Annotated in this window: 95 protein-coding genes and 2 tRNA genes (1 of these 97 running past the window's edge); 54 read left to right on the forward strand and 43 right to left on the reverse strand. The window is 70.8% G+C overall.

Annotated features, from left to right (window positions below; all coding sequences use genetic code 11):
• Positions 1 to 211: 211 nt before the first annotated feature.
• A complete protein-coding gene (locus tag E5N76_RS00005; RefSeq protein ID WP_149535253.1) occupies positions 212 to 1210 on the reverse strand; it encodes a serine hydrolase domain-containing protein in 999 nt (332 codons plus the stop codon).
• A 191-nt stretch (positions 1211 to 1401) separates the two neighbouring features.
• Between E5N76_RS00005 and E5N76_RS00010 the strand changes: the two genes are divergently transcribed.
• The 4 genes from E5N76_RS00010 (at position 1402) to hldE (ending at position 6407) form a co-directional block, all read left to right on the forward strand.
• Entirely contained in the window at positions 1402 to 1809 is a 408-nt protein-coding gene (locus E5N76_RS00010; RefSeq protein WP_149535254.1) for an ankyrin repeat domain-containing protein, read from the forward strand.
• A gap of 66 nt (positions 1810 to 1875) precedes the next feature.
• Positions 1876 to 2475, forward strand: a complete 600-nt coding sequence (gene wrbA, locus E5N76_RS00015; protein WP_149535255.1) for an NAD(P)H:quinone oxidoreductase — start codon at positions 1876 to 1878, stop codon at positions 2473 to 2475.
• Between the two features lie 300 nt (positions 2476 to 2775).
• Positions 2776 to 4857: an elongation factor G gene (gene fusA, locus E5N76_RS00020; RefSeq protein ID WP_149535256.1), complete on the forward strand. Its 2082-nt coding sequence runs from the start codon at positions 2776 to 2778 to the stop codon at positions 4855 to 4857.
• 113 nt (positions 4858 to 4970) lie between these two features.
• Positions 4971 to 6407: a bifunctional D-glycero-beta-D-manno-heptose-7-phosphate kinase/D-glycero-beta-D-manno-heptose 1-phosphate adenylyltransferase HldE gene (hldE, locus tag E5N76_RS00025; RefSeq protein ID WP_149535257.1), complete on the forward strand. Its 1437-nt coding sequence runs from the start codon at positions 4971 to 4973 to the stop codon at positions 6405 to 6407.
• Between the two features lie 137 nt (positions 6408 to 6544).
• Here the strand turns inward: hldE and E5N76_RS00030 are convergent, their stop codons facing one another.
• Genes E5N76_RS00030 through E5N76_RS00040 form a run of 3 tightly spaced genes read right to left on the reverse strand, consistent with a single transcriptional unit; the run spans position 6545 to position 9758 of the window.
• Positions 6545 to 7720: a M20 aminoacylase family protein gene (locus tag E5N76_RS00030; protein WP_149535258.1), complete on the reverse strand. Its 1176-nt coding sequence runs from the start codon at positions 7718 to 7720 to the stop codon at positions 6545 to 6547.
• Positions 7708 to 8055 carry a hypothetical protein gene (locus E5N76_RS00035; protein WP_149535259.1) on the reverse strand — a complete coding sequence of 116 codons (348 nt, stop codon included), beginning with the start codon at positions 8053 to 8055 and terminating at the stop codon, positions 7708 to 7710. The genes E5N76_RS00030 and E5N76_RS00035 overlap by 13 nt, the downstream gene beginning before the upstream one ends.
• On the reverse strand, positions 8052 to 9758 hold the full coding sequence (locus E5N76_RS00040) for a dihydroxy-acid dehydratase (RefSeq protein ID WP_149535260.1): 1707 nt from the start codon (positions 9756 to 9758) through the stop codon (positions 8052 to 8054). Before E5N76_RS00040 ends, E5N76_RS00035 begins: the two co-directional genes overlap by 4 nt.
• A gap of 228 nt (positions 9759 to 9986) precedes the next feature.
• Here E5N76_RS00040 and E5N76_RS00045 point away from each other — a divergent pair, with 228 nt between their 5' ends.
• The 7 genes from E5N76_RS00045 to gltX all read left to right on the forward strand — a co-directional run bounded on the left by E5N76_RS00045 (position 9987) and on the right by gltX (position 16099).
• The gene (locus E5N76_RS00045; protein ID WP_187829876.1) at positions 9987 to 10889 is read left to right on the forward strand and encodes an ATP-grasp fold amidoligase family protein; all 903 of its coding nucleotides are present in this window, start codon (positions 9987 to 9989) and stop codon (positions 10887 to 10889) included.
• 93 nt (positions 10890 to 10982) lie between these two features.
• Entirely contained in the window at positions 10983 to 11468 is a 486-nt protein-coding gene (gene rplM / locus E5N76_RS00050; protein WP_149535262.1) for a 50S ribosomal protein L13, read from the forward strand.
• A 4-nt stretch (positions 11469 to 11472) separates the two neighbouring features.
• Positions 11473 to 12006 carry a 30S ribosomal protein S9 gene (gene rpsI, locus E5N76_RS00055; RefSeq protein ID WP_149535263.1) on the forward strand — a complete coding sequence of 178 codons (534 nt, stop codon included), beginning with the start codon at positions 11473 to 11475 and terminating at the stop codon, positions 12004 to 12006.
• A gap of 320 nt (positions 12007 to 12326) precedes the next feature.
• Positions 12327 to 13274, forward strand: a complete 948-nt coding sequence (gene argC, locus E5N76_RS00060; RefSeq protein WP_149535264.1) for an N-acetyl-gamma-glutamyl-phosphate reductase — start codon at positions 12327 to 12329, stop codon at positions 13272 to 13274.
• Positions 13275 to 13521: 247 nt separating this feature from the next.
• Complete coding sequence (locus E5N76_RS00065; protein ID WP_149535265.1) at positions 13522 to 14070, forward strand: gamma carbonic anhydrase family protein; 549 nt, start codon at positions 13522 to 13524, stop codon at positions 14068 to 14070.
• A 49-nt stretch (positions 14071 to 14119) separates the two neighbouring features.
• Positions 14120 to 14560, forward strand: coding sequence for a nuclear transport factor 2 family protein (locus E5N76_RS00070; protein ID WP_207791818.1), 441 nt, complete (start codon positions 14120 to 14122; stop codon positions 14558 to 14560).
• Between the two features lie 207 nt (positions 14561 to 14767).
• Positions 14768 to 16099, forward strand: coding sequence for a glutamate--tRNA ligase (gltX, locus tag E5N76_RS00075; RefSeq protein WP_149535267.1), 1332 nt, complete (start codon positions 14768 to 14770; stop codon positions 16097 to 16099).
• A 308-nt stretch (positions 16100 to 16407) separates the two neighbouring features.
• Here gltX and E5N76_RS00080 read toward each other — a convergent pair whose 3' ends face one another.
• The 4 genes from E5N76_RS00080 to E5N76_RS00095 all read right to left on the reverse strand — a co-directional run bounded on the left by E5N76_RS00080 (position 16408) and on the right by E5N76_RS00095 (position 22538).
• The gene (locus E5N76_RS00080; RefSeq protein ID WP_149535268.1) at positions 16408 to 17940 is read right to left on the reverse strand and encodes a SpoVR family protein; all 1533 of its coding nucleotides are present in this window, start codon (positions 17938 to 17940) and stop codon (positions 16408 to 16410) included.
• Between the two features lie 79 nt (positions 17941 to 18019).
• Complete coding sequence (locus E5N76_RS00085; RefSeq protein WP_149535269.1) at positions 18020 to 19333, reverse strand: YeaH/YhbH family protein; 1314 nt, start codon at positions 19331 to 19333, stop codon at positions 18020 to 18022.
• A 134-nt stretch (positions 19334 to 19467) separates the two neighbouring features.
• A complete protein-coding gene (locus E5N76_RS00090) occupies positions 19468 to 21405 on the reverse strand; it encodes a PrkA family serine protein kinase (RefSeq protein ID WP_149535270.1) in 1938 nt (645 codons plus the stop codon).
• 341 nt (positions 21406 to 21746) lie between these two features.
• Entirely contained in the window at positions 21747 to 22538 is a 792-nt protein-coding gene (locus E5N76_RS00095) for an SDR family NAD(P)-dependent oxidoreductase (RefSeq protein ID WP_149535271.1), read from the reverse strand.
• A 111-nt stretch (positions 22539 to 22649) separates the two neighbouring features.
• Between E5N76_RS00095 and E5N76_RS00100 the strand changes: the two genes are divergently transcribed.
• Positions 22650 to 23399: a tyrosine-protein phosphatase gene (locus E5N76_RS00100; RefSeq protein ID WP_149535272.1), complete on the forward strand. Its 750-nt coding sequence runs from the start codon at positions 22650 to 22652 to the stop codon at positions 23397 to 23399.
• Positions 23400 to 23605: 206 nt separating this feature from the next.
• Here the strand turns inward: E5N76_RS00100 and E5N76_RS00105 are convergent, their stop codons facing one another.
• Positions 23606 to 24592 (reverse strand): TRAP transporter substrate-binding protein, encoded by a 987-nt coding sequence (locus E5N76_RS00105; protein ID WP_149535273.1) that lies wholly within the window; start codon positions 24590 to 24592, stop codon positions 23606 to 23608.
• A 101-nt stretch (positions 24593 to 24693) separates the two neighbouring features.
• On the opposite strand from E5N76_RS00105, the gene E5N76_RS00110 reads away from it, so the two are divergent.
• Genes E5N76_RS00110 through E5N76_RS00130 form a run of 5 tightly spaced genes read left to right on the forward strand, consistent with a single transcriptional unit; the run spans position 24694 to position 30013 of the window.
• Entirely contained in the window at positions 24694 to 25461 is a 768-nt protein-coding gene (locus tag E5N76_RS00110) for an SDR family NAD(P)-dependent oxidoreductase (protein WP_149535274.1), read from the forward strand.
• A 16-nt stretch (positions 25462 to 25477) separates the two neighbouring features.
• The gene (gene hisD / locus E5N76_RS00115; protein WP_149535275.1) at positions 25478 to 26791 is read left to right on the forward strand and encodes a histidinol dehydrogenase; all 1314 of its coding nucleotides are present in this window, start codon (positions 25478 to 25480) and stop codon (positions 26789 to 26791) included.
• The gene (locus E5N76_RS00120; protein WP_187829877.1) at positions 26792 to 28024 is read left to right on the forward strand and encodes an amidohydrolase family protein; all 1233 of its coding nucleotides are present in this window, start codon (positions 26792 to 26794) and stop codon (positions 28022 to 28024) included.
• Between the two features lie 13 nt (positions 28025 to 28037).
• Positions 28038 to 28913: an isocitrate lyase/PEP mutase family protein gene (locus E5N76_RS00125; RefSeq protein ID WP_149535276.1), complete on the forward strand. Its 876-nt coding sequence runs from the start codon at positions 28038 to 28040 to the stop codon at positions 28911 to 28913.
• The gene (locus E5N76_RS00130; protein ID WP_149535277.1) at positions 28913 to 30013 is read left to right on the forward strand and encodes an alpha-hydroxy acid oxidase; all 1101 of its coding nucleotides are present in this window, start codon (positions 28913 to 28915) and stop codon (positions 30011 to 30013) included. Before E5N76_RS00125 ends, E5N76_RS00130 begins: the two co-directional genes overlap by 1 nt.
• 3 nt (positions 30014 to 30016) lie before the next feature.
• Here E5N76_RS00130 and E5N76_RS00135 read toward each other — a convergent pair whose 3' ends face one another.
• A complete protein-coding gene (locus tag E5N76_RS00135) occupies positions 30017 to 31648 on the reverse strand; it encodes a gamma-glutamyltransferase family protein (protein ID WP_207791819.1) in 1632 nt (543 codons plus the stop codon).
• Positions 31649 to 31718: 70 nt separating this feature from the next.
• Here E5N76_RS00135 and E5N76_RS00140 point away from each other — a divergent pair, with 70 nt between their 5' ends.
• From E5N76_RS00140 to pepN, 3 genes are read left to right on the forward strand one after another with little or no spacing between them, the layout of a single operon-like run.
• Positions 31719 to 33218, forward strand: a complete 1500-nt coding sequence (locus tag E5N76_RS00140; RefSeq protein ID WP_149535278.1) for a M81 family metallopeptidase — start codon at positions 31719 to 31721, stop codon at positions 33216 to 33218.
• Between the two features lie 55 nt (positions 33219 to 33273).
• Positions 33274 to 35454: a N,N-dimethylformamidase beta subunit family domain-containing protein gene (locus E5N76_RS00145; protein WP_207791820.1), complete on the forward strand. Its 2181-nt coding sequence runs from the start codon at positions 33274 to 33276 to the stop codon at positions 35452 to 35454.
• Positions 35455 to 35459: 5 nt separating this feature from the next.
• Positions 35460 to 38090: an aminopeptidase N gene (pepN, locus tag E5N76_RS00150; RefSeq protein WP_235907518.1), complete on the forward strand. Its 2631-nt coding sequence runs from the start codon at positions 35460 to 35462 to the stop codon at positions 38088 to 38090.
• Positions 38091 to 38328: 238 nt separating this feature from the next.
• On the opposite strand, the gene E5N76_RS00155 is transcribed toward pepN, so the two are convergent.
• A complete protein-coding gene (locus E5N76_RS00155) occupies positions 38329 to 40221 on the reverse strand; it encodes a SurA N-terminal domain-containing protein (protein ID WP_149535280.1) in 1893 nt (630 codons plus the stop codon).
• A gap of 122 nt (positions 40222 to 40343) precedes the next feature.
• On the opposite strand from E5N76_RS00155, the gene tpiA reads away from it, so the two are divergent.
• Positions 40344 to 41087 (forward strand): triose-phosphate isomerase, encoded by a 744-nt coding sequence (gene tpiA, locus E5N76_RS00160; protein ID WP_187829935.1) that lies wholly within the window; start codon positions 40344 to 40346, stop codon positions 41085 to 41087.
• Positions 41088 to 41108: 21 nt separating this feature from the next.
• Here tpiA and E5N76_RS00165 read toward each other — a convergent pair whose 3' ends face one another.
• The 7 genes from E5N76_RS00165 to E5N76_RS00195 all read right to left on the reverse strand — a co-directional run bounded on the left by E5N76_RS00165 (position 41109) and on the right by E5N76_RS00195 (position 48444).
• Entirely contained in the window at positions 41109 to 43256 is a 2148-nt protein-coding gene (locus E5N76_RS00165) for a TonB-dependent siderophore receptor (RefSeq protein ID WP_149535282.1), read from the reverse strand.
• Positions 43257 to 43421: 165 nt separating this feature from the next.
• Positions 43422 to 44384 carry a dihydrodipicolinate synthase family protein gene (locus E5N76_RS00170; protein ID WP_149535283.1) on the reverse strand — a complete coding sequence of 321 codons (963 nt, stop codon included), beginning with the start codon at positions 44382 to 44384 and terminating at the stop codon, positions 43422 to 43424.
• Positions 44385 to 44518: 134 nt separating this feature from the next.
• Positions 44519 to 45133 carry a thiamine pyrophosphate-dependent enzyme gene (locus E5N76_RS00175; RefSeq protein ID WP_149535284.1) on the reverse strand — a complete coding sequence of 205 codons (615 nt, stop codon included), beginning with the start codon at positions 45131 to 45133 and terminating at the stop codon, positions 44519 to 44521.
• Between the two features lie 4 nt (positions 45134 to 45137).
• Positions 45138 to 45665 carry a decarboxylase gene (locus tag E5N76_RS00180; RefSeq protein ID WP_149535285.1) on the reverse strand — a complete coding sequence of 176 codons (528 nt, stop codon included), beginning with the start codon at positions 45663 to 45665 and terminating at the stop codon, positions 45138 to 45140.
• 13 nt (positions 45666 to 45678) lie between these two features.
• On the reverse strand, positions 45679 to 46671 hold the full coding sequence (locus tag E5N76_RS00185; RefSeq protein WP_187829878.1) for a Bug family tripartite tricarboxylate transporter substrate binding protein: 993 nt from the start codon (positions 46669 to 46671) through the stop codon (positions 45679 to 45681).
• Positions 46672 to 46809: 138 nt separating this feature from the next.
• A complete protein-coding gene (locus E5N76_RS00190) occupies positions 46810 to 47214 on the reverse strand; it encodes a VOC family protein (RefSeq protein WP_149535287.1) in 405 nt (134 codons plus the stop codon).
• A 36-nt stretch (positions 47215 to 47250) separates the two neighbouring features.
• A complete protein-coding gene (locus E5N76_RS00195; protein WP_149535288.1) occupies positions 47251 to 48444 on the reverse strand; it encodes an acyl-CoA dehydrogenase family protein in 1194 nt (397 codons plus the stop codon).
• Positions 48445 to 48590: 146 nt separating this feature from the next.
• On the opposite strand from E5N76_RS00195, the gene E5N76_RS00200 reads away from it, so the two are divergent.
• Positions 48591 to 49244: a TetR/AcrR family transcriptional regulator gene (locus E5N76_RS00200; RefSeq protein WP_149535289.1), complete on the forward strand. Its 654-nt coding sequence runs from the start codon at positions 48591 to 48593 to the stop codon at positions 49242 to 49244.
• A gap of 243 nt (positions 49245 to 49487) precedes the next feature.
• On the opposite strand, the gene E5N76_RS00205 is transcribed toward E5N76_RS00200, so the two are convergent.
• Both E5N76_RS00205 and E5N76_RS00210 read right to left on the reverse strand, forming a co-directional pair.
• Positions 49488 to 49913 carry a BLUF domain-containing protein gene (locus tag E5N76_RS00205; RefSeq protein ID WP_149535290.1) on the reverse strand — a complete coding sequence of 142 codons (426 nt, stop codon included), beginning with the start codon at positions 49911 to 49913 and terminating at the stop codon, positions 49488 to 49490.
• A complete protein-coding gene (locus E5N76_RS00210) occupies positions 49910 to 50797 on the reverse strand; it encodes an alpha/beta fold hydrolase (protein ID WP_149535291.1) in 888 nt (295 codons plus the stop codon). Before E5N76_RS00210 ends, E5N76_RS00205 begins: the two co-directional genes overlap by 4 nt.
• Positions 50798 to 50851: 54 nt before the next feature.
• Here E5N76_RS00210 and E5N76_RS00215 point away from each other — a divergent pair, with 54 nt between their 5' ends.
• Entirely contained in the window at positions 50852 to 51334 is a 483-nt protein-coding gene (locus E5N76_RS00215; protein ID WP_149535292.1) for a DUF192 domain-containing protein, read from the forward strand.
• Positions 51335 to 51398: 64 nt separating this feature from the next.
• Here E5N76_RS00215 and E5N76_RS00220 read toward each other — a convergent pair whose 3' ends face one another.
• Positions 51399 to 52322: an alpha/beta hydrolase family protein gene (locus E5N76_RS00220; protein WP_149535293.1), complete on the reverse strand. Its 924-nt coding sequence runs from the start codon at positions 52320 to 52322 to the stop codon at positions 51399 to 51401.
• 96 nt (positions 52323 to 52418) lie between these two features.
• Between E5N76_RS00220 and E5N76_RS00225 the strand changes: the two genes are divergently transcribed.
• The 3 genes from E5N76_RS00225 (at position 52419) to E5N76_RS00235 (ending at position 53075) form a co-directional block, all read left to right on the forward strand.
• A tRNA-Pro gene (locus E5N76_RS00225) sits at positions 52419 to 52492 on the forward strand.
• A gap of 19 nt (positions 52493 to 52511) precedes the next feature.
• The gene (locus tag E5N76_RS00230) at positions 52512 to 52832 is read left to right on the forward strand and encodes an ETC complex I subunit (RefSeq protein WP_149535294.1); all 321 of its coding nucleotides are present in this window, start codon (positions 52512 to 52514) and stop codon (positions 52830 to 52832) included.
• Between the two features lie 166 nt (positions 52833 to 52998).
• Positions 52999 to 53075 (forward strand) — tRNA-Arg (locus E5N76_RS00235).
• 144 nt (positions 53076 to 53219) lie between these two features.
• Here the strand turns inward: E5N76_RS00235 and E5N76_RS00240 are convergent.
• Positions 53220 to 54014 carry an aminoglycoside adenylyltransferase family protein gene (locus tag E5N76_RS00240; RefSeq protein ID WP_149535295.1) on the reverse strand — a complete coding sequence of 265 codons (795 nt, stop codon included), beginning with the start codon at positions 54012 to 54014 and terminating at the stop codon, positions 53220 to 53222.
• 500 nt (positions 54015 to 54514) lie between these two features.
• On the opposite strand from E5N76_RS00240, the gene E5N76_RS29985 reads away from it, so the two are divergent.
• Together E5N76_RS29985 and E5N76_RS00270 are read left to right on the forward strand one after the other, a co-directional pair.
• Positions 54515 to 57802, forward strand: a complete 3288-nt coding sequence (locus tag E5N76_RS29985) for a carbohydrate-binding domain-containing protein (RefSeq protein WP_207791821.1) — start codon at positions 54515 to 54517, stop codon at positions 57800 to 57802.
• 229 nt (positions 57803 to 58031) lie between these two features.
• Complete coding sequence (locus tag E5N76_RS00270; protein WP_187829879.1) at positions 58032 to 58967, forward strand: tripartite tricarboxylate transporter substrate binding protein; 936 nt, start codon at positions 58032 to 58034, stop codon at positions 58965 to 58967.
• Positions 58968 to 59106: 139 nt separating this feature from the next.
• On the opposite strand, the gene E5N76_RS00275 is transcribed toward E5N76_RS00270, so the two are convergent.
• The 3 genes from E5N76_RS00275 to rutA form a co-directional block, all read right to left on the reverse strand.
• Complete coding sequence (locus E5N76_RS00275) at positions 59107 to 59688, reverse strand: malonic semialdehyde reductase (protein WP_149535297.1); 582 nt, start codon at positions 59686 to 59688, stop codon at positions 59107 to 59109.
• A gap of 86 nt (positions 59689 to 59774) precedes the next feature.
• Positions 59775 to 60446: an isochorismatase family protein gene (locus tag E5N76_RS00280; RefSeq protein WP_149535298.1), complete on the reverse strand. Its 672-nt coding sequence runs from the start codon at positions 60444 to 60446 to the stop codon at positions 59775 to 59777.
• An 18-nt stretch (positions 60447 to 60464) separates the two neighbouring features.
• Positions 60465 to 61541, reverse strand: coding sequence for a pyrimidine utilization protein A (gene rutA, locus E5N76_RS00285; protein ID WP_149535299.1), 1077 nt, complete (start codon positions 61539 to 61541; stop codon positions 60465 to 60467).
• A gap of 279 nt (positions 61542 to 61820) precedes the next feature.
• Here rutA and E5N76_RS00290 point away from each other — a divergent pair, with 279 nt between their 5' ends.
• Together E5N76_RS00290 and E5N76_RS00295 are read left to right on the forward strand one after the other, a co-directional pair.
• Positions 61821 to 63434: an FMN-binding glutamate synthase family protein gene (locus E5N76_RS00290; RefSeq protein ID WP_149535300.1), complete on the forward strand. Its 1614-nt coding sequence runs from the start codon at positions 61821 to 61823 to the stop codon at positions 63432 to 63434.
• 83 nt (positions 63435 to 63517) lie between these two features.
• Entirely contained in the window at positions 63518 to 64693 is a 1176-nt protein-coding gene (locus tag E5N76_RS00295; protein WP_149535301.1) for a multidrug effflux MFS transporter, read from the forward strand.
• Positions 64694 to 64864: 171 nt separating this feature from the next.
• Here the strand turns inward: E5N76_RS00295 and E5N76_RS00300 are convergent, their stop codons facing one another.
• Positions 64865 to 66484 carry an acyl-CoA synthetase gene (locus tag E5N76_RS00300; protein ID WP_149535302.1) on the reverse strand — a complete coding sequence of 540 codons (1620 nt, stop codon included), beginning with the start codon at positions 66482 to 66484 and terminating at the stop codon, positions 64865 to 64867.
• 231 nt (positions 66485 to 66715) lie between these two features.
• Positions 66716 to 67516: an enoyl-CoA hydratase gene (locus E5N76_RS00305; protein WP_149535303.1), complete on the reverse strand. Its 801-nt coding sequence runs from the start codon at positions 67514 to 67516 to the stop codon at positions 66716 to 66718.
• Positions 67517 to 67622: 106 nt separating this feature from the next.
• On the opposite strand from E5N76_RS00305, the gene E5N76_RS00310 reads away from it, so the two are divergent.
• Positions 67623 to 67835: a hypothetical protein gene (locus E5N76_RS00310; protein WP_149535304.1), complete on the forward strand. Its 213-nt coding sequence runs from the start codon at positions 67623 to 67625 to the stop codon at positions 67833 to 67835.
• Between the two features lie 242 nt (positions 67836 to 68077).
• Here E5N76_RS00310 and E5N76_RS00315 read toward each other — a convergent pair whose 3' ends face one another.
• The 4 genes from E5N76_RS00315 to E5N76_RS00330 form a co-directional block, all read right to left on the reverse strand.
• Positions 68078 to 68326: a DUF3297 family protein gene (locus E5N76_RS00315; RefSeq protein ID WP_149535305.1), complete on the reverse strand. Its 249-nt coding sequence runs from the start codon at positions 68324 to 68326 to the stop codon at positions 68078 to 68080.
• A 185-nt stretch (positions 68327 to 68511) separates the two neighbouring features.
• Positions 68512 to 69519, reverse strand: coding sequence for a Bug family tripartite tricarboxylate transporter substrate binding protein (locus tag E5N76_RS00320; RefSeq protein ID WP_235907519.1), 1008 nt, complete (start codon positions 69517 to 69519; stop codon positions 68512 to 68514).
• Between the two features lie 144 nt (positions 69520 to 69663).
• A complete protein-coding gene (locus E5N76_RS00325) occupies positions 69664 to 70776 on the reverse strand; it encodes an S-(hydroxymethyl)glutathione dehydrogenase/class III alcohol dehydrogenase (RefSeq protein WP_149535306.1) in 1113 nt (370 codons plus the stop codon).
• A 245-nt stretch (positions 70777 to 71021) separates the two neighbouring features.
• A complete protein-coding gene (locus tag E5N76_RS00330; protein ID WP_149535307.1) occupies positions 71022 to 72308 on the reverse strand; it encodes an LLM class flavin-dependent oxidoreductase in 1287 nt (428 codons plus the stop codon).
• A 385-nt stretch (positions 72309 to 72693) separates the two neighbouring features.
• Between E5N76_RS00330 and E5N76_RS00335 the strand changes: the two genes are divergently transcribed.
• From E5N76_RS00335 to E5N76_RS00360, 6 genes are all read left to right on the forward strand, one after another.
• Entirely contained in the window at positions 72694 to 73773 is a 1080-nt protein-coding gene (locus E5N76_RS00335) for an amidohydrolase family protein (RefSeq protein ID WP_149535308.1), read from the forward strand.
• The gene (locus tag E5N76_RS00340) at positions 73770 to 74882 is read left to right on the forward strand and encodes an amidohydrolase family protein (RefSeq protein ID WP_207791822.1); all 1113 of its coding nucleotides are present in this window, start codon (positions 73770 to 73772) and stop codon (positions 74880 to 74882) included. The genes E5N76_RS00335 and E5N76_RS00340 overlap by 4 nt, the downstream gene beginning before the upstream one ends.
• Positions 74883 to 74954: 72 nt before the next feature.
• Positions 74955 to 75368 carry a Rieske (2Fe-2S) protein gene (locus E5N76_RS00345; protein WP_149535309.1) on the forward strand — a complete coding sequence of 138 codons (414 nt, stop codon included), beginning with the start codon at positions 74955 to 74957 and terminating at the stop codon, positions 75366 to 75368.
• 73 nt (positions 75369 to 75441) lie between these two features.
• Positions 75442 to 75762, forward strand: coding sequence for a preprotein translocase subunit SecG (gene secG / locus E5N76_RS00350; RefSeq protein WP_149535310.1), 321 nt, complete (start codon positions 75442 to 75444; stop codon positions 75760 to 75762).
• A 500-nt stretch (positions 75763 to 76262) separates the two neighbouring features.
• On the forward strand, positions 76263 to 77897 hold the full coding sequence (locus E5N76_RS00355; protein WP_149535311.1) for a CTP synthase: 1635 nt from the start codon (positions 76263 to 76265) through the stop codon (positions 77895 to 77897).
• A 270-nt stretch (positions 77898 to 78167) separates the two neighbouring features.
• The gene (locus E5N76_RS00360; RefSeq protein WP_149535312.1) at positions 78168 to 79097 is read left to right on the forward strand and encodes a hypothetical protein; all 930 of its coding nucleotides are present in this window, start codon (positions 78168 to 78170) and stop codon (positions 79095 to 79097) included.
• A 146-nt stretch (positions 79098 to 79243) separates the two neighbouring features.
• Here the strand turns inward: E5N76_RS00360 and E5N76_RS00365 are convergent, their stop codons facing one another.
• From E5N76_RS00365 to E5N76_RS00380, 4 genes are all read right to left on the reverse strand, one after another.
• A complete protein-coding gene (locus E5N76_RS00365; RefSeq protein WP_268921279.1) occupies positions 79244 to 81481 on the reverse strand; it encodes an O-linked N-acetylglucosamine transferase family protein in 2238 nt (745 codons plus the stop codon).
• Between the two features lie 41 nt (positions 81482 to 81522).
• Positions 81523 to 83517 carry an O-linked N-acetylglucosamine transferase, SPINDLY family protein gene (locus E5N76_RS00370; protein WP_149535313.1) on the reverse strand — a complete coding sequence of 665 codons (1995 nt, stop codon included), beginning with the start codon at positions 83515 to 83517 and terminating at the stop codon, positions 81523 to 81525.
• Between the two features lie 24 nt (positions 83518 to 83541).
• Positions 83542 to 84144, reverse strand: a complete 603-nt coding sequence (locus E5N76_RS00375) for a class I SAM-dependent methyltransferase (RefSeq protein WP_149535314.1) — start codon at positions 84142 to 84144, stop codon at positions 83542 to 83544.
• A gap of 256 nt (positions 84145 to 84400) precedes the next feature.
• Positions 84401 to 85174: a response regulator transcription factor gene (locus tag E5N76_RS00380; protein WP_149535315.1), complete on the reverse strand. Its 774-nt coding sequence runs from the start codon at positions 85172 to 85174 to the stop codon at positions 84401 to 84403.
• A 189-nt stretch (positions 85175 to 85363) separates the two neighbouring features.
• On the opposite strand from E5N76_RS00380, the gene msrP reads away from it, so the two are divergent.
• On the forward strand, positions 85364 to 86305 hold the full coding sequence (gene msrP / locus E5N76_RS00385) for a protein-methionine-sulfoxide reductase catalytic subunit MsrP (protein WP_149535316.1): 942 nt from the start codon (positions 85364 to 85366) through the stop codon (positions 86303 to 86305).
• A gap of 156 nt (positions 86306 to 86461) precedes the next feature.
• Here the strand turns inward: msrP and E5N76_RS00390 are convergent, their stop codons facing one another.
• From E5N76_RS00390 to E5N76_RS00400, 3 genes are all read right to left on the reverse strand, one after another.
• On the reverse strand, positions 86462 to 87418 hold the full coding sequence (locus E5N76_RS00390; protein ID WP_149535317.1) for a tripartite tricarboxylate transporter substrate-binding protein: 957 nt from the start codon (positions 87416 to 87418) through the stop codon (positions 86462 to 86464).
• Between the two features lie 249 nt (positions 87419 to 87667).
• The gene (locus tag E5N76_RS00395; protein WP_149535318.1) at positions 87668 to 88735 is read right to left on the reverse strand and encodes an NAD(P)H-dependent flavin oxidoreductase; all 1068 of its coding nucleotides are present in this window, start codon (positions 88733 to 88735) and stop codon (positions 87668 to 87670) included.
• 57 nt (positions 88736 to 88792) lie between these two features.
• Positions 88793 to 90004, reverse strand: coding sequence for a CaiB/BaiF CoA transferase family protein (locus tag E5N76_RS00400; protein WP_149535319.1), 1212 nt, complete (start codon positions 90002 to 90004; stop codon positions 88793 to 88795).
• Positions 90005 to 90334: 330 nt separating this feature from the next.
• On the opposite strand from E5N76_RS00400, the gene E5N76_RS00405 reads away from it, so the two are divergent.
• Complete coding sequence (locus tag E5N76_RS00405; RefSeq protein ID WP_149535320.1) at positions 90335 to 91501, forward strand: thiolase domain-containing protein; 1167 nt, start codon at positions 90335 to 90337, stop codon at positions 91499 to 91501.
• A 5-nt stretch (positions 91502 to 91506) separates the two neighbouring features.
• Complete coding sequence (locus tag E5N76_RS00410; protein ID WP_149535321.1) at positions 91507 to 91902, forward strand: Zn-ribbon domain-containing OB-fold protein; 396 nt, start codon at positions 91507 to 91509, stop codon at positions 91900 to 91902.
• Between the two features lie 94 nt (positions 91903 to 91996).
• On the opposite strand, the gene E5N76_RS00415 is transcribed toward E5N76_RS00410, so the two are convergent.
• Both E5N76_RS00415 and E5N76_RS00420 read right to left on the reverse strand, forming a co-directional pair.
• On the reverse strand, positions 91997 to 92311 hold the full coding sequence (locus tag E5N76_RS00415) for a hypothetical protein (protein ID WP_149535322.1): 315 nt from the start codon (positions 92309 to 92311) through the stop codon (positions 91997 to 91999).
• A 113-nt stretch (positions 92312 to 92424) separates the two neighbouring features.
• Positions 92425 to 93315 (reverse strand): polysaccharide deacetylase family protein, encoded by an 891-nt coding sequence (locus E5N76_RS00420; protein WP_149535323.1) that lies wholly within the window; start codon positions 93313 to 93315, stop codon positions 92425 to 92427.
• Positions 93316 to 93987: 672 nt separating this feature from the next.
• On the opposite strand from E5N76_RS00420, the gene cydD reads away from it, so the two are divergent.
• The 7 genes from cydD (at position 93988) to E5N76_RS00455 (ending at position 101549) form a co-directional block, all read left to right on the forward strand.
• The gene (gene cydD / locus E5N76_RS00425) at positions 93988 to 95643 is read left to right on the forward strand and encodes a thiol reductant ABC exporter subunit CydD (protein WP_149535324.1); all 1656 of its coding nucleotides are present in this window, start codon (positions 93988 to 93990) and stop codon (positions 95641 to 95643) included.
• Between the two features lie 183 nt (positions 95644 to 95826).
• Entirely contained in the window at positions 95827 to 97449 is a 1623-nt protein-coding gene (gene cydC / locus E5N76_RS00430; protein ID WP_149535325.1) for a thiol reductant ABC exporter subunit CydC, read from the forward strand.
• Positions 97450 to 97761: 312 nt separating this feature from the next.
• Positions 97762 to 98439 (forward strand): calcium-binding protein, encoded by a 678-nt coding sequence (locus E5N76_RS00435; RefSeq protein WP_187829880.1) that lies wholly within the window; start codon positions 97762 to 97764, stop codon positions 98437 to 98439.
• A 71-nt stretch (positions 98440 to 98510) separates the two neighbouring features.
• Positions 98511 to 98876 carry a RidA family protein gene (locus E5N76_RS00440; protein ID WP_149535327.1) on the forward strand — a complete coding sequence of 122 codons (366 nt, stop codon included), beginning with the start codon at positions 98511 to 98513 and terminating at the stop codon, positions 98874 to 98876.
• Complete coding sequence (locus E5N76_RS00445) at positions 98873 to 99076, forward strand: hypothetical protein (protein WP_149535328.1); 204 nt, start codon at positions 98873 to 98875, stop codon at positions 99074 to 99076. The genes E5N76_RS00440 and E5N76_RS00445 overlap by 4 nt, the downstream gene beginning before the upstream one ends.
• A 330-nt stretch (positions 99077 to 99406) precedes the next feature.
• Positions 99407 to 100408, forward strand: a complete 1002-nt coding sequence (locus E5N76_RS00450) for an NAD-dependent epimerase/dehydratase family protein (RefSeq protein ID WP_149535329.1) — start codon at positions 99407 to 99409, stop codon at positions 100406 to 100408.
• A 7-nt stretch (positions 100409 to 100415) separates the two neighbouring features.
• Positions 100416 to 101549, forward strand: coding sequence for a DegT/DnrJ/EryC1/StrS family aminotransferase (locus E5N76_RS00455; protein ID WP_149535330.1), 1134 nt, complete (start codon positions 100416 to 100418; stop codon positions 101547 to 101549).
• Between the two features lie 121 nt (positions 101550 to 101670).
• Here the strand turns inward: E5N76_RS00455 and E5N76_RS00460 are convergent, their stop codons facing one another.
• On the reverse strand, positions 101671 to 102927 hold the full coding sequence (locus E5N76_RS00460; protein ID WP_149535331.1) for an ABC transporter substrate-binding protein: 1257 nt from the start codon (positions 102925 to 102927) through the stop codon (positions 101671 to 101673).
• A gap of 300 nt (positions 102928 to 103227) precedes the next feature.
• Between E5N76_RS00460 and E5N76_RS00465 the strand changes: the two genes are divergently transcribed.
• Complete coding sequence (locus E5N76_RS00465) at positions 103228 to 104115, forward strand: TauD/TfdA dioxygenase family protein (protein WP_149535332.1); 888 nt, start codon at positions 103228 to 103230, stop codon at positions 104113 to 104115.
• A gap of 480 nt (positions 104116 to 104595) precedes the next feature.
• Here the strand turns inward: E5N76_RS00465 and E5N76_RS00470 are convergent, their stop codons facing one another.
• Positions 104596 to 105360, reverse strand: a complete 765-nt coding sequence (locus E5N76_RS00470) for an SDR family NAD(P)-dependent oxidoreductase (protein ID WP_187829881.1) — start codon at positions 105358 to 105360, stop codon at positions 104596 to 104598.
• Positions 105361 to 105514: 154 nt separating this feature from the next.
• Positions 105515 to 106846, reverse strand: coding sequence for an NAD(P)H-dependent oxidoreductase (locus tag E5N76_RS00475; protein WP_149535334.1), 1332 nt, complete (start codon positions 106844 to 106846; stop codon positions 105515 to 105517).
• Between the two features lie 327 nt (positions 106847 to 107173).
• Here E5N76_RS00475 and ltnD point away from each other — a divergent pair, with 327 nt between their 5' ends.
• The 6 genes from ltnD to E5N76_RS00500 all read left to right on the forward strand — a co-directional run.
• Positions 107174 to 108067, forward strand: coding sequence for an L-threonate dehydrogenase (ltnD, locus tag E5N76_RS00480; RefSeq protein WP_149535335.1), 894 nt, complete (start codon positions 107174 to 107176; stop codon positions 108065 to 108067).
• Positions 108068 to 108163: 96 nt separating this feature from the next.
• A complete protein-coding gene (locus tag E5N76_RS29265) occupies positions 108164 to 108343 on the forward strand; it encodes a hypothetical protein (protein WP_187829882.1) in 180 nt (59 codons plus the stop codon).
• Positions 108344 to 108754: 411 nt separating this feature from the next.
• Positions 108755 to 109585, forward strand: a complete 831-nt coding sequence (locus E5N76_RS00485) for a flagellin (RefSeq protein WP_149535336.1) — start codon at positions 108755 to 108757, stop codon at positions 109583 to 109585.
• 257 nt (positions 109586 to 109842) lie between these two features.
• Positions 109843 to 110226: a flagellar biosynthesis regulator FlaF gene (locus E5N76_RS00490; protein WP_149535337.1), complete on the forward strand. Its 384-nt coding sequence runs from the start codon at positions 109843 to 109845 to the stop codon at positions 110224 to 110226.
• An 8-nt stretch (positions 110227 to 110234) separates the two neighbouring features.
• The gene (locus E5N76_RS00495) at positions 110235 to 111734 is read left to right on the forward strand and encodes a methyltransferase domain-containing protein (RefSeq protein WP_149535338.1); all 1500 of its coding nucleotides are present in this window, start codon (positions 110235 to 110237) and stop codon (positions 111732 to 111734) included.
• 283 nt (positions 111735 to 112017) lie between these two features.
• On the forward strand, positions 112018 to 112880 hold the beginning of the coding sequence (locus tag E5N76_RS00500; RefSeq protein ID WP_187829883.1) for an O-linked N-acetylglucosamine transferase, SPINDLY family protein. The gene runs 1480 nt beyond the window's last position; the window shows 863 of its 2343 coding nt (coding positions 1–863); it begins with the start codon at positions 112018 to 112020; its stop codon lies off the right edge, out of view.

Below are 112880 nucleotides of genomic sequence, written 5' to 3' on the forward strand. Positions count from 1 at the left end.
CAGCAGAGGGCGCTGCCCTCTGCACTCCCGCCGGGGGGTGGACCACCCCCCGGACCCCGGTGTGAGTCGGCAGGTTCAATCGTCGGGTCTGAAATTCAGACCGGGGTCCGGGGCCAGGTCCTGGCCCCGGCGGGGGTTCGGGGGCAGAGCCCCCGATCCACCCAGGCGGTTCCCGATCACGCCGCCCGTCCGCTTCGCATCCGTCTCCCGCTCAGGCGGTGAAGGCGGGCAGGAGGTGTTCGAGCAGGGCGTGGCGGGTGAGGACCTGGCCCGGCACCCGCGGGACCTCGGCCTCCGAGGTCATCACCACCGTCAGGCCGAGCCGCGGCAGCAGATAGACCATCTGCCCGCCATAGCCCCAGGCGAAGACCATGGGCTCCTCCGCCGCCTCACCCACCCACCAGCCGAGGCCGTAGAGCTGGCCGCTATAGGCGGAGCGGGTGGCGGGCTGCCAGGCCTCCTCCAGGAAGGCCGCGGGGATGACCTGCCGCCCGCGGTCACGGCCCTGCGCCAGACAGCATTCACCGAAACGCATCAGTGCCGCCGGCGACAGCGCCATGTTGTTGCCGCCGAAATGGAAGCCCTGCGGGTCGCGCGGCCAGTCCGGCACGGCGAAGCCGAGCGGCGTGCCGAGCCAGCTCTGCGCCAGCCGGTGCAGGCTCTGCCCGGTGGCCCGCGCCAGCACCGCGCCGAGGATATGGCTGGTCCCGGTGGAATAGACCATGCGGCCGCCCGGCGCCTCGACGAAGGGGCGGGTGAGGGCGAAGCCCAGCCAGTTCCGGCTGGCGATCCAGCGGCCATAGAGGGGGCCGGAGGTGCTCTCCAGCCCCGCCCGCATGCCGAGCAGGTGGCGGATGGTGATCTGCTGGACCAGCCTGTCGGCCGCCGCCGGCACCAGCCGGCCGAGGATGGGGGCGATCCGGTCATCCAGGGCGAAGACGCCGCGGGCGGCGGCGATGCCGGCCAGGGTGGCGATGATGGTCTTGGCGGCGGATTTGATGTTGGTCGGGGCGGTCAGGCTGGCCCCGTGCCAGGCGCGCTCCACCACCATCTGGCCACCCTGGGCGATGGCGAGGGTGCGGAGATGCGGCGTCGCCTCCGCCATGGCGAGGCCCTGGGCGAGCAAAGCGGGGTCCGGCGCCGCCGCCCGGCCCGGCGCCGCGGCGAGCAGCAGGGCGGAGGCGAGGGCGGCGCGACGGGGCAGGGGCATGGCGCTGCAGATGGGGCGAGGGCCCCATCGGCGCCAGGGCTGGCCGGTGGGAGCCCTTTCCCGGCCAGCGCGTGCCCCTCAGGGGCGACGAGACAGGATGGAGGGCGGCCCTGCCGCGACCCCGGCATCGGGCGCCAGCCCCCCGATCCCTGGCGCGCCAGCCGCGTTTCCCCCGGGAGAGGGAGGGCACGATGGGCAGCGAGGCACAGTTCCGGCAGGCCGTCATGGCGGGCGATGCGGCAAGGGTGCAGGCGATGCTGGCGGCGGAGCCCGGCCTCGCCGCCCCGGGCCGCGGCGACGGCGCGGACCCGGTGGTGCTGGCCGCCCGGCATGGCCGGGTGGCGGTGCTGCGCCTGCTGCTGCAGGCCGGCGGCGTCGCCCAGCCGGAGGGCGACCCGGCCGGCCCGCCCACCGCCCTGATGGCAGCCGCCGCGGCCGGCCAGGAGGAAGCGGTGGCGCTGCTGCTGGAGCATGGCGCCGACCCCGCCCTGCGCGACCGGCAGGGCCGCACCGCCGCCGATCTGGCGGCGGCCGCCGGCCATCACGCCCTGCATCGCCGCCTCGCCACCCAGGCCGAAAGCGAGCGCATGCTGCGGTAACGCGGCGCTGAAGGCATCGCCTGGCCGCGCCGCGCGTAGGATGGGCAATCGCGAAGGAGGCAGCCCATGGCCCGCGTGCTGGTGCTCTATTATTCCATGTACGGCCATGTCGAGACCATGGCCGGCGCCGTTGCCGAAGGCGTCCGCGCGGCGGGCGCCGAGGTGGTGGTCAAGCGCGTGGCGGAATTGGTGCCGCAGGAGGTGCTGGAAAAATCCGGCGCCAAGGTGAACCAGACGGCGCCGCTGGCCGACCCGCAGGAGCTGGACCGCTACGACGCCATCATCATCGGCGTGCCGACGCGCTATGGCCGCATGGCGGCGCAGATGGCGCAATTCTGGGACCAGACCGGCGGGCTCTGGGCCAAGGGGACGCTGGTCGGCAAGGTCGGCAGCGCCTTCAGCTCCACCGCCAGCCAGCATGGCGGGCAGGAGACGACGCTGATGGCGGTGCACACCATGCTGCTGCATCATGGCATGGTCATCGTCGGCCTGCCCTACAGCGCTGAGGGGCTGACGAAGCTGGACGAGGTGACGGGCGGCACGCCCTATGGCGCCACCACCATCGCCGGCGGCAAGGGGGAACGGCAGCCCAGCACGAATGAGCTGGAGTTGGCGCGGTTCCAGGGCAGGCATGTGGCGCAGATCGCCATGAAGCTGTTCGGGTAGGGCGCCGGCACCGGGGCGGGAAGCGGCATCTCCGCCAGGGGCGGTCGCAGGCCGCGGCTTTGCGCCCTGCGGATATCGGCGCTCAGCGCTGCCCATCCGGCGTGGCGCGCCCGGTACACCGGCCCATTTTCCCCGACTTCCCGCTTGCAAATCGCCGCCGGAGGGGGCATCTGCACCCCCGATACCACTCCGACGAGTCAGACCGTTCGGCGGGCGGCACCGGTGCTGGGGAAGGTCCTTTCGGGGCCGGACCCGGGAGGACCGGATGGCCGGGCCCGCCTTCGCCTATGGAGGCCCATCGTGGCGCGTACCCCGCTCGACCGCATCCGCAACATCGGCATCACGGCGCATATCGACGCCGGCAAGACGACGACGACCGAGCGGATCCTGTACTACACCGGCAAGTCCCACCGGATCGGTGAGGTGCATGACGGCAACACCACCACCGACTACATGGCGCAGGAGCGGGAGCGGGGCATCACCATTACCTCCGCCGCCGTCACCGCCGAGTGGAACGACCACCGGATCAACATCATCGACACGCCCGGCCACATCGATTTCAACATCGAGGTGAACCGGTCGCTGCGCGTGCTGGACGGCGCCGTCTTCATCATCGAGGGCGTGGCCGGCGTGCAGCCGCAGTCGGAGACCAATTGGCGCCTGGCGGACCGCTACAACGTCCCGCGCCTGATCTTCGTCAACAAGCTGGACCGGACCGGCGCCGATTTCTACCGCGCCGCGGCGACGCTGACGGAGAAGCTCGGCATCAACTGGGTCACCCTCCAGCTCCCGATCGGCGCCGAGGACACCTTCCAGGGCGTCGTCGACCTGGTCGAGATGCGCGCCATCATCTGGAAGGGCGACGAGCTCGGCGCGAAATTCGAGTACACCGACATCCCCGCCGACCTGGCCGACCAGGCCGCCGAGTACCGCGAGAAGCTGCTGGAGACGGCGGCCGGCGCGGATGACGAGGCGATGGAGAAATATCTCGAGGAGGGCGACCTCCCCCTCGACCTGCTGAAGCGCGCCATCAAGAAGGGCACGATCAGCGGCGAATTCCGCCCCGTCCTCTGCGGCACCGCCTTCAAGAACAAGGGCGTGCAGCCGCTGCTCGACGCCGTCATCGACTACCTGCCGAGCCCGGTGGATGTCGAGGGCATCAAGGTCGCGCCGGAAGAGGGCGAGGATGAGAATGCCGATCGCCGCGTGATCCCGGCGACCGAGGACGGGCCCTTCGCCGGCCTCGCCTTCAAGATCATCAACGACAAATACGGCAACCTCACCTTCGTCCGCGTCTATCGCGGGGTGCTGCGTTCCGGCGACCAGGTGCTGAACACCACCAAGGGCCACAAGGAACGCGTCGGCCGCATGTTCCAGATGCACGCCGACAAGCGCGAGGAGATCAAGGAGGTCTTCGCCGGCGACATCGCGGCCTTCGTCGGGCTGAAGGACACCGGCACGGGCGACACCCTGGCGGCCCAGGACGACCCGGTGGTGCTGGAGCGCATGGCCTTCCCGGTCCCGGTCATCGACATCTCCGTCGAGCCGAAGACCAAGGACGGCATCGAGAAGATGACGCTCGGCCTGCAGAAGCTGGCGGGCGAGGATCCCAGCCTGCGCCTGCGCACGGATCAGGAGACCGGCCAGACCATCCTTTCCGGCATGGGCGAGCTGCATCTCGAGATCATCATCGACCGGCTGAAGCGGGAATACGGCGTGGACGCCAATATCGGCGCGCCGCAGGTGGCCTATCGCGAGACCATCACGCGCAGCCACACCGAGACCTACACCCACAAGAAGCAGTCGGGCGGCTCCGGCCAGTTCGCCGAGGTGAAGATCACCTTCGAGCCGAAGAAGCGGAACGAGGGCATCGAATTCGTCAACGCCGTGGTCGGCGGCTCGGTGCCGAAGGAATACATCCCGGCGGTCGAGAAGGGCATCAAGGTCCAGGCCGATACCGGCGTGCTGGCCGGCTTCCCGACGGTTGACTTCAAGTACACCCTGACGGACGGCAAGTACCACGACGTCGACTCGAGCGCGCTGGCCTTCGAGATCGCCGCCAAGGCCTGCTTCCGCGAGGGCATGAAGAAGGCCGGCCCGGTGATCCTGGAGCCGATCATGGATGTGGAGGTGACCACCCCGCAGGACCATGTCGGCGACGTCGTCGGCGACCTGAACCGCCGCCGCGGCGTGATCCAGAGCCAGGACATGGCCGGCACCTCGGTCATCGTCCGGGCGCATGTGCCGCTGAAGGAGATGTTCGGCTACATCTCCAACCTGCGGGGCATGACCAAGGGCCGCGCCAGCTTCTCCATGCAGTTCCACCACTATGATCCGGTGCCGCGCAACATCGCGGACGAGATCATGGCGAAGAGCGCCTGAGGCAGGCGGTCCGGCCGCGGGGCGGGGACGCCCCGGGGCGGTAGTTGTGGCGGCGCGGCGGGGCAACCTGCCGCGCCGTTGCCTTTTCGGGGGGCGCGGGGCTATGCCGCGCCATGCTCGATTTCGGCGCCATCCGCATCCTCGTCCTCGGCGACGTCATGCTCGACCGCTTCCTCTACGGGGAGGTGGAGCGGATCTCGCCCGAAGCGCCGGTGCCCGTGCTGCGCCAGCGCCGGGCCCGCGCCATGCCGGGCGGGGCGGGCAATGTGGCGCGGAATATCTCCGCCCTCGGCGGCCGGGCGGTGCTGGTCGGGTTGGTCGGCCAGGATGTCGCCGCGATGGAATGCCGGGCGCTGCTGGCGGAGGATGCCGGCATCGAGGATGCGCTGGTCACCAGCGCCAGCCGCCCGACCATCTGCAAGATGCGCGTCATCGCCGGCACCCAGCAGGTGGTGCGCATCGATGACGAGGTGACGGGGCCGGCCGATGCCGCCGATGCCGCCGCCCTGGTGGCCGCGGTGGAGGCGGCGCTGCCGGGCTGCGCCGCGCTGATCCTCTCCGACTACGCCAAGGGGGTGCTGGCGCCCGGCGTCATCGCCGCCGCCATCCAGGCGGCCAGGGCGCGCGGCGTGCCGGTCTTCGCCGACCCGAAAAGCGAGGATTTCGGCCTCTACCGCGGCGCCGACTGCCTGACGCCCAATGCCCGAGAACTGGCCCGCGCCGCCCGCGCGCCCGCGGGCACGGAGGCCGAGGTGGAGGCGGCTGCCCGCCAGGCGATGGCGGATGCCGGCCTGCCCGCCCTGCTCTGCACCCGGGCGGAGAAGGGGATGATGCTGGTCCGCGCCGGCGGCCCCGCCACCAGCGTCCCGGCCGAGGCGCGGGAGGTGTTCGACGTCTCCGGCGCCGGGGATACGGTCATCGCCACCCTTGCCCTGGCCCATGCCGCGGGCAAGACGCTGGAGGAGGCGGTGGGCATCGCCAATGCCGCGGCCGGCATCGTCGTCGGCAAGCTCGGCACCGCGACGGTCAGCGCGGATGAGCTGGCACATGCGCTGCGCGCCGGCAGCGGCTCCGCCCCGGGGGAGGAGGCGCTGCTGGACTGGGCGGCGGCGCAGCGGCTGGTGGCGGAGTGGAAGGCGCATGGGCTGCGCGTCGGCTTCACCAATGGCTGCTTCGACATCCTCCACGCCGGGCATGTGGCGCTGCTGCGCGGGGCGCGGCGGCGCTGCGACCGGCTGGTGGTGGGGCTGAACACGGATGCCAGCGTGGCGCGGCTGAAAGGGCCGGAAAGGCCCGTGAACAGCCTGGCCGACCGGGCGGCGGTGATCTCGGCTTTGGCGTCCGTGGACGCGGTGGTGGGGTTCGGCGAGGATACGCCGCTGGAGCTGATCCGCCTGCTGCTGCCGGACGTGCTGGTGAAAGGGGCGGACTATACCGTCGAGCAGGTGGTCGGCGCCGACGTGGTGCAGGCGGCCGGGGGGGAGGTGGCGCTGATCGAGTTGGTGCCGGGGCGGTCCACGACAAATACCATCGCCAGGCTGAGGCGCTGAAGTAGGGGCTCCGCCCCAACGCCCCGGCAGGGGGCTCTGCCCCCATCGAACGCATGCGTTCGCTCCCCGCCGGGGAGGATACTCCTCCCCGGACCCCGCTCCGAGTCTTGGACCCGTGGGTTGGACGGCGGACCCGACTACGACCGGGGCAGCAATTGCTCCGCCAGCGTCGCCCAGTAGCTGGCGCCGACCGGCAACACCGCGTCGTTGAAATCGTATTTCGGGTGGTGGACCTGCGGGTCGGCAGGGCTGCGGCCGGCCCCGAGCATGAGGTAGCAGCCATCCTTGGCATTGAGCATGAAGGAGAAATCCTCGCCGCCCATGGTGGGCTTCGGCATCTCCTGCACCTTCCCTGCGCCGGCCACCGCCTCGGCCGCCTTCACCGCGAGCTGCGTGCTGGTCTCCTCATTCACCGTGGCGGGGTAGCCGCGGTCGAACACCGCCTTGGCGGTGGCGCCGAAGGCCGCCGGGATGCCGGTGGCGAGCGCCAGGAATTTCTCCTCCAGCAGATCGCCCACCTCCGGCTTGAACCAGCGGGCGGTGCCGCGCAGCGTGACGTTCTGCGGGATGACGTTCCAGGTGTCGCCGCCCTGGATATGGCCGATGGTGATGACGCCGCTCTCCACCGGCTCCACGTTCCGCGCCACCACGCTTTGCAGCGCGGAGACGAGCTGCGCCGCGATCACCACCGGGTCGTTGCCCTGATGCGGCATGGCGCCATGCGCGCCCTTGCCCTCGATCACCACCTCGATCTGCGCCGTCGCCGCCATCACCGGCCCGGTCTTCCACAGGAACAGCCCTTCCGGCGCGCCCGGCCAATTGTGCATGCCGAAGACGCGCTCCATGGGGAAGCGCTCGAACAGCTTCTCCTGCACCATGACGTTGCCGCCGCCGCCGGACTCCTCGGCCGGCTGGAAGATCAGGTAGACGGTGCCGTCGAAATTCCGGGTCTCCGCTAGGTATTTCGCGGCACCGAGCAGCATGGTGGTGTGCCCGTCATGGCCGCAGGCATGCATCTTCCCCGGCACGGTGGAGGCATGCGGCAGCCCCGTCTGCTCGGCGATGGGCAGCGCGTCCATATCCGCCCGCAGCCCGATGGCGCGGCTGCTGTTGCCCTGGCCGCGGATCACGCCCACCACGCCGGTTTTGGCGATGCCGGTGATGATCTCGTCAACGCCGAATTCCTTGAGCTTCTCGGCGACGATCCGGCTGGTCCGCACTTCCTCGAAGGCGATTTCCGGGTGGGCGTGGAAATCCTGCCGCCAGGCGGTCATCTCGGGGTGGAATTCGGCGATGCGGTTCAGGATTGGCATGGGGGCCTCGGACCTGCGGAAGCGTCAGTCATCCGCCGGCGCGGCGGAACGCGCAAGCTTCCCGGCCCGCAGGCCTCGTCGTCCAGCGCGATTTCCGCGGCGTCGTCGCCTTGGGCAATTGCCGTACCCAGCCTCTGCGACCAGTCGCGCGCCGCCGCCTCGGTGCGGAACGGCCCATAGGGCGGGCAACAGAGCGGATGGCAGTACGGGTCGACGTACCAGCCGGCCACGCGTATCGGCCCATCCGCAACCCCCTCGCCCTTGGGATAGAACTCGACCGGCTGAGCGGCGAACCAGGCGGCAAGGTCGCGCCTCCAGGCCGCATCCCCGGTCATCTGCCTTCCGGCCGCAGGAAGGCCATATCCACCCCTTCCGGCGCCTGCAGTACCTGTTCGTGCAGCAACTTGTCCCACCCCCGCTTCGGCTTGGCCGGCGGCGCCCAGGCGGCCCGCCGCCGGGCGAGCACGTCCTCCGCCACCAGCAGGTCCAGCCGCCGCTCCTTCACCGAAAGCCGCACCCTGTCCCCGGTTTCCACCAGCCCCAGCGGCCCGCCGGCCGCCGCTTCCGGCGAGATGTGCAGCACGATGGTGCCGAAGGCGGTGCCGGACATGCGGCAATCGCTCATCCGTACCATGTCCTTCACCCCGGCGCGGGCCAGCTTCTTCGGGATGGGCAGGTAGCCCGCTTCCGGCATGCCGGCCGGCGTCAGCGGCCCGGCATTCTTCAGGATGAGGATGTCGTCCTTCGCCACCTCCAGCGCGTCGTCGTCGATCCGCCGCGCCAGGTCTTCCAGCCCGTCGAACACCACGCAGCGCGCCTCCGTCTCGAACAGCGAGGCGGTGGCGGCGCTGCGCTTGAGAATGGCGCCATCCGGCGCCAGGGAGCCGAAGAGCGAGACCAGCCCGCCCACGGGACTCACCGGATTGTCCCGGGCATGGATGATGGTGCGGTCCACGAAGGGCGGCGCCGCGTCGAGCTGCTCCGCCAGCGTCCGGCCGTAGAGATCCTTGCAGTCCAGGTGCAGCAGGTCGCGCAGCTCCCGCAGCAGCGCCACCATGCCCCCGGCCGAGTGGAAGTCTTCCATGTAGCCCTCGCCGGTGGGCTTCAAATCCACCAGCACCGGCGTCTCTTCGCTCAGCGCGTCCAGCCGCTTCAGGTCGATCTTCACCCCCGCACGCCCGGCGATCGCCGTCAGGTGGATCAGCGCATTGGTGGAGCCGCCGAGGGAGAGCAGCACGCGCAGCGCATTCTCCACGCTCTGCTCGGTGATGAGCTCGGAAGGCTTCACCGGATGGGTGATGAGGCGCACCGCCAGCGCCCCCGCCTCCTCCGCCATGCGCAGCCGGTCCGCATGCACCGCCGGCGCGCTCGCTGCCATCAGCGGCATGAAGCCGAGGGTCGCCGCCAGGCACGCCATGGTGGAGGCGGTGCCCATCACGCCGCAGGTGCCGGCGGTGGTGGCCAGCTTGCCCTCGATCTCGCCGATCCGCTCGGCCGGGACGTCGCCCGCCCGGTAGCGCGCCCAGTAGCGCCGGCAATCGGTGCAGGCGGAGAGCCTTTCGCCCTCGAATTTCTGCGCCAGCATCGGGCCGGTGACGAGCATCACGCTCGGCACATCGGCGCTGGCCGCGGCCATGAGCTGCGCCGGCACCGTCTTGTCGCAGCCGCCGACCAGCACCGCGGCGTCCATGGGCTGGGCGGAGAGCATCGCCTCCGTGTCCAGCGCCATCAGGTTGCGGTAATGCATGGAAGTCGGCGTCAGCGAGGGCTCGCAGAGGCTGACGGTGGGGAAGGCCAGCGGCAGCCCGCCGGCCAGCATCACCCCGCGCTTCACCGCCTGCACCAGCTCCGGCACCGTCCGGTGGCAATTATTGTAGTCGGAGGCGGTGTCGGCGATGCCGACCACCGGCTTCTCCAGCGCCGCCCGGGAATAGCCCATGGAACTCGCGAAGCTGCGGCGGAGGTAGAGGGCGAAATCCGGGTCGCCGTAATTGGCGGCGCCGCGGGCCAGGCCGCGTTTCGGGGGCGTCTCGGTCACGTTCGTCTCTCCGCGTTATGGGCGCAGCCTGCCCTGGCTTCCGGCCTTTACCGCCCGGGGCCTGGCCCGGGAAGGTAAGGGATAAGCCGCGGGCTGGATACGAAGCTTGCGGCAGGGGGCATGCCCGGGCGGCGTGTCTTGCCCCTGGCCTCGGGCGGCGATCCGCGCCATACCGGGAGCAAAAGGACCTGCCGGGTGCCCCCGATCCGCCTTCCCCTGCCGCCCCGAATGGCGGCCTGGCGCGATGCCATCGCCCAGGTGCGCGCCATGTACCGGCACCGCCATGGCCGGCTGCCGGACCTGCTCCGCCCCCGCCGCTTCTCCGAGAAGATGCAGTGGCGCAAGCTGTTCCAGCGCGACCCCCGCTTCGCGGTCTTCTCCGACAAGCTGGCGGTGCGCGGCTACGTCGCCGCCCGGCTGGGGGAGGAGGTGCTGATCCCGCTCCTCTGGTCCGGCGCTGCGGCCGAGGCGATTCCCTTCGAGCGGCTGGACCCGCCCTATGTGCTGAAGCCGAGCCATGCCAGCGGCCGCCACGTGGTGGTGACGGGCGCACCGGACATCCCCGCCCTGCGCGCCGCTGCCCGGGACTGGCTGGCCTATTGCCACGGCACCCAGATGGCGGAGCCGGGCTATTTCGGCATCCCCCGCCGATTGATGGCGGAGCGCTTCCTGGCCGGGGAGGGGGGTGGGCCGCCGGTGGAGCACCGGCTCTTCACCTTCTCCGGCCGGGTGCGGATGATCCAGACTACCCTTTCCCTCGGCCCCGGCGCCGGCTGGGCGCGGGAGTATTACGACCGCGGCTGGCACAGGCTGCGGATGGAGCTGGAATACCCGCCGGCCTCCTTGCCCCTGCCCGCGCCGGAGCGTCGCGGCCGCATGGTGGAGATGGCCGAGGCCCTGGCCGCCGGCACCGACCATCTGCGGGTCGATCTCTACAATGTCCCGGCGGGGATCCGGGTGGGGGAGCTGACCCTCTATTCCTGGTCCGGCCTGGCGCCCTTCCGGCGGGATGCGGATGATCTCTGGCTGGGGCAGTTCTGGGAGATCGAGCGGCCGGTGCGCCAGGCGCTGCGGGCCGTCGCGCTGACGGGCTGGGCCGCGCCGGCATCACGGTATCCCGATACCGCATGAGGAAAAGCCGCGAAAAACCGTGACTTCCGCTTGACCTGCCCGCCCTCGCGCGCCATACACCGCGCCCTGTCCCCGATACGGACCTTTGGACCCATGTTGCAGACTGAGACCCGCTCGCTGAAGCCGGCGGAGGTCAAGAAAGGCTGGGTGGTGGTGGATGCGGAAGGGCTGGTGCTCGGCCGCCTCGCCGCCATCATCGCCAACCGCCTGCGCGGCAAGCACAAGCCGCAATTCACCCCGCATGTCGATTGCGGCGACCATGTCATCGTGGTCAACGCCGACAAGGTGAAGGTGACCGGCCAGAAGGCGGAGCAATCCGTGTTCTACTGGCACACCGGCTACCCCGGCGGCATCAAGGAACGCACGGTGCGCGAACGCCTGGAAGGCAAGCACCCGGAGCGCGTGATCGAGAAGGCGGTGGAGCGGATGATCACCCGCGGCCCGCTCGGCCGGAAGCAGATGAAGAACCTGCATGTCTATGCCGGGCCGGAGCATCCGCATGCCGGCCAGCAGCCGGTGGCGCTGGATGTGGCGGGGATGAACCGCAAGAATGTCGCTGGCGTGAAGAAGGTGGCCTGAGGCGATGAGCGAGCAGACGAGCGCCCCGCAGCCGGGCACCGAACCGGCCGGCACCCCGCTGACCGGCACGCTGGCCGATCTGCGGACCCTGGTGCAGGGCACCCCGGCCGCCGGCGAGGCCCCCATGGTGCGGGAGCCGAAGCGCGACGCCTTCGGCCGCAGCTACGCCACCGGCCGCCGGAAGGATGCGGTGGCGCGGGTGTGGGTGAAGCCGGGCAAGGGCACCATCACCATCAACGACAAGCCGATCGGCCGGTATTTCGCCCGGCCGGTGCTGCGGATGCTGATCACCCAGCCCTTCCTGGTGGCCGACCGCTACCAGCAATTCGACGTCATCGCGACCGTCACCGGCGGCGGCCTCTCCGGCCAGGCTGGCGCGGTGCGGCACGGCATCTCCCGCGCGCTGACGCATTACGAGCCGGGGCTGCGCCCGATCCTCAAGAAGGCCGGCTTCCTCACCCGCGACCCGCGCGTGGTGGAGCGGAAGAAGTACGGCAAGGCGAAGGCCCGACGTTCCTTCCAGTTCAGCAAGCGCTGACCGGGGCGGGCGCCGGTCGGCGCCGGTCCGACTCAGGATCGTCATACGGAGGGGCGGGCCCGCAGGGTCCGCCCCTCTTGCTTTTTGCGCCGCGTTGGGCGGCAAATGCACCTTGGTGTCCCGCTTCCGAAGTCCTGCGGACTTCGTTTCCGGGCCACTGGCTTTTGTTTTCAGTGGCCTGCTTGTCCGCGACGTTCGCCGGAAATCCAGCGAACTTCGCGGGCAGGACACAAGCTTTTGTTTTCAGTGGCCTGCTTGTCCGCTGCGTTCGCTGGAATCCAGCGAACTTCGCGGGCAGGACACTAGAGGAGGGGCAGACCATGACCAAGGTCCCGACGGTGTTCATCGATGGCGAGGCCGGCACTACCGGCCTGCAGATCCGCGAGCGGCTGGCCATCCTGCCGCAGGTCGAGGTCCGTTCCATCGACCCCGCCCGCCGCAAGGACCCGGAAGCGCGCCGCGCGCTGATGGCCGAGGTCGATCTGGTCGTGCTCTGCCTGCCGGACGAGGCGGCGAAGGAGAGCGTGGCGCTGGCGGCTTCGCTGGGCGGGAAGGCGCCGCGGCTGCTGGATGCCAGCAGCGCCCACCGGGTGGACCCGGGCTGGGCCTATGGCCTGCCGGAGCTGACGCCCGACCAGCCGGCGAAGATCGCCGCCGCGCCGCGCGTCTCCAACCCCGGCTGCTACCCGACCGGCGCCATCCTGCTGCTGCGGCCGCTGGTCGAGGCCGGGATCATGCCCGCCGACCATCCGGTGACGGTCAACGCCGTCTCCGGCTATTCCGGCGGCGGCAACGCCATGATCGCCGCCTATGAAAGCCGCACCGCGCCGGATTTCGAGCTGTATGGCCTCGGGCTGGAGCACAAGCACATCGCCGAGCTGCAGCTCTATGGCGGGCTGACGCGGCGGCCGATCTTCGTGCCCTCGGTGGGCGATTTCCGCCAGGGGATGATCGACTGCATCCCGCTGCATCTCGATACGCTGAACGGCAACCCAGCCCCCGCCGACCTGGAAGCCGTGCTGGCTTCGCGTTATGCCGGCAGCGAATATGTCTCCGTGGTGCCGGCGACGGCGAAGCTGGAGCCGCAGGCGCTGAACAACACCAACCGGCTGGAGCTGCGGGTGCATGGCAATGCGGCGCGCGGCCAGGCCATCCTGACGGCGCGCTACGACAATCTCGGCAAGGGGGCGTCGGGCGCGGCGGTGCAGAATATCGGCCTCATGCTCGGCATTGCGGTGGAGACCACGCTGCCGGCGGCGGCGGAGTAGGGCCGGGCCGCGGGCGGTGGCTGGCGAGCTGCCGCCCCGAGCGGCCCCCGGGCGGCCCCCCCGGGCGGCCAACGGGAGGCCACGCCGCCGGGGGCGGCGAAGGAGGAAGTACGCGGCCGCAGGCGGACGGGGAGCAACCGCCGCCCCAGGCGGCGCATGAGGAGAGACGCCGCCGCCAGCGGCGTGGCGGCCAGACCGCCGGCGGAGACCAGGCCGCCGGCGGCCACGAACGGGAAGAGGAACCTCCATGGACCATAACGCGCCGGTCGTCACCGGCCCGCTCTACCCCTTCGAGGGCAAGCGCCCCGCGGTGGACCCGAGCGCCTTCGTGGCGCCGACCGCCGCCGTCATCGGCGACGTCACGATCGGGGAGAAGTCCAACATCTGGTACCACTGCGTGCTGCGCGGGGACACCAACTTCATCCGCATCGGCCGCGGGGTGAACATCCAGGACGGCACCATCATCCATGTGAATGCCGGCACCCAGGCGACCGTCATCGGCGACGACGTCACGGTGGGCCACGCCGCCATCATCCATGCCTGCACGCTGATGAACCGCGCCTTCGTCGGCATGGGCGCCACGGTGCTGGATGAGGCGGTGATCGAGGAGGGCGGGGTGCTCGCCGCCGGCTCCGTGCTGCCGCCGCGCAAGCGCATCGGCCGCTACGAGCTGTGGATGGGCAATCCGGCGACCCTGGTGCGCGTGCTGAGCGAGGAGCAGCGCGCTAATTTCGACAAAACGGCGCCGCATTATGTGGAGCTGGCAGGTCGCCACCGGGCGTCGCTCGGGCGCTGAGTCGCGTTACACTTCCCGCGGCCGGCCAACGGCCAGGGAGGAAATGCAGATGATCGAACGCAGGCAAGCCGCGGCCCTGGCCGTCGCTGGCGCATGGCTGGCGGCGCGGCCCGCCGCGGCGCAGCAGGGTGACCAGCAGGCGGTGGCCCAGGCGGTGCACGCCCTGACCGCCGCCATGCTGCAGCCCGACCGGGCGAAGCTGGAAGCGCTGACCGCGGCAACGCTGAGCTACGGCCATTCCGCCGGCAAGATCGAAACGCGGGAGGAATTCATCGACGCGCTGGTGAACAAGACCAGCGTCTTCCGCAGCATCACCCTGCAGGATCAGAGCATCCAGGTGGCGGGCGGCAACGCCATCGTGCGGCACCTGCTGGTGGGGGAGACGCTGAGCGGCGGCCAGCCGGCGCCGGTGCGGATCGGGGTGATGCAGGTCTGGACCAAGGAAGGCAGCGACTGGAAGCTGCTGGCGAGGCAGGCTTATCGGATCTGAGAGGGTGTCGAGAGGGGCGCCGCCCCTCTCGAGCTCGCCCCGCCAAAGGCCGAAGGGCCTTTGGAAACCATGAGTTCAGACCCGACGGTTCAACTGCACGACTCAAGGGTTCCAAGGGCCCTTCGGCCCTTGGCAGGGGGAGTTTGAGGGGGACGGCGTCCCCCTCAACCCTGGACATAGCCGCCGCCAACAGGCATCGCACCGCGCATGAAACTCCGCTTCGCCCCATCCCCCACCGGGTTGCTGCATGTCGGCAATGCCCGCGCCGCCCTGGTGAATTGGCTGTTCGCCCGCCAGCGCGGCGGCGCCGTCCTGCTCCGCCTGGACGACACCGACACCGAGCGCAGCAAGCCCGAATACGCCGTGGCGCTGGAGGAGGATCTGCGCTGGATGGGGCTGGACTGGGATGAGAGCTTCCGCCAGTCCGACCGCCTGGACCGCTACGCCGCCGCCGCCGAGCGGCTGAAGGCCAGCGGCCATCTCTACCCCTGCTTCGAAAGCGAGGAGGAGCTGCGGGCCAAGCGCGAGCAGCTTCTGCGCCAGGGCAAGCCGCCCATTTACGACCGCGGCGCGCTGAAGATGACGCCGGAGCAGCTCTCCCGCGCGCTGGCCAATGGCAAGCTGCCCTATTGGCGCTTCAAGCTCTCCGGCATGCAGCGGGAATGGCAGGACGGGGTGCTGGGGCGGCGGGCGGTGAAGCTTGCCGCCCTGTCGGACCCGGTGCTGGTGCGGGCGGATGGCTCGCCGCTCTACACCTTCACCAGCGTGGTGGATGACCTGGAAGGCGGCGTCACCCACATCATCCGGGGCGAGGATCATGTGACGAATACCGGCGTGCAGCTCGATATCTGGGCGGCGCTGGGGGGGGAGGTGCGGGCGCTCTCCTTCGCGCATCTGCCGCTGCTGACCGATTCGGATGGCGGGCCGCTCTCCAAGCGGCTGGGCTCGCTTTCCCTGCGGCAATTGCGGCGGGACGGGGTGGAGCCGGCGGCGCTTTCCGGCTACCTGGCCGCGCTCGGCACGCCGCGGGACCCGGTGCCGGCCCTGCCGGCGGCGCTGGTGGCCGGCTTCGACATGACCGGCATCAGCAAATCGCCGGCGCGGTTCGACGTGCAGCAGCTTCTGGCGCTGAACCGCCGGCATCTGCATGGCGCGAGCTTCGAGAGCGTGCGCGACCGGCTGCCGGAGGGGGCGGACGAGGCGTTCTGGCTGGCGATCCGGGAGAATCTGGATCTGCTGGGCGAGGCGAAGACCTGGTTCGAGGTGGTGCGCGGCCGCATCGTGCCGCCGCCGCAGCCGGAGGAGGGTGAGTTCCTGCGCGCCGCGCTGGCGGCGCTGCCGCCGGAGCCCTGGGACGAGGAGACCTGGGGTGCCTGGACGGCCGCGCTGAAGGCCAGCACGGGCAGGAAGGGCAAGGCGCTGTTCCTGCCGCTGCGCCTGGCCCTGACCGGCGAGGAACACGGCCCGGACCTGAAGACGCTGCTGCCCCTGATCGGCCGCGCGGCGGCCGTGGAACGCCTGGCGGTGTCGGTGGGGTAGAGAGACGGCGTCAGCGGCTAGGGCGGTTTCACCTCGCCTGCGCTCGGCGAACCCGGTCCAGCCCTTTGTTTGATCGCATTTTCCGAGTCGTCCGGCGATTCCGCCGGACTTGAAAATGCTCTAAGTTGCGAACTCATGGTGGGGTCCGGAGAGGCACCCCACTCCAACCCTCCCCCGCTCCGCGGGGGAGGGAGTCGGCAGGTTGAACTTGCAGACTCACGCCGGGGTCCGGGGAGGCGCTCGCCTCCCCGGCGGAGGTGCAGGAGGCAGCGCCTCCTGCTGGGGGTCCGGGGGGGCGAAGCCCCCGATCACCGCGGCGGCGAGACCACGTGTTCCCGCAGCGCCGCCCCGCCCGGCGTTTCCACCTCCCGCAGCACCACGTCGTAGCTCCAGAGGCTCGCCAGGTGCCGCAGCACCTGCCGCGCCTCCTGGTCCTCCAGCAGCCGCCCGCCCTGGACGTAATGTTCCAGGATCAGCCGCCGGTCGCCGTTCAGATCCACATCCACCACCTGGATGTCGGCATCGGTCAGCGCCGGGTCGTATTGCCGCGCCAGGGCCCGGCGCAGCCGGCGGTAGCCCCGCTCGTCATGCATGGAGTCCACGCGCAGCGCCGGCTGCCCCGCATCATCCACCAGGTGGAACAGCTTCAGCTCCCGCATCAGCTTCGGGCTGAGGAATTGCAGGATGAAGCTCTCATCCCGGAATTCCGACCAGGCGTAGCGCAGCACCTCCATGGCGTCGCCGCTGCCGGCGAAATCCGGGAACCATTCCCGGTCCTCCTCGGTCGGCTGCTCGGCGATGCGGGCGATGTCCGTCATCATGGCGAAACCCAGCGCATAGGGGTTCATGCCGGAATAGCGCTGGTCGTCGAAGCCAGGCTGCATGATGACGCTGGTGTGGGAATGCAGCGCCTCCAGCAGGTGCCCGTCGGTGATGCGCCCCTGGGCGTGCAGCCGGTTCAGGATGCGGTGGTGCACATAGGTGGCGCAGCCCTCGTTCATCACCTTGGTCTGGCGCTGCGGCAGGAAGTACTGGGAGATGTTGCGGACGATGCGGATGATCTCGCGCTGCCAGGGGGCCAGGCGGGGCGCCGTCTTCTCCAGGAAATAGAGGATGTTCTCCTGCGGGAGCTGGAGCAGGGCGCGGCGCCGCTCCTCCTCCGTGCTGGTGGAGGGCGTCGTCGCCTTCTCCGGCAGGGTGGACCAGAGGACGTTGTACATCCGCTCGTCATGCTCCCGCCGCTCGCGTTCCCGCTTCTGCTCGGATTGCAGGTCCGGGGCGCGGCGGCGGTGGCGGTGCACGCCATGGCTCATCAGCGCATGGGCGGAATCCAGCACCCGCTCCACCGCCATCTCGCCATGCTGCTCCTCGCAGGCCTGGACGTAGCCCTTGGCGAATTCCAGGTAGTCCAGGATGCCCTTGGCATCCGTCCATTCCCGGAACAGCCGGTTGTTCTTGAAGAAGTGGTTGTGGCCGAAGGCGGCGTGGGCGATCACCAGCGCCTGCATCGTCGCCGTGTTCTCCTCCATGACGTAGGAGACGCAGGGGTCGGAATTGATGACGATCTCATAGGCCAGGCCGCGCAGCCCGCGGCGGTACATCGCCTCATGCTGGGCGAAATGCTTGCCGAAGGACCAGTGGCGGTAGGAGAGGGGGAGGCCGGTGCTGGCATAGGCGTCCAGCATCTGCTCGGCGCTGATGACCTCGATGCGGTTGGAATACCAGTCGAGGCCGAGCTCCTGCCCAGCGATCTCGGCGCAGGCATCATGGATGACGCGCAGCGTGTCGAAATCCCATTCGGCGCCCTGGTAGAGCAGCCGGTCGTCCAGAACCTCGCTCATTCTCTCGCCTCCGCGGGGCGCGCGCCGGCGGTGGGGTCCGCCGCGGCGCCCGGGCTTATCGGGGTGGGGGCCGCCGGGCTCACGCCTGGGCCGGGGTGCTGTCCAGCACGCCGCGCTTCGCGAAGAGCTCGCGGAACACCGGGAAGATGTCCCGCCGGTGCCGCACCTTCTTCATGGCCAGCGGCGCACCGGCCGCCACCAGCGCCTCATAGGTGCGCCAGAGATCGGTCGGGCCGCGGGGGAAGCCGGGGATGCCGTGCTCGCCCTCCCGCCCCACCTCGATATAGGCATAGTACTGGCAGGCGGGGAGGATGGCGTCGACCAGCAGCCGCGCCGTCTTCTGGCTGTCGCCGGCGGCGTTGTCGCCATCCGAGGCCTGGGCGGCGTAGATGTTCCACTCGCTCGGCGGGTAGCGGTCGGCGACCACCTTCTGCATCTCCTCGAGCGCCGTGGAGACCAGGGTGCCGCCGGTCTCCCGGCTGTAGAAGAAGGTCTCCTCATCCACCTCGGACGCCTCGTGCGTGTGGCGGATGAAGACGATCTCGACATGCTTGTAGCGCCGCTGCAGGAAGAGGAAGAGCAGCGTGTAGAAGCGCTTGGCGAGATCCTTCATGTCCTCCGTCATGGAGCCGGAGACGTCCATCAGGCAGAACATGACGGCGCGCGCCACCGGCTTCGGCACCGGGTCGAAGCGGCGGTAGCGGACATCGATGGGGTCGATCCAGGGGATGCGGCGGGTACGCTGGATCTGGCGCTCCAGCTCCGCCCGCAGCGCCAGGACGCGCTCCGCCTGCTCCGGGTCCCCCTCGAGGGCGGCGATCTCCTCCTCCAGCGCCTGCACCGTCTCATGCTTCGGGCGCTTCAGGGCGATGCGGCGGGACATGCTGTTGCGCATGGTCCGGCCGAGGGCGAGGTTGGCCGGCGAGCCGCTGACGGAGTAGCCGGCCCGCTGCCAGGCAGGGTCGGAGCCGTCCACCAGGCGGCGCTTGGCCATGTCCGGCAATTCGAGGTCGTCGAGGAAAAGGGAGAGGAACTCTTCCCGGCTCAGGGCGAAGCGGAAGGTGTCCTCCCCGCTACCATCCGGGGAGCCTTCCGGCCCGCCGCCGCCCCCGCCGCCGCTCGGCGGCCGGGGGATCTCGTCGCCCTCCCGGTACTCCTTGTTGCCCGGCAGCACATGATCGCGGATGCCGCCGGAGCCATGGTGGAAGCTGGGTTCCCGGATGCCATGGAGGGGGATGCTGACCTCGCCCCCCTCATCGGCGCTGCGGATGCCCCGCTTGGCCGAGGCGTCCCGCACCGCTTCCTGCACCAGGGATTTGGCGCGGCGCAGGAAGCGTTGGCGGTTGGGCAGGCTACGGCCGCTGGGATTGAGGCGGCGGTCCAGGATCTGCATGCAGCGGGAGCCTTGAAGACCGGGTTTCAGGATAGAACACCCTTGGTTCACCCACGTTCACCAAAAATGCTCTACCCTTTAGATTTTAGAGTGGATCGGCGCCTTGGGGAGATGTCGGACCCAGGCGATCCACCCTAGCCGGCCTGTTTCACGCGCATGTACCACTCGACCAGCCGGCGCACCTGCCTCTCCGTATACCCCCGCGAGGTCATCCGTTCCACGAATTCCCCATGCTTCTTTTCGGTCTCGCTGTCCTTTTTCGAGCCGAAGGAGATGACCGGCAACAGGTCCTCCACCTGGCTGAACATGCGGCGTTCGATCACATCCCGGATTTTCTCGTAGCTGGTCCAGGACGGATTCTTGCCGCCGCGATTCGCCCGGGCCCGCAGGGCGAATTTCACCACCTCGTTACGGAAATCCTTGGGGTTGGCGATGCCGGCGGGCTTCTCGATCTTGGTCAGCTCCTGGTTCAGCAGCTCCCGGTTCATCATCTGGCCGGTATCGGGGTCCTTGAAGTCCATGTCCTCGACCCATGCATCGGCATAGGCCACGTAGCGGTCGAACAGGTTCTGGCCGTAGTCGTTGTAGGATTCCAGATAGGCCTTCTGGATCTCATTGCCGATGAACTCGGCATAGCGGGGGGCCAGCTCGCCCTTGATGAATTCCAGGTAGCGCTTCTCGGTCTCGTCCGGGAGCTGCTCCCGCCGGATGGTCTGCTCCAGCACATACATCAGGTGGACGGGGTCGGCGGCGATCTCGGTCGTGTCGTAGTTGAAGGTCGCGGCCAGGATCTTGAAGGCGAAGCGGGTGGAGGCGCCGTCCATGCCCTCATCCGGGCCGGCGGCGTCGCGGTATTCCTGCACCGTCTTGGCGCGCGGATCGGTCTCCTTCAGGCTCTCGCCGTCATAGACCCGCATCTTGGCGTAGATGTTGGAGTTCTCGTGCTTGCGCAGCCGCGTCAGCACGGAGAAGCGGGCCAGCATCTCGAGCGTCGCCGGTGCGCAGGGGCTGCCGGCGAGTTCCGAGCCGCGCACCAGCTTTTCGTAGATGTGCTGCTCCTCCGTCACCCGCAGGCAATAGGGCACCTTGATGACATAGATACGGTCGATGAAGGCTTCGTTGTTCTTGTTGTTCTTGAAGGTCTGCCATTCCGACTCGTTGGAATGCGCCAGGATGATGCCCTGGTAGGGGATGGCGCCGATATTCTCGGTGCCGATGTAATTCCCCTCCTGCGTCGCGGTCAGCAGGGGGTGCAGCATCTTGATCGGCGCCTTGAACATCTCGACGAATTCGAGGATGCCCTGGTTGGCGCGGTTCAGCCCGCCGGAGAAGCTGTAGGCGTCCGGGTCGTTCTGGCCGAACATCTCCAGCTTGCGGATATCCACCTTCCCGACCAGGGAGGAGATGTCCTGGTTGTTCTCGTCGCCCGGTTCCGTCTTCGCCACCGCGATCTGGCGGAGGCGGGAGGGGCGCAGCTTCACCACCCGGAATTTGCTGATGTCGCCGCCGAATTCGTCGAGGCGCTTCAGCGCCCAGGGGCTCATCAGCCCGGTCAGGCGGCGGGGGGGGATGCCGTAGCGGTCCTCCAGCACCGGCCCCATCCGCTCCGGATCGAACAGGCCGAGCGGGCTTTCGAAGACCGGGCTGAGCTGCTCGCCGGCCTTCAGCACATAGATCGGCTCGGCCTCCATCAGCGCCTTCAACCGTTCGGCGAGGGAGGATTTGCCGCCGCCCACCGGGCCGAGCAGGTAGAGGATCTGCTTGCGTTCCTCGAGCCCCTGGGCGGCATGGCGGAAGAAGCCCACGATCCGCTCGATCGTGTCCTCCATGCCGAAGAATTCGGAAAAGGCCGGATAAACGCGGATGGTGCGGTTGAGGAAGATGCGCCCGAGCCGCGCATCCTTCGCGGTATCCACCACCTCCGGCTCACCGATCGCCCGCAGGATCCGTTCCGGGGCGCTGGCATAGCAACCCGGATCGGTCTTGCAGGCTTCGAGATATTCGGCGATCGACATATCGGTCTCACGCCGTTGCTCATAAGCCCGGGCATAATCGGCAAAGATGTCCTGCATGCTGCTCCTCGGCCGCCCCTGACGCGCTGCCACTTCAGCGCAACGCACAGGATGGGCGGCGGGAGCCGCAGGTTGCGGTAAACTTTTATTGCTGCGGTGCAAACCGCTCGTGTAGAATGCAAATCGCCAGGGGGGAGACCGGCTGGCGGGCGCCGTTCCTGCTGCCCTTGCCGGCCGATGAGCGCAAATAAACGGCGAATAGGCGCTGCGGCGAATACGTAATAGCCGCAGGTGGTTATGCTTGTCCAGTGGCCTGGACGGGGCGGGCGATTTGCCGAATCCGGGCCGCGAGCGGCCCGGGACAGGGCGGGAGGGGCGGAAAGGGGGGGCGGGCCGGGCGGCTATTCCTCGGCGATGGCGGGCTGGCCGGCCAGCACCCCGCCATCGATGACCATGCTCTGCCCGGTCATGAAGCTGCCGGCCGGGCTGGCCAGGAAGACCGCGGCACCGGCGATCTCGTCCGGCTCGCCGATCCGCTTCAGCGGGGTGTCCCGGGTCCGCTTCTTGTAATTGACCGGGTCCTCCCACAAAGCGCGGGCGAAATCGGTCCGGATCAGCCCGGGGGCGATGCAGTTCACCCTTATGTTCTTCGGCCCCCATTCGCAGGCCAGGTTGCGGGCGAGCTGGAGATCCGCCGCCTTGGTGATGGCATAGGCGCCGAGATTGACCGAGCCCTTGAAGCCGCCGATCGAGCTGACGATGATGATGGCGCCGCCGCCCCGTGCCTCCATGGACGGGATGCACATATGGCTCAGCCACATGTTCGACTTCACGTTGGTGGCCATCATCTTGTCGAAGATCTCGTCCGGGATCCCCATGGCCGGGCCGAAATGCGGGTTGATGGCGGCGTTGCAGACCAGGATGTCCACCCCGCCCCATTGGGCGATGGCGGCATCCGCCAGGGCCTGGAGTTCCGGCTTGCGGCCGATATTGCAGGCGACGGCGATGGCCTCGCCCCCCTTCGCCGCGATGGCATCCACCACCACCTGGCAGGCATCCAGCTTGCGGGAGGAGACGACGACCTTGGCGCCATGCTCCGCCAGGCGCTCGGCGATGGCGCGGCCGATGCCGCGGCTGCCGCCGGTGACGATGGCGACCTTCCCGCTGAGGTCGAAGAGGGGGGAGGGGGGCATGGCGGTCTCCTCTGGATTGTCTCTGGTGCGGCGGGGCCGATGCGGTGATCCTCTCCGCCCGCCCTTGCCGCCGTCAAGGCGAGGCCGGGATTCCGGAACGAGGATCGCCGCGTGACCATCGAGCTGCCGCATGCCGTTGCCCTGGAGGGCGCTTCCAACCTGCGCGACATGGGCGGGTGGCAGATGGCCGATGGCAGGCGGCTGCGGCGGGGCGTGCTGTACCGCTCCGCCACCCTGGCGAATCTGACGCCCAAGGATGTGGCGGCGGTGGCGGCGCTCCGGCTGCGGACGGTGGTGGATCTGCGCGGCGTGGCGGAGGCGGAGCGTCACCCCTCCCGCCTGCCGGAGGGGGCGGAGCGGGTGGCGCTGCCGATCGAGCCGACGGTGGGCGCCTCCCTGCGCGACCTGATGCGGCGGGAGCAATCGACCGGCGAGGATGTGGTGGCGCTGCTGCGCCAGGCCTATCTGGATTACGGCACGCGCTTCATCGCCGCCTATCGCGGCTTGTTCGAGCTGCTGCTGGAACCGGGGCGGCACGCGCTGCTGTTCCATTGCTCGGCGGGGAAGGACCGCACCGGGCTGGGGGCGGCGCTGGTGCTGACGGCGCTGGGGGCGACGCGGCAGACCGTGCTGGAAGATTACGCGGCGACGGATAGGCTGTGGCGGCGCGACTACGCCCTGCCGCCCGAGACGCCGAAGCCGCTCGGCGATGCGCTCTATGCCACCCATCCGGCGTTGCTGGAGGCGGCGCTGGAGGCAGCCATTGCGGCGCATGGCGGCAGCCTGCCGGTGTTCCTGGAGCAGGGGCTGGGGCTGGATGCGCCGCGGCTGGCGCGGCTGCGCGACCTGCTGCTGGAATAGCCCCCCTCGCGGACGCGAAGGCACCCTTGCCCCGGCCCGAGGCGCGTCCGGGCCTTCGCCGTGCGCCGTGCGGACGGCAGGCCTCCGGCGCGATGCGCGGTGCCGCTTCGCGGCATCCTCGACACGAAGCACCCGACGCCGTCGGGCGCGGAAGGCGCGCCCGGCCTTACGGCCAGCGCGCGCGCCGGCAGCGCCGTCAGGCCAGGTCAGCGGGCGAGCAGCGCGCGGTACTGCTCCATCATTTTCTGCCCGTCTTCCCCGGCGCGGCCCAGCCAGTCCTGCACCTGCTTCGCCCCCACCTCGCGGAGCTGGGTCATTAGGGCGGGGCTGGGCTCGGCCACCTGCATGCCCTGCTCGCGCAGCCGCGCCGCGGTGGCGCGCTCCGCCTCCTTGGCCAATTCCAGCCCGCGTTCCGCCGCCCGCGCCGCGGCTTCCCGCACCGCCTCCCGCATCGGCGCGTCCAGCGCCGCCATCGCCCTGGCATTGGCCAGCACGGCATTGCGCGCCCGCATGCCGCCGACATCGGTATAGACCCGGGCATAATCCCAGGCGGAGGTATCCACCCCGGTCTGCGCCGAGGTGAACATCACCGTGACGACATTGGTGGCGAAGGCCTGGGCCAGCTCCGCCGATTGCACCGTGACCGGCACCGCCCCCATCAGCTCCGCCATGCGGATGGTGATGGCGTTGTAGGCGCGGAAGCGGGCGCCGCGGAGCTGCTCGAGATTGGTGACGGGCTCCCGCGTGTAGAAGCCCTGGCTGGCCCAATTCGCCATGTAGAGCAGCTCCACCCCCTGGCGCTGCAGCCGCGCCCGGATGAAGGGCGCGGAAGCCTGCATCAGCGCCGCCGAGGCCGCCCAGGTCTCGGCCAGGAAGGGGACGCCATCCACCTCGAAGAACGGGTCTTCATTGCCGAAGACGGAGAGCAGGATCTCCCCCAATTGGATCTGCCCGGTCTGCACCGCCCGCTTGATCTGCGGCATGGGCAGCAGGCTGGCATTGCTGTGGAGCTGGATCTGCAGCTTGCCCTGGGTGGCAGCCTCCACCTCCTGCACGAATTGCCGGAGGTTGCGAGTGTGGAAATTGGCCTCCGGATATGCGCTGGCCATCACCCAGCGGGTCTGGGCCGCGGCGGGCTGGGCCAGGGCAAGGCAGGCGGCGGCAAGCAGCGCGCCGGCAAAACGGCGGAGCATGGGCGTTTCTCCCGGGGGGTGTCGTTGCGCCCCAGTCTTGGCGAGACGCGACGATCCCGCAAGGGCTGGACCGCGCCGCGCAGCAGCGTAGTCTGCGCGGCATGACCGCCCTGCCCGAGACCCCGAGCTTCCGCCTGGACGGCCGCCGTGCCCTGGTGACTGGCGCCGGTCGCGGCATTGGCCTGGCCGCCGCCGCGGCGCTGGCCGGGGCCGGCGCCCGCGTGACGCTGGCCGCCCGCAGCACGACGGAGATCGAGGCCGCGGCCGCGGCGATCCGCGCGGCGGGCGGGGAAGCCGATACCTTGGTGCTGGACGTGGCGGATGTGCCGGCGGTGCAGGCCGCCATCGCCGCTCGCCCAGCCTACCACGCCTTCGTCAACAATGCCGGCACCAACCGCCCCGCGCTGTTCCAGGATGTAACGCAAGAGGATTTCGACGCGGTGATGGGGCTCAACCTGCGCGGCTGCTTTTTCGCCGCCCAGGCCGTGGTGCAGCGGATGATGGCGGAGGGGGTGCGGGGGAGCATCATCAACATCTCCTCCCAGATGGGCCATGTCGGCGGGCCGAATCGCGGCGTCTACTGCGCCAGCAAATGGGCGATGGAGGGCTGGACCAAGGCGATGGCCATCGACCTGGCGCCGCACGGCATCCGCGCCAACACCATCGGCCCGACCTTCATCGAGACGCCACTTACAAAACCGTTCTTCGAGAAGCCGGAATTCAAGGAATGGGTGCTGTCCAAGATCAAGCTGGGGCGGATCGGGCAGGTGCAGGATCTGATGGGAGCGGTGGTGTTCCTCGCCTCCGATGCCTCGGCGCTGATGACCGGCTCCGCCATGCTGGTGGATGGCGGCTGGACCGCGGAATGAGAGAGGAGAGGGCAGGGTGGCACGCTGGCTGAAGACGAGCATCCCCGCCGCCGACAAGGCCGAAGCCGATGCGAAGGTGCGGGCCACGGTCGAAGGGCTGCTGGCCGATATCGCTTCGCGCGGCGATGCGGCGGTGCGCGAGATGTCGGTGAAGTTCGACAAATGGGATCGCGCCGACTACCGGCTGACCGATGCCGAGATCAAGGCCTGCCTGGACCAGCTCACCGGCCAGGATCTGGAGGATATCCGCTTCGCCCAGGCCCAGGTACGGAACTTCGCCGAGAAGCAGAAGGCGGCGCTGCAGGATATCGAGGTGGAGACCCTGCCCGGGGTGGTGCTGGGGCATAAGAACATCCCGGTGAACTCGGTGGGGTGCTATGTGCCTGGCGGCAAGTATCCGCTGCTGGCCTCGGCGCATATGTCGGTGGTGACGGCGAAGGTGGCAGGCGTGCCGCGCATCGTCACCTGCGCCCCGCCCTTCGAGGGCAAGCCGGCGCCGGCCATCGTCGCGGCGCAGCATTTGGCGGGGGCGGATGTCATCTATTGCCTCGGTGGCGTGCAGGCGGTGGGCGCCATGGCGCTGGGCACGCAGAGCATCGCGCCGGTGGACATGCTGGTCGGCCCCGGCAATGCCTTCGTGGCGGAGGCGAAGCGCCAGCTCTATGGCCGCGTCGGCATCGACCTCTTCGCCGGCCCGACCGAAACGCTGGTCATCGCCGATGAGAGTGTGGACGCGGAGATGTGCGCTACCGACCTGCTTGGCCAGGCGGAGCACGGCCCGACCAGCCCCGCCATCCTGCTGACGAACTCGGAAAAGCTGGCGCGCGAGACCATGGCGGAGGTGGAGCGGCTGCTCACCATCCTGCCCACCGCCGGCATCGCCAGGCAGAGCTGGCGCGACTATGGCGAGGTGATCGTCTGCGACAGCCTGGAGGAGATGGTGCAGGAGGCCGACCGCATCGCCTCCGAGCATGTCCAGGTGATGACGCGCGACGACGACTACTTCCTGCAGAACATGACCAATTACGGCGCGCTCTTCCTCGGGCCCCGCACCAATGTCTCCTTCGGCGACAAGGTGATCGGCACCAACCACACGCTGCCGACGCTGAAGGCGGCGCGCTATACGGGCGGGCTCTGGGTCGGGAAATTCCTCAAGACCGTCACCTATCAGCGCGTGCTGACGGATGAAGCGAGCGCCGCGATCGGCGAGGTGTGCTCCCGCCTCTGCATGCTGGAAGGCTTCGCCGGCCATGCCGAGCAGGCCAACATCCGCGTCCGCCGCTATGGCGGCCGCAACATCCCTTACGCCACCGCGGCGGAGAAGCGCTGAATGTCCCTGGATCTGCTGTTCCGCGATGCGCGGCTGCCGGATGGCGCGGCCGCCGATGTCGGCGTGAAGGAAGGCCGCATCGCGACGATCGGCCACCGGCTGGTGGCGGAGGCGGCGCAGGTGGTGGAATGCGGCGGGCGGCTGCTCTCCCCTGGCCTCGTCGAAACCCATATCCATCTCGACAAGACCTGCACCATCGACCGCTGCGAATGCGAGACCAGGCGCTTCCCGCATGGCGCCATGCGGCGGGTCAGCGACATCAAGCACACCTTCACCGTCGAGGACGTGAATGCCCGCGCCCGGCGGACGCTGGAGAAATGCATCAGCCACGGCACCACGCTGATGCGCACCCATGCGGAGGTCGATCCCAAGGTCGGGCTGCGCGGCTTCGAGGGGGTGAAGGCGCTGGTCGAGGCCTACAGATGGGCCATCGACATCGAGATCTGCGTCATGCCGCAGGAAGGCATGCTGAACAATCCGGGGACCGAGGAGCTGATGGTGGCGGCGCTGCGCGACGGCGCCACCGTCATCGGCGCCGCGCCGACCTATGATAGCGACCCGGCCGGGCAGATCCGGCGGGTGTTCGAGCTGGCGCGGGAATTCGATGTCGACATCGACATGCATGTCGATAGCGGCTCCTCCGCCGACCATCTGGACACGAAGCTGGTCTGCGAGCTGACGGAGAAGTATGGCTGGGGCGGCCGCGTCGCCTGCGGCCATCTGACGAAGCTCTCCGTCATGCCCTTGCCGGAGCTGGACGAGATGGCGAGGCGCATGGCCGATGCCGGCGTGGCGCTGACGGTGCTGCCGGCGACCGACCTCTATCTCGGCGGCCGCGACAAGGACCACCGGATCGAGCGCAGCGTGGCCGACGCCAACAGGCTGCACCGGATGGGCGTCACCTGCTCCATCTCCTCGAACAACATCCTGAACGCCTTCACGCCGCTCGGCGATGGGCAGCTTATCCGCCAGGCCAACCTCTATGCCAATGTCGTGCAGCACGCGATGCCGGACGATCTGCGCGACACCTGGGCGATGTTCACGACGAATTCGGCGAAGCTGATGCGCCGCAGCGATTACGGCATCGCGGTGGGCAACCCGGCCGATCTGGTGCTGGTGGATGCGCCGGATACGGTATCCGCGATCCGCGAGGTGGCGCCGGCGCTGGCCGGGTTCAAGCGCGGCCGGCGCAGCTTCACGCGGGCGCCGGTGGTGCTGCACCGGCCGGCCTAGGGGGGACAGCGCCATGAGCAGCATCACCGATCGCCGAATGCGCTTCCGCCAGGTGCTGGCCGGCACGCAATGCATCCATCCCGGCTCGGTCTATGACCCGATGTCGGCCCGCATCGCCGAGGAGCTGGGCTTCGAAATCGGCATGTATGCCGGCTCCACCGCCTCCCTCACCGTGCTCGGCGCGCCGGACCTCATCCTGCTGACGCTGACGGAGTTCGCCGACCAGGCGCGGCGCATCTGCCGCGCGGCGAAGAGCCTGCCGGTGCTGGTGGATGCCGATCACGGCTATGGCAATGCGCTGAACGCCATGCGCACGGTGGAGGAGCTGGAGACCGCCGGCATCGCCGCCATGACCCTGGAGGATACGGTCCTGCCGCGCCCCTTCGGCGACGGCAAGGTGACGCTGATCAGCCTGGAGGAGGGGCTCGGCAAGGTGAAGGCGGCGCTGGCGGCGCGGGACGATCCCAGCTTCTGCATCGTCGCCCGCAGCGGCGTCGTCGCGGTGAACGGCATCGAGGACGCCGTCGCCCGCACCAGGGCCTATACCGAAAGCGGCGCCGATGCGCTGTTCTACACCGGCATCCGCACCCGGGCGGAGCTGGATGCGGTCTCGGCCGTGGCGACGCTGCCCATCATCCTCGGCGGCGTGGATACGCCGGAGCTGAACGACAAGAGCTATCTTGCCGCCCGCGGCGTGCGCATCGCGCTGCAGGGCCACCAGCCCATCCAGGCGGCGCAGCGCGCGGTGTATGAGACGCTGAAGGCGCTGCGGGAGGGCGTGGCGCCGCGCGATCTGCCGCTGGTGCCGAAGGACGATTTGATGGCGCGCGCGACCCGCGATGCCGAGTACAAGCGCTGGACGCGCGATTTCCTGGAGGGACCCAAGTGATGAGCAGCGACGTCGAAAGCCCCTTCCAGACGCTGCATGAATTCGTCAAGGAAGCGAAGTCGCGCCTCAGCCCCGGCAATTGGGACTATCTGGTCGGCGCGACCGAGACCGAGACGACGATGATGCGCAACCGCGCGGCGATCGACGCGCTCGCCTTCCGGCCGCGGGTGCTGCGGGATGTCTCCTCCATCGACCTGTCGGGCCGCTTCCTCGGTCAGAAGATCACGCTGCCGGTGATGCTGGCACCGGTCGGCGGGCTGGAGAATTTCGACCCCGAGGGCGGGGCGCCGGCGGCGCGCGCGGCGGCGGCGTTCGGCGTGCCCATCATGGTCTCCTCCGTCTCCATGCCGGGGCTGGAGCCGATGGCGACGGCGAGCGGCGCCGGGAAGAAGGTCTTCCAGCTTTACGTGCGCGGCGATTCCGCCTGGATCGACGAGATCGCCCGGCGCGCCATCGATGCCGGCTACGACGCCTTCTGCTTCACCGTGGACACCGCCATCTACAGCCGCCGCGAACGCGACATCGCCAAGCGCTTCGTCAAGCCCTGGCGGGTGCGCGCCACCGGCCAGCATTTCCAGGCCGCGCTGAACTGGGACGAGATCAAGCGCTTCAAGGACAGCTTCCCGAACGTGAAGGTGGTGCTGAAGGGCATCGCCACGGCGGAGGATGCGCTGCTCGCCGTCGAGCACGGGGTGGAGGTGGTCTATGTCTCCAACCATGGCGGGCGGCAGCTCGACCATGGACGTGGCTCGCTGGCCGTGCTGCCGGAGGTGGTGAAGGCGGTGGATGGCCGCGCCAAGGTCTGGGTGGATGGCGGCTTCAGCCGCGGCACGGATGTGGTGAAGGCGATCATCCAGGGCGCCGAGCTGGTCGGGCTCGGCCGGCTCTACTGCTACGCGCTGGCGGCGGCGGGGGAGGCGGGCGTGGCCCGCATGCTGGAGCTCCTGGCGACCGAGGTGCATGAGGTGCTGGGGCTGCTCGGCGTGACCAGCTTCGGCCAGCTCGATAGCAGCTACCTGCACCCGGTGGCGCCGGTGGTGCAGCCGCATGTCCACAGCGCCTTCCCGCTGACCAATTTGACGGATCCGGGCTACCGCTGAGCGTCAGATCCCGGCGGCGTAGCCGTCGCGCTGCGGGTCGGCGCCGCCTTCCGGTACGCCGTCCCACAGCGAAATGCCGTGCACGCCGGCGAAGGCATAGCTCTGGTAGCTGCGCTTCGTCGCATAGCCCATGGCGTGCAGCGCCTTCTCCGTCGCGCGCGGGATGCGGTTGGACAGGTCGATGGTCTCGCTGGTGGCGGAGAAACGCGGTGCCATCACCGCCTCCTGCATCCCCATCCCCCAATCCAGCAGGTTCAGCAGCACCTGTGCCACCGCCACGGTGATCCAGGCGCCGCCCGGCGCGCCGAGCGTCGCCACCGGCCGCGCGCCCTCCAGCACGAGGCTCGGCGTCATGGAGGAATAGCGCCGCTTGCCCGGCGCGATGGAGCCGGCGCGGCCCGGCCGCGGGTCCATCCAATTCATCGCCCCGTTCAGCATGAAGCCGGTGCCCGGCGGGATCACGCCGGACGGCACCGCCAGCGTATGGGTCAGCGAGACCACCATCCCATCGGCATCGACGCAGGAGACATGCGTGGTGTTCGGCGGATCGGACATGGCGCGGGAAAGGCTCGCCCGCTCGCCGCGGCGGATGCGCGCGGCGCAGTCATCGGCATAGGCGTCGGAGAGCAGCCGCGCCACCGGCACCTCCTGGAAGGCCGGGTCGCCGACATGCGCCTCCTTGTCGATCCCGGCGATCTTCATCGCCTCCGCCACCACCTGGATATAGGCGGGGGTGTTGTGGCCCAGCGTCACCAGGTCGAAACGCTCCAGGATGCGCAGCATCTCCCCCACCACCACGCCGCCCGCCGGCGGCTCCGGCAGGGCCAGGGTGTAGCCGCGATAGGGCACAAGCAGGGGCGCGCTGATAGCGGGGCGGAAGCCGGCCAGGTCCGCGGCGGTTATGAGGCCGCCCTTCGCCTCCATCGCCTTCACGATCTCCCGCGCGATCCCGCCCGCATAGAATTCCGCCGCGCCGCCGCCCGCGATCCGCGCCAGCGTCGCGCCCAGCGCCGGGTTGCGCACCGCCTCGCCCAGCCGCTTCGGCGTGCCGTCCGGCCGCAGATACAGCGCGCGGCCATCCTCCGTATAGCCGAGCTTCTCCGCATAGCTCAGCCGCCCATAGGGCCGCTCATCCATGGTGAACATGGCATGGACATGCGGCCGGATGATCCAGCCTTCCTCGGCGAAGCCGATGGCCGCGTCGAACAGCTTCGCCCATTCCGTGCGGCCCAGCGCCGCATGCGCATCGGCGAAGACGCGCAGCGCGCCCGGCACCGTCACCGCCAGCGGCCCCAGCTCGTTGGCGTAGTTCCGCACCCGGTAGCCGAAGCCGTCGCTGCACTCGCCGAGGAAATCTGCCGCCCACATCTCCGGCCGCGCCCCGGCCGGGCAGGTGCCGAGGCCGTTCAGCACCTGATGCGTGCCGCTCTTCGGGTCGAAGACCTGCAGGGTGGCGATGCCGCCGATGCCGCACATCATCGGGTCCACCACGCCCTGGGTGAAGGCGCAGGCCAGCGTCGCATCCAGCGCGTTGCCGCCGGCGGCCAACATGGCGGCGCCCGCCTCCACCGCCTCCGGCTGCGGGGCAACGATCATGGCGCGGGGCGGGGGCAGGCGGCGGGCGGGGCGGGGCATGGCGCGTCTCCCTCTTCACGCGCCAGCTTCGCGCCGGCACCATGCCGGAAGCAAGCCTGGAGCCCGCAAGATGCGCATCCTGATCGCCGGTCTTTCGCACGAGACCAACACCTTCTCCCCGGTGCCCACCCCGCGCGAACGCTTCTGCCGCGACGGCAAGACCCTGTTGGAAGGGAAGGCGGCGCTGGAGTTCTTCCGCAACACCGGCACCTGCATCGGCGGCTTCCTGAAGGTGGCGGAAGCGGCGGGGGCCGAGGTGGCGTGCTCCATCGCCGCCCATGCCCCGCCCTCCGGCGCCGTGCAGCGCGCCGCCTATGACGGCTTCTGCGAGCGCATCTGTACCGATGTGGCCAAGGGCGGCTGGAACGCCATCCTGCTGGATCTCCACGGCGCCATGGTGGTGGAAGGGTTCGAGGATGGCGAGGGCGAGCTGCTGCGCCGCCTCCGCGCCGTGGATGCGACGACGCCCGTCGCCATCGCCTATGACATGCACGCCAATATCTATCCGGACATGGTGGAGCGCGCGACGGTGACCGCCGGCTACCACACCTATCCGCATGTCGATCAGGGCGAGACCGCCGCCCGCGCCGCCGCCGTGCTGCTGCGCGCGCTGCAGGGCGAGGTGACGCCCGTCACCGCCTGGGGCCGCGCGCCGATGCTGCCGCATGTCATGGCCCAGGGCACCCATGCCTTCCCGAACAAGGAGCTGCAGGCGATGTGCCGTGGCTGGGAGGAGAGCGGGAAGGCACTCACCGCCAGCCTCTATGTCGGCTTCCCGCATGCCGATATCGAGGGCGCCGGTCTGTCCGCCGTCGTCACCACCGATGGCGACAAGCCGGCGGCCGAGGCGATGGTGCAGGAGCTGCTGGATTTCGCCTGGAAGGCGCGCGAATCCTTCGTCTTCCGCCCCGAACCGCTCACCGACTCGGTGGCTAGGGCGAAGGCCATGGCCGCCCAGGGCGGCGACCTGCCCGTGGTGATGCTGGACCACTACGACAATTGCGCCAGCGGCGGCACCATGGACACCACGGAAGTCCTCGCCGAAATCCTCCGCCAGGGGCTGACCGATGTCGCCTTCTTCGGCATCTGCGATCCCGCCGCCGTCGCCGCCTGCATCAAGGCCGGGCCGGGTGCCGAGATCACCCTCGATATCGGCGGCAAGCTGCCCATGCCCGCGCTGCCGCAAAGCTCGAAGCCGCTGACCGTGACGGGCACGGTGAAGACCATCTCCTCCGGCACCTTCGTCACCAAGGCGGGGCTGTCGCCGGGGCTGAAGGTCTTCATGGGCCCGACCGTGGTGCTCGACACCGGCGCGGTCGAGATCGTGCTGGTGACGCGGCAGATCGAGCCGGTCTCGCCCGACATGTTCCGGATCCTCGGCATCGAGCCGCGCGACAAGAAGGTGCTGGCGATCAAGAGCCGGGTGCACTGGCGCGCCGCGCTCGGCCCGCTGGCGCGGGAGATCGTGGAATGCGCCGGCATCGGGGTCTGCACCTCGGATTACGGCCAGCTCAAATTCGAGAAGGTGCGGCGGCCGATCTACCCGCTCGACCCCGGCACCAACGGATAGCCCGTCACGCCGCAGCATGGCAGGCTGAAACCGGGACGAGGGGAGGGGCAGGGCGATGGTGGTGCCGCTGATCGGCTATCTGGACCGGTTTTCCGCGCGGCCGGGGGAAAGGCTGGAGGTGAAGATCTCCTCCCAGCTCGACGCTCCCTACAAGGCGGAGCTGGTGCGGGTGCGGCATGCGGACCCCAACCCGGCCGGGCCGGGCATGAAGCTGCTGCCCATACCGGCTGCATGGGCGGGAGAGTATCCTTCCGTCGCCAAGCCGGTGCCCTGCGGGTCCCATGGCCGGGCCGCCGGCCGGCTGGCCCTGGGCGAGGCCTTCACCCTGCTGCTGCGGCTCTCGCCCTGGAAGCTGCGCGGGCCGGACCGGCCGCAGGTGGTCTTCGCCCTGGCCGGTGCGGGGCACAGCCTGACGCTCGCCGCCGACGACACCGGCCTTGCCGCCAGCGTGACGGTGGATGGCGCGACGGTGCGCGCTGCCATCGCCACGCCGCTGCTGCATCGCCGCTGGTATGAGGTGACGGTGACGGTGGGCGAAGGCCGCCTCACCCTGCGCCAGGCGCCGCTGCAGCGGACATGGGGCGCCGATGAGGCCGGCTTCAGCGAGACCCCGCTGCCGGTCAGCGACTGGTCCGGCGACTACGCCATCACCATGGGAGCCGCGCCCAATGCCGCCGGGCATTTCAACGGCAGGCTGGAGGATCCGCTGCTGCTGCGCGGCCTGCCGCGCGTGACCCTGGCCGCGCCCGAGGCGCTGCTCGCTTCCGGCCGCGTCGTTGCCTGGTGGGATTTCTCCGAGGGGCAGGAAGGCGAGGCGATCTTCGACCGCGGCCCCGCCGCGCTGCATGGCGGCTTCGTCAACCTGCCGGCGCGCGCGGTGAAGGGCAGCCGCTGGACCGGCGAGGCGCATGCCTGGCGCCAGGCGCCGCGCCACTACGCCGCCGTGCATCTGCATGAGGATGATCTGGAGGATTGCCGCTGGGCCACGGATTTCGTGGTGCCGATCCCGGACGACCTGCCGAGCGGCATCTATGCCGTGCGTCTGACCTGCGGCGACCATTGGGACCTGATCCCTTTCTTCGTGCTGCCGCCCAAGGGGGTGGCGCGCGCGCCCATCGCCTATCTGGCGAACACCTTCACCTGTCAGGTCTATGCGAATTACGCCCGGCCGGAATTTCCCGAAGCGCAATTGGCCCGGCGCGCGGCCTGGGGCGCCTATCCCTGGTGCGGCAATCTCGTGCCCGATTACGGGCTTTCCACCTACAACAGCCATCCGGATGGCAGCGGCATCCATTTCTCCTCCCGCCTGCGGCCGATCATGAACATGCGGCCGGGCTTCCTCGCCGTGCCGGATGACAAGGGCTCCGGCCTTCGCCACCTGCCCGCCGACAGCCACCTGACCGATTGGTTCGAGGAGAAGGGCTTCGCCTTCGACGTCATCACCGATGAGGATCTGGATGACGAAGGGCTGGAGCTGCTCTCGCGCTACAAGGTGGTGGTGACGGGATCGCATCCGGAATACCACACGCCCGGCACGCTGGACGCGCTGCAAGGCTTCGTGAACCAGGGCGGGCGGCTGGCCTATCTCGGCGGCAATGGCTTCTACTGGAAGGTGGCGCGGCGGCCGGACCGGCCGCATCTGTTGGAGATCCGCCGCGCCGAGGGCGGCATCCGCGCCTGGGCGGCGGAGAGCGGCGAATACTACAACCAGCTCGATGGCACGCTGGGCGGGCTGTGGCGGCGCAATGGCAGGCCGCCGCAATTGCTGGCCGGCGTCGGCTTCAGCGGCCAGGGGAAATTCGAGGGCAGCCATTACCGCGCGACGGACTCCGTCACCGATCCCCGCGCCGCCTGGATCTTCGAAGGCACCGGCATCGCGCCCGGCGAGGCCTTTGGCGGCTTCGGGCTCTCCGGCGGCGGCGCGGCGGGGTTCGAGCTGGACCGCGCCGACCCGCTCCTCGGCACCCCGCCGAACGCCATGATCCTGGCGCGCAGCGAGGCGCATCAGGAGCATTTCGTGACGGTACCGGAGGAATTGCTCACCCATGTCACCACCGTCACCGGCGAGTCGCCCGAGGCGCTGATCCGCGCCGAGATCGTCTATTTCGAGACCACGGGCGGCGGCGCGGTCTTTTCCACCGGCTCCATCACCTTCTGCGGGAGCCTCTCGCATGACAACTATGCCAACCCGATATCCCGCATGCTCGAAAACGTGCTGACCCGGTTCCAGGCATGACCCAGATGGCCGAAAGCCCCAAGACCACCCACCGCGCCGATTACGCGCCGCCCGCCTTCCTGGTGGACAGCGTCGATCTCGCCTTCGAGCTGGACCCGAAGGCGACCATCGTGCGCGCGGCGCTGGCGCTGCGCCGCAACCCCGCCGCGCCGGCCGATGCGCCGCTGCGGCTGGATGGCGAGGCGCTGGAGCTGCTGGAGGCGAAGCTGGATGGCGTGGCGCTGCCTGCCTCCCGCTATCTGCTCGGCCAGGACGGGTCCTTCACCCTGCTGAATTCGCCCGCTGCCGGCCGGCTGGAAACCACCGTGCGCATCGCGCCGGAGAAGAACACGCTGCTCTCCGGCCTCTACACCTCCGGCGGCAATTTCTACACGCAATGCGAGGCGGAGGGCTTCCGCCGCATCACCTTCTTCCTCGACCGGCCGGATGTGTTGTCCCGCTACACGGTCACCATCACCGCGGACCGCGACGCCGTGCCGGTGATGCTCTCCAACGGCAACCCGGACGGCTCCGGTGCTGCGGCGGGCAACCGCCATTGGGTGCGCTGGGTCGATCCGCATCCGAAGCCGAGCTATCTCTTCGCCCTGGTCGCCGGCGACCTGGTCAACGTTCATGACCAATTCACCACGAAATCCGGCCGCCTGGTCTCGCTGAACATCTGGGTCCGCCGCGGCGACGAGGATCGCTGCGGCCACGCCATGGACAGCCTCAAGCGCTCCATGACATGGGACGAGGAGGTCTTCGGCCTGGAATACGACCTCGACGTCTTCAACATCGCCGCCGTCTCCGACTTCAACATGGGGGCGATGGAGAATAAGGGCCTCAACGTCTTCAACACCAAATACGTGCTGGCCCAGCCGGAGACGGCGACGGATGGCGACTACCAGGGCATCGAGACCGTCATCGCCCATGAGTATTTCCACAATTGGACGGGCAACCGCGTCACCTGCCGGGACTGGTTCCAGCTCTCGCTGAAGGAGGGGCTGACGGTCTTCCGCGACCAGGAATTCTCCGCCGACCAGGGCAGCCGCGCGGTGAAGCGCATCCGCGACGTGCGCGGGCTGCGGGCGGCGCAATTCCCGGAGGATGCGGGACCGATGGCGCATCCGGTGCGGCCGGAGAGCTATATCGAGATCGACAATTTCTACACCCCGACCGTCTACCAGAAGGGGGCGGAGGTCGTGCGGCTGCTGCACACCCGCCTGGGCGCCGCCGCTTTCCGGCGCGGCATGGATCTCTACATCAGCCGCAACGACAACCAGGCGGTGACGATCGAGGATTTCGTCACCGCGATGCAGGACGCCTCTGGCGTCGATCTCAGCCATCATATGCGCTGGTACGACCAGGCGGGGACGCCGGAGGTGACGGCGGAGGACAGCTACGACGCCGCCACAAGACGCTACACGCTGAAGCTCCGCCAGCACACCCCGCCGACGCCGGGCCAGGCGGAGAAGGCGCCGCTCTCCATCCCCATCGCCATGGGGCTGCTCGGCACCGATGGGGCGGAGCTGCCGACGCGCCTCGCCGGCGAGAATGCGGCGCAGAGCGGCACACGGCTGCTCATGCTCGACGAAGCCGAGCAGAGCTTCACCTTCGAGGATGTGCCGGCGCCGCCCGTGCCCTCCCTGCTGCGCGGCTTCTCCGCGCCGGTGCGGCTGAAGGGCGTGCCGCAGGGCAGGCTGCGCTTCCTCGCGGTGCATGACACGGACCCCTTCGTGCGCTGGGAGAGCGGCCAGCAATACGCCGCCGCCTTCATGCTGGCGCAGGTGGCGCGGGTGCAGCGTGGCGAGGCGCCGGGCTTCGACACGGCCCTGGCCGAGGCGGTGACCAACACCCTGGCCCAGGCCGATGCCGACCCCGCCTTCGCCGCTGAGGCGCTGGTGCTGCCGGGCGAGGGCTTCCTCGCCGACCAGATGGAGGTGGCGGATCCGGTGGCGATCCATGCCGTGCGCCAGGCGATCCGCGCCGAGATCGGCCGCGTCTGCGGTGCGGCGCTGCGCGAGACCTATCAGCGCCTGGCCGGGGCGGGCCCCTACCGCATCGACGGGCGCAGCATCGGCCGCCGCGCGCTGCGCAATGCCTGCCTCGCCTATCTGACCGCTTCCGGCGACACGGCGCTGGCGGCAGCGCAGTACGATTCGGCGAGCAACATGACGGACCAGCTCGCCGCCCTCTCCTTGCTGGCGGATGCCGAGGCGCCGGCGCGGGCGGCGGCGCTCGCCTCCTTCCACGCGAAGTGGCGCGGCGACGACCTGGTGCTGGACAAATGGTTCTCCATCCAGGCCATGTCGTCCCGACCGGACACCCTCGAGGCGGTGCGCGCGCTCTACACCCATCCGGATTTCGACCTGAAGAACCCGAACCGCGCGCGCTCGCTGGTCGGCGCCTTCGCGGCCGGCAACCCGCTGCACTTCCACGATGCGAGCGGGGAAGGCTACCGCTTCCTCGCCGATGCAGTGATCGCGCTGGACCCCATCAACGGCCAGACAGCGGCGCGGCTGATCGGGCCGCTCGGGCTGTGGCGGCGGCAATCCGAGGCGCGCGGCGCGTTGATGCGCAAGGAATTGGAGCGGGTGCTCGCGACGCCCAACCTCAGCAAGGGGACCTTCGAGAAGGCGTCGAAAGCCCTGGCCTAGTGTCCTGAAAACCAAGGCTAGTGGCCCGGGAACGAAGTCCGCAGGACTTTGGCATCGGGACACCAGGTTGAGGAGGGCTCTGCCCTCCTCAAACTCCTCCCGCCAAAGGCCGAAGGGCCTTTGGAAACCATGAGTCTAGAGCATTTTCAAGTCCGGGGGAATCGCCGGACGACTCGGAAAATGCGATCAAACAAAGGGTTGGAGCGGGTTCGCCGAGCGCAGGCGAGGTGAAACCGCTCTAGGGCTGGGCGAGTTGATCCACCAGGCGTGGATTGACACGGATATCGGCCCGCGCCCGTAGCGCGCCCATGAACTGAACCTCCAGGTCGTTGCCGAGAGCCTGACCAGCGTCCTGGCGCACACGGGCCAGCAGGGCAGGGTCGGCATCCGGATCGGCTTGCGTCACCTCCGTCAACTGCGCCACGGCGAAGCCGGTGCGGGTCGGCACCATGGTCGCCTCCTGCGGCTTCAGCTCGAAGATCGGCGCCATCAATTCGGGCGGCACGCCGGCACCCTCGCGCTGATCGCGGCGCAGGGCGCCGACCTCGCGGAAGCCAAGCCCCGCCTCGCGGGCGGCATCGGCCAGGCTCTTGCCTTCCTTCGTCGCCTGCAGCAGGGCGGCGGCGCGGGCCTCCTGGCTGTGGCGCTTCTGGTCCTCCAGCCAGGCGGCGCGGACCTCCGCCGCCACGCTGGCGAAGGGCTTCAGCGCCGGCGCCGCGACATCCTCGATGCTCACCGCGACGAAGCCCGCCTCGGTCTCCGCCAGCCGCGGCGCGGCCCCGCGCTCCGTGGTGAAGATGGCGCGCAGCAGGGGCTCGCGGGAGGCGGGGATGACCGGCAGCGCCACCTCCTTGCCCTCCGCATCATGGCCGGTCGCGTCCAGCACCACCTTGGCGAAGCCGAGATGGAAGCGCTGCGCCACCTCCTCCAGCGTCGCGCCGCCGGCCAGCGCGTCCTCCACCTTGTTGGCGCGCTCGAAGGCGAGGTCGGCGGCCTTCTCCTGCGCCAGCTCCTGGCGCAGCGCATCGCGCACCTCGGCGAGGGTCCGGGTGTGCCCGGCCGCCACCTTCGCGACCTTCAGCACATGCCAGCCGAAGGGGCTCTGCACCGGGGCGGAAACGCCGCCCTCCGGCGTGGAGAAGGCAGCCTCCGCCAGCTCCGGCAAAGGCAGGCCGTCGCGGGTCACCGTACCCAGCTCCACCGCCTGGCCACCGGCCGCCTGGGCCAGCGCCGTCACGGCGGCGAAATCCGCCCCGGCGGCCCAGCTCGCGGCGATCTCCTGCGCCTTGGCCGCCTCCGGCACCACCGCCTGCTCCAGGGTCCGCTGCTCGCTCCCCTCGAATTGCCCGCGCCGCGCCTCATAGGCGGCGGCGATGTCGGCCTCGCTCACCTCCACCTCGCGGGAGAGCAGGTCGGCGGTCAGCACGGCGACCGTCGCGGTGCGCATCTCGGGCGTCGAGAAGCGCTCCGGGTTGTTCTCGTGGAAGCGTTGGAGCTGCGCCTCCTCCGGCGCCGCCGGTTCGGCGCCATCGGCGGTGTTCAGGGTGACGATGGTGACGGCGCGCTGCTCCGCCAGCCAGCGCAGCAGGGGCCTGGCCAGGGCATCCGGCGCGGCGGCGCCGGCGCGCACCGCCTGCGCCACCTGCTGCCGCGCCAGATCGGTCCGCACCAGGGCAAGGAAGCCGGGCTCCGTGAGGTCGTTGCTGCGCAGGAAGCTCTCGAAGACCGGGCGGCTGAAGCGGCCATCCAAGCCGCGGAAGCCGGGGATGCCGAAGATGAAATTCCGCACCGCATCATCCGGCACGGTCAGGTGCAGCCTTTCCGCCTCCCCGCGCAGCACGCGGTCCAGCACCAGCTGGTCCACCGCCTGTTCGGTGACGGCGCGGCGGATGCGCGGATCATTATCGAATTGCGCGCCGAGCTGCCGGGCCAGGCGCTGCATCTCCCGCCGTGCCGCGGCCTGGACCTCCGGGATCTCGATCGGCGTGCCGTTCACCCGCGCCACCGAATCGTCCCGGCCGTAGTTGCGGACCATGTCGCCGACGCCCCAGACCGCGAAGGACGCGATCAAAAGCAGGAAAAGCAGCTTGGCGAACCAGGTGCCGGCCAGGCGGCGAAGGGCAGTGAGCATCGCAATCCGTGGGGGTTTCCGGCCGGCTGCATAGCCCTTCGGGGGCAGGTTGCCAAACCGTCCGGCCCCCGGTAGCGGGGAAGGCGGGAGACAGGCAGGAGGAGGCAACCGTGACCCCAGGCGTGCGCCCGTTGATCGCCGGCAATTGGAAGATGCATGGCACGCTACGCGACTGCGCCGCGCTGGCCGAGGCGGTGCGCCAGGGTGCGGCGGCAACGCCACCGGCGGCGGAGCTGCTGGTCTGCCCGCCCTTTCCCTATCTGCAGCTGGTGGCGGTGGCGCTGCTCGGCCAGGGCATCGCGGTGGGGGGGCAGGATTGCCATGCGGCGCCGAAGGGGGCGCATACCGGCGACGTCTCGGCGCCGATGCTGAAGGATGTGGGGGCCACCCATGTCATCCTCGGCCATTCCGAGCGGCGGGCGAATCACGGCGAGGACGATGCCGCGGTGCTGGCCAAGGCGGAGGCGGCGCTGGCCGCCGGGCTGGTGCCGGTGGTCTGCGTCGGGGAGAGCGAGGCGGAGCGGCTGGCGGGGGATGCCGAGAAGGTGGTGACGGGCCAGCTTGCCGGCAGCCTGCCGGACGGCTTCGCCGCTGCCGGCGGGGTGGTGGCCTATGAGCCGGTCTGGGCCATCGGCACCGGCCGCACCCCGACCGAGGCGGAGATCGCCGCCATCCACGGCGCCATCCGCGCCAGCCTGGTGGCGCGGTTCGGCGAGCAGGGCAGGGCGTTGCGGATCCTCTACGGCGGCTCGGTGAAGCCTTCGAATGCCAAGGCGATCCTGGCGCTGCCGGATGTGGACGGGGCGCTGGTCGGCGGGGCCAGCCTGGTGGCGGCGGATTTCCTGGCGATTGCGGGGGCGTGCTGAACCGGCCGGCCGCCTGGCCGGTCACCACCGATAGGCCAGGCTGCCGATCACCGTGCGCCCCGCGCCGTAATAGCAATAGAAGGCGCCCTGGCAGGAAGCCACATAGTCCTTGTCGAAGAGATTCGAGGCGTTGATCCGCGCCCGCCAGGGGCCGATGGCGTAGCTGATCGAGGCATCGAACAGCGTCACCGCCGGCGAGCGGAACTGGTTGGCGTTGTCGCCGTAAAGCGCGCTCATGAAGCGCAGCCCGGCGCCGAATTCCAGCCCGCTCAGCGGCCCCTCGGGGAAGCGGTAATCCATCCAGAGATTGGCCATGTGCTCCGGCACCAGGGCCGGGCGGTTGCCCGCCGTGCCGTCATTCGCCTTGGTGATGCGGCCATCCAGCCAGGTGTAGGAGGCGATGAGGCGCAGCCTCTCCGTCAGGCTCGCCAGCGCCTCCAATTCGAGGCCCCGCACATTCACCTCGCCGGTCTGCACCTGGAAGCTGGTGAAGACCGGGTCGCGGGTGGAGACGTTGCTCTGGGTCAGGTCGAAATAGGCGGCGGAGATCAGGCTCTCGCGGCCCGGCGGCTGGTAGCGGATGCCGATCTCCCATTGCTCGCCCTCGGTCGGGCGGAAGCTGCCACCGCCGCGCTGCGGCGCCGCCGCGCCCACCACCGGATCGAAGGAGGTGGAGTAGGAGAAATAGGGCGCGACACCGGCCTCGAAGAGGTACATCAGCGCCGCCCGGCCGGTGAAGGCGCCGTCATTGCTGCTGCTGCGGCTGCCATTGAGCTGGCTGGTCTGGGTGCTCTGGGCGAAATCCTGCCGGCCGCCGAGGGTCAGCAGCCAATTGCCGAAGCGAAGCTGGTCCTGGGCGTAGACGCCGAATTGCAGCAGCCGGTCGTCGCGGTTGACGGAGATCACCGGGGCGATGCGCGGATCCGGAATGGCGCTGCCATAATTGGGGTTGAACAGGTTCAGCGTGCCGCCGGCCCCGAAATAGCTTTGGTAATTGCCCCAGTACTGCCGGTAATCGGCACCCAGCAGCAGCGTATGCGCCACCGGGCCGGTGGCGAAGCGCGCCGTTCCCGTCGTATCGAGATTGACCGTGTCGGAGCTTTCCCGCTGCACCAGGCTGCCGCGGGTCAGGGTGCTCTGGTCGGCCGAGAGGGCCGAGCCGTACATGTTCTGGAAGTCGACGCGGTTGTTCAGCCAGCGCGCATTCTGCTGGATGCTGAACACCTCGTTGAAATCATGCCGGAAATCCCAGCCGACGCTCCAGACCGAGACGTCCGAATCGCGGAAATCGGGCTCCCCGACGAAGCGGTTGCGGGGGATGCGGCCATTGCGGTTGGCCAGCAGCGTGCCCTGGGCGGGCAGGCCGATGGGCGAGACGGTCCGGTCGTACTGGAAGCGGCCGAGCAGGGTGAGGGAGGTCGCGGCATCCGGCCGCCAGGTGACGGCCGGGGCGAAATAATAGCGGTCGTCATCGGCGTAATCGATCTGCGAGCCGCTGTCCCGCACCACGCCGGTCATCCGGTAGAGGAAGCGCCCATCCTGCGTCGCCGGGCCGCCGACATCGAAATCAGCCTCATAGCGGTCGAAGCTGCCGGCGGAGAGGCGCACCTCGCCGAAGGGCGTCTCGGTCGGGCGCTTGCTGACCAGGTTGACCAGCCCGCCCGGCACGGTCTGGCCATAGAGCACGGAGGCTGGGCCGCGCAGCACCTCGATCCGCTCCATGCCGTATTGCTCGAGGGAGCTGGGGCCGAATTGCCGCAGCAGGCGGAGCCCGTCGAGATACTGGCTCGACCGCGCGTCGAAGCCGCGGATGCGGGCGCTATCGAAGCGCGAATCGAAGCCCGAGAGGCCGATGGTGACGCCGGGCACGTAGCGCAGCGCTTCCTCCACGCTGCGGACCGCCTGGGTGTCGATGCGGTCCCGGGTGATGACGGTGAGGGATTGCGGCGTTTCGATCAGGGGCGTGTCGGTCTTGGTGCCGCTGGCGGCGACAGGGGCGACATAGCCCTGGACCGGGCTGGTGCCGGTGGGACGGCCGCCTTCCACCTCGATCTGCGGCAGGGCGACGGCGCCGCCGGCTTCCGGTGCGGTCCCCTGGCCGAAGGCCGGGGCAGTCGAGGCCAGGATCAGGCCGATCGCCGCATAACCCGCTGCCTGCCGTGCTGCCATGCGTCGTCCCTCGAGCCTGCGTGACGGGCGGCAGCCATACATGCAATTGCGTCTCGTTCGCAACTCATTGCGTCACGCCGGTGCGGGCTGGCGGCACTGCCGCCAACGGGCGGAGCCCCTGGCGGGGGTGCGGGCGGCGCCCCCGTCCTTCCCCAGCCTTATTGCCTATTCCGCCGCCAGAAGCGGCGCGTCCAGCAGCCCGGCTTCCGTCAGCGCCGCGCCGATCCGGCGGATTTCCGCCTCCGTCAGCTTCTTCAGCGGCGGCCGCACCACGGCACGGGGCAGTTTGCCCAGCAGCGCCAGCGCTTCCTTCATGCGGTTGTGCATGTCGAAGAAGGGTTCGGCGTAGAAGGCCTCGGCGGTCGGACGGATGCGGGCGTCCAGCGCCTGGGCCGCGCGTATATCGTCCGCCTGCACTGCGGCGAAGAGCCGCGCCTGCAAATCGGCGATCACCGAGCCGGAGCCGGAGAGCAGCCCCGCCGCCCCGGTGACGAGAGAGGCGAAGAGCCAGGCGCTATGCGTGCTCAGCACGTTCACCGGACGGCTGAGCCCCTGCAGCACGCGGATATGCCGCGCCGCCAGGGCGGGATCGTTGCACCAATCCTTGATGGCGCGGAAGTGCGGGATTTCCTCCGCCAGCGCCACCAGCGTGTCCAGCGGATAGGTCAGCCCGGTCACGCCGGGATACTGGAAGACGATCAGCGGCAGGCTGGTCGCCGCGGCGATATGCCGCACATGGTCGGCCAGGCAGTCGGGCCGCGCCGCATTGCCGCGCGCCAGCACGCCGGGCGGGAAGACCAGCAGGGCGGAGGCGCCGCCCGCCTCGGCCGCCTTGGCCAGCCGCACCGCCTGGATGGTGCCGTCGGCATAGACGCCGTTCACCACCGGCAGCCGGTCGCCGATCTCCTGCAAGGTGAGATCCAGCACCCGCTCCTGCTCCTCCGGGTCGCAGGAGGCGACCTCGGAGGCATGGGCGTTGGTGGTGATGGCGGTGATGCCGGCCGTGGCGCCGACATCCCGCAGATGCGCGCGGTAATTCGCCGCGTCGATGGAAAGGTCGTCCTGGAAGGGCAGCAGCACGGCGGGGATGACGCCGTGCGGGACATAGCCAGGGAAGCGGGCAGCCATGACGTCCTCCTCTCTTTTTTCCCCACGAAGCCGCTGCGCGGCTCCGCGGGGGCCCCGGATTCCTCAACTCCTGAAGCCTCGCACAGCCTTCCGCGGCAAAGCCGCGGAAGGGCAACAGGCAGCGACAGCCGTTCTCAGGTGACCAGCTTGCTCTTCTTCACGCCCATGCCGCGCATGAAGCGGTCGCGGATCTGCGCCGGGTCGCGCTCCGTCTGGCCGGCCGGGCCCTGCTCGTCCAGCTTCAGGCCGATGAGATGCGGCCCGTCGGTCGCCAGGCCCTGCTCCACCAGCCGCTCGAAATCCGCCTCGTCGGCCGCCCAGGCGGCGCTCGTGAGGCCGCAGCCGCGGGCGACGGCGACGAAATCCGTGCCCCCCGCCGCCGGCGTCACCTGGCCGCCGGTGATCTGGTAGGTGCCGTTGTCCATCACCAGGATGATGAGGTTCTTCGGCGCCTGGGTCGCGACGGTGGACAGGCACCCCAACTGCATCAGCAGCGAGCCATCGCCTTCCAGGGCAAAGACCTTCCGCTGCGGCTGGGCGATGGCGACGCCGAGGGCGATCGGGATCGCCAGCCCCATGCTGCCCAGCATGTAGAAATTCTGCGGCCGGTGGCCGGCGGTGAAGAGGTCGAAATTGCTGTGGCCGATGCCGCCGATCACGGCCTCGTCCCGGTGCAGCTTGGCGACCAGCCGCTTCGTGAGATCGAAGCGGTACATGCGCTTGGCGTTATGGGCAGTGGTGACGCTCATCGTCTCAGCCCCCCACCTTCACCGGGTTGGCCTTGCCGCCGGTCAGCAGCGGCGAGAGGATCAGCGCCGCTGGCTGCTGCGTGCTCAGCGCCTGGCGGATGGTGCGGTCCACGATGAAGCCGCATTCGTCCAGCCGGGTGATCACATGATGCTCCATCGCCAGCGCCTCCAGCGTCGGGCGCATGGTCCGCCACACCGCCGCCTGGCCGATATTGAACTCGCCCAGCGTGCCGCGCTCGCTGATCATCATCAGCGCCGGGATCTGGAAGGCGCAGGGCAGGCTGGCCAGGACATTCGCCAAAGTGGCGAAGCCGCTGGTCTGCATCAGCGCCATGCCGCGCATGCCGGCCATCACGGCGCCACAGACGATGCCGATCGCCTCCTCCTCCCGCGCCGTGGTGAAGGCGGTGAAGAAGGGATCGGCATGGATGGCGTTGATCAGCGGCTTCAGCACATTGTCGGGCACATAGGGAATGAGGCGGATCTCATTCGCCTTGAGTTGCTCGACCACGATTTCATGCCAGGGCTGCATACCCGGGACTCCTCTACTCGACGGCGATCCTGGCCTGCCGGATCACCTCGCGCCAGAGGGGGACTTCCTTCGCCACGCGCGCCTTCAGCCCCTCCGGGCCCTCCGCCGCCACCAGCACCCCGCCCAGCCGGTAGCGCTGCTGGATATCCGGCTTGGCCAGCACCTGCAACGTGGCCTGGGCCAGCTTCTGCACGATCGGCGCCGGCGTCGCCGCCGGGGCGTAGAGGGCGTTGAAGGTTTCGGAAACCGCATCCTCCACGCCCAATTCGGCCAGGGTGGGCACGTCCGGCAGATCCGGGCTGCGGGTGGCGCCGGTCTGCGCCAGGACGCGGACCTGGCCGTTGCGCTGAGCGGTCTCCACCTGGCCGCCCTGGCTGGCGATCAGCACCTCCGTGGTGCCGGCCAGGATGGCCTGCACCGCCGGCCCGGCGCCGAGGAAGGGGATGTGCTGGAGGGGCGCGCCGGTGCGCAGTTTCAGCACCTCGCCCGCCAGATGCGGCGTGGTGCCGATGCCGGGGGAGGCGTAGTTGAACCGGTCCGGCTGCGCCTTGGCCGCGGCGACCAGCTCCGCCAGGGTCTTGATGCCGGTATCGGGCCGCACGCAGATCAGATTGGGCGAGGCGCCGAGCGTCCCGACATAGGCGAAATCCTTGAAGGGATCATAAGGCGCGTTGCGGTAGAGGCTGGCATTCACCACGAAGACGGAGCTGGCGACCAGCAGCGTGTAGCCATCCGCCGCCGCCCGGGCGACATAGCCGATGCCGATATTGCCGCCGGCGCCCGGCCGGTTCTCGATGACCACCGGCTTGCCGAGGATGTCGGAGAGGCCGGGCCCGACGATCCGGGCGGAGAGATCGGTGGAGCCGCCGGGCGGGAAGCAGACGACGATGGTGATCGGCCGGTCCGGGTAGCTGGCGGCCGGGTTGCCCTGGGCGTGCAGGGCAGGGGCGGCAAGGCTGGCGGCAGCGGCCAGCAGGCCACGCCGCGGAAGGCTGGGTCGATGCACGTTTTCCTCCGGGCCGCCGGCCTTTCCCGGGCCGGGCGGCGTTGTCAGGGGCTGGCGCCGTCGCCGCCCGGGCGGGATCGCCCATAGCGGGATGATGCCAGGACGCATGCAGAAGGGCCGGGCCGGTGGCCCGGCGTCTCAGGCGGAAGCGGGGGTCTCGCTCGGCGGGTAGTTCAGCTCCACCGCGACGCCGTCCGGGTCGTAGATGAAGAGCTGGGTTTGCCGGTCGCGCGGGATCACCCGCTCCTCATGCTGGATGCCGCGCGCCTTCAGCCGCGCCTTCATCTCGGCGAGGCCGGTGCAGGTGAAGGCGATGTGGTCCAGCAGGCCGGTCGGCCCCGCCTCCCGTGGCAGATGCGCGTCGCGCTCGCGCGGGCCGATCAGGTGGACCGTCGGGTTGTCCCCGACATAGAGCCAATAGCCGGGAAAGCCGAGGGGCGGGCGGTAGCCCACTTCCAGCCCCAGCACGTCGACGTAGAATTCCTTGGTCCGCTCCAGATCGGCGGGGCGGATGGTGTAGTGGTTCAGGCCTTCGAGGGGCATGGTCCGTGCTCCGTGGAGGTCAGAAGAAGCGCCAGGTCAGAAGAAGCGGCCGGAGGGATTCATCCCAAGGAAGAACTGGCCGCACATCTCGAGATGCGCCGTGCGCCCCTGCACCTGCTGCCCCGAGGCGTGGATGTCCCGCATGCGGCGCTCGAAGGGGCTGTTGTCGAAGATCGCGGTGGCTCCGGCCTCGTGGTAGCACCACTCCGCCACCTCCTTGGCGCGGTGGATGGCGGAGGTGGTCGCCAGCCGCACCAGGGCACGCTCCTGGAGGGTGATGTGGCCGCGCGCCTCGGCCACGGCATGCGCCTCCTCCAGCACCTCCACCAGCCAGGCGCCGGCGGAGCGCAGCTTGGCCTCGGCCTGGGCGATGCCGTTCTGGATCACCTCGCTGTCCTTCAGCGGCCGGGACATGGAAGCCGGGGTCTTGCCCTTCGCCATGGCGGTGAAGGCATCCAGCATGCCGCGGGCGATCCCCATGGAAACGCCGGCGAAGCCGGAGGCGTAAAGGTTGGTGGTGGTGAATTTGTAGAGCGGCGCATCCACCCGCCGCTCCGCGTCGCTGTCGCGCGTGACGCTGAACTCCTCCGGCACGAACACGTCGGTGAGGGTGTAGGTGTCGCTGTTGGTGCCGCAAAGGCCGACGACATTCCATTCATCGTGCCAGCGCGGCACGTCGCGCTTCACCATCATGGTGCGCTCGAAGACCTTGCCCTCGGCGTCGAGGCGGGTGGAGCCGTCCGCTTCCTCGATCCGGCAATGGCCGCCGACCCAGGTTGAATGGCGGTTGCCGCTGGCGAAGCGCCAGGTGCCGGTGACCCGGTAGCCGCCCGGCACCACCTTGGCGACGCCCTGGCCATAGCCCCAGGACACGACGGCGCGCGGATCGCCCCAGATCTCCCGCGCCGCGTCCGGCGCCATGTAGGCGGCGGCGAAGGAGCAGCCGGAGGCCTGGCAGAGGCACCAGCCGGTCGAGCCATCCGCCGCGGCGATCGCCTCCTCCATGCGGAAGAAGGTGGCGGGCTTCACCTGCTCGCCATTATAGGCGCGGGGGAGGAGGGTGCGGAACAAGGCGGCGCCGTGCAGCGCGTCCAGCACCTCCGGCGTCAGCCCCTTGGTGTCCTCGATGCGCTGGCCGGCGGCCTCGATGATCGGGGCGATGGCACGGGCGCGGGCCGCCGGGTCGGTCCGCCGGGGGAGCTGATCGGTGAGGTCGAGTGCGGCGCTCATGGGCGTCGGGTGCCTCCCTTGGCGGTTGACGGGGTGATTGGTCGATTGACCAAACCCTCTTCCCTGCCCAGGGCGATGTCAAGCTTGACCGTGCGAAACCGGCGCGCGGCCGCTATATGCCGGGCGCAGGAGGCTGACCCCAGCACATGAACATGACCGAAACGCCGCCCGAAGCGGCCCCTTCCCCCAGCGTGCGCGACCGGATCCTGGAGGTGGCCCAGATGCTCTTCGCGGAGCAGGGCTTCGCCGCCACCTCCACCCGCGCCATCGCCCAGGCGGCGGGGGTGAATCTGGCGCAGTTGCACTATCACTACGGGGCGAAGCGGGATCTGTTCCAGGCCGCCTATCTGCGCGGCGCTTCCCCGGTGACGGAAGCGCGGTCGCGCACCCTGGCGGCGCTGAAGGCGAAGCACGGCGCCACGCCGATCCCGCTGGAGGAGCTGGTGGAGAGCTTCGTCACCCCCTTCATGCTGAATGGCGAAACCCCGGAAGGCCGCGCCGCGATGAGCATGCATGCGCGGCTGCACACCGAGCCGGACGATATCGGCAAGGAGCTGCTGAGCACCGTCTATGACGAGACGACGCTGGCCTATCTGGCTGAATTCCAGCGGGCGCTGCCGCAGGTGCCGCATGAGAGGCTGTGCTGGCGGCTATATTTCATGATGGGCGCCTATCGCTACACCCTGCTGCGGACGGGTCGGCTGGAGCTGATGTCGGGCGGGGCCTGCGACAGCGGGGATTTCCGCCAGGCGGTGGCGGAGATCGTGCCCTTCCTCTGCGCGGGGCTGCGGGCGGGGTAGCGCCCCAGGCGCTGGCTTGGGAAGCAGGAAAAAAGCGGAAGGGGCGGGGGCTCCGTCCTGCAGGCGCGAAGCTGAGCGATGACGGGATGAAATCGGCCCGGCAAGATTGGGGGCTTCGCCCCCAAACCCCCAGCAGAGGGCGCTGCCCTCTGCACTCCCGCCGGGGCCAGGACCTGGCCCCGGACCCCGGTCCGAGTTTTAAACCCGACGGTCGAACCTGCGGACTCAGGGGCAAAGTCCCCGTCATCCATCCCAATCCTGACCCTGCCGCGGCGTGGCCGCCAGCCGGTCGAACAATTGCCGGTAGGCCGCCGCCCCCGCCACCCGTGCCGCGCCATTGCGGATCTCGGCCAGGCTCCACATCCAGCCATGCGCCTTGTCGTCGCGCAGCGGCGTGCCGGCGAAGAGCCGCCGCAGCGTGTCCCCGGCCCAGACCAGCTCCACATCGCTGTGCCGCCGGTCCGCCACGATGCGGCCGAAGCAGGCCGTCACCGCGGCGCGGCTGCCTTCCAGCAGTTGCACATAGAGGTCGGCGCGGCAGACCAGCGCCCCGGTGATCCCTGTCGCCCGGTTGCGGCGCTGGGCGGAAGCGAGGATCGCCGCCAGCGTCGCCTGGTCGAAGCCGAGAGGGCGGGAGACGAAGATGAGCTGGGTCAGCGGCCGGCTCATGCCGCCGGCAGGTCCAGTACGGCGCGGGCGAAGGCGTCCGGCGCCTCCTGCGGGAGGTTGTGGCCGGCACGCGGCACCAGGCGCCGCTCATAGGGGCCGGTGAAGCAGCGGTGATGCCCGGCGGAGCTCGCAGCCGGGCCGACGCCGTCATCGAGGCCATGCAGGTTGATGCTCGGCACGGCGATGCGCGGCTGCTTCGCCAGCGCCGCCTCCATCGCGTCCAGCGCCGGATCGCCCGGGGCATAGCCGAAGCGGTGGCGGTAGGATTGGATGACGACGGGGACGAAATCCGGGTTGTCGAAGGCGGTGGCACTGGCGGCGAAGGTGGCGTCGTCGAACGCCCATGTCGGCGACCAGAGCTGCCAGAGCAGGCGGCAGATCCCCCGCCGGTCGGCCGCCAGCCCGGCTTCGCCGCGCGGGGTGTGGAAGTAGTACTGGTACCAGAGGCGGTGCTCGGCCGCGGCCGGGGCTGGCCGGGCGGCGTTGGGGATGTTCTGAATATTGTATCCCGTACCGGAGACCAGGGCAGCGGCCCGCCCGGGATGCAGCGCCGCGACGATGCAGGCCGCCCGCCCACCCCAATCATAGCCGCCGAGCACGGCCCGCCCGATCTTCAGCGCATCGAGGAAATCCAGCAGATCCTGCCCCAGCGCCGCCTGCTGGCCGGAACGCGGGGTGGCGGGGGAGAGGAAGCGCGTCGGCCCATAGCCGCGCAGATAGGGCACCAGGCAGCGCCGCCCGGCGGCGACCAGCCGCGGCACCACCGCGTCATAGGCGCGGGGCGCATAGGGGAAGCCGTGCAGCAGCACCACCGGCGGGCCGTCCGGCGGGCCGCTTTCCTCATAGGCGATCTCGAGGGCGGGGGTCAGAATCGTCCGCAGCATGCAAGGATCATGGCGGCGGTTGGAAGGCGCTGCCAGGGGTGGCATGGTGCCGCCATGCGCCGACGCTTCCTCGGCGGCCTTGCCGCCCTTTGCCTTGCCCGTCCCTCGGCCCGCCCCGCTATGGCCCAGGCCGGGCCGCAGCCCAGGCTGCCGGAGGAACCCCTCGCGATCCTCACGCGGGACGGCAAGCGGCATGAATTCCGCGTGGAGATGGCGTTGACGCCGGACCAGCAGATGGTGGGGCTGATGTTCCGCCCGAGCGTGGCGCCGGATGAGGGCATGCTGTTCGACTGGGGCACGCCGCGCGAGAGCAGCATGTGGATGCGCAACACCGTCGCGCCGCTGGACATGGTGTTCATCAATGCCGATGGCACGATCCGCCGCATCGCGGAGCGGACCGTGCCCTATTCCCTGGCGCCGGTGGACAGCCGCGGGCCGGTGCGGGCGACGCTGGAACTGGCGGCGGGCACGGCGGAGCGGCTGGGGCTGCGCGTCGGGGACAAGGTGGAGCAGCGGATCTTCGGCACGGCACGGTAGCGCGGCCGGCTCTTTCTCCCATCCTCGCGGTGGTTCTCATCGTGGCAGGCGCCCTTGCGCGCCTTCACCCCGGCTGCTGCCTCCCGGCCCGCAGCCCGGCGAGGAATTCCTGCACCGGCCCGCGCCACAGGCCGAGCGCCTCGGGATCCTCAACGAAGCCATGCCCGTCCCGCCCGGGGGCGGCGATCTCGGCATAGCGCGCTCGGCCGCCGGCCCCCACCCAGGCGGCGCAAAGACGCGGCGCCAGCCCATGGCCGAAATAGGAATCCTGCACGGCATAGAGCCAGAGCGTCGGCACCCGCCGCGCCGCCGGCCGGCCGCCGAGCGCCGCCATGGCCTGCACCAGCCTCTCCTGCCAGCCCGCGCAATGGCTGCCGCCGAACAACCCGCCGCGGCCGGCGCGCAGCCCGCCGGAGAAATTCAGCACACCGGCCGCCCCCAGCCCCGGCCGCCCCGCCGCCGCCAGGCTGGCGAAGCCGCCGGCGGACTGCCCGGCCAGCAGCACCCGCCCGGCCTCCAGCATCGGCATCGCGGCGCGGGCATAGGCCAGGCAGGCGGCGATGTCCGCCGCCCCCGCCTCGGCATTCGCCTCCAGCGCCATGCGGGCGCAGCCGCCGGTGCTGCCGGCGAATTCCCCGCCCGAGGCGCCGAAGCCCCGCCGTACCGGCAGCAGCACGGCGAAGCCCTGGGCCAGCAGCTCCGCGCTCAGCAGCCGGTAGCGCGGCCGCGCCAGGGAACGCCGCGCCGCCTCGCCACCGCCCGGCTGGCCATGGCTGACCAGGGCGAGGGGGAAGGGGCCCGGGCCGGGCGGGCGGTACAGCGTCGCCTCCAGCAGCACCGTGCCGCGCGGGCCGTCCGGCACCGGGATGCGCCAGAGCTGCTCCCGCATCTCCCAGCCTTCCGCGCCCTGCGGGCCGGGGGTGGTGGGCGCGGCCGGGGCGGCGCAGGCGGCGAGCGGCGCGGCCAGCAGCAGGCGGCGGGGCAGCATGGCGCCAATTCACCCAGCGGGAGCGGCGGAGTCGAGGCGAGGATTCGGCTGCCGGGTTATTCCCCCGCCGGGTGTCGCAGGCTAGTTTCGCCGCAACGGGGTGTGGCGCAGCCTGGTAGCGCGCCTGTTTTGGGTACAGGAGGCCGTGGGTTCGAATCCCGCCGCCCCGAGATCGATCTGGGAGTCCCTATGGCTGGTCCGTCGCAGAAAGCCCGCATCTACGTGCCGCCGCGCTCGGCGATGCAGTCCGGCAGGGGCAACACCCATGGCTGGGTGCTGGAATTCGCGCCTGGGGAGAAGCAGCGGCCGGACCGGCTGATGGGCTGGGCCGGCTCGGGCGACACGCTGGGCCAGGTGCGGCTGCATTTCCCGACGCGGGAGGAGGCGGTGGCCTATGCCGAGGCGAAGGGCCTGGCCTATGAGGTGGAGGAGCCCAAGCCGGTCCGCATCAAGCCCAAGGTCTATGCGGATAATTTCCGCTTCGGCCGGACGGAGAACTGGACGCATTAGGCAGTGGCCGGTGGCGCCGGGCTTTTCAGCGCCGGGGCAGCAAGGGTTGGGGGCTGGTGTGGCGGCCTGTTGCCCGGCGCCCGGCGGAACGCCCGGGGGCCGGGCTGCTCCACGCCTGGAGCGGCAAGGGCTGTGACGGCTCGTTGCCCCGGCGCCAGACGAGATTGCGCCCGTAGCTCAGTTGGATAGAGCACGCGCCTTCTAAGCGTGGGGTCGCAGGTTCGAATCCTGCCGGGCGCGCCAAATTCCGTCGAATCTACGATGTCTTGCGAGTTCCCGCGCCAATCCGCGCCGCACGAAGATCGTCGTCACGGATGAGCGGTGACGCCCGGTGGCGATTGGCATCTGCGGCAGAGCGTTGCGTGCTGACCTCGGTCATCTACGCGATCAGGCAAAGCTCCGGATCAGCGCGACGACGTGATCGACATGCGGCCGCACCCGCGGCTCGAGATCGCGCCAATCCTCGGGCGCCTCGGCGAGATAAGCCGCCCGGGCATGGGCGAGGACCGGGCGGTGCTCCGCGGGAAGCTGCGCGAGGGCCCAGTCGGCGGCCCCGTCCTTCGGCCGGATCTCGCCGGTTGCGAGCGTCGTCCAGATCCGCGCCAGGGTGAGCAGCCCGTTTCGCCTGTCGTTACCCTCCTCTATCCCGGGCAGCAGGATGGGGACCAGGTCCAGCATCGCCCGGGCGAGATCGGCGCGCGGCGCCGTTTCGAGGATAGCGACGGCGGGCGGGCCGAGAAGCGGCACGGCGGCGCGGCGGGCGGTCTCGATCAGGACCACGGCGTCAGGATCGGGGTGTGGCCAGGTCGGCGCATCGCCTTGCTCGAGCTCTGCCCGCATCCACTCGCCGTATTGCAGCTCGATCGTCACCGGGTGGCGCCAGGGTGTGAGGGCCGGGCGCGCGACGATGGTGAGCTCGATCGAACGTCCTGGCCCGCCGATGGCATTGCGCCCGGAGATCGGGAGGAGCCGCCGGATGATCGCGGACCTCTCGCCCCCTGTCAGCGATCGGGCGCTGACGGCGAGGATGTCGAGATCGCTGCCCGGACGCAGGCCGCCCGCGACAGCCGATCCGAAGAGGTAGGCGGCAACGACCTCGGCGCCGAGAACCTCGCGCAGGATCTCGGTGGCGGCGACGATCTGCCCGCGGGATCGCGGCTCATGCAGGAGGGATGGCGTCATGGCGACGGGTTATGCAACCGCCTGGCAGCAAACAACAGCCAGGTGAGCGTCACGGGCGTCGCTGCGATCGGGGCACGCCGCAAGGCAGGCCAGGGGGCGTGACGCCTGCCGGACGGCCTGCCGCTGCCCTGGCAGGCCCGATGCCGCCGCCGTGACCATGCCGCCCTCACATGCCGGGGAGGCATTGCGCCATCCCCCGCCGGGGCCCCAGGCCGAAGGCCGGCCAACCCGTCCTTATCGGCCTCCGCCGCCGCTCCCGCCGCGGTCCACGCCCGTCCCGCCTCTCGTCGTGCCCGCCGGGCTCCTCCCCCAGTGGTAGAATATCCACCAATACTCTTTTCTCCCGGATACCCCGCCTCTCGTTTTGGTCAAGGAAACGATACTTCAATAACTTATAGTTTTGTTGTTCTTGCGTCCGTACAGGAACAATACGCCCCCCGTGGCGGGAGCAGTAACGCCTGTTCACCGTTGCTTGAACGACACGGCAGTGGGGTGGGGCAGTGGCACAGAACGGCAATGTCTTCCTCGGTGACACCGAGATCAGGGTGGATGAGGACAGCGGCACGGCCAGCATCCGGATCGTCCGGACCGGCTCGCTGGAAAACGAGGTGACGATCACCTACGGCGTCACCGGCGACACGGCGACGGCGGGGGAGGATTTCACCGGCGGCTTCGGCACCATCACCATGCCCTCCGGCGCCGCCGAGGTAACGGTGCAGGTGCCGATCATCGACGACGCCATCGGCGAGCCGACCGAGACCTTCGTCGTCTCCATCGTCGATATCGACGGCGCGACCATCTGGGCGCCGCGCACCGCGCGCATCTCCATCCTCGATGACGAGAATCCGGCGCCGCCGCCGGCCGAGGAGCCGCCCTTGGTCTCCGACTACACCGTGGAGCGGGAGATCGTGGCGGACGGCCTCAACCAGCCGCTCAACCTGGAACCCGCGCCCTTCGACCCCACTAAGGTCTATGTCGCGGAGAAGGAAGGCGTCATCAAGCTGGTGGATCTCGACACCGGCGCCGCCAGCACGGTGCTGGACATCCGCGACGAGGTGAATTCCTACCAGGATCGCGGGCTGATGGACATCGTCCTGCATCCGGACCTGGCGAACAACCCTTACATTTACGCCTTCTACGTGGCGGACCCGCCGGACACCGCGGGCAAGACCGGCGGCGACGCGCCGGACGGCAACGGCAACCGCTATTCCCAGGTGGTGCGCTACACGCTGGACGCCGATACCGGCTACAGCACCGTGGTGCCGGGCAGCGCCAAGGTGCTGGTGGGCGGCGCCGGCCAGTCGCTGGAGGACATCTCCGGCGACGGCGCGATCGATTTCACCGGCCCGTACTTCCAGGACCGCCCCTCCTCCGAGCGCTACCTGCCCGACGATGACGATGTGGTCGTCAACGGCATCAAGCAGGACTACCTGAAGGTGGACAGCGCCTCCCATGCCGGGGGCAGCCTTGCCTTCGGCCCGGATGGCGCGCTCTACATCTCGACCGGCGACGGCACCTCCTTCGACTTCGCCGATCCGCGCACCGTGGACGTGCAGTCGATCGACAGCCTCTCCGGCAAGATCCTCCGCGTCGATCCGATGACCGGCGACGGCCTGCCGGACAACCCCTTCGTCAGCGACGGCATGTCGCTCGACACCAATGCCGCCAAGGTCTTCCAGCTCGGCCTGCGCAACCCCTTCTCCATCGCCTTCGACCAGGAAGGCCGGCTGTTCATCACCAATACCGGCTGGAACACCTATGAGATGATCCAGACCGGCGGCGCCGGCGCCAATTTCGGCTGGCCCTATTACGAGGGCGGCGATGGCGGCACGATGGACAGGACGGCGACCTACCAGGATTTCCCCAGCGCCGCCGCCTTCTATGAGGCGGTGGAGAATGGCGAGATCCTGCTGACGCCCTCCTTCCGCGCCTTTTCCCACAACAGCGACGATCCCGGCTTCCAGGTGCAGGCCATCACCGGCGGCCAGGTGATCTACACCGGCGACAAATACCCGGCGGAGCTGCTGAACGACTACTTCTTCACCGATTTCGCCGGCGGCGAGGTCTATACCGTCGACGTGAACGACCGCACCAAGGTCGGCCTGCTCGCCCTGACCAATGGCGAATGGGTGCCGATCGACTATGTGCAGATGCCGGACGGCTACGTCTATTACGCCGATATCGCCTATGGCCAGATCGGCCGGCTGCTGATCAGCGGCGGCGGCACGGGCAACCCGCCCGGCGGCGGCACCACCACCACCATCGGCAGCGGGCCGGACAGCCTGGTGCTGCGCATCACCCAGGATTACTGGAACGGCAACGCGCAATATACGGTCAGCGTGGACGGCGTGCAGGTGGGCGGCATCCTCACCGCCAGCGCGCTGCATGGCGGCGCCACGGCGGACACCCTCACCGTGCTGGGCGATTGGGGGCCCGGCCCGCATACGGCGACCGTCACCTTCCTGAATGACGGCTATGGCGGCACGCCGACCACCGACCGCAATCTCTATGTCGAAAGCGCGACCTATAACGGCGCGGCGGTGCCGGGCGCGGCGCTGGAGATGCTCTCCGCCGGCGGCCAGGATTTCGCCTTCACCGATGCCGGCGGCGGCACGCCGGGCGGTGGCGGCGGCAGCACCACCATCGGCAGCGGCACGGACAGCCTGGTGCTGAAGATCTCCCAGGATGCGTGGAACGGCAATGCGCGGTACACGGTCAGCGTGGACGGCGTGCAGATCGGCGGCACGCTGACCGCCAGCGCCCTGCATGACAGCGGGGCGAGCGACACCGTCACCGTGCTGGGCAACTGGGCGACCGGGCCGCACAACGTCTCGATCACCTTCCTCAATGACGATTACGGCGGCACTGACGGCACCGACCGCAACCTCCATATCGACGGGGTGAGCTATAACGGCGTTGCCGTCTCCCTTGCCGGGGCGGATCCGGACCTGCTCTGGAACCGCACCGAGACCATCGCCTTCACCGATACCGGCAGCACCGGCGGCGGTACCCCGGGCGGCGGCGAGGGCACCAGCACCACCATCGGCAGCGGCACGGACAGCCTGGTGCTGAAGATCAGCCAGGATGCCTGGAACGGCAGCGCGCGCTACACGATCAGCGTGGACGGCGTGCAGATCGGCGGCACGCTGACCGCCAGCGCCCTGCATGACAGCGGGGCGAGCGACACCGTCACCGTGCTCGGCAACTGGGCCTCGGGCGGCCACACCGTCTCGGTGAATTTCCTGAACGACGCCTATGGCGGTACGGCGGCCACCGACCGCAACCTCTATATCGACGGCGCCACCTATAACGGCGTCGCGGTGGCGGGGGCGGCGAAGGACCTGCTCTCCGCCGGCCCCTCGACCTTCGGCTTCGTGGAACCCGGCGCGGGCGGGGGTGGCGGCGGCGGCGGCAAATCAGTCACCCTGGGCAGCGGCAGCGACAGCCTGGTGCTGAAGATCAGCCAGGACGCCTATGACGGCAATGCGCAGTACACCATCAGCGTGGATGGCAGGCAGATCGGCGGCACCCAGAGCGTGAGCGCCGCCTCGGAATTCGGCACCGGGGTGACGGATACGGTGACGGTGAAGGGCAACTGGGCGCCCGGCAGCCACGCCGTCGAGATCAACTTCCTGAACGACTTCTTCGACGGCACGCCGGGCCATGACCGCAACCTGCATATCGAGGACGCGACCTATAACGGCGCGGATGTGCCGGGCGGGACGCTCTCGCTGCTGTGGAACGGGCCACAGGGCTTCAGCGTCTCCGACACCAGCCCGATAGCCTAGTTTCCCGCGAAGCCGCTGCGCGGCTTCGCGGGGACTCCAGGGGCGCCGGATGAGCGCCGCCCCGGCACAGCCTGAAGCGGCGGAGCCGCTTCAGGACAGCGGGCGGCGCGGGCCTGGCCTTGGCGCCCTTGGCCTTGGCGCCTTTGGCCCGGGCGGGCGGCCCCGCCGGCGACGCTTATCGTTCCGCCTGGCTTTGCCCTATGGTCCCGGCAGAACCGGGAGACCGCCCATGACCCGCCGCCTTGCCCTGCTGCTGGCCCTGCTGCTGCCGTCGCTGCCCGCCCTGGGCCAGGCCTGGCCGGAGCGGCCGCTGCGCCTCATCGTGCCCTATGCCGCAGGCGGCGCCACGGATGTCGGCGCCAGGGTGCTGGCGGAGGCGCTGGGCCAGGTCCTGCCGCAGCCCGTGGTGGTGGAGAACCGGGTCGGCGGCGCCGGCATGATCGCGGCGGAATACGTCGCCCGCGCGGCGCCGGACGGCCATACCGCGCTGTTCAACAACACCAGCCATGCGGTGCTGCGCGTGGTGGTGCCGAACGCCATCGACCCGGTCCGCCAGCTTGCCCCCGTCGTCATCCTCTCGGAAATGCCGATGGTGATGCTGGTGGCCAACAGCTTCCCCGCGGCGGATGGCAAGGCCTTCATCGAAGCGGTGCGGGCGGCGCCGGGGCGGTATGATTTCGGCAGCACCGGCGGTGGCGGCACGCTCGGCATGGCGGCGCTGCTGTTCCGCCGTACCGCCGGGCTGGAGATGAACGAGATTCCCTATCGTGGCGGCGCGCCGGCGACGCTGGACCTGGCGGCGGGCCGCATCGCTCTGGTCTTCGACGTGGCGCTGACTGCCTTCCAGACCGCCAGGGGCGGCCAGGCCCGCGCCTTCGCCGTGACCAGCCCGGAGCGCAGCCCGGCCGCGCCGGAGGTGCCGAGCTGGCGGGAGATCGGGGTGGATGCGGAGATGCTGGTCTGGCAGGCGCTGTTCCTGCCCGCCGGCACGCCGGCCCCGATCCGTGCCGCCCTCCACGCCGCTGTGGCGCGGGTGCAGCAGACCGAGGCGCTGCAGCGGAAATGGACCGAGCTCGGCGTGGACCGCGTGCTGGCCCTCTCCCCAGAGGAGTCGGAGCGCTACGTGCTGCGGGAGGTGGAGCGCTGGGAAGCGCTGATGCGCTAGGCGCAGCGTCTCCCTCCCCCGCCCTGCGGGGGAGGGCCGGGGTGGGGGTGCGGTTCAGCCCGGCGAAACGCCTGGCCCCGTGCCCCGGCAGCCACCCCCACCCTAACCCTCCCCCGCCAGCGGGGGAGGGAACGGCAGCTCAAACGATCGAGCAGGCTTCCTCGAAGCTCAGCCGCGGCAGCTTGCCGAACAGCCCGGCCGGGTCGCCATGGCCGATATTGCAGAGGAAATTGGACTTGATGCTGGTGCCGGCGAAGAACGCCTCATCCACCTTCGCCTTGTCGAAGCCGGACATGGCGCCGATGTCGAGCCCGACCGCCCGCGCCGCCAGCATCAGATAGGCGCCCTGCAGCGTGCCGTTGCGGAAGGCCGTCTCCTCCGCCAGCGCCGGGGAGGAGGTGAACCAGGACCGCGCATCGGTGTGCGGGAAGAGCTGCGGCAGCTTTTCATAGAAGGCCATATCGGTGCCGATGATGACGCAGACCGGCGCCGCCATCGTCTTGTCCAGATTGCCCGAGGAGAGGGCAGGCTTCAGCTTCTCCTTCCCCTCCGGCGTCGTCACGAAGACGAAGCGCGCCGGGGAGGAATTGGCCGAGGTCGGGCCCTGGCACAGGATCTCGTAGATCCGGCGAATCTGCGCCTCGCTCACCGGCTCCGACTTCCACTTGTTCTGGGTACGGGCCTTGAGGAAGAGGGCGTCGAGGGCGGCGGCGTCGAGCATGCATGTCTCCAAGGGTCAGCGGCGCCGGCGGCGCCGGAGGTTGCGGAACTTTCCTCCTCGGGCGGGGCAAAGTCCACCCCGCGGGGTCAGGCTTCGCCTGGCATGCCGGCCAGGCCCGCCAGCACCTCGGCCACCGGCAGGACATCGGCGTATTTCACCGCCATGTCGTAGAGGTTGGCGAAATGCGGGCTTTCATGCCGGTCCGCCACCGCCTCCTCCGGCACCACCATGCGGAAGCCGCAGGAAAGCCCGTCCACCACCGTGGCGCGGACGCAGCCGGAGGTGGAGCCGCCCGTCACCACCACCGTATCGACGCGGTGGTAGGTCAGCAGGCTGCGGAGGTTGGTCTCGAAGAAGGCGGAGGCCATGCGCTTGTTGATGGCGATGTCGCCCGGGGCGCGCTCCGCCCGGGGGTCGAACTGGGCACGGGGCGAGCCTGCCTTGATGTTCTGCAAACTGTCCGGCGTGTCGCTGCGCGTGCCCCAGACGCCGCAATCCTCGCCCGAGGGCAGATAGGCGACATAGGTCCAGACCACGGGAAAGCCACGGCGCCGGCAGAGCGCGGCCAGGGCGTTGATATGCGCCACCTGGTGCGGATCGGCCTCATAGGCGGTCACGTAGCGCTCGGGCTGGGTATAGGCGCATTGCACATCCACATTCACCAGCGCGGCGCGGCGGCCGAAGCCGAAGCGCGCGCGCGGCGGCGCGGATTTCAGCGCCAGGTACAGCTCCCGCGCCGTCCGGCCCTCCTCGATCACGGCCGCTCCTCCCCGGCCTCAGGCCGCCAGGGCGACATGGCGGCGGGACTGCATCAGCGGCTGGATGCGGGTGCCGAATTGCTCCATGCCGATGAGGAAATCGTCGAAGGTCAGCATCACGCCGGCCAGGCCCGGAATCTCCGCCAGCGCGTCGAGCTGCTGCGCCACGGTCTCGTAGGAGCCGATGAGCCGCAGCATGTTGGTCGGCAGCCGCTCGCTGCGGACCATGCGGCCGACGGTGCTGTGCGCCTCCGCCTTCACATCGGCGCCCGCCTGGGCATCGCGCCAGGCCAGCGCCTCCAGATCCGTGCCGGCGACGTAGTGGTGCCACTTCGCCATCGCCGCCGCGTCGGTCTCGTCGGCGATCACCATCATCAGCAGCATCGCCTTGCAATCGGCGCCGGCCGCGGCGTTCGCCGCCAGCAGCCTTTCGGTATGCGGCCGCACCTGGCTGATGTCGTTGATGCCGCCGGCCGAGATGAAATTGTAATCGGCATATTCCGCGGCGAAGCGCATGCCGCGATTCGACTGGCCGGCCGAGATGATGTCGATCTTCGCCATGGGCTTCGGGCTGACGCGGCAATCGCTCATCTGGAAGAATTCGCCGTTGAAGTCGGAGCGGCCGGTGGCCCAGAGCTCTTTCATCACCTGGACGTATTCGCTGCAATATTCGTAGCGCTTCGCGAAATGCCGCTCGCCCGGCCAGATGCCCATCTGCTCATACTCGGCCTTCTGCCAGCCGGAGACGATGTTCACCCCGAAGCGGCCATGGCTGATGCTGTCATTCGTCACCGCCATGCGGGCGAGCAGGGCGGGCGGCACGGTCAGCACGGCGACGCTGGCAAACAGCTTGATGCGGGTCGTCACCGCCGCCAGCCCGGCCATCAGGGTGAAGCTTTCCAGATTATGGTCCCAGTACTCGCTCGGCCCGCCGAAGCCGCGCAGCTTGATCATGGAGAGGGCGAATTCGAAGCCGTATTTTTCCGCCTTCAGCGTGACCGCCTTGTTGAGGTCGAAGCTCGGCATGTATTGCGGCGAGGTGCTGGAGATCAGCCAGCCATTGTTGCCGATGGGCAGGAAGACACCGATATCCATTGCCGCCAACTCCACGCTCCGGGCCGTCGGCGCGCATGCTAGCGGCGGGGCGCGCCATGGTGCAGCGCGGCAAGGCGGGAAATGCAGCGTGCGGCGGCCAGCTTTGCCCAGGCGCAGGGCGTTGTGATCCGCGCGTGCCGAAAATTCGGGCGCCATTGCCGACGCCACCCCGCGGCGCAACCCTGACATCAGAGCTTCACGCAGCGCCCGGGCTTTGTTCCAGGCCGGAACCGGCTAACCTCCGCCGCCCAAGCCAGCCCAAGCCGCAAAGGCCCCGCCATGCCACCGCTTCACCTTGCCTTCACCCCGCGCTTCATCTGCCTGACGCTGGCCTGCATCGCCGCCGCCATATTGCTGCTGCTGCTGGCGCTGCTGCCGGATGAAGCGGGCTGGATCGCGCCCTTCCTCATCCTCGCCCTCGGCCTGGTCGGCCTCGGCTTCCGCGATCTCTTCAACCCGCATCACGCGGTGCTGCGCAACTACCCCATCGCCGCGCATCTGCGCTTCCTGCTGGAGGAGATCCGGCCGGAGATGCGGCAATACTTCTTCGAGGATGAGAAGACCGGCACCCCGTTCAGCCGCGACAAGCGCGCCGTGGTCTATCAGCGCGCGAAGAAGCAGCTCGACAAGCGCCCCTTCGGCACCCAGTACGATGTCTATGAGCAGGGCTTCGAATGGCTGCAGCACAGCATCGCCGCGAAACGCCCGACGCTGGAGCCCTTCCGCGTCGATATCGCCGGCTACAGCGCCTCCCTGCTGAACATCTCGGCGATGAGCTTCGGCGCGCTCTCGCCCCAGGCGATTCGCGCGCTCAATCTCGGCGCCGCCCGCGGCGGCTTCGCGCATGATACGGGGGAAGGGGGCTACAGCCCGCATCACCGCCAGGGCGGCGACATCATCTGGGAAATCGGCTCCGGCTATTTCGGCGCGCGCAACCCGGATGGCAGCTTCTCGGCGGACCGCTTCGCCGAGACCGCCGCCGACCCGCAGATCAAGATGGTGGAGCTGAAACTCAGCCAGGGCGCCAAGCCGGGCCATGGCGGCGTGCTGCCGGCGGCCAAGGTCTCGCCGGAGATCGCCGCGACGCGCGGCGTGCCGCTCGGCATGGATTGCGTCTCGCCGCCCAACCACTCCGCCTTCTCCACCCCGATCCAGATGATGGAATTCATCGCGGAGATGAAGCGCCTCTCCGGCGGCAAGCCGGCGGGCTTCAAGCTCTGCATCGGCCACCCCTGGGAGTTCCTCGGCATCTGCAAGGCCATGCTGGCAACCGGCATCACGCCGGATTTCATCGTGGTGGATGGGGCGGAGGGCGGCACCGGCGCGGCGCCGCTGGAATTCATGGACCATCTCGGCATGCCGCTGCGGGAAGGCCTCTCCTTCGTCCACAATGCGCTGATCGGCATCGGGCTGCGGGAGCGCATCAGGCTCGGCGCCAGCGGCAAGATCGCCTCCGCCTTCGACATCGCCCGTGCCCTGGCGCTCGGCGCCGATTGGTGCAATTCGGGGCGCGGCTTCATGTTCGCCCTCGGCTGCATCCAGTCGCTCTCCTGCCACACGGATCGCTGCCCGACCGGCGTCGCCACCCAGGATCCGACACGGGCGCGGGCGCTGGTGGTGCCCGACAAGGCGCAGCGCGTCGCGCAATTCCACGCCGCTACCATGGAGGCCCTGGCGGAGCTGGTGGCGGCGGCGGGGTTGGACCACCCCTCGCAGCTCCGGCTGGAGCATTTCCGCCGGCGGGTCTCGCCGCAGCGCGTGGCGAGCTTCGCCGAGCTTTATCCGACGCTGGAGACGGGCGCGCTGCTGGACGGGACGGACGATCCGCGCTTCGCCCGGGCCTGGGCGCTGGCGGATGCGCGCAGCTTCGCCCCCGCCATGGCGATGGGCTGAGGGCGGCCGCGCTGCGGCCGGAAGCGGTTTCGTATGAAACTTTCCCCGTGGTGCGGTGCGGCACCGGGTGGTAACCCTGCCGCATGCCTCAGGTCGCACTGCATCTCATCCTCATCCTGGGGGCCATGTCGGCCTTCGGGCCGCTGGCCACGGATATGTACCTGCCGGCTTTTCCCATGGTCGGGGCGGGGCTCGGCGCCGATGCGGGGCAGGTGCAGCGGACGCTCGCCGCCTTCTTCGCCGGCATGGCCCTGGCGCAGATGGTCTACGGTCCGCTGGCGGACCGCCTCGGCCGCAAGCCGCCGACGCTGGCGGGGCTGGCCATCTTCACCCTCGCCTCGCTGGGCTGCGCGCTGACCCAGGATATCGGCTGGTTCACCTTCTGGCGCTTCGTACAGGGGCTGGGCGGCTGCGCCGGCATGGTGATGGCGCGGGCCATCGTGCGGGACCTGACGGAGGGGCCGGGCTCCGTCCGGCTGATGTCGCAGCTCATGCTGGTGGCGGGCATCGCGCCGATCCTGGCGCCCACCATCGGCAGTGGGCTGCTGGTGCTGGGGCCGTGGCGGCTGATCTTCTGGGTACTGGCGGCCTACAGCGCGGTGCTGGCGCTGGTGGTGCATGCCTTCCTGCCGGAGAGCCTGGCGGCGGAGCGGCGGCGGCGGGACGGGCCGCTCGGCGTGCTGCAGGTCTATCTGCGGCTGCTGGGCAACCGGCATTTCCTCGGCCATGCGCTGGCCTGCGCGCTGCCGGCGGCGGGGATGTTCGCCTATATCGGCGGCTCGCCCTTCGTCTTCATGGAATTGCACGGCGTGGCGCCGGCCACCTACGGGCTGTTCTTCGGGCTGAACGCCTTCGGCATCATGCTGGTCGCCCAGGCGAATGCGCGGCTGGCGCGGCGCGTGGCGGCCGGCACGGCGCTGACCGTGGCGCTGGGCTGGATGAGCGTCGCCGCGGTGCTGCTGGTGCTGGTGGCGGCGACGGGGATCGGCGGCTTCCCGGCGATCGCGGCGCTGCTGTTCTGCTATGTGGCGGGGATCGGCGCGACCATGCCGCTGGGCACGGCGCTGGCCATGGCGCCGCAAGGAAAGGTGGCGGGGAGTGCCTCGGCGCTGATCGGCACGCTGCAATTCGGGCTGGGCGCGGTTTCCGGCTGGCTGGTGGGGGCGCTGCATGACGGCACGGCGGTGCCGATGGCGCTGGGCATCGCGGTGTGCGGGGTGGGCGGGTTGCTGGCGAAGCTGGTGCTGGCGAAGGCTTGAGAGGGGCTTTGCCCCTCTCAAACTCTCCCCACCAAAGGCCGAAGGGCCTTTGGAAACCTTGAGTTTTGCGCCTCGGCCGTCGGGTCCGGACTCAAGGGTTCAAAGGACCTTTCGGCCCTTTGCGGGTGGGGTTGGACGCACTGCGTCCAACGAGGAGGGCAGAGCCCTCCCTCAACGCACCCGCCCCCGCAGCACATGCTTCTGGATCTTCCCCGTACTCGTCCGCGGCAATTCCGCGAACACCACCTGCTTCGGCGCCTTGAACCCCGCCAGATGCTGCCGCACGAAGCCGATCAGCTCCGCCTCCGTCGCCTGCGCTTCCGGCTTCAGCTCCACGAAGGCGCAGGGCACCTCGCCCCATTTCTCGTCCGGCTTCGCCACCACCGCCGCCAGCGCCACGGCCGGGTGCTTGTACAGCGCGTCCTCCACCTCGATGGAGGAGATGTTCTCCCCGCCCGAGATGATGATGTCCTTCGACCGGTCGCGGAGCTGCACATAGCCATCCGGATGCTTCACCGCGAGGTCGCCGGTATGGAACCAGCCGCCGGCGAAGGCCGTCTCGGTCGCGGCGGGGTCCTTCAGATAGCCCTTCATCACCACATTGCCGCGCATCATCACCTCGCCCATGGTCGTGCCATCGGGCGGGACGGGCCGCATGGTCAGCGGGTCCATCACCTCCAGCGCTTCCAGCGCCTGGTAGCGCACGCCCTGGCGGGCCATCAGCTTCGCCCGCCCGGCGGCGGGCAGCGCCGTCCACTCCGCATGCCATTCATTCACCACCGCGGGGCCGTACACCTCCGTCAGCCCGTACACATGCAGCACGGCGAAGCCGGCCGCCTGCATCCGCGCCAGCACCGCCTCCGGCGGCGGCGCGCCGGCCACCACGAATTGCACCTGGCGGGGCAGGGGGCGCTTCTCCGCCTCCGGCGTGTCCAGCAGCGTCGCCATCACCACCGGCGCGCCGCACAGATGCGTCACGCCATGCTCCGCCATCAGCGCCCACATCGCGGCGCCGCGCACCGCGCGCAGGCAGACATGCGTGCCGGCCATGGCGGTGACGGTCCAGGGGAAGCACCAGCCATTGCAATGGAACATCGGCAGGGTCCAGAGATAGACCGGATGCCGCCCCATGCCGGCGGACAGTACATTGCCCGTCGCCAGCAATTGCGCGCCGCGATGGTGATACACCACCCCCTTCGGCCGCCCGGTGGTGCCGGAGGTGTAGTTCAGCGTGATCGCATCCCACTCATCCTGCGGCAGCGCCCAGGCGAAGCCGGGGTCGCCTTCCGCCAGCAGCGCCTCGTAGTCCAGCCCGCCCAGGCTCTCGGCCCGTGCGGCGGGCGGCGCTTCCGCATCCGCCACCTCCACCACCAGCGGCGCGGCGCCGGAGAGCGCCAGGGCGGCGCGCAGCACGGGGAGGTATTCGCGGTCCACGATGACCGCCTTTGCCTCGCCATGCTGCAGGATGTAGCCGATGGTGTCGGCATCCAGCCGGGTATTGATGGTGTTCAGCACGGCGCCGGCCATCGGCACGCCGTAATGGCATTCCAGCATTTCCGGGATGTTCGGCAGCAGCGCCGCCACCGTGTCGCCGCGCCCGATACCGCGCGCCGCCAGCGCCGCGGCCAGCCGCACGCAGCGGTCGCGCAGCGCCCGGTAATTCCGCCGCAGCCCGCCATGCACCACGGCCAGGTGATCGGGGAAGACCTGCGCCGCCCGCTCCAGGAAGAGCAGCGGCGTCAAAGGCTGGTGGTTGGCGGGGCAGCGGCCCAGCCCGGTCTCGTCATCCATCCTTCCCTCCCGGTGTCCCGCCCGCGATGTTCGCCGGGTTGCTGGCTTATGGATTGTAGAGCAGATTCACGCCTCCGGGCGATGCCGCCCTCCGGCGATCTGCTCTAGCGGAGAGGCAGGCCACCGGGCCAGCGTCCCGAACTCCCGCGGCCTTCCGACCCAGGGCGCTGGCCATCGTCCGGCGTGGCCTGCCCCTTCATCGGAAACCCGGCGAGCGGAGCGGGCAGGACACTATCGATGCCGCCATGCCGGGGTGCGCTTCTCCAGGAAGGCGCCGATCCCCTCCGCGGCATCCTCGGCCAGCAGATTCTCCACCATCACCCGCCCGGCGGCGTCATAGGCCGCCGCCAAAGGCAGCCCGGCCTGGGCGTTGAAGCCGCGCTTGCCCAGCCGCAGCGCCACGGCGGAGCGGGCGGCGATGCGCTGCGCCAGCGCCTCGGCTTCGGCCAGCGCCTGGCCGGGCGGCACCACGCGGTTGACGAGGCCCATGCGGTGCGCATCGGCGGCCGGCACCATCTCGCCCAGCAGCAGCATCTCCATCGCCGCCTTGCGCGGCACCGCCCGCGCCAGCGCCACGCCGGGGGTGGAGCAGAACAGCCCGATATCGACGCCCGGGGTGCAGAACCGCGCACTCTCCGCGGCCACCACCAGGTCGCAGCTCGCGGCCAGCTGGCAGCCGGCGGCGGTGGCGACGCCCTCCACCGCCGCGACCATCGGCTGGGGCAGGGTGACCACCGCCTGCATCAGCCCGGCGCATTCCGCCATGACGGCGGTGAAGAAACCGGCGCCGCCATCGGCATCGGCGCGGTGGGCGGTGATCTCCTTCAGATCGTGGCCGGCGGAATAGGCCCGGCCTTCGGCGGCCAGCACCACGCAGCGTATGGCGGGCGCGGCCGCCACCTCCGCCAGCGCGGCGTGCAGCGCGCCGATCATGGCGCGGGAGAGGCTGTTGCGCGTGGCGGGGCGGTTCAGGGTGAGGGTCGCGACGGCGCCCTGGTCCCGCCGCAGCACCGGGGGGGTGTTGTCCAGCATGGGCTTCCTCCTGCCCCTGCCATACCGCCGGGGGGCGGCGGGGAAAAGGCCCGCCGCGGGAACCTTCGCCGGGCTGGCGGGTTGCCGCGCGTGGAGGAGACACGCCATGGCCGAGACGAAGAATGAGGGCGAGGGCAGCCGCACCGCCGCGAAGCAGTACAACGACGCCACCAAGGCCTTCACCGAGAGCGGCAAGGTGAAGCCCGCCGCCGAGGCGGCGAAGCAGGCGGTGAGTGGGCCGGAGGCGGAGGCGCTGCAGCGGGCCGAGGCCGAGGGCAAGCGCCACAGCCATGGCGAGGATCCGCAGGTGAAGCGCTAGAGCAGATCGCCGGAGGGCGGCATCGCCCGGAGGCGTGAAGCTGCTCTACAAGCCATAAGCTAGAGCGGTTTCGCGCTGCACAGTCAGCGTGAAACCGCTAGAGCGGGATCGGTCGAGCTGCGCTCACCCGCCCCGCTCTAGCTCATTGTTCGGTCGCGTGATTCACAGTTTCGGTCGATTCGACCTCGACCGATCACGCTCTGGCGCCGAGCCGGGGGGCCGCCGCCCCCCGGCTTTGCAGGCTATTCGCCCTTGGCGTCGCGGAAATAGGGCTCGACCGTGCCCTGCAGCTTCATGGTCAGCGGGCGGCCATGGCGGTCGCGCGTCTTGCCGACGGAGACGCGCACCCAGCCCTCGCTGACGCAATACTCCTCGACATTGTTCTTCTCGACGCCTTTGAAACGGATCCCGACGCCGCGTTCCAGCAGGGCGGCATCGTGGAAGGGGCTGCTGGGGTCGGCGGAAAGCCGGTCCGGGGGCGTGTCGCTCATGCGGGATGTGGTAGCGCCGATGGGGGGTGGAGGCCAAGCGCCGTGCGGCTTTGCCGAGCAGCGCGGCCATGCCGTGACGGGCTTGTGCGCCGCGGTGGCCTGCGCTTGAGGTGCGTCCGGCGTTGCGTCGAAGACGCGCCCCGGGCGACACCGGGTGCGCGCCGGCCGGGCGGCGGCCTTCCTGGCTACTCCGCGCGCATGCCGGCGGCGCGCACCACCGGCGCCCAGCGGGCGCGATCCTCGGCGAAGTAGCGGGCGAAGGCCTCGGGGCTCTCGCTCGGCTCCACCTCGGCGCCGCCATCCAACAGGCGGCGGCGCACCTCCGGCTCGGCCAGCACCTCGTTCAGCACCGCATGCAGCCGGGCGATCCGCTCCGGCGGCGTGCCGCCTGGGGCCAGCAGGGCGAACCAGGTGCTGGCCTCGATCTGCGGGAAGCCCTGTTCTGCGGTGGTGGGCAGTTCCGGCATCGCCTGGCTGCGGCGACGCCCGGCAATCGCCAGCGCCCGCAGCGCGCCGGACTGGATATGCGGCTGCAGCGGCGCCAGCGCATTGGTGAAGACCGGCACGCGCCCGGCGATCACGTCGTTCAGCGCCGGGCCGGTGCCGCGATAGGGGACGTGATCCATCTCCACCCCCAGCGCCTGGGTGATCATGGCGCCGGCCGCGTGGCCGGTGCTGCCGACGCCGGGCGAGGCGTAGGACATGGGCGGCTTCGCCGCCTTCGCCACCGCCTGCAGCTCCTTCAGGTTGGTCGCCGGCACGGAGGGATGCACGGTGATGACGTTCGGCCCCTGCGCCATCATGCCGATCGGCGCGAAGGCGGTGGCGACGTCATAGGGCACGCGCGCCTGTACCAGCGAGGTGATGGTCAGGCTGCCGCTGCCGCCGAGCAGCAGGGTGTAGCCATCGGGCGCCGCCTTCGCCACCACCTCGGCGCCCAGCATGCCGCCGGCGCCGCCGCGATTCTCGATGACGATGGGCTGGCCGAGCCTGGCTGCCATGCCCTCCGTCACCAGCCGCCCGATGATGTCGTTGGTGCCGCCCGGCGGCCAGGGGATGACGAGGCGCAGCGGACGGTCCGGGAAGGCGCCCTGGGCGCGGGCCAGGGCAGGGGCGGCCAGCGCGGCCAGCAGCAGGCCGCGCCGGGGAAGGGCGCAGGTCGAACGGGTCCCGGCGGGCGGGCTGTCTTGCACGGGGTATCCTCCATCGGGCGCCGCATCGGGGCCGGCGCTTCCCGTTCCGCTGCCGCGGCTTTACCGCGGCAGCCTGTGCGAGGCATGGGAACCGGAGCGGTTCCCCGGGGCCCCCGCGGCGTCGCGCAGCGACGTCGTAGGGAACTAGTAAACCACCACGCTGCGGATGCTCTCGCCCTTCTCCATCAGCTCGAAGCCGTGGTTGATCTGCTCGAGCGGCATGGTGTGGGTGATCAGGCTGTCGATGTCGATCTTCCCCTCCATGTACCAGTCGACGATCTTCGGCACATCGGTCCGCCCGCGCGCGCCGCCGAAGGCGGTGCCCTTCCAGACCCGGCCGGTGACGAGCTGGAAGGGGCGGGTGCTGATCTCCTCCCCGGCGCCGGCGACGCCGATGATGATGCTCTCACCCCAGCCGCGATGCGCGCTTTCCAGCGCCTGGCGCATGACCTTGGTGTTGCCGATGCATTCGAAGGTGAAGTCGGCGCCGCCGCCGGTCAGGTCGATGATCGCCTGCACCACCTTGTCGGCCCCGACCTCGTTCGGGTTGATGAAATGCGTCATGCCGAATGTCTTCGCCATCCCGACGCGGGCGGGGTTCAGGTCGATGCCGATGATCTTGTCCGCGCCCACCATGCGGGCGCCCTGCAGCACGTTCAGCCCGATGCCGCCCAGGCCGAACACCGCGACATTGGCGCCGGGCCAGACCTTCGCCGTGTTGATGACGGCGCCGATGCCCGTCGTCACGCCGCAGCCGATGTAGCAGATCTTGTCGAAGGGCGCGTCCTCCCGCACTTTTGCGAGGGCGATCTCCGGCAGCACCGTGAAGTTGGCGAAGGTGCTGCAGCCCATATAGTGGAACACGGTGCCCTGGTCGCAGGAGAAGCGGCTGGTGCCGTCCGGCATCACCCCCTTGCCCTGCGTCGCGCGGATGGCGGTGCAGAGGTTGCTGCGGCGGGAGAGGCAGGTTTTGCACTGCCGGCACTCCGGCGTGTAGAGCGGGATGACATGGTCACCCGGCTTCAGGCTGGTGACGCCCGCCCCCACCTCCCGCACGATGCCGGCGCCCTCATGGCCGAGGATGGCGGGGAAGATCCCCTCGGGGTCGCGGCCGGAAAGCGTGTACTGGTCGGTGTGGCAGATGCCGGTGGCCTTCACCTCCACCAGCACTTCCCCGGCTTGCGGGCCGCCGATCTCGATGGTCTCGATGGAGAGCGGCTTGCCGGCCGCCCAGGCCACTGCGGCGCGAGTCTTCATCTGTCCACTCCCCTGGGGCGAAGGGGGGCAATCTGGCAACTGGCGCAGCCGTGGTCCAGATGGTTGAGGGAGGGCGCTGCCCTCCCTCAAACTCCCACCTGCCAAAGGCCGAAGGGCCTTTGGAAACCTTGAGTCCTGGACCCGTCAGTCGAAGCGCCGAACTCAAGGGTTCCAAGGGCCCTGCGGCCCTTTGCGGGATCGGACGCACCGCGTCCGATGTGAGAGAGGGGCAGAGCCCCTCTCGACTACTCCGCCGCCGCCCGCGGCATGAAGGCCGGCAACTCCGCCCGCTCCGCCGCCGCCATCGGCTGCGGCCACCAGCGGTCTTCCCACTCGCCGAACAGGTCGCGCAGCTGCGGCATCACCTTCTCGGCGAACAGCCGCGTATTGTACTTGGTGAGCTGCTTCGACATGTTGCCGTATTGCAGCAGCAGCATGAAGTGGCCGACATTCAGCGACTTCGCCACCTCCCGCAACTGCTCCGCCACCTCGTCCGGGCTGCCGATCAGCACATAGCCGCGGTCCACGATGCCCTCTATGTCCTTGGCCGTGCCGGCGAAGCGCTCCTGCGTGCCCTTGCCGAGCGTGGAGGAGGAGGCATCCGCCGCCTTCTTCACCTGGCTCTCCAGCCCCGCGCGCTGCGTCGCTTCCGTCATGTAGCCCGGCGGCGTCGCCCAGCGGCCATCCACATGCAGGCAGCGGCCGTAGAAATACTCGGCGGGGTCCTTGTACAGCTCCATCGCCTGCTCGCGCGTCTCCGCGACGCCGATGAATTGCAGGAAGCCGGCGCGGTAGGGATTCCGGTCCTTGCCCAGCCGGTCCATCTCCGCCCAGAACCCGTCCATGATCGCCTTGCCGGCCTTGTAGCCGTAATAGGACAGGTAGCAGTAGACGTAGTCCATCCTGGCGCACCACTGCCAGGTCTCCACGCTGCCGCCGCCCGGGATCCAGATCGGCGGGTGGGGCTGCTGCACCGGGCGCGGCCAGATGTTCACGTAGCGCTGCTGGTTGTAGCGGCCGTTGAAGGCGAAGGTCTCCTTCTCCGTCCAGGCGCGCAGCACCAGGTCATGCGCTTCCAGGTAGCGGTCGCGCAGCATGGAGGGGTTCTGGCCATAGGCGTAGCAGGTATCCATCGGCGTCCCCACCGGGAAGCCGGCGATCAGCCGGCCGCCGCTGATGACGTCGATCATCGCGAATTCCTCGGCGACGCGCGTCGGCGGGTTGTACAGCGCCAGGCTGTTGCCCATGACGCAGATCGGCGTGCCCTGCGTCCGCCGCGCCAGCGAGGAGGCGATGAGGTTGGGCGAGGGCATCAGCCCATAGCCGTTGGAGTGGTGCTCGTTCACGCAGACCGCGTCGAACCCGACCTCGGCGGCGTATTCCAGCTCATCCATGAAGTCGTTGTACATCAGGTGCGCCCGCTTCGGATCGAACAGGCTGCTGTGCACGTCGACCCAGACCGAGGGGTGCTTCTGCTGGAAATCCTCCGGCAGCTCGGTGTAGGGCATCAGGTGGAACCACATCATCTTCATCAGCGGGTTCTCCCGTCTTGCTGAGATGTCCATGGGGTGGCGCGCAGGGCGCCCGTCCCCTCCCGTTTCGGCGGCGACCCCTCGCTCGGGTCGGCTGGGACGAAGAATAGGGGCAGGGCGGGGGAAACGGGAAGCCATGGCCGCATGGCAATTCGCCATTGGCAGCGCCGGGCCGGGCATGGCGGCGCGGGCGCCTGCGCCGGGCATCCGGGCGTCGGACAGCACAGGCCGGGTCCGTTGCCCGTCCGGTCCGGCTTGGCCCGTCGGCCGCTGGCGCTCCGGCCCGCCGTTTGCCGCGCCTGATCGCGGCTTCGCGCGGAACGCGGCGGAGGGGGTGGCCCTGCGCCCCCGAAGAGGGCATTATCCGGTCAAGCAAGGAAGCGTCATGTCCCCCAGCGCCATCTTCCAGGGCCATCGCCCCATCGATTGCGACCTGCACCCCATGGTGCCGAGCATGCGGGCCCTGACCCCCTACATGGACGAGTTCTGGGCCGACCAGGTGGTGGAGCGGAACATCACCACGCTGGACAGCCAGTCCTGGCCCATCAAGGCGCCCAAGACCATCCGCGCGGATTGGCGTGGCCCGAACGGCCGCGGCGCCGAAACGGTGGAGCAGCTCCGCACCCAGGTGCTGGACCGCTTCGGCATCGAAACCGGCATCCTCAACCCGCTCTACGGCGTGCAGCTCGTGCTGAATGCCGACATGGCCGTGGCCTTCACCAGGGCGCTGAACGATTGGACGCGGGCGGAATGGCTGGACAAGGATGACCGCCTGCGCGCCTCCATCGTCCTGCCGCTGCAATCCATCGAGGCCTCGCTGGAGGAGATCGAGCGCCTCGCCGGCGATCGCCGCTTCGTCCAGGTGCTGGCGCTGGTGATGGGGGATCGCCCCCTCGGCAAGCGCGACTATTGGCCGATCTACGAAGCCTGCGAGCGGCACGGCCTCGCCTTCGGCATCCATGCCGGCAGCGCCTATCGCCACCCGCAGACCTCGGTCGGCTGGACGAGCTGGTACCTGGAGGAATACGCCGCCAACCAGCAGGGTTTCCAAAGCCAGCTCGCCAGCCTCATCACCGAGGGGGCGCTGACCCAGCACCCGAAGCTGAAGGTGGTGCTGCTGGAGAGCGGCGTCACTTGGCTGCCCGGCTTCCTCTGGCGGCTGCAGAAGACCTGGAAGGGCGTCCGCTTCGAAACCCCCTGGGTCACCCGCCCGCCGGCCGAGATCCTGCGCGACCAGATCCGCCTCACCGTCCAGCCGCTCGACGCGCCGGAGACGGAGGTGGAACGCGCCCTCGCCCATCTCCGTTCGGACGACATGTTGCTCTGGGCCTCCGACTGGCCGCATTGGCAATTCGATGGCGACGACGCCATCCCGCCCGGCCTGCCGGAGCGCCTGCTGCCCAAGGTACTGCGCGAGAACGCCCTGGCCACCTACGCCAGGCTGCATGAAGGAGCCCTGGCATGATGAACGTCATCCAGCCCATCGCCGTCCCCGGCAAGCCGGCCGCCGCCACCCAGGGGCTGGTGGATGTGGACATCCACCCCCGGGCCAACAGCCTGGAGGTGTTCAAGCCCTATATGTCGGCGCGCTGGTGGGAGTACCTGACCACCTACGGCATCCGCGCCCGGCACGGCTTCACCGGCGGCCAGCCGCCTTTCCCCAAGGCCCAGCCGCTCGCCTGCCGGCGCGACGCCTGGCCGCCCACCGGCGGCACCCCTGCCTCGGACCTGGACTTCCTCCGCTTCCAGCTCCTCGACAATTACGGCATGGATGTCGGCGTGCTGAACCCGCTGCAGCCGAGCGGGCAGGGGGACCGGAACAACGGCCTCTCCGCCGCCCTGGCGCACGCCAACAACGAATGGCAGCTCGAGGCTTGGCTCAGGAAGGAGCCGCGGCTGCGCGGCAGCGTGGTGGTGCCCTATGAGGACGGCGCCGCCTCCGCCGCCGAGATCCGCAAGCGCGCCGGCGACCCGAATTTCTGCCAGGTGCTGATGATGAGCCGCACCGGCGAGCCGGCCGGCAACCCCCGCTACTGGCCGATCTACGAGGCGGCGGAGGAGGCCGGCCTGCCCGTCGCCTTCCACGCCTTCGGCTATTCCGGCTGGGCCATGACCAATGGCGGCTGGCCGAGCTTCTACACGGAGGAGGTCTCCGAACACGCCACCTCCTGCCAGAATCAGATCATCTCCCTGGTGGTGGAAGGCGTGTTCGAGCGCTTCCCGAAGCTGAAGATCGTGCTGATTGAATGCGGCTTCGCCTGGCTGCCGGCGGTCGGCTGGCGGCTGGACAAGCACTGGAAGCACCTGAAATCCGAGGTGCCGCACCTGAAGCGGGCGCCCTCCGAATATATCCGGGACCATATCTGGGTCTCGACCCAGCCGATGGAGGAGCCGGAGCGGGGGCAGCACCTGCTCGACATCTGCGAGTGGATCGGCTGGGACCACATCCTCTTCGCCTCCGACTACCCGCACTGGGATTTCGACGACCCGCGGCAGGCGCTGCCGGGCACGATCCCGGTGGAGAAGCGGGCGGGAATCTTCGGGGGGAATGCCCGGAAGCTCTACGGGTTCTGACGCGCAAGGGGGGAGGCGGAGAACCTCCTCCCCCCTTGCATCCCCCCGCCACCCTTTTTCTGCGAGTCTGCCTTGGCCAAACATGTCGTCTGCGCGGTCAGCGAAATCCCGCCCGGAGAGCGGAAGCTGCTGGAAACCGACGGCAAAAGGATCGTCGTCTTCAACCTGGGCGGTGAATACTTCGCCCTGTCCGACCGCTGCCCGCATCAGGGGGGCAGCCTCTGCTCGGGGCTGGTTTCGGGGCATGTGGAGAGTCCGAAGCCGGGGGTCTACCACTATTCCCGCAAGGGCGAGATGGTGCGCTGCCCCTGGCATTACTGGGAATTCGACATCCGCACCGGCAAGAGCTGGTTCGACCCGAAGCGGGTGCAGGTGCGGCAATTCCCCGCCCAGGTGGAAAGCGGCGCGGCGCTGGTCGAAGGCCCCTACCAGGCGGAGACCTTCCCGGTACGGGTCGAGGACAGCTACGTCGTTGTCGAGGCCTGACGCCCCCCAGGGGATGGGCAAGGAGGCGGGCAGGGTGGCGCTCCCTCCCGCGAAACGCTAGAAGCCCGGCCCCATGGCGACCGTCCTCCTCATCATCCACCTCTTCGTGACCCTGGCCCTGATCGGGGTGGTGCTGCTGCAGCGCAGCGAGGGCGGCGGCCTCGGCGTCGGCTCCTCCCAGGGCATGGGCGCCTTCATGAGCGGGCGGGGCACCGCCAACCTGCTCACCCGCACCACCGCCATCCTCGGCACTGCCTTCTTCGTGCTGTCCCTGGCGCTGGCGCTGCTCGGCCGCGGCACCGGCCAGCCCCGCTCCATCCTGGACGCGCCGCCCCCGGTGACAGCCCCCTCCGCGCCCGCCACCCCGGCCGCGCCGAGCGTCCCGACCAACTGAGGCACCGCCCGCCGGCGTTCCCGGCTACCGCCTCCGCCGACGGTTCCGCCGCGGAACGCGGCCCTCGGCCGGCCGGCGCCGGAATCCACCCGGTGGGGCTGGAAGGCTCGCATCGCGGCCGATGGGCGGAGCCCCGGCGGCGCCCAATGCGTCGGGGCATGCGCTGAACCGGCCGGGGCGGTCACCACGGCGGCGCTGCCTGGCGAAGCCTTCCCCCTTTGACCGAAGCAGGCGGCGCCGGTGCTGCCGGACGGCACAACCCGGCCGGCCGCCCGGTCAGGCCGCGCACCCCGCCAGCGGCCAGGGCCGGCGCCGCGGCAGGACAGCCGGCCCGGCCCCACCCCGCGTCGGAGATCCTAAGGGGCCTCCCGAGTCGCCGCCCTTCGTTCCGGCCGCGCCCTGGCAACCCGTCGGCAATTCCGCAACGTCCCCAGGCGCATGGCCGCCCCCCTCACGGCGCAGGTAGCGGCGCCGTCGCCGCCGGGCTATGTAGGCCGCCCATGGCGCGGTTCGTATTCATCACCGGCGGCGTGGTCTCCTCCCTCGGCAAGGGCATTGCATCGGCGTCGCTCGGCGCGCTGCTGCAGGCCCGCGGCTACAAGGTGCGGCTCCGCAAGCTGGACCCCTACCTCAACGTCGATCCGGGGACGATGAGCCCCTATCAGCACGGCGAGGTCTATGTCACCGACGATGGCGCGGAGACCGATCTCGACCTCGGCCACTACGAGCGCTTCACCGGCGTGCATGCGGGCAAGGCGGATAACTGGACCACCGGCCGCATCTATTCCGACGTGATCGCGGCGGAGCGGCGCGGCGACTATCTCGGCGGCACCGTGCAGGTGATCCCGCACATCACCGACAAGATCAAGGAAGTGGTCGAGGCAGAGACCGACGGCTACGACTTCGTCCTGGTCGAGGTCGGCGGCACGGTCGGCGACATCGAATCCCTGCCCTTCCTCGAAGCCATCCGCCAGCTCGCCAATGAGCTGGGCCCGACCCGCAGCCTGTTCCTGCATCTCACCCTCGTCCCCTACATCCCTTCCGCCGGCGAGCTGAAGACCAAGCCGACCCAGCACAGCGTGAAGGAGCTGCTGGGCCTCGGCATCCAGCCGCAGATCCTGCTCTGCCGCTGCGACCGGCCGATCCCCGAGGGCGAGCGGCGCAAGATCGCCCTCTTCTGCAATGTCCGGCCGGAGAGCGTCATCCCGGCGCTGGATGCCACCAGCATCTACGGCGTGCCGCTGCAATACCATGCGGAGGGGCTGGACCGCGAAGTGCTGCGGCATTTCGGGCTCTCCATCTATGGCGAGCCGGATATGCGCCGCTGGCAGAACATCATCCGCTCCATCGAGCAGCCGGAAGGCGAGGTGAAGATCGCCGTCGTCGGCAAGTACACCAATTTGCTGGACAGCTATAAGTCGCTGGCCGAGGCGCTGACCCATGGCGGCATCGCCCACAATGTCCGGGTGAAGCTGGATTGGGTGGACTCGGAGGTGTTCGGCAAGGATGACGAGGCGGTGGCGCGCCTCGAAGGCGCCAGCGGCATCCTGGTGCCCGGCGGCTTCGGGGAGCGCGGCACGCCCGGCAAGATCGAGGCGGTGCGCTTCGCCCGCGAGCGCCGCGTGCCTTTCTTCGGCATCTGCTTCGGCATGCAGATGGCGGTGATCGAGGCGGCGCGGAACCTGGTCGGCCTCAAGGGCGCCTCCTCCACCGAATTCGGCCCCTGCGAGCATCCGGTGGTCGGGCTGCTGACCGAATGGCTGCGCGGCAATGCGGTGGAGCGGCGCAACGCCGCCGGCGATCTCGGCGGCACCATGCGCCTCGGCGCCTATCCGGCGCGGCTGGCCGAGGGCTCGCTGGTGCGGGAGGTCTATGGCGGCGAGGCGGAGATCCAGGAACGCCACCGCCACCGCTATGAGGTGAACGTCACCTATCGCGACCGGCTGGAGGAGGTGGGGCTGCGCTTCTCCGGCATGTCCCCGGACGGCGAGCTGCCGGAGATCGTGGAATACCCGGACCACCCCTGGTTCATCGGGGTGCAATTCCATCCGGAGCTGAAGTCGAAGCCCTTCGCGCCGCATCCCCTGTTCCGCGGCTTCATCGGGGCGGCGGTGCGGCAGGCGAGGCTGGTCTGAACGGAGAGGGGCTTCGCCCCCTGTTGGGCACGGCGCGTCCACCCCCCCACCAAGGGCCAAGAGGAAACCTTGAGTCTTGCGCTTCGACCGGCGAGCCCAGGATTCATGGTTTCCAAAGGCCCTTCGGCCTTTGGCGGAGGGAGTTTGAGGGGTTGCGGCACTGCCGCGACGAGCCTCCCTCAACCCGCGCGGCAGGGCGTGAGCAATCCTACACTTGACCCCCGCCGCCCCGCACGCCAACCACCCTGGCCCGCTTCGGGAGACAGCCGCATGCGCCCAGCCCGCCTTGTGTTCCTTCTCGCCCTGCTGGCCCTCGCCGGCTGTGCCCGGACGGGCGGCGGGATGGAGGAGCCCTCCCTGGCCTCCCGGTTCGCCCAGGCCCTGGGCAATGCCGACCCGGTGGTGGAATCGGCGATCGAGCGCATGGACGGGTTCGAGCGGCTGGCGCTGCGCGAGGAGGCCGCCATCGCCTTTGCCTCCGGCGGCCGCTCCGTCCCCGCTTTCGACCCGCAATCGGCCGGGGCGGTGGAGCTGGCGGGGGAGGTGCTGGACCCGGGCTTTGCGGCGCTTTCCGCCTATGCCCGTGCCCTCGGCGATGTGGCGGAGGGCGAGCGGGTGGAGGCGGCGCCCGGCCCGGACGGCGCCGAGCTCTCCCAGGCCATGGCGGTGGCGCTGGATCGGCTGGCGGCCTCCGGCACGGCGGCCGTACCCGCCGCGCAGCGGGAGGCCGGCCTGGCCGGCGTCGCGTCCCTGGCCGAGCTGCCCCGCGCGCTGGTCCGGCGCGGTGGCCGGGCGGAGCTGGGGGCGGTGGTGGCGGAGGCGGACCCCTCGCTGCGGGCGGTGACGGCGCTGCTGCGCGGCGTGCTGGGCGCCGAGGCCGGCAGCGGGGCCCGCGGCGCCATCCGCACGCGGCGGGCGACGCTGGAGGCGCAGCATCGCCGCTTCCTGCAAGCGGTGCAGCGCGATTCCCGTATCAGCGCCGGGGAACGCTATGCCATCTTCCGCAGCGTGGCCGAGCTGCGGGACGAGGATCCGGCAGAGGACACGCTGGCGGCGGTCGTCGCGCTGCTGGATGCGTTGGCAGCGGCGCATGCGGCGCTCGCCGCCGACCAGGGCGGCGCCGCGGCGAAGGTCGGGGCGTTCGAGGCGGCGGTGACCGAGCTGGGCGAGCATGTGGGGGGCAGCCAGCCAGGCGATTGATGTGGGCTCCGCCCTCCTCTCGCGCTGGACGCAGTGCGTCCAACCCCGCCAAAGGCCGGAGGGCCTTTGGCAACCATGAATTTGCGCCTCGCAGGCGCAACCTTTCGGCGCTTTGAGAGGGGCGCAGCACTGCCGCGACGCCCCGCTCAACACCCGTTCAACCGAATGCGCCTATACGCTTCTTCCAGCCGCCGCGTGAACCCCTCGCTGTCACCGATGCTCGCCGCCCAGCGCGCACAGGCGCGCCGCGCTTCCGCCAGCAGCCCCGGCTGCGTGGCGAATTCCACCGCCCGCGCCACATAGCTGTCGAGGTCCGCGGTGATCCCCGCCTCCAGCCCCACCGCCTGCAGCAGGCTGCCCGCCATGCGGGAGGCGAAGGCGCGGCCGGATTGCGTCAGCAGCGGCAGCCCCATGCGCAGCGCGTCGCTGGCGACGGTGCCGGCATTGTAGGGCGTGGTGTCCAGGAACAGGTCGGCCAGGGTGAAGCGCGCCAGGTAGCGCGCCGGCTCCGTCCGCGGGGCAAAGACCAGCCGGGCGGGCTCGATCCCCGCTGCCATGGCGTGGCGCAGCAGGTTGGCCTTGCTGCTTGCCGTATCCTCCACCAGCCACAGCACGGCGCGCGGCACGCGGCGGAGGATCTCCATCCAGCGGCCGAACATCGCCTCGGTGATCTTGTAGTGGTGGGAGAAGCAGCAGAGGACGAAGGCGTGGTCCGGCAGCCCTTCCGCCGCGCGGCTGACCGCGGGCAGGGGCGGCATGCGGCTGTCATTCGCCTGGTACAGCCCGGCCAGCGGCAGCGGCCGCGGCGCGTAGAGATGGGCGAGGCCGGGCGGCACCACATGGGCGTCGCAGATCAGCCAGTCCAGCTCCGGCAGCGGGACGGAGCCGATATAGCCGAGATAGGTGGCCTGCACCGGCGCCGGCTTCCAGCGCAGCGCCCCCAGCCGGGCCCCCTTGGTCAGCCCGTTGAGGTCCACGAGGATGTCGATCTCGTCCGCCCGGATGCGCGCCGCCGCGTCCTCCTCGGAGAGCGCGCCGATCGGCACGTGATGGTCGAAACCGGCGATGACGCGGCGGCGGATCTCGCTGCCATCCTCGGGGGAGGAGCAGTAGCCGAAGACCTCGAATTGGCTCCGGTCATGCCGCTCGAACACCTCGGCCATGAGGAAGCTCAGCGCATGGCGGCAGAAATCGGCGGAGAGATAGCCGAGCCGGATGCGGTCATGCCGGTAGCCGCCTCGCGGGCTCAACCGGCGCGGCGCCGGTGGGGCCTTGCGGGAAAGCCAGGCGGCGGCGCTGCGGCGCTGCAGATCCGGGTCGTCGGTCAGCGCCAGGATGCCGAGCGGGCCGGATTGCAGCGCCAGCTCGGCCAGGGAGCGGCCGGGGATTTCGCCGCGATAGAGCGGCCAGATGCAGGCCTTCTGCCGCAGATGCAGCCAGTGCTGCACCACATCCGGCTGGTCCGGGTCCAGCGCCAGGCTTTCGCGCAGGCAGGTCTCGGCCTCGGCGAAGCGGCGCTCCTCCTCCAGCAGCCGGCCGCGCTGGTTCAGCAGCATGACGCGATGGGGCAGGGGTTGCAGCGCGCATTCCCACGCCGCCATGGCCTCGGCGCGCCGCCCCTGGGCTTCCAGCGCGCTGCCGAGGTTGAGCGATGCGGCATCGAGGCGCGGGTTGAGGCGCAGCACTTCGCGGTAGGCCGCCTCCGCCTCCGCCGGGCGGCCGATCCGGCTCAGCTCCACGCCGAGGTTGAACCAGGCGGCGAAGGCTTGCAGCGCGCCGGGATTGGCGGCGATCCAGGCGCGGTAGAGGGCGATGCCGCCCTCCGGCCCGGCGGTGGGCAGCAGGGGAAAGATCGCCTCCAGCCCTCGGCCGGCGAGGCTGGGGCCGGTGACGTCCGGACCCGCGAGGCCGGGGGCCGCGGGGCCTGGGCCTCCGAGGCTCAGGCCTGTGACGAGGCCTGCGCCGGCGAGGTTCGCACCTGTGACGCTGGGGCCTGCGCGGTCGGAGCCTGCGAGGTCGGAGCCTGCGGGGTCGGGGCCTGTGGGGGCGGGGCCTACGAGGTCGGGGCCTGCGAGGTCGGGGCCTGCGACGTCGGGGCCTGCGAGGTCGGAGCCTGCGGGGGCGGGGCCTACGAGGTCGGGGCCTCCGAGGCTCAGGCCTGTGGCGAGGCCCGCGCCGGCGAGGTTCGCACCTGTGACGCTGGGGCCTGCGCGGTCGGAGCCTGCGAGGTCGGAGCCTGCGGGGTCGGGGCCTGCGCGGTCGGGGCCTGCGGGGTCGGGGCCTGTGAGGTCCGCGCCAGCGCGGTTTGGCCCGGCGAGCCTCGGGCCCGCAATTCCCGGACCGCCGAGGCTGGAGCCGGTGAGGTCTCGCGCCGCCTCCGGCATCGCCTCCGCGGCCAACGCCGCCTCCGCCAGCGCCGCCGACTTCACGCCGCGGCTCCCAGCGCCGCAGCCGCCGCCCCGGGCCAGAGCCGGGAATCCGCCGGCAGCGGGGCGAATTCATGCCGCGCGGCCAGCGCCGCGCGGTAGCGCGCCGCGTAATCCGCCAGGCCAGTGAACTCCACCGCCTCATGGTCCAGTTCGCCGGCGATCTCCAGATAGGTCTCGAGATTGGTGAGGTCCGGCACCGGCAGCTCATCCGCGGCCAGATCGGCGGCGATGCTGCGGAACAGCCCCTCCATGGCGCGGACCAGCCGCGCCGGGTCGAACAGCAGCGCCGTGCCGCGCCCTTCCAGCAGCTTCCGCCGCAGCGCCGCCAGAAGCGACCGGTCCCGTCCCAGGGCGATGGCCGTCGCCAGGTACTCGGCCGCCGAGCCCATCACCAGCTCCGGCAGCCCGGCCGCCGTCACCAGGCTGGCGCAGACGCGGGAGGCGAAGCTGCGCCCCGGCTGGGTCAGCACCGGCACGCCCATCCAGAGGGAATCGGAGGCGGTGGTGTGCGCGCCATAGGGCGTGGTGTCGAGGAAGAGGTCGGCCAGCGCATAGCGCGCGAGATGCGAAGGGTTGTCTGCCAACGGGGCAAACACCAGCCGTCCCGGCGCGATGCCCTCGGCGGCGGCCAGGGATTTCAGGCGGGTATCCACCTCCTCCGCCCCCTTCAGCAGCCAGAGCACGCTGCCCGGCACCTGGCGCAGCACTTCCATCCAGCGGCGGAAGAGGAAAGGGGTGATCTTCTGCGGCCCATTGAAGCAGCAGAACACCGTGGCGTCCTCGGGCAGCCCGGCCTCTTCGCGGCTCGGCACCTGCGCCGCCACCACGCGCTGCGGATCGGTGGGCTGGTAGCAGGGCAGGCGCAGCACCTTCTCGGAATAATAGTGCTCCGACCCTGAAGGGATGATGACCGGATCGGCGATGATGTAGTGGTGAAAGGCGCTGCCCATGGAGCCGGCATAGCCGAGCCAATTGACGATGGCCGGGGCCGGCCGCAGCGAGAGCAGCCGCGTGCGGGCGCTGCGGGTATGGCCATTGATATCGACCAATATGTCGATGCCGTCCTCCCGGATGCGGCGGAAGGCAGCGGCATCGTCCATCTCGGCGATGCTGGTCCAGTGCTCCACCTGGCCGCGGATGCGCTGCTTGATGCCATCCTCCGGCGCGATGCCGCAGTAATAGGCGAAGATCTCGAAAGCCCCGCGGTCATGGTGCCGCAGCATGTCCGCCATCAGATAGCCGATGGCGTGGTTGCGCAGATCGGAGGAGAGGTAGCCGATGCGCAGCCGCCGCTGGCCGAGGCCGCTGGGGCGCGGCGCGGGCGGAAAGGGCAGGGTCTTCGGCTGGCCGCTGTCCAGCCGGCAATGGGCGGCGGCGGCGGCCAGGTGCAGCAGCGGGTCGTCGGCGTAATTCGCCGCGGTCAGCGGCGCCATGGCGGCCAGCAGCGCGGTGCGGTCCAGCGCCCCCACCGGCTCTGCCACCGGCCAGCGGCATTGCCGCTGCCGCAGGCTCAGCCAGTGCTGCACCACGTCGCGCGGCGGCTGGCCCAGCTCGATGATGCCGCGGAGCATCGCTTCCGCCTCGCCCAGGCGCTTGCTGTCCTCCAGCAGCCGGGCGGATTGCTTCAGCGCCGTCGCCTTGTACTGGATGGCGTCGCCGGTGACGGCGGCAAGGCTGTTGGCCACGTGCCCCCAGCAGCCCAGCGCCTGGACGGCGCTGCCCAGCTTCTCATGCAGGGAGCCGAAGGCGAGGAAGGGCGGCAGGAAATCCGGCTTGAGGCGAATCGCCTCCTGAAAGGCGGCGGCCGCTGCCCCGACATCGCCGAGCTGGCTGAGGACCAGCCCGTAATTGAAGCAGACGATATGGCGGAGCGGTGCTTCCGGCGCCTGGCCCAGCCAGTCCCGGTAGAGCGAGGCGGCGAGGCCCGGCCTGCCGCCCTGGACGAAGCCCTGGGCGGTGGTGAGCAGCTCGGCGAGGCTGACATGCGGCATGGGCGCGACCCTTCCCGGCGACCGTCAGGCGACCAGCGCGCCAGGAATGGTCTGGTGGGCGGTCTTGTGGGCGGTGGCCCAGAGGGCGAAGTGCTCGTCCCTCGCCACCCGCACCAGCGGGAAGCCGGCCGCCTCCAGCGCCTGCTGCAGGCTGCTTGCGGTGAAGCCGCCGCGATGGCCCATGAAGTGGTTGCCCTGGGCGAGGGCGGCGCCATGACCGTAGAGCATGTCGAGCGCCGAGATCGGCCCGACGGGGGAGGTGTAGGCGGGCTCCGTCAGCCTGTCCGCGGCGACCAGCGCCGCCACCTGCTGCAGATCCGGCAGGGTGAGCAGCACGAAGCCCTCCGGCTTCAGCACCCGGCGGAATTCCGCCAGCGCCAGCGGCACCTCATGCGGGTAGAGATGTTCCAGGTTATGCGCCGACCAGACGGCCTCGAAGCTGGCCTCCGGCACGGCGCGCATATCGGTGATGGAGGCGATGATGTCGGGCGCGACGGCCGGGTCGATGTCCAGCCGCACCTCCTCCCACGGGCCGGGGGGGAGCCAGCCATGCGGCAGCTTGGCCGGGTGCGGCAGGCCGCAGCCGACATGCAGCAGGCGCCTTGGCGCCGGAGGGGTCGCGTTCATCCTGAACCTCGTCGCCGGCGTCGCGCCGGGCGGGGGGCAGGATGGTCGGGGGAAGGTTAAAGAGTTCTCCACAAAGGCACGGCGCGCCCGAAGCGGCGCGGCTGAAGTGGCGGGTTGGGCCGGGCCTTGGGCGCCCGGCCGCCCTCCGCGCCGCCCGTTGCCCTGCCGAGGCTTTGCCCCGGCAGGCTGTGCGAGGCGCCGATCGCCGGCGATTCCGCGGCCCCCCCCGCGGCGGCACGCAGCGCCGTCGTGGGGATCAGGCCGTCGCGTAGCGCGGCGCCCGCCGGACCCAGCCCCGCACCGGCGCCGGGGTCACCTCCCGCCGCTGCGCCCGGGTCTCCGCCACCGCTTCCGGCGCCGGCTCGAACAGCACATAGCCGCGGCCCCAGACGGTGCGGATGATCTCCGCCGCGCCGGAGGCGGCGAGCTTCCGCCGCAGCTTGCAGACGAAGACGTCGACGATCTTCGAATCCGGCGCCTCCGCCTCGGCATAGAGGCTCGCCATGAAGCGTTCCTTGGTCAGCAGCACGCCCTTGTGGCGCATCAGCGTCTCCAGGAAGTCGTATTCTCTTGCGGTCAGCGGCACCCGGATGCCATCCACCCAGACGGCATGCTGTTCCTGGTCGAGAGTCACATTGCCGCAGGTGAGGGCGGCGGAGGCGAAGCCCCGCGCGCGCCGCGCCATGGCCTGCATCCGCGCCTGCAGCACCGCGAGGTGGATGGGGGGGCGCACCAGGTCGTCCGCGCCGGCATGCAGCATGGCCCGTTCCGACGCCGCATCGGCGCCGCCCTGGGCGAGGACCAGCAGCGGCAGGGTCTGGCCGGCGCGCCGCAGCTCCCGCACCGCCGCCTGGGCGGCGTCGAGCGAGCCGCGGGTGACCATCAGCACCAGCTCATAGGGGCCGCTGAGGGTGATGGCGGAGGCCAGATCGTCGAACCCTTCGGCGCGGTCGGCGAGGACGCCGAGCCGGGCCAGGCCCTGTTCCAGGGCCTCGGTGGCGTCGGTGTCGGCGGCGAGGAGGATCCGCATTTCTGTCTCCCTTGGGCCCGGTCGTCGGCCTCGCTCACAGAATAGTGTTCACCTTATAGAATACAATATAATTTTACCGACCGGATGCGGAACGCCTTTTTCGGGTAACCCCCCGCCGCCCTGGCGCGAAGCATTGGCTTGACGGCACCTGCCGGAAACCCATTGTGCGACCACCCGAGGAGGCCCCCCATGTTCATCCGCAAGCGCCGCGGCTGGGAGATTCCGGAAAGCCGGGTCACGCCGGAGCATCTCGTCTTCGGCCGGCGGGCGGCCCTCGGGGGGCTGGCGCTGGGCGGGGCCATGGCGCTGGCCAACCCTGCCCCGGCCGCGGAAGAGGCCTTCAACCCCGGCCTGCGCAACATGCGCTACCGGCCGGGCCGCGACGTCACTGCGGAGCGCAACGCCACCACCTACAACAACTACTACGAATTCGGCACCGACAAGGGCATCTATCGCGCGGCCGAGCGCCTGCCGCTGCGCCCCTGGACGGTGCAGGTGGACGGGCTGGTGGACCGCCCGCGGGAATACGCCATCGACGATCTCCTCCAGGCCATGCCGATCGAGGAGCGCGTCTACCGGCTGCGCTGCGTCGAGGCCTGGTCCATGGTGGTGCCCTGGTCCGGCTTCCCGCTGAAGGCGCTGCTCGACGCCGTCGGCCCGCAATCCGGCGCGAAATACGTCCGCTTCGAGACCGCGGCGCTGCGCGGCGTGATGCCCGGCCTGCGGCAGAGCTGGTATCCCTGGCCCTATGTGGAGGGCTGCACCCTGGAGGAGGCGGCGAACGACCTCTCCTTCATGGTCGTCGGCGCCTATGGCAAGAAGCTGCTGCCGCAGAACGGCGCGCCGCTGCGCGTCCACCAGCCCTGGAAATACGGCTTCAAGGCCGGGAAATCCCTGGTGCGGATCACCCTGACCGCCGAGCGGCCGAAGAGCTTCTGGGAGGCGATCCAGCCGCAGGAATACGGCTTCTGGGCCAATATCAATCCGGAGGTCTCGCATCCGCGCTGGAGCCAGGCGAGCGAGCGAGTGCTGGGCACCGGGGAGCGGGTGCCGACGCAGCTCTTCAACGGCTATGGCGAGTTCGTCGCCGACCTTTATGCCGGGCTGCAGCAGGAGCGCCTCTGGGCATAATCCCCACGACGTCGCTTCGCGCCGTCGCGGGGGCCCCGGGTTACGCCCCAGGCGGGCGCTGAGGCGCCGCCATGGGGCCCGTTCGGCGGGCCGAAGGGGGCTTGGCAAAGGCTGCCGCGGCAAAGCCGTGGCAGGGCAAGGGGTGGGAGCGGGGGGCTACTCGGCCCGGATGCCGGCCTCGGAGACCAGCGTCGCGTAGCGCTGCACCTCCGCCGCGACGAAGGCGCGGGAGGCGGGGATGTCGAGCGGCGCCAGGGTGAAGCCCAGCTCCGTCGCCTTGCGCACCACCTCCGGCTGCGCCGCCGCCTGGCGGATGGCGGCGGCGAGCCGCTCGGCCAGCGGCGCCGGCAGGCCGGCAGGCGCCTGGATCGCCGTCCAGCTCGTGATGACGAGGCCCGGCAGCCCGGCCTCGGCGGCGGTCGGCACCTCCGGCAGCAAGGGGTGGCGCGCCGGGCCGGTGACGGCCAGCGCCCGCAGCCTTCCGGATTGGATCTGCGGCAGGCATTCCGGCAGGTTGGAGACGAGCAGGTCCAGATTGCCGGCGACCAGATCCGTCACCGAGGGTGCCCCGCCGCGATAGGGCACGTGCTGCAGCCCCGGCCCGGCGCCGGCGGCGCGGCGGAACAGCTCCAGCCCCAGATGCGGCGGGGTGCCGGTGCCGGAGGAGCCACCGTTCAGCGGCTTCTCCCTCGCCGCCGCAGCCAATTCGCCCAGGTTGCGCCAGGGCGCGCCGGCCCGCACCACGACGACCAGGGGCAGGGAGCCCAGTACCGTCAGCGTCGCCAGGTCGCGCTCGAACGCATAGGGCGCGTTGGGGAAGAGCGAGGCATTCACCGCATGCGCCAGGGTAATGGCCAGCAGGCTGTGGCCGTCCGGCGCCGCCTTCGCCACGGCATCGGCACCGATCAGCGCATTGCCGCCCGGCCGGTTCTCCACCACCACCGGCCTGCCCCAGGCCTCCTGCAATTGCTGGGCGATGAGCCGCGCCATGATGTCGGTCTGCCCGGCCGGGGTGAAGGGCACGATGAGATGGACCGTGCGGTCCGGGAAGGCCTGGGCCCGGGCGGCGGCGGGCAGCAGGGCGGCGGCGAGCAGGGCGCGGCGTGAAATCATGCCGACATAGGACGTATGAGATACGTGAATTGTCAATATGACTCGATATGGATCGTGGATATTCGATCCGGTCCGCGCGAAACCTCGGAGCGGGGTGGGTCGAGCTTCGCTCACCCACCCGGCCCAGCCCTTGTTTGAGCGCCTGAGTCGACCTCAGGCGATCGCGCTCCAGGCTGCGCCGCCCTGCGAACAGGCAGCTTCCAGAGCAGGAGCTGCACGCCGACCGCTTTCGGCCGGCGTGCGGCTGCTCTACGGCAGCAGCGCCGTCGCCTCTTCCCACAGCCGGCGCACCAGCGCCGCTGCCGGCTCCGCCCTGCCCAGCGCCACGCCCTGGCCGGCCCAGGCCTGCATCCGGCTGATATCGCCGGCCTTCTCCGCCTCCGCCCGCACCGGCGCCATCAGCGCCCGCTGCACCGGGTAGGGGGCGGGGGCGAGGTCGCCGGCGAAGGCCTGCACCACCGCATTCCGCAAGCCCCGGCCGAGCCGGCCGGAGAAGGCCCGGGTCAGCACCGTGTCCTCGGGGGCCGCCGCCGCCAGGGCCGCGGCCCAGGCCGGGTGGACCGCCGTCTCCGGGCAGCGGAGGAAGGCGGTGCCCAGTTGCACCGCACTGGCCCCGAGCGTCAGCGCCGCGGCGATGCCCCGCCCATCCATGATGCCGCCGGCCGCCACCACGGGGATGCCCACCGCATCCGCCATTTGCGGCAGCAGGGCGAAGAGGCCGGTGCATTGCGCCTCCGCCTGCGCCGCGTCGAAGGCGCCGCGATGCCCTCCCGCCTCCGCCCCTTGCGCGATCACCGCGGCGGCGCCGGCGGCCTCGGCGGCGCGGGCCTCGGCGATGGTGGTGGCGTTGGCGATCCAGAGGATGCCGCGTTCCTTGAGCCGCGCCGCGACCTCCGGCGGGAAGACGCCCATGATGCAGGAGGCGACGGCCGGCCCGGCGGCGATCATCGCCTCCACCTGGGCGGCGAAATCCTGCACGAAGGGCCCTTCGCCCGGCAGCTTCACCTCGAAGCCGGCGAGCCGGCTGAGCCGCCCGGCCACCGCCGCCTCATGCTCCGGGTCGCGCTGCGGGGGCGGGTCGGGGATCCAGAGGTTGATCTGGAAGGCGCCGTTGCTGGCCGCCCGCACCTCCCGCGCCCAGTCGCCGATCGCGGCCGGGCTGCTCATCAGCGCGCCCATCCCGCCCATGCCGCCGGCGGCGGCGACGGCGGCGGCGAGGGCCGGCGGGCAGGCCCCCGCCATGGGCGCCTGCAGGATGGGGATGCGCAGGCCGAAGCGGGCGCAGAAGGCGGCGGCGCGATCTCGGGCGGGGCTCATGGCCGGAGCCTCTCACCGCCGGCGCCGGCCGTCCACCGGGACGCGGAGCCCCAACGCTCACCCCTTCCGGATCACCCGCTTCTCCGCCATCGCCGCGATCTCCGCCTCGCCGAAGCCCAGCTCCCCCAGCAGCTCGGCCGTATGCTCGCCAAGCCGCGGCGCGTGGCGGCGAATATTGGCCGGCGTCCTCTCGAACCGGGTCGGCGGCCGGGCGATGCGCACCTGGCCCTCGGTCGGGTGCGCATGCAGGCCGAACATCTCCACCGCTTCCAGATGCGGGTGCCGCGGCAAATCCCCGATCCGGGTGAAGGCCGTGGCCGGCACATCCTGCTCCTCGCACAATTGCAGCCACTCCGCCGTGGTCCGCTCCAGCGCCACGCGCCGCAGCGCCGCATAGACCTTGTCGATATTGGCATTCCGCGCCACCGGGTCGCGCAGATGCAGCTCCTCGATCAGCTCGGCATGGCCGGCGGCGGTGAAGAAGGCCACCCAATTGGCCGAGGAATAGGGCAGCAGGGTGATCCAGCCATCCTTGGTCTTCGCCGGCTTGCGGTGCCGCAGCCGCTTGTAGCCGGGCTCGCCGATCGGCGGGTCGAAGGCCATGCCGCCCAGATGCTCGACGCTGACGAAGGCGGTCAGCGTCTCCAGCATCGGCACTTCGACAAGCTGGCCCTCGCCGGTGCGCTCCCGGTGGAACAGGGCGCCGAGCACGGCGGAAAGCAGCGCCATGCCGGTGATCTTGTCGGCGACGAGGGAGGGGACGAAGCGCGGCTCGCCCTCCGCCTCGCCGACGATGTCGGCAAGGCCGGAGGCGGCCTGGATGATCTCGTCGAAGGCCGGGCGGGCGCGGTGCGGCCCGTCCTGGCCGAAGCCGGTGGCGACGGCGAAGACCAGCTTCGGATTCAGCTTGCGGCACTCCTCCGGCCCGAAGCCGAGTCGCTTCATGCCGGCGGGGCGGATATTGGTCACCAGCACGTCCACGGTCGGGATCAGCCGGCGCAGCACCTCCTTGCCCTCATCCGACTTCAGGTCCACGGCCAGCGACCGCTTGTTGCGGTTGAGGCCCATGAAGACCGAGGCCATGCCGCGATGGCGGAACAGGCCGGAAGCGCGGACGATGTCGCCGGTCGGCGGCTCGATCTTGACGATTTCGGCGCCCCAATCGCCCAGCGTCTGGGTACAGAAGGGGCCGAGCACGACCGCCGTCATGTCGAGGACCCGGATGCCCTTCAACGGGCCGGTCGCCTCGGGGCCGGTGGTCGCGTTCATGGACATTCCTCCGTGGTTGCCGTGGGGGCAGGATGCGGCGAAGCGGCGGGGTGGGCAAATCCTGCTGGGGGCATCGGTCCGAAACCTCCAGGCAGGGGGCGCTGCCCCCTGCACCCCCGCCGGGGGGTGGACCACCCCCCGGACCCCGGTGTGAGTCGGCGGGTTCAATCATTGGCTCTGAAACTCAGGCCGGGGAGGCGGTTGGCGGCGGTGCCGCCAACCCCGGCGGGGGCGCCCGGCCCTCCCGCCGGATTTGCCCCGGCCGCGGCTTCGCGCGAAACTGCCCCACCGGCCCACCGGGCCGCTGGGGAGAGGAGCGCAAGTCAGCGCATGAGCATCAATGGCAAGGCCTATATCGTCGGGGCCTATGAGCACCCGACGCGGCTGGCGAAGGACAAATCCGTCGCCCAGCTCCACGCGGAATGCGCCCATGGCGCGCTGGCCGATGCCGGGCTGAGCATCAAGGACGTGGACGGCTATTTCTGCGCCGGGGACGCGCCCGGGCTCGGGCCGCTGGCCATGGCCGACTACCTGAACCTGACGCTGAAGCACCTGGACAGCACCGATATGGGCGGCTGCTCCTACATCGCCCATGTCGCGCACGCCGCGGAAGCCATTGCGATGGGCAAGTGCAAGGTGGCGCTGATCACGCTCGCCGGCCGGCCGCGCAGCGAGGGCCATTCCGGCGCGGTGCCCCGCATCCGCGGCGCCGATGCGCCGGACACGCAATGGGAATTCCCGCTCGGCGTCGCCACGGTGAATGCCTATGCCATGTGCGCCGCGCGCCACATGCACCAGTACGGCACCACCGCCGAGCAGCTCGCCTGGGTGAAGGTCGCCGCCAGCCACCATGCGCAGCACAACCCGCACGCCATGCTGCGGGACGTGGTGACGGTGGAGCAGGTGGTCGGCTCGCCGCTGATCGCGACGCCGCTGCACCGGCTGGATTGCTGCGTCGTCTCCGATGGCGGCGGCGCGCTGGTGGTGGTGGCGCCGGAGATCGCCAGATCCCTGAAGCGCCCGCTGGTCAAGGTGAAGGGCGCCGGCGAGAGCATGAAGGGCCAGATGGCCGGCGCCGTCGACCTGACCTATTCCGCCGGCGTGCGCAGCGGCCCCGCCGCCTTCGCCGAGGCGGGGGTGAAGCCGGCCGACATCAAATACGCCTCGGTCTATGACAGCTTCACCATCACCGTGGTGATCCAGCTCGAGGATATCGGCTTCTGCGAGAAGGGCCAGGGCGGCAAATTCGTCGCCGACGGCAACCTGATCTCGGGCGTCGGCAAGCTGCCCTGGAACACCGATGGCGGCGGACTCTGCAACAACCATCCGGCCAATCGCGGCGGCATCACCAAGGTGATCGAGGCGGTGCGGCAGCTCCGCGGCGAGGCGCATCCCAAGGTACAGGTGAAGAATTGCGACCTGGCGCTGGCGCATGGCACGGGCGGGCTGCTCGGCAGCCGCCACGGCGCCGCGACGCTGATCATGGAACGGGAGTGAAAGGCATGGCAGCGAAAGAGCGCGCGATTCCGGCGCCGATGACCAATCCGGAGACCGAGCCCTTCTGGGAGGCGGCGAAACAGGGGAAATTCCTGCTGCCCTGGTGCGTGGAGACCAACAAGGCCTTCTGGTACCCGCGCGCCGTTTCCCCCTTCGCCCTGAACGGCAAGGTGGAGTGGCGGGAGGCCTCCGGCCGCGGCACGATCTACAGCGTCAGCGTGATGAAGCGCGCGCCGGAGGTCTACGCCATCGCCTATGTCACCGTGGAGGAAGGCCCGACGATGATGACCAACATCGTCGAATGCGATTTCGACAAGGTGGCGATCGGCGACAAGGTCCAGCTCACCTGGCGCCCGACCGAGGACGGCCCGCCCTACCCGGTCTTCAAGCCGGCAGCCTGAACCCGCTCGTCCCGGACTCAAGGGTTCCAAAGGCCTTTCGGCCTTTGGTCGGGGGAGCCCGAGGGGGACGAAGTCCCCCTCGGTGCATCGGCTGTCACATCTTCAACCTCACCGCCCAGGCCCGCATGATGGCCGCGCAGAGCGCCAATTCCTGCGTCGCCGCCCGGCTGGTTTCCGTCGGCCGCGCCGGGCGCCAGCAGGAGCCGAGGTTGCGGCCGGCGAAGGTCAGCACCTCCGCCTCATGCCCCGGCGGCAGCAGCAGCTTCGCCGCCGAGCGATCCGTGGTGTAGGGGGCGGGGCTGCCCCGCCGCTCCAGCGCCCGATGGATCGCGACATCCGCCGCCGGGCTGCCCGCGGCCTCCCGTTCAAGCTGGTCGGCGATCCGGTTGATCAGGTTGGGGTCGAGCAAGGCAGCGCCTCCGTCGCGGGCCAGGCCCGGCGGGGCGACCTTGCCTTTGCCTGTCCGCCTGTCCGCCCTAGGCCAGATGGGTGAATCAACCCCTATCGCCGACGCATCATATGTCAGGCCAATGACCCCTCCGGCAGGGCCAGCACATGGTCCAGGATGCCGCCGGCGGTGGTGATCCACACCTCCCCGCGCCGTGCCGCGATGGCGGCCAGCGCCCCGCGCAGCGCCCGCAGCCGGTAGGGCTGGCCGATGATGTAGGGGTGCAGCGCGATTCCCATCACCTGCGGGATGCCGTCCCGCCCCACCTGCTCCAGCCTTTCGGCGAAATCCGCCAGGATCAGCTCGGCGAATTGCGCCGCCCCGTCCTTGCGGGCGACGATCGCCGGGATGTCGTTCGCTTCCTGCGGGTAGGGGATGCTGAGCAGGCGGCCGGCGCTGGTGCGTAGCCAGACCGGCTGGTCGTCCATGCACCAGTTCAGCGTGTAGCGGTAGCCGGCCTCGGCCAGCAGGTCCGGCGTCGCGCGGCTTTCGGCGATCCAGGGGGAGAGCCAGCCGCGCGGCGCCATGCCCTCATGCCGCCGGATGGCCAGGGTGCAGTCGGCGATCAGCCTGCGCTCCTCCGCCTCCGCCAGCAGGCTCTGTCGTTCGGAATTGCTGCGGCCATGGCCGGCGATCTCGTCGCCGCGGGCCCGGTGCGCGGCGACGAGCTGCGGCGCGTGCTCGTACATGGCGCTGTTCAGCAGCACCGTGGCGGGCAGGGAGAGCTGGTCCAGCAATTCCAGCAGCCGCCAGCCGCCGACGCGGTTGCCGTAGTCCCGCCAGGCGAAGTTCAGCACGTCGGGCTGTGGGCCGCCGGGGGCGAGCTCCGCGCCCAGCCCTTCGCCGAAGGCGAAATGCTCCAGGTTCACGCCGAGATAGACCGCGAGCTTCGCCCCGCCCGGCCAGGCGAAGCGGGGCCGTTCGGGCCAGGGGGCATAGGCGTAGCGGCCATGGCTGGGCAGCATGCGGGGCTCCTTGGAGGGGTGGGCGGATGGCCGCCATCGTTGGCCGCGGGGCCAGCATGAATCGTGCCGGGAGGCTGCGCTCAGGGAATGAGCGGCTTCGTCCGCGCCTGCGCCGGCGGGGCCGCGCAGGAGTGCATCGACGGACCTCGAACCCCTGGGCGGCTTCGTCCAAGCCCCGCCCGGGGGGCCGCGCAGGAGTGCATCGACGGACCTCGAACCCCTGGGCGGCTTCGTCCAAGCCCCGCCCCGGGGGGCCGCGCAGGAGTGCATCGACGGACCTCGAACCCCTGGGCGGCTTCGCCCAAGCCCCGCCCGGGGGGGGCCGCACAGGACTGCATCGAGCGGGCCTCGAGCCCCGGGCGGCTTCGCCCGCACCTGTGGCGGGGGCCTGCACGACGGCCCCGAGCGGACGTCCCTCCCCGGACAACCTGGTCGGCGCCCGCGCCGGTGGCGTGCCACGGCCACGGCCGGCCGCCCTCTCGCGGGAGCCCTCCGGCCCGGCCCGCCGGCCGGCCGCCCCCCGCCACCCGGCGACCCGCGCCCCTGGCCTGAACATGTCCTGAAGCTTGCGCCATGAAGCTTGCGCCATGCGGCGCTGCCGCCCGGCCATCCGCCCGGCGCCACCCCGTCAGGCGGGTGACGCCACCCCGGAACCGGGCCTATACCACCGCCATGGAAGGACCCCGAGGCGGCGCGGCGGCCGCGTTGTTGCGCCAGGAAAGCAGGGCGCTGCGGGCGCAGGTGCTGTCGCCCGTGCTGTGCGGCCTGGCGGCGGGCCTCGCCGGGCTGGCCGGCGCCTGGCTGGTGGCGCGCCTCGTCGCCGCGCTGCTCGGCCATGGCAGCGCCGGCTGGGCGGAGCTGGCGGCGGCCGCGGCGCTGGCCCTGCTGGTCGCCGCCCTCGGCCTGGCGCAGGAGGGCACGCAGCTCGCCGCCGGAGAGGCGGCGCGGGCCCGGCTCCGCGCTGCCGCCTTCGCCCGGCTGCTCGCCCTCGGCCCCGCCGATCCGCGCGGCGTCGGCGAGCGCGCCTCCCTGGTGATCGACAGGGTGGAGGCGCTGGACGGCTATTTCGCCCGCTGGCTGCCGGCCACGGCCCTGGCCATGCTGATGCCGCCGCTGGTCTTCCTCGCCGTGCTCTGGGCGGATTGGCATGCGGCGCTGGTGCTGGGCGTCGCGGGGCTGCTCTACCCGGTGGCGATGGCGCTGACCGGCATCGGCGCCGCCGCCGCCAGCCGCAAGCAATTCGAGGCGCTGGAGCGCCTCTCCGGCCGCTTCCTGGACCGGCTGCGCGGCCTCGCCACCCTGGTGCTGTTCAACCGGCAGGCGGCGGAGGCGGCGGCGCTGGCGGAGTCCGCCGAGGAGCTGCGCCGGCGCACCATGCGGGTGCTGCGCATCGCCTTCCTCTCCGGCACCGCCATGGAGCTGCTGGCGGCGGGCGCCATTGCCTGCATCGCCTGGCGCCAAGGGGGCGGGGGCGGCGACCCCACCGCGGGGATCTTCGCCCTGCTGGCGGTGCCGGCCTTCTTCGCCCCGCTGCGCGCCTTCGCCGCCGCCTATCATGAGCGCCTGGCCGCCCAGGGCGCCGCCGCCGCCCTGGCCCCGCTGCTGCTGGCGCCGGAGGAGCCGGGGCTGGTGCTGGAGGCGATGCCGCCGCGCGTCGTCGTCACCTTCAGCGAGGTCCGGCTGAGCTACGACCCGGCCCGGCCGCCGGCGCTGGACGGCCTCTCCTTCCGGGTGAATGCGGGGGAGACGCTGGTGCTCGCCGGCCCCTCTGGCGCCGGGAAATCCAGCGTGCTGCGGCTGCTGATGGGCTTCGTGCGGCCGGAGGCGGGGCGGATCGCGATCAATGCCCAGGATGCGCTGTCCCTGAAGCCGGAGGAGCTGCGGCGGCTCTCCTCCTATGTCGGGCAGCGGCCGCATCTCTTCCGCGGCTCCATCCGCGACAATATCCGCTACGCCAGGCCCGAGGCCACGGCGGAGCAGGTGGAGGCGGCCGCCGCGGCGGCGCGCGTCACGGCATTCGCCGCCGAGCTGCCGCAGGGGCTGGACACCGAAGTGGGCGAGGGGGGCTGGGGCCTCTCCGGCGGGCAGGCGCAGCGCGTGGCGCTGGCCCGGGCCTTCCTGCGCGACACGCCGCTGGTGCTGCTGGATGAACCCACCGCCCATCTGGACCCGGGGACGGAGGCGGAGGTGATGGAAAGCCTGCAACTTCTCTGCCTGGGGCGCACAGCGATCATCGCCAGCCATAGCGGGATGCGGGGCCGGCTGGGGCGGGTGCTGGAGATGGAGGCCGGCCGAGCCATAGGGCCCGGGCGGCAGGCGCAGGCATGAGGATGCTCCGCATGGGCGGGGGGCTCTGCCCCCATCGAACGCATGCGTTCGATCCCCGCCGGGGAGGGGACCCCGGGGTGAGTCGGCAGGCTGAACCGTCGGGTCCAAAACTCACACCGGGGTCCGGGGGGTGGTCCACCCCCCGGCGGGGGTTCGGGGGCAGCGCCCCCGAGGGCCACCCACATGCTCTCTGACCTTCTGCGCATCCTCCGCCTCTGGCGCCGCCGCGCGCCCTGGCTTCTCGCCGGCATCGCCGCCGCCGTACTCACCACCCTGCTCGGCCTCGCCCTGCTCAGCCTCGCCGGCGGCCGCGTCACCGCGCTGGCCGGCGGCACCGCACTGATCCTCGCTCTGGTCGCCCTCCGCCCTGCCGCCCGCTGGGGCGAGCGCATGGTCACCCATGCCGCCACCTTCCGCGCCCTGGCCGATCTCCGCGTCTGGTTCTTCCGCCGCCTCGCGGCGCGCATGCCGGCCGGCATCGGCCTGCACCGCTCCGGCGACCTGCTCGGCCGGCTGGTGGCGGATGTGGAGGCGCTGGACCGCCTCTACCTCAACGCCATCGTCCCCGCCTGTGCCGTGCTGGCCGTGGTGGTCGTGGCCCTCGCTTTGCTCGGCGGCGCCCCCCTGCTGGCCGCGGCGGTGGCGCTGCCCCTGGCGCTGGCGCTCGCCCTGCCGCTGCTGCTGGCCCCCGGCGCCGCCCGCGCCGCTGCTGCTGCCGCCGCCGCCCAGGGCCGCCTCCGCGCCGCCGCGGTGGATCCGCTGGCCGGCATCGAGGACACCCTCGCCGCCAATGCCGAGCCCCGCGCCGGCGCCGCCCTGGCCGCCGAGGGCGCCGCCCTGGCCGCCGCGCAGCGCCGCCTCGCCTGGCGCGGCGCCTGGGCGGGGGCGGCGGGCGGGCTGCTGGTGCAGGCGGCGCTGCTCGGCGCCCTGGCCTGGGCGCTGGCCGGCGGCGCGCAGGGGCTGGCCCTGGCCGTGCTGGCCGTCTTCCTCGCCGTCGCCGCGGCGGAGGCGGTGGGGGCGCTGCCCCGCGCCGGCACCTCCCTCGCCATGGCCGCCGCCGCCGCCCGCCGGCTGTTCGAGGCCGCCGACACGCCGGTCCCGGTCGCCGAGCCCGCGGCGCCGGCGGCGCTGCCCGCCGGCACGGGCATTCGCATCAAGGGGCTGCGCTTCGCCTGGGGCCCGGACCGCCCGCCGGTCTTCCGGGATCTGGAGCTGGAGATCCCGGAAGGCGCGCGGCTCGCCCTGCTCGGCCCTTCCGGCGCCGGGAAATCCAGCCTCGCCGCGTTGCTGCTGAAGCTGGCGGCGCCGCAGGCGGGGCGCATCACCCTGGGCGGGGTCGATCTCGCTGCCCTGCCGGCGGAGGAGGTGCGGCGCCGCATCACCTGCCTCACCCAGGATGCAAGGCTGTTCGACGACAGCATCGCCGCCAATCTCCGCCTCGCCGCCCCCGGCGCGCCCGATGCGGCGCTGTGGCGGGCGCTGGACCGTGCCGGCATCGGCGAACTGGTGCGGGCCCTGCCGGAAGGGCTGGCGACGCGCTGCGGCGAGGCCGGGGCGCGTTTTTCCGGCGGCCAGGCGCGGCGCCTGGCCCTGGCCCGGGTGCTGCTCTCCGCCGCCCCGGTGCTGATCCTGGACGAGCCCACCGCCGGGCTGGACGCCGAGACCGAGCGCGCCTTCCTGGAGACGCTGGAAAGCGTGACCGCGGGGCGAACGGTGATCCTGATCGCGCATCGGCTGGTGGGGGTGGAGCGCCCGACCCGCATCCTGCGCCTCGCCGGGGGCCGGGCGCTGCCGGCGGCGGGCTAGTGCCCTGATTCCGAAGTCCTGCGGACCGCGGAATCGGGACACTAGCTTTTGTTTTCAGTGGTCTGCTCGTCCGCTGCCTTCGCTGGAAATCCAGCGAAACTCGCGGACAGGACTTAGAGCGGATTCACCTCGCCTGTGCTTGGCAAACCCGCTCTGGCTTTTCGTTCTGCCACGTTTTCCGGGGCGTCCGGCGATGCCGCCGGACTTGAAAATGCTCTAACCCCCGGGCGCTGCTGGCACGATGCCACGGGGGCGGAGGCCGTCCCTGTGCCCGGACCGCACGGCCAGCCATGGCAGGGCAGGGGCCACGGGGTGGACATTGCCGGCACCGGCAATGCGGCGGCGAATACCCTGCTCGGCAATGCGGGGGCCAACCTCTTTCGCCGCGGTGCGGGCAACGACACCATCCTGGCCGGCGCGGGCAACGACCTCGCCTTTGGCGAGGCCGGGGATGACAGCCTCGGCGGCGGCGAGGGCGCGGACCAGCTCAGCGGCGGCGAAGGGGCCGATCGGCTCGCCGGCGGGGCCGGTGACGACCTGCCGCAGGGCGAGGCCGGGGAGGACGCGCTCGATGGCGGCGAGGGCGTCCATAGGCTGTTCGGCGGGGAGGGCGCGGACACGCTCGCCGCCGGGGCGGGGCCGGATGCGCTCCGTGGCGAGGATGGCGATGACCGCCTCTCCGGCGGACCGGATATTGCTTTCGACCTGCTGCTGGGCGGCGCGGGGAATGACACGCCGGACGGGGCCGGCGGCCTCGGCGAGGCCGGGGCCGATATTTTCCTCTTCCGGCCCGGCAGCGGCACGGTGGTCGGCGATTTCCTCCCCGGCCCGGACCGGCTCTGCCTGGCCGGCTTCGGCCTGGCCTTCCCGGTGCTGCAGGCGCGTTGGGTCGTGGCGGAGGGCGGCCTCGCCGTCGATCTCGGCGAGGGCGATCCGGTGGTGCTGAGCGGCGTCGCCGGCCTGTCCCCGGGGGATGTTCTCTTCGCCTGAGCCGCGCTACAGCCCGGGGCGCCGGCCGGGGCGGCGCATGGGCGGCAGGACGCAGCAGGGAGGATCGGGGGATGGGCATTCGGCGGATCGGCGAGGAAGCGCGGCTTTCCGGCGCGGTGGTGCAGGGCGGGCTGGTGTACCTGGCCGGCCAGGTGGCGGATGACGCGACGCTGGATACGGAGGGCCAGACCGCCGACATCCTTGCCCAGATCGATGCCCTGCTGGCCGAGGCCGGCACCGACAAGACCCGGCTGCTGAGCGTGACCGTGGTGCTGCGGGACATCGCCGAGGCGCCCGCCATGAACCGCGCCTGGGACCGCTGGCTGGACCCGCGCGCCAAGCCCGCCCGCATGACCATCCAGGCGCCGCTGGTGGATCCTGCCTGGCGGGTGGAGATCACGGGGGTTGCGGCCTTGCCGGAGGCCGCGGCGGGGTGACCGGGCAGCGCCCGCACCGCCCGCCGGCGGGCTTCGCCGCGGCCACAGGGCCGATGCCGTCGGTGGCGGGCGGCGATGGCAGCTTCCCCCTGGTGGGGCTCGGCGGCGCTGCCGCTGCGGCGGGGGCACTCTGCCGGCCGTTCCCGCATGGGCCGCAATTCGCCTTCGGCGCCGCCAATGGCCCGGCGGCCAGGGAATGAGGCGGCCGGCGCCGGGGTGCGAAGCGTGAGGGCCGCTCCCGCCGCGCCGGCGCCGCAATGGCGCCGGGCTTCCCATCTTTCCACCAGGCCATGGGCGCGGTTCCGCCGCAATCCGGGGCGAGGATCGGTGTCCTGCCACTCCCGGCGCTGGTTTTGCCGCAACGGGAGCGGGCAGCTAGAGCGGTTTCCTCGCCTGCGCCCGGCGAACCCGCTCTGGCCCTTTGTCTGGTCGCATTTTCCGGGTCGTCCGGCGATGCCCCCGGATCTGAGAATGCTCCAGGCCACTGAAAACCAGGATGCGGGCAGGCCCGCGAGGCAGAAGAGGCTGTGATGACCGAGGCTGAACGGGCCGCCTTCTGGCGGGGCAAGCGGGTGCTGGTGACGGGCGGGGCCGGGTTCCTCGGCAGCGCCCTCTGCCACGCCCTGGCCGCGCTCGGCGCCCGCACCACCGCGCTGGACGTGATGAACCCGGATGGCGGCGCCAATATCGCCAATCTGGAAGGCGCCTCCGTCCTGCTGGTGCGCGGCGATATCCGCGACGTGGAGCTGCATTCGCTCTGCCAGGAAGTGGACGTGCTGTTCAACATGGCGGCGCAGACCAGCCATATGGGCGGGCAGAAGGACCCGGTGGCGGACATCGCCATCAATGCCGTCGCCCAGGTGCGGCTGATCGGCGTGATGCGGGAGGCGGCGCCGCAGGCGACCGTGGTGCATGCCTCTACGCGGCAGTTCTATGGCCGGCCCATCTCCCTGCCCGTCGATGAATTCCACCCGGTGAACCCGCCGGATGCCAATGGCGTCTCCAAATGGGCCGGCGAGCAGTACTGGCTGCTGGAGCAGCGGGTGCTGAAGCGCCCCGTCGTCTCCCTCCGCCTGACGAACTGCTATGGTCCGCGCCTGCGCATCCGCGATGCCCGCCAGACCTTCCTCGGCATCTGGATCCGCCAGGTGCTGAAGGACGAGCCCTTCGAGGTCTGGGGCGGCGAGCAGCTCCGCGACCTGACCTATGTGGACGACGTGGTGCGCGCCTTCCTGCTGGCCGCCGAGGCCGCGCCGCAGCCGGGGGTGGCGGGGCGCGTCTTCAACCTCGGCGGGTCCCCGCCCGCCTCGCTGCTGGACCTCGCGCAGCGGCTGATCGCGGCCAATGACGGCCAGGGTCACTACAGCGTGAAGGAATTCCCGGCCGATCGCGCGCCGATCGACATCGGCAGCTACCATGCCGATGACCACGCCTTCCGCGCCGCCACCGGCTGGGCGCCGCTGGTCGGGCTGGATGAGGGGCTGCGCCGCTCGCTCGACTGGTACCGCACCCGCCTGGCCGATTACACGTGAGGGGATGATGGACCCGCTTCCGCTGATTCCGCAGGCCAATCCCGGCGCCGGCTACCAGGCGCAGAAGGCCGAGATCGACGCCGCCATCGCCCGGGCCCTCGGCTCCGGCTGGTACATCCTGGGCAAGGAGGGCGAGGCCTTCGAGCGGGAATTCGCCGCCTGGCTCGGCACCACCCGCGCGGTGGGCTGCGCCAACGGCACGGATGCGCTGGCGCTGATCCTGCGCGGCATGGGCATCGGCGAGGGCTCGACGGTCGCCACCGTCTCCCACACCGCGGTCGCGACCGTGGCGGCCATCGAAATGGCCGGGGCGACGCCGCTGCTGCTGGACATCGACCCCGACACCTACACCATGGACCCGGACGAGCTGGCCGCGGTGCTGGAGGACCCGCCGCCCGGCCTGCCGCCGGTCCGTGCCGCCATCGCCGTGCATCTCTACGGCCAGGCCTGCGACCTGGGCCCGATGCTGGAAGCCTGCAGCCGCGCCGGCGTCGCCCTCATCGAGGATTGCGCCCAGGCGCATGGCGCGACGCTGCACGGCCGCAAGCTCGGCACGCTGGGCGCAGCGGCCGCCTTCTCGCTCTACCCCACCAAGAATCTCGGCGCGCTGGGCGATGGCGGCGTGCTGGCGACGGAGGATTTCGAGCTGGCGGACCGCATCGCCGCCATCCGCCAGTACGGGTGGAAGGAGCGCTACATCTCCGCCATGGTCGGGGTGAATTCCCGGCTGGATGAGGTGCAGGCGGCGATCCTCAGGGTGAAGCTGACGGCGCTGGATGCCGGCAATGCGAAACGGCGGGAGATCGCTGCGCGCTACGATGCGGCGCTGGCGGGCGGGCCCGTCGCGCCGCCGGAACGCCGGGCCGGGGCGGAGCATGTGTTTCACCAATACGTGCTGCGCAGCCCGGAACGCGCGGCGCTGATGGCGGCGCTGAAGGCGCAGGGCATCGGCACCGGCATCCACTACCCGGCGCCGGTGCATCTGCAGCCCGCCTATGAAGGCCGCGTCGCGCTCGGGCCGGCAGGCTGCGCGGAGACGGCGCGGGCGGCGCAGGAGGTGTTCAGCCTGCCGATGTATCCGGAGCTGACGGAGGAACAGATCGAGCGGGTTTGCGCGGCTCTTGCAACGCTCGGGCGGTGACGGGGGCTCTGGTTGCGGCAGTGCCGCAACCCCGAAGCCCCTACTCGCCAGGCCCCATCGCTCACGGAGGAAGGAGAGTGGGAGGTATGGGGGCGAGAATTCTCTCTCTCCCCCCGGGAGCTCAGCTCCGCACCAACGGGCATCCGCCAGCGCTCATCGGCCGGAAGGCTTCCTCCGGCGGCACCGTCGCCAGCAGCTTCAGCACGTCGTATTTGCCGCTGCTCTCGCCCGGCGCCTTCACCTGCATCAGGTAGGCGGGGTGCAGCTTGCGGCCGTCCTCGCGGATGCGGCCCGGGCCGAAGCAGTCGTCATCGGTCGGGATTGCCTTCATGCGCGCGATGGTCGCCGCGCCATCCGCCTTCGCCGCCGCGACGCCCAGCTCTGCGACCGCCTTCAGGTAGTGCAGCGTCTGGGCGTAGATCCCGGCATTGGCCATGTTCGGCCAGAACTCCGGCGTCTTCGGCCGTACCCTGGCGTTGAAGGCACGCGTGCGGTCGTTCAGGTCCCAGTAATAGGCCTGGGTGGTCATCAGCCCCTGCGCGATCGGCAGGCCCAGCATCCGCACATCGGTGTCGTAGGTCAGCAGGCTGACGATGGTCATGCTGCGGTTCAGCCCGAATTCGCGCGCCTGCTTGATGCAGTTCTGCAAATCGGCCCCGGCATTGCCCAGCGCCAGCACCTTGGCGCCCGAGGCCTGGGCGCGCAGCAGCAGCGAGGAGAAGTCGGTCGTGGTCGGGAAGGGGTAGTAGGTGGTGCCGAGCACCTTGCCGCCATTCGCCTCGACGACCCCGGCGGCATCCTTCACCAGCTGCTGGCCGAAGGAATAATCGGCCGCAACGAAGAACCAGGTGGTGCCGCCGCGCTTGACCACGGCCGATCCGCTGGAACTCGCCAGCATGTAGGTGTCCCAGGACCAGTGGACGTGGTTGGGCGAGCATTGCCGGCCGGTCAGCTCCGTGGTGCCGGGGCCGGACAGCAGCAGCGCCTTGTTCTTCTCCCGCGCGACCGAGGCGACCGCGAGCGAGGTGGCCGAGGTGTTGACGTCGAGCAGCGCGTCCACGCCCTCCCGGTCGAACCATTGCCGGGCGATGGTGACGGCATTGTCCGCCTTGTCGAAATGCTGGGCGAACAGGATCTCCACATCCCAGCCGCGGCCGGCGACGTCGAAATCCTCCAGCGCCTGCTGGGCGCAGGGCAGGGTGGGCCGGTTCAGGTCGGCATAGGGGCCGGCGAGGTCGGAAATGATGCCGAGCTTCAGCTTCGGGCGGGAGTTGCCGCCACCGGCCTGGGCGTAGGCCCGTCCGATGCTGCCGCCCGCCGCTGCACCGACGGCGGCTGACAGGGAAGCAGCGAGGGCCTGGCGCCTGGTGAGGGCCATGGATGTTTCCTCCGGAGTTATTGATTAGCCAGGCAATTACACCGGCAGAACAGGCTGCGGCAAGCCGTGGCGCGTATCCGGTCGCGGCGTCCCGCCGGCCGGCAGGTCCATGCCGGGGCAACGCCGCAACGGTCGGCGGGCCGCGCCGATACCCGGACGCGCTTCGTACCGCCTGCCCGGAAGCCGATGGCGCGCATCGCCACGCCGGTTAGCCAGCCGGCGGCGAGCAGGCCGGTCGGATATTGCTCTGGCATCTCCGCGGCAAGCCGGGCCAAAATCCGGAACCCGGAGGAAACCCCAATGACCCTTGCAATTAACCCCATCAACCCCGCACGCCCGGACTTCGTCGGAGAGGTCTCCGGCGTCGATCTGCGCCAGGGCATCACCGCCGCCGAGGCCGTGGCGATCGAGGCGGGCATGGACCGCTTCGGCGTGCTGGTCTTCCACGACCAGGACATCGACGACCAGCAGCAGCTCGCCTTCAGCCGGCATTTCGGCCCGCTGGAAACCGCCACCGGCGATATCGTGCAGGGCGAGGCACGCCGCCTCCCCGTGGAGGTGAACGACATCTCCAACCTGGAGCGCAGCGGCAAGGTGATGGCGCGCGACGACCGCAAGCGGCTGTTCAGCCTGGGCAACATGCTCTGGCATTCCGACAGCAGCTTCAAGCCGACGCCGGCGAAGTATTCCCTGCTCTCCGCGCGCGTCGTCCCCGGCAGCGGCGGCAACACCGAATTTGCCGATATGCGCGCCGCCTGGGACGCGCTGGACGCCGAGACCAAGGCGCTGGTGCGCGACCTGGTCACGGAACACAGCCAGCTCTTCTCCCGCGGCATCCTCGGCTTCACCGATTTCACCCCGGAAGAGGTGGCGAAATGGCAGCCCGTGCCGCAGCGCCTGGTGCGGCGGCATCCGCGCACCGGGCGGCTGTCGCTCTTCCTCTCCGCCCATGCCGGCGCGATTCAGGGCTGGCCGGTGCCGGAAGCCCGCGCCCTGCTGCGCGACCTGACGGAGCATGCGACGCAGCGCGAATTCGTCCATGCGCATGTCTGGCGGCCGCATGACCTGGTGGTGTGGGACAACCGCGTCACCATGCACCGCGCCCGCCGCTACGACGCGACCCAGGTGCGCGACCTGCACCGCACGACCGTCGCGGACGTCGCGCCGACGCTGGAGCAGGCGGCCTGATCGCAGGTGGTCGCCGGGGCGCAGCTCCGCCGCGGCGCGCTGCTGCCGGGCCATGCAACCTGCGCCGCGCCATCTGCGGCGGATGGCGCGCCGCAGCCGGGGCGTGCGTGCGGGCGCGGCCTGCCGCGGACGCCGCCGCCGCTGATGCCGGCCGCATGGTGGCAGCGGGGGTTGCAGCCGGGCCTGCCCCGCTGCGCCACGGCTTCGCCACGCCACCGGAGGCGAATGCCGCGCCGAAACCGTGCAGCCCGCACGGCAACCGACGTTCCGTCCGGGCGCGCCTCCAGCGCGCTCGACACCGTCGAGCGCACCTCAGGCCCACGCCGTGGTGCCGTTTGCGAGTCGAGGGTGCGGCTTCGCCGCACCGCGCGAAGCGCGGCTACTACGCCCCTGACTCGCAAACGGCACCATGGCCCAGGCGATAGATCGCCTCGACGCCGTCGAAGGCACGGAATTGCACCTTCTTCCACCGGCACCTGCTCAGTGGATCGAGTATCCGCCGTCGATCAGCAGGTCATGCCCCTGGATGAAGCCGGTCTCGCAGGTGGCCAGGAAGGCAACCGCCTCGGCCACCTCCTCCGGCTGTCCGAACCGCCCCGCCGGCACGCGGGCGGTCATCAGCTCCGTCCGCCCCGGCACCCGGCCATAGCTCTCGATATTGTACTGCGTGGCGATCGGGCCGGGGCTGACGGAGTTCACCACGATCCCCTCCTTCGCCAGCTCGAAGGCCATGTTGCGCGTCAGTTGCAGCAGCGCCGCCTTGGCCGCGCCATAGAGCGCGTTCTCCTCCGCCGCCACCCGCCCCATCTGGCTGGCGATATGGATGATGCGCCCGCCGCCCTGCCGCCGCATCGCCGGCAGCGCTGCCTGGCTGGCGAAGAAGGCGGCTTCCAGGTCGACGGCCATCAGCATGCGGAACTCGCCCCTGGTGAAGCTGCCGAAGGGCTTGCGGCAACGGATGCCGGCATTGTTCACCAGCACGTCCAGCCGGCCGAAGCGCGCCAGCGCCGCCGCCACCATCGCCTCCGCCGCGCCTTCCTTCGCCAGGTCGAAGATCGCCTCCGCCGCGTCCGGCGCGCCGGCGGTGCGGCAGGCGGTGGCGGCCTCGGCCAGCTCCTCCGCCGTGCCCTCCGCCGCCAGGAACAGTGCGAAGCCGCGCACCGCCAGCGCCAGCGCGATGGCATGGCCGATGCCACGCGAGGCGCCGGTGACGAGCGCGACCTTCAGGGCAGTGGACTCGGACATGGTGGCAGCCTCCATCGGAAGGCCGCCAGTCTAGGCGGAATGCAGCCGGCCCCGTCGAACCGTCGCGCGCGAAACTCGGACCGGGGTCCGGGGACCGGTCCGGTCCCCGGTGGGGATCGAACGCATGCGTTCGATGGGGCAAAGCCCCCGATCGTCACTCCGCCGCCTTCGCCGGCGCCGCCGCTGCTTCCATCGCCCGTCGCAGCCGCACCGCCTCCGCCGCCTCGTCCAGCGCCACATCGGCGTAGGAGAGGATGGCCCCTGCCTTCACCGCCCGCTTCAGCGTCACGCCATGCGCCAGCCCGATGGGCAGCGCGCCCAGCGCCAGGGACCGCGCGGCGGGGATGCATTTGCCCCACACCATGGCCCCGCCCTCGCCGTCCAGCACCTCGCCCGGCGCCAGGTCCCGCTTCGCCGTCGCCGCCACGTCGCCGCGCCAGCTCTCGGCGCAGCCCGTCGGCTCCTGCCGCAGCGCCGCGCTGGCCACGGAAATCCCCAGCTCCAGCCCGATGAAGTGGTAGGGCCGCCACAGCGCGGCATAGCGGCCGGAGGGATCGGTCGCGACGCCGTATTCGGCGAAGCAGCGGCGGACGTAGTCGGTCTCGCCCTCGAACACCGCATAGACGCCCCAGCGCAGGTCGCCGACCACCGGCCTGCCGTCCCGCTCCAGCGAGGAGATCACCTCCACCCTTCCCGTGCTGCCGGCGAACACCCGCGGCAGGTCCTGCACCCCGCAGGGTGGGAAGGCCAGCCCGTCCTCCGGCGGCGCCAGCCCCGTGGCATTGGCGATCGCCGCCATCTCGATCGCCGATTTCGTGCCGTCGAGGAAGGAGTTGAACATCTGCGGGTTCATCCCGCCGAGCCGCGCCTGCTCCTCCGTCAGCCCGTAATGGCCCCAGACGGTGGCCGGCGTGCTGGCATGGTATTCCGGCAGGTACTTGGTGCCCTTGCCGGCCGCGACCACGGTGAAGCCCTCGGCCCGCAGCGTATCCACCATCTCGCAGACCAGGGCCGGCTGGTCGCCATAGGCCATGGAATACACCACGCCGGCGGCGCGCGCCTTCTCCGCCAGCAGCGGCCCGGCCAGCACATCCGCCTCCACATTCACCATGACGATGTGCTTGCCGGCCGCGATCGCCGTCAGCGCATGGCGGAGGCCGGCGGCGGGATGGCCGGTGCACTCCACCACCACCTCGATGCGCGGGTCGAGGATCAGCGCAGCGCTGTCCTCCGTCAGCCAGGTGCCGCGGGCGGTGAAGGCGGCGTCCAGGCTGGCGGCGCCGTAGCGTTCCGCCGGCCAGCCCACGCGTTCCAGCGCCGCCCGGGCGCGGGGCAAAGCGAGGTCGGCGATGCACGCCACGTGCAGCCCCGGGCTGCGCGCCGCCATGGCCAGGAACATGGAGCCGAATTTGCCGGCGCCGATGACGCCGACGGTCACGGGCCGCCCTGCCGCCGCGCGGGCGGCCAGCATCCGATGCAGGTTCATGGATGTTCCTCCTGACCGCAGCATAGCCGGGCGGCACCGGCCGCGTCGCCCCTCGCGCAGGGGCGGGGGTGTTGTGCCCCCTTCCGCGCCCTCCGTGGCGAGGGCCGGGTCCCCTCCGGCGCAGCGCAGGCGGGTTGCGCGTTCCCTCCGGCCATTGCGGGAGGGGCCTTGCATCCTCTCCCGCCTGCCGCGGGGCAGGGCACCGCATCCCTCCCCCGCCTCGCGGGGGAGGGTTAGGGTGGGGGTGCATGCGCCACGCGGCGGCGGCAGGGCAGGGGGCCACCCCCACCCCGGCCCTCCCCCGCAGGGCGGGGGAGGGAGCATCGGATGCAGGTCGCGGTCATCGGTCTCGGCAGCATGGGCATGGGCGCCGCCCTGAACCTGGTGAAGGCGGAGGGCCTCTCCGTCGCCGGTGTGGATCTGCGCGATGCCGCCCGCGCCGAATTCGCCGCCGCCGGCGGCCTGCCCGCCGCCAGCGGGGCGGAGCTGCCGCCCGGCGCCGAGGCCGTCCTCGTGCTGGTGGTGAACGCCGCCCAGGCGCGGGAGGCGCTGTTCGGCCCGCTCGGCGCCGCGCCGCGCCTCGCCCCCGGCGCGGTGCTCATCGTCTCCTCCACCATGTCCCCGGCCGATGCCCGCGCCCTGGCGGCGGAAGCGGAAGCCCGGCAATTCCTCTACCTCGACGCCCCCGTCTCCGGCGGCGCCGCCGGCGCCCGGGCCGGGGCGATGACCGTCATGGCCGCCGGCAGCGCCGCCGCCAAGGCGAAGGCCGCGCCCGTCCTGCAGGCGATCGCGAAGAAGGTCTGGGACCTCGGCGAGGAGCCCGGCCTCGGCGCCACCATGAAGGTGGTGCACCAGCTCCTCGCCGGCGTGCACATCGCCGCGGCGGCGGAGGCCATGGCGCTCGGCATCAAGGCCGGCCTCGACCCGGAGACGCTCTACGGCGTCGTCACCGGCGCCGCCGGCAATTCCTGGATGTTCGAGAACCGCATGCGCCATGTGCTGAACGGCGACGAGACGCCGCGCTCGGCCGTCGACATCTTCGTCAAGGATCTCGGCCTGGTGACGGAGCTGGCGCGGGCAGAGGGCTTCCCGGCGCTGCTCGCCGCCCAGGCGCAGCAGCTCTTCACCGCGGCCAGCGCGCTGGGCCATGGCGGCAAGGATGATGGCTTCGTCATCCGCGCCTATCAGGCGCTGAGCGGCATCAGGCTGCCGAAGGATTAGGGCCGGCCTGCCGGCGGGCAGCGCCGCCTTGCCCACCGTGAACAAATGACGCACATTAACCCTTGCGCAAGGGTTCGGTTTTGTTCTAGTCGGGGCATGTCGAACCGCAGCCTCTCGGCACATGCCCATCTCGTCATCCCGATGCCGCCCTTGCGGCCGCGGCGGGCCGTCCGCGGCACGGGTCTCGGCCCCGTGCAGGAGGCATCGCTGGTCGGCATGCTCTCCCTGGCCGGGTTCTGGGGGTTGGCGGAGCTGGCCTTTCTGGTTTTCGGCTGAGCCGGAGCCGGAGCCGGAGCCGGAGCCGGAGCCGGCCGGATGGCTGGCGGTGCGGCGGCCGCCGGGCCAGCGGCGGCGGCCGCCTTGCCGGGTGGCCGGTCCGGGTACGCGGCCGCGTGGCGCCGATGCATGCCCGCGGGCTGCGTTGCGCCGCCGCCGGACGGGTGCCGTGGCGGGAGGCTGCCGCCGTCGCGCGCCCCGCGGCGGGATGTTCAGGAACGCCCCGGTGCCCGGGCGATGATCCGTCCTGCGGCCGGGCGGATCGCCGGGCCGGGGGTGCCGGGGCGCCGCCTGGCTGCGGCGCGGCGGCGTGTGATTTGGCCGCCACTTTAACCTCCCTTTCACCCCAACCCGTCAGACTTGCGGGTGGTCCCGGACGACCTGGGACCGTGCATCGGAGGAAAACCCGATATGCCCTTGAACTCGGTCAACACGAATATCGGCGCCAAGGTGGCGCTGCAGTCGCTCAACCGCACGACCACCGAATTGGAAGCCACGCAGAAGCGCATCTCCACCGGCTACCGCGTGGCCGATGCGCAGGATGACGGCGCGGCCTTCGCGGTGGCGGAGCGCGTCCGCGGCGACATCGCCGGCACCATCTCGGCGAATGAACAGCTCGGCGGCGCGAAAGGCCTGCTCGACGTCACCAACGCGGCGCTCGAGAACGTCTCCACCTCGCTGCAATCGCTGAAGACGCTGACGGTGAAGCTCGCCGACGGCACCCTCACTGATGAGCAGCGCACGCAGTATCAGGCCTCGGTGAAGGAAATCACCAACAACATCAAATCCTTCATCAACGATGCCAACTATAACGGCATGAATGTCGCGGACGGCACCAATGCGGCGGTCGATGTCATCACCAATGCCGAGGGCGACCGCTACACCATCACCGGCTTCGACGGGCTGACCAGCATCTTCAACGCCATCTCGACCTTCAATACCTACACCGCGGGCAGCGCCGCGGCGGCGCTGACGACGACCGGCGTGCTGACCAGCACGATCGCCACGACGCTGACGCAGCTCAACAATTTCGGCAGCTACTCCAACTACATCACCACCAAGATCGACTACAACAAGGCGAAGATCGACGCCCAGGAAGGCGGCCTCGGCGCCCTGGTGGACGCCGACCTGGCGAAGGAATCGGCGAAGCTGCAGGCGCTGCAGATCCGCCAGCAGCTCGGCACCCAGGCGCTGAGCATCGCCAACCAGGCGCCGCAGACCCTGTTGAACCTGTTCCGCTAGAGCGGGCCCGGTTGAGCCTCGCTCACCCGTCCCGCTCCGGCTCATCGTTGGGTCGCGTGACTCACGGTTCCGGTCGAATCGACCGCAGCCGATCACGCTCCAGGCAGGCCGCGCGACGGGCAGCGCCGCAGGCGTCCCGGCCACGGCAGCAGGCGAGGTCGGCAGGAGGCCGGCCGGTGCCCCGCCCCGCAAGGCTCCCGATCCCCGGTCGAGCCGCCGGCGGCAGGGATACCGAACCCCAGGAAGGACCGCACCGCATGTCCAATGTCATCGACACCTCCGCCTTCTTCGGCGCCGTCACTTCCGCCCAGCCCGGTTCCTCGGGCGCCGCCGCCTATCGCCGCCGCCTCTCCTCCAAGCAGATGGAGGCCGAGGTCTTCGCCCGCGCCACCCGCTCGATCCGCGAGCTGGAAGCGGGCCCCGGCCCGCTCGCCCGCGCCCGCGCCGCCGCCGACAATCGCCGCCTCTGGACCGCCGTCCACCGCGCCGTGCTGGATCCCACCAACTCCCTGCCGCCGGAGCTGCGCGCCCAGATCGCCAGCGTCGCCCTGGTGGTGATCCGGGAATGCGAGGGCGAGGCGCCGGACTTCGCCTTCATCGCCGAGATGAACGACCATTTCGCCGCGGCCCTCTGGCGCTGAGCCCCGCCATGCCGAGCGACAGCCTCACCCCGGAGCCCATGCCCGAACCCTTGGCCGGCCGCCTCGCCGGCCGCGCCCGCACCCTGCTCCGCCAGCGCCGCCCGGAAGAGGCGCTGCCGCTGCTGGACCGGCTGGAACGCCTGCCGGGCGAGGAAGCCGGCGCCGCCCTGCTGCGGGCCGAGGCGCTGCTCGGCCTGCGCCGTGCCGTGGCGGCGGAGCAGGCGGCGGACACCGCCCTCGCCTTGCTGGCCGGGCCGGCGCCGCCCGCCACCCCGCCCGCCACCCCGCCCGCCGCCGCCGCGCCCGCCCTGCTGCTCCGCGCCCATGCCCGCCAGGCCTGCGGCCGGCTGGACCAGGCGATCGACGATGCCGCCGCGGCGGTGATGGCGGTGCCGGCCGATCCCGGCGCCAAGCTCGCCCTCGGCAATATCCTCGCCGAGCGCGGCCGCTTCGACGAGGCGATCTTCTTCCTCGGCGCGGCCTTCCAGGCGCGGCCGGAGGACCCGCTGGTGCAGCTCCGCCTCGGCCATGCCTTCATGCTGGCGAAGCGGCATGAGGCGGCGGCGGAACTGCTCGGCCATTGCGTCGCCCGTCACCCGGATCTGCCGGGCGCGGCCGCGCTGGAGGCGCAGAACCGCCTGGTCGCCGGCGACCCGCCCGGCGCCATCGCCCTGGCCCGCGCGGCGCTCGCCCGCGGCCTTTCGGAAGCCGCGCTGCACAGCGTCCTCGCCCATGCGCTGATCGCCGAGGCGGATACCGCGGGCGCCGCCCGCCACCTGCAGGCCGCCGCCCGGCTGGCGCCGGAGAATCCCTACCTCGCCCATCTCGCCGCCGCCCTGGGCGGGGAGGCGGCGGTGGTGCCGGAACGCGCCGCGGACGCCTATATCCGCACCCTCTTCGACGGCTACGCCCCGCGCTTCGAGGCCTCGCTGATCGAGCTGGGCTACCGCGTGCCGGGGCTGATGCGGCGGCAGGTGGAAAGGCTGCTGCCGGCGGTGGCGGCAGGCACCGCTCGGCTCGGCCCGGCGCTTGATCTCGGCTGCGGCACCGGGCTGGTCGGCGCCGCCCTCTGCGACCTGATCGGGGAGGCGCTGACCGGCGTGGACCTCTCCCGCCGCATGCTGGACGAAGCCGCCGCCAAGGGCGTCTACAGCAGGCTGGAGGAGGCGGAGCTGGGTGCCGCCCTGGCCCGGCCCCGGCCGCCCCAGGCGCTGATCACCGCCGCCGATGTCCTCTGCTATTTCGGCAGCCTGGAGAGGCTGCTCGCCGCCTGCCGCGCCTGCCTCGCCCCGGACGGGCTGCTGCTGTTCAACGTGGAGGCGGCGCCGCCCGGCGCGCAATGGCAGCTCGGGCAGAATGGTCGCTTCCGCCACGCCCCGGACTACCTCGCCGCTGCCCTGGCCACTGCCGGGCTGGAGGTGGTGGAATGGCAGGAAGAAGCGCTGCGGCGCGAGGCGGATGGGGTGGTGGAAGGTCTGCTGGTGGCGGCCCGTGTCGCTCGCCATTGAGGCCGGCGCCGCCGAGGCCCTGAGGGTGGGCGTGGCCGCGGGCAGTGTCACCGAGGCTGATGCCGTCGAAGCCGGCGCTATGGCGGCGGGCATGGCTGCGACCGGTGTCACCGGGGCTGATGCCGCCGAGGCCGGTGCCCTGAGGGCGGGCGTGGCCGCGGCCAGTGTCGCCGGGACTGGCACCGCCGAGGCCGGCATCGCGGGGCCTGGCGCCGATGGCCCCGCCGGGCGGCTGGGGTCGCGCGCCGGGCTATCCCGGCTTCTGCCAGGTTCCGCCCAGCCCGTGGCAGGGTCCGGCCCCGCCACGGGCCGGGCAGCCGATGACCCGAAGGCGGCCGAGGCGCCGCGCTACCGCGCCGCCCTGCTCGCCCTGGCGCGCGGCACGCCCGAAGCCGCCCTGCCGCTGCTGGAAGCCGCCGAGGCGGCCGGGGAGGGGGGCGGCTATGCCGCGCTCAACCGCGGCCTGGCGCTGATGCAGCTCGGCCGGCTGGGCGAGGCCGCCGCCGCGCTGGAACGCGCCGCCACCGCCCTGCCGGGCCATCCGGAGCCGCTCTTCCGCCTCGGCACCATCGCCGGGCTGCGCGGCGAGACGGGCCGGGCGGAGGCGCTCTTCCTCGCCACGCTGAGCCGCGACCCGGCCCATGTCACCGCCCTCGCCGCCCTGGCGGCGCTGGAGGAAGCGGGCGGGCGCCATGGCGCCGCCGCCGGGCTGATCGCCCGGGCCCGCCAGGCCGATCCGGCGGAGCCGGAGCTGGAGCTTGCCGCCGCCCGCATCGCCCTGGCGCTCGGCCAGGCGGAGGCGGCCGCTGCCGGCGCCGCCGCCGTGCTGGCCCAGCGCCCCGCCCATGCCGTCGCCGCCCGCCTTTATGCGGAGGCGCTGCTGGCCCGCCTGCCGATGGAGGCAGCGCTGGCCGAGATCGCGGCGCGCGCCGCCGCCGACCCTTTCGCCGCCGGCTGGCCGCTCGCTGCCGCGAGGCTGCACGGCCTGGCTGGCCAGCCGGCCGCTGCCCTGGCCGAGTTGCAGACGGCGGAACTGCTGGCGCCGGACCAGCCGGAGATCCTCGCCCTGCTCGGCGGCGCCTTGGCCGAGGTGGGACGGCGACAGGAAGCGGAGCCGATGCTGCGCGCCGCCATCGCCGCCCGTCC

This window comes from Siccirubricoccus phaeus, assembly GCF_008360935.1.
GTDB classification, from domain to species: Bacteria; Pseudomonadota; Alphaproteobacteria; order Acetobacterales; family Acetobacteraceae; genus Siccirubricoccus; species Siccirubricoccus phaeus.

What these genes read in the sequence shown, in the direction of transcription:
- E5N76_RS00065 (WP_149535265.1), top strand. Translation starts at nt 13,522, where the DNA reads ATGGACCATAACGCGCCGGTCGTCACCGGCCCGCTCTACCCCTTCGAG.
- argC (WP_149535264.1), top strand. Translation starts at nt 12,327, where the DNA reads ATGACCAAGGTCCCGACGGTGTTCATCGATGGCGAGGCCGGCACTACC.
- E5N76_RS00470 (WP_187829881.1), bottom strand. Translation starts at nt 105,360, where the DNA reads ATGTCCGAGTCCACTGCCCTGAAGGTCGCGCTCGTCACCGGCGCCTCG.
- E5N76_RS00145 (WP_207791820.1), top strand. Translation starts at nt 33,274, where the DNA reads ATGGTGGTGCCGCTGATCGGCTATCTGGACCGGTTTTCCGCGCGGCCG.
- E5N76_RS00330 (WP_149535307.1), bottom strand. Translation starts at nt 72,308, where the DNA reads ATGAAGATGATGTGGTTCCACCTGATGCCCTACACCGAGCTGCCGGAG.
- E5N76_RS29265 (WP_187829882.1), top strand. Translation starts at nt 108,164, where the DNA reads ATGTCGAACCGCAGCCTCTCGGCACATGCCCATCTCGTCATCCCGATG.
- E5N76_RS00135 (WP_207791819.1), bottom strand. Translation starts at nt 31,648, where the DNA reads ATGCCCCGCCCCGCCCGCCGCCTGCCCCCGCCCCGCGCCATGATCGTT.
- E5N76_RS00010 (WP_149535254.1), top strand. Translation starts at nt 1,402, where the DNA reads ATGGGCAGCGAGGCACAGTTCCGGCAGGCCGTCATGGCGGGCGATGCG.
- secG (WP_149535310.1), top strand. Translation starts at nt 75,442, where the DNA reads ATGGCGACCGTCCTCCTCATCATCCACCTCTTCGTGACCCTGGCCCTG.
- E5N76_RS00165 (WP_149535282.1), bottom strand. Translation starts at nt 43,256, where the DNA reads ATGGCAGCACGGCAGGCAGCGGGTTATGCGGCGATCGGCCTGATCCTG.
- E5N76_RS00395 (WP_149535318.1), bottom strand. Translation starts at nt 88,735, where the DNA reads ATGAGCCCCGCCCGAGATCGCGCCGCCGCCTTCTGCGCCCGCTTCGGC.
- cydD (WP_149535324.1), top strand. Translation starts at nt 93,988, where the DNA reads ATGGAAGGACCCCGAGGCGGCGCGGCGGCCGCGTTGTTGCGCCAGGAA.
- E5N76_RS00200 (WP_149535289.1), top strand. Translation starts at nt 48,591, where the DNA reads ATGAACATGACCGAAACGCCGCCCGAAGCGGCCCCTTCCCCCAGCGTG.
- E5N76_RS00360 (WP_149535312.1), top strand. Translation starts at nt 78,168, where the DNA reads ATGCGCCCAGCCCGCCTTGTGTTCCTTCTCGCCCTGCTGGCCCTCGCC.
- E5N76_RS00240 (WP_149535295.1), bottom strand. Translation starts at nt 54,014, where the DNA reads ATGACGCCATCCCTCCTGCATGAGCCGCGATCCCGCGGGCAGATCGTC.
- E5N76_RS00220 (WP_149535293.1), bottom strand. Translation starts at nt 52,322, where the DNA reads ATGCTGCCCCGCCGCCTGCTGCTGGCCGCGCCGCTCGCCGCCTGCGCC.
- E5N76_RS00295 (WP_149535301.1), top strand. Translation starts at nt 63,518, where the DNA reads ATGCCTCAGGTCGCACTGCATCTCATCCTCATCCTGGGGGCCATGTCG.
- E5N76_RS00315 (WP_149535305.1), bottom strand. Translation starts at nt 68,326, where the DNA reads ATGAGCGACACGCCCCCGGACCGGCTTTCCGCCGACCCCAGCAGCCCC.
- E5N76_RS00460 (WP_149535331.1), bottom strand. Translation starts at nt 102,927, where the DNA reads ATGGCCCTCACCAGGCGCCAGGCCCTCGCTGCTTCCCTGTCAGCCGCC.
- E5N76_RS00210 (WP_149535291.1), bottom strand. Translation starts at nt 50,797, where the DNA reads ATGCTGCGGACGATTCTGACCCCCGCCCTCGAGATCGCCTATGAGGAA.
- E5N76_RS00340 (WP_207791822.1), top strand. Translation starts at nt 73,770, where the DNA reads ATGATGAACGTCATCCAGCCCATCGCCGTCCCCGGCAAGCCGGCCGCC.
- rpsI (WP_149535263.1), top strand. Translation starts at nt 11,473, where the DNA reads ATGAGCGAGCAGACGAGCGCCCCGCAGCCGGGCACCGAACCGGCCGGC.
- E5N76_RS00110 (WP_149535274.1), top strand. Translation starts at nt 24,694, where the DNA reads ATGACCGCCCTGCCCGAGACCCCGAGCTTCCGCCTGGACGGCCGCCGT.
- E5N76_RS00155 (WP_149535280.1), bottom strand. Translation starts at nt 40,221, where the DNA reads ATGCTCACTGCCCTTCGCCGCCTGGCCGGCACCTGGTTCGCCAAGCTG.
- rplM (WP_149535262.1), top strand. Translation starts at nt 10,983, where the DNA reads ATGTTGCAGACTGAGACCCGCTCGCTGAAGCCGGCGGAGGTCAAGAAA.
- E5N76_RS00275 (WP_149535297.1), bottom strand. Translation starts at nt 59,688, where the DNA reads ATGCTCGACGCCGCCGCCCTCGACGCCCTCTTCCTCAAGGCCCGTACC.
- E5N76_RS00490 (WP_149535337.1), top strand. Translation starts at nt 109,843, where the DNA reads ATGTCCAATGTCATCGACACCTCCGCCTTCTTCGGCGCCGTCACTTCC.
- E5N76_RS00205 (WP_149535290.1), bottom strand. Translation starts at nt 49,913, where the DNA reads ATGAGCCGGCCGCTGACCCAGCTCATCTTCGTCTCCCGCCCTCTCGGC.
- E5N76_RS00080 (WP_149535268.1), bottom strand. Translation starts at nt 17,940, where the DNA reads ATGAGCGAGGTTCTGGACGACCGGCTGCTCTACCAGGGCGCCGAATGG.
- E5N76_RS00400 (WP_149535319.1), bottom strand. Translation starts at nt 90,004, where the DNA reads ATGAACGCGACCACCGGCCCCGAGGCGACCGGCCCGTTGAAGGGCATC.
- E5N76_RS00405 (WP_149535320.1), top strand. Translation starts at nt 90,335, where the DNA reads ATGAGCATCAATGGCAAGGCCTATATCGTCGGGGCCTATGAGCACCCG.
- E5N76_RS00450 (WP_149535329.1), top strand. Translation starts at nt 99,407, where the DNA reads ATGACCGAGGCTGAACGGGCCGCCTTCTGGCGGGGCAAGCGGGTGCTG.
- E5N76_RS00140 (WP_149535278.1), top strand. Translation starts at nt 31,719, where the DNA reads ATGCGCATCCTGATCGCCGGTCTTTCGCACGAGACCAACACCTTCTCC.
- E5N76_RS00495 (WP_149535338.1), top strand. Translation starts at nt 110,235, where the DNA reads ATGCCGAGCGACAGCCTCACCCCGGAGCCCATGCCCGAACCCTTGGCC.
- E5N76_RS00420 (WP_149535323.1), bottom strand. Translation starts at nt 93,315, where the DNA reads ATGCTGCCCAGCCATGGCCGCTACGCCTATGCCCCCTGGCCCGAACGG.
- E5N76_RS00310 (WP_149535304.1), top strand. Translation starts at nt 67,623, where the DNA reads ATGGCCGAGACGAAGAATGAGGGCGAGGGCAGCCGCACCGCCGCGAAG.
- E5N76_RS00170 (WP_149535283.1), bottom strand. Translation starts at nt 44,384, where the DNA reads ATGGCTGCCCGCTTCCCTGGCTATGTCCCGCACGGCGTCATCCCCGCC.
- E5N76_RS00215 (WP_149535292.1), top strand. Translation starts at nt 50,852, where the DNA reads ATGCGCCGACGCTTCCTCGGCGGCCTTGCCGCCCTTTGCCTTGCCCGT.
- pepN (WP_235907518.1), top strand. Translation starts at nt 35,460, where the DNA reads ATGGCCGAAAGCCCCAAGACCACCCACCGCGCCGATTACGCGCCGCCC.
- E5N76_RS00090 (WP_149535270.1), bottom strand. Translation starts at nt 21,405, where the DNA reads ATGCAGGACATCTTTGCCGATTATGCCCGGGCTTATGAGCAACGGCGT.
- E5N76_RS00190 (WP_149535287.1), bottom strand. Translation starts at nt 47,214, where the DNA reads ATGCCCCTCGAAGGCCTGAACCACTACACCATCCGCCCCGCCGATCTG.
- E5N76_RS00355 (WP_149535311.1), top strand. Translation starts at nt 76,263, where the DNA reads ATGGCGCGGTTCGTATTCATCACCGGCGGCGTGGTCTCCTCCCTCGGC.
- E5N76_RS00005 (WP_149535253.1), bottom strand. Translation starts at nt 1,210, where the DNA reads ATGCCCCTGCCCCGTCGCGCCGCCCTCGCCTCCGCCCTGCTGCTCGCC.
- E5N76_RS00125 (WP_149535276.1), top strand. Translation starts at nt 28,038, where the DNA reads ATGAGCAGCATCACCGATCGCCGAATGCGCTTCCGCCAGGTGCTGGCC.
- E5N76_RS00370 (WP_149535313.1), bottom strand. Translation starts at nt 83,517, where the DNA reads ATGCCGCATGTCAGCCTCGCCGAGCTGCTCACCACCGCCCAGGGCTTC.
- E5N76_RS00270 (WP_187829879.1), top strand. Translation starts at nt 58,032, where the DNA reads ATGACCCGCCGCCTTGCCCTGCTGCTGGCCCTGCTGCTGCCGTCGCTG.
- cydC (WP_149535325.1), top strand. Translation starts at nt 95,827, where the DNA reads ATGCTCTCTGACCTTCTGCGCATCCTCCGCCTCTGGCGCCGCCGCGCG.
- E5N76_RS00335 (WP_149535308.1), top strand. Translation starts at nt 72,694, where the DNA reads ATGTCCCCCAGCGCCATCTTCCAGGGCCATCGCCCCATCGATTGCGAC.
- E5N76_RS00485 (WP_149535336.1), top strand. Translation starts at nt 108,755, where the DNA reads ATGCCCTTGAACTCGGTCAACACGAATATCGGCGCCAAGGTGGCGCTG.
- E5N76_RS00230 (WP_149535294.1), top strand. Translation starts at nt 52,512, where the DNA reads ATGGCTGGTCCGTCGCAGAAAGCCCGCATCTACGTGCCGCCGCGCTCG.
- rutA (WP_149535299.1), bottom strand. Translation starts at nt 61,541, where the DNA reads ATGGATATCGGTGTCTTCCTGCCCATCGGCAACAATGGCTGGCTGATC.
- E5N76_RS00105 (WP_149535273.1), bottom strand. Translation starts at nt 24,592, where the DNA reads ATGCTCCGCCGTTTTGCCGGCGCGCTGCTTGCCGCCGCCTGCCTTGCC.
- msrP (WP_149535316.1), top strand. Translation starts at nt 85,364, where the DNA reads ATGTTCATCCGCAAGCGCCGCGGCTGGGAGATTCCGGAAAGCCGGGTC.
- E5N76_RS00455 (WP_149535330.1), top strand. Translation starts at nt 100,416, where the DNA reads ATGGACCCGCTTCCGCTGATTCCGCAGGCCAATCCCGGCGCCGGCTAC.
- E5N76_RS00130 (WP_149535277.1), top strand. Translation starts at nt 28,913, where the DNA reads ATGAGCAGCGACGTCGAAAGCCCCTTCCAGACGCTGCATGAATTCGTC.
- E5N76_RS00325 (WP_149535306.1), bottom strand. Translation starts at nt 70,776, where the DNA reads ATGAAGACTCGCGCCGCAGTGGCCTGGGCGGCCGGCAAGCCGCTCTCC.
- E5N76_RS00305 (WP_149535303.1), bottom strand. Translation starts at nt 67,516, where the DNA reads ATGCTGGACAACACCCCCCCGGTGCTGCGGCGGGACCAGGGCGCCGTC.
- gltX (WP_149535267.1), top strand. Translation starts at nt 14,768, where the DNA reads ATGAAACTCCGCTTCGCCCCATCCCCCACCGGGTTGCTGCATGTCGGC.
- E5N76_RS00070 (WP_207791818.1), top strand. Translation starts at nt 14,120, where the DNA reads ATGATCGAACGCAGGCAAGCCGCGGCCCTGGCCGTCGCTGGCGCATGG.
- E5N76_RS00365 (WP_268921279.1), bottom strand. Translation starts at nt 81,481, where the DNA reads ATGCCGGAGGCGGCGCGAGACCTCACCGGCTCCAGCCTCGGCGGTCCG.
- ltnD (WP_149535335.1), top strand. Translation starts at nt 107,174, where the DNA reads ATGCAGGTCGCGGTCATCGGTCTCGGCAGCATGGGCATGGGCGCCGCC.
- E5N76_RS00095 (WP_149535271.1), bottom strand. Translation starts at nt 22,538, where the DNA reads ATGCCCCCCTCCCCCCTCTTCGACCTCAGCGGGAAGGTCGCCATCGTC.
- E5N76_RS00045 (WP_187829876.1), top strand. Translation starts at nt 9,987, where the DNA reads ATGGCGGCCTGGCGCGATGCCATCGCCCAGGTGCGCGCCATGTACCGG.
- E5N76_RS00465 (WP_149535332.1), top strand. Translation starts at nt 103,228, where the DNA reads ATGACCCTTGCAATTAACCCCATCAACCCCGCACGCCCGGACTTCGTC.
- E5N76_RS00300 (WP_149535302.1), bottom strand. Translation starts at nt 66,484, where the DNA reads ATGGATGACGAGACCGGGCTGGGCCGCTGCCCCGCCAACCACCAGCCT.
- E5N76_RS00035 (WP_149535259.1), bottom strand. Translation starts at nt 8,055, where the DNA reads ATGACCGGGGATGCGGCCTGGAGGCGCGACCTTGCCGCCTGGTTCGCC.
- E5N76_RS00290 (WP_149535300.1), top strand. Translation starts at nt 61,821, where the DNA reads ATGCCACCGCTTCACCTTGCCTTCACCCCGCGCTTCATCTGCCTGACG.
- E5N76_RS00175 (WP_149535284.1), bottom strand. Translation starts at nt 45,133, where the DNA reads ATGAGCGTCACCACTGCCCATAACGCCAAGCGCATGTACCGCTTCGAT.
- hldE (WP_149535257.1), top strand. Translation starts at nt 4,971, where the DNA reads ATGCTCGATTTCGGCGCCATCCGCATCCTCGTCCTCGGCGACGTCATG.
- E5N76_RS00180 (WP_149535285.1), bottom strand. Translation starts at nt 45,665, where the DNA reads ATGCAGCCCTGGCATGAAATCGTGGTCGAGCAACTCAAGGCGAATGAG.
- E5N76_RS00410 (WP_149535321.1), top strand. Translation starts at nt 91,507, where the DNA reads ATGGCAGCGAAAGAGCGCGCGATTCCGGCGCCGATGACCAATCCGGAG.
- E5N76_RS00440 (WP_149535327.1), top strand. Translation starts at nt 98,511, where the DNA reads ATGGGCATTCGGCGGATCGGCGAGGAAGCGCGGCTTTCCGGCGCGGTG.
- E5N76_RS00375 (WP_149535314.1), bottom strand. Translation starts at nt 84,144, where the DNA reads ATGAACGCGACCCCTCCGGCGCCAAGGCGCCTGCTGCATGTCGGCTGC.
- E5N76_RS00390 (WP_149535317.1), bottom strand. Translation starts at nt 87,418, where the DNA reads ATGATTTCACGCCGCGCCCTGCTCGCCGCCGCCCTGCTGCCCGCCGCC.
- E5N76_RS00195 (WP_149535288.1), bottom strand. Translation starts at nt 48,444, where the DNA reads ATGAGCGCCGCACTCGACCTCACCGATCAGCTCCCCCGGCGGACCGAC.
- E5N76_RS00030 (WP_149535258.1), bottom strand. Translation starts at nt 7,720, where the DNA reads ATGCCAATCCTGAACCGCATCGCCGAATTCCACCCCGAGATGACCGCC.
- E5N76_RS00120 (WP_187829877.1), top strand. Translation starts at nt 26,792, where the DNA reads ATGTCCCTGGATCTGCTGTTCCGCGATGCGCGGCTGCCGGATGGCGCG.
- E5N76_RS00085 (WP_149535269.1), bottom strand. Translation starts at nt 19,333, where the DNA reads ATGCAGATCCTGGACCGCCGCCTCAATCCCAGCGGCCGTAGCCTGCCC.
- E5N76_RS00380 (WP_149535315.1), bottom strand. Translation starts at nt 85,174, where the DNA reads ATGCGGATCCTCCTCGCCGCCGACACCGACGCCACCGAGGCCCTGGAA.
- wrbA (WP_149535255.1), top strand. Translation starts at nt 1,876, where the DNA reads ATGGCCCGCGTGCTGGTGCTCTATTATTCCATGTACGGCCATGTCGAG.
- E5N76_RS00475 (WP_149535334.1), bottom strand. Translation starts at nt 106,846, where the DNA reads ATGAACCTGCATCGGATGCTGGCCGCCCGCGCGGCGGCAGGGCGGCCC.